Annotated in this window: 44 protein-coding genes and 1 pseudogene; 24 read left to right on the top strand and 21 right to left on the bottom strand. The window is 71.1% G+C overall.

Annotated features, from left to right (window positions below):
* Positions 1 to 182, top strand: a pseudogene (locus AB0I88_RS24665) (ISAs1 family transposase); the annotation flags it as partial.
* 136 nt (positions 183 to 318) lie between these two features.
* Complete coding sequence (gene ppk2 / locus AB0I88_RS24660; RefSeq protein WP_361028895.1) at positions 319 to 1,212, top strand: polyphosphate kinase 2; 894 nt, start codon at positions 319 to 321, stop codon at positions 1,210 to 1,212.
* 60 nt (positions 1,213 to 1,272) lie between these two features.
* Here the strand turns inward: ppk2 and AB0I88_RS24655 are convergent, their stop codons facing one another.
* The 3 genes from AB0I88_RS24655 to AB0I88_RS24645 all read right to left on the bottom strand — a co-directional run bounded on the left by AB0I88_RS24655 (position 1,273) and on the right by AB0I88_RS24645 (position 4,070).
* Positions 1,273 to 2,238 (bottom strand): alcohol dehydrogenase catalytic domain-containing protein, encoded by a 966-nt coding sequence (locus AB0I88_RS24655; protein ID WP_361028889.1) that lies wholly within the window; start codon positions 2,236 to 2,238, stop codon positions 1,273 to 1,275.
* 165 nt (positions 2,239 to 2,403) lie between these two features.
* On the bottom strand, positions 2,404 to 3,282 hold the full coding sequence (locus AB0I88_RS24650; RefSeq protein WP_361028886.1) for an SMP-30/gluconolactonase/LRE family protein: 879 nt from the start codon (positions 3,280 to 3,282) through the stop codon (positions 2,404 to 2,406).
* Positions 3,279 to 4,070, bottom strand: a complete 792-nt coding sequence (locus tag AB0I88_RS24645; RefSeq protein WP_361028883.1) for an IclR family transcriptional regulator — start codon at positions 4,068 to 4,070, stop codon at positions 3,279 to 3,281. Before AB0I88_RS24645 ends, AB0I88_RS24650 begins: the two co-directional genes overlap by 4 nt.
* A gap of 131 nt (positions 4,071 to 4,201) precedes the next feature.
* On the opposite strand from AB0I88_RS24645, the gene AB0I88_RS24640 reads away from it, so the two are divergent.
* Both AB0I88_RS24640 and AB0I88_RS24635 read left to right on the top strand, forming a co-directional pair.
* Positions 4,202 to 5,917 carry a dihydroxy-acid dehydratase gene (locus AB0I88_RS24640; RefSeq protein ID WP_361028880.1) on the top strand — a complete coding sequence of 572 codons (1,716 nt, stop codon included), beginning with the start codon at positions 4,202 to 4,204 and terminating at the stop codon, positions 5,915 to 5,917.
* Between the two features lie 57 nt (positions 5,918 to 5,974).
* Positions 5,975 to 6,769 carry an aldolase/citrate lyase family protein gene (locus AB0I88_RS24635; protein ID WP_361028877.1) on the top strand — a complete coding sequence of 265 codons (795 nt, stop codon included), beginning with the start codon at positions 5,975 to 5,977 and terminating at the stop codon, positions 6,767 to 6,769.
* Between the two features lie 32 nt (positions 6,770 to 6,801).
* Here AB0I88_RS24635 and AB0I88_RS24630 read toward each other — a convergent pair whose 3' ends face one another.
* The 4 genes from AB0I88_RS24630 to AB0I88_RS24615 all read right to left on the bottom strand — a co-directional run bounded on the left by AB0I88_RS24630 (position 6,802) and on the right by AB0I88_RS24615 (position 11,247).
* Complete coding sequence (locus AB0I88_RS24630) at positions 6,802 to 7,872, bottom strand: MerR family transcriptional regulator (protein ID WP_361028874.1); 1,071 nt, start codon at positions 7,870 to 7,872, stop codon at positions 6,802 to 6,804.
* 215 nt (positions 7,873 to 8,087) lie between these two features.
* A complete protein-coding gene (locus AB0I88_RS24625; protein WP_361028871.1) occupies positions 8,088 to 8,807 on the bottom strand; it encodes a VOC family protein in 720 nt (239 codons plus the stop codon).
* Positions 8,808 to 9,094: 287 nt separating this feature from the next.
* Positions 9,095 to 10,873, bottom strand: a complete 1,779-nt coding sequence (locus AB0I88_RS24620; protein WP_361028892.1) for a caspase family protein — start codon at positions 10,871 to 10,873, stop codon at positions 9,095 to 9,097.
* 2 nt (positions 10,874 to 10,875) lie between these two features.
* Positions 10,876 to 11,247 (bottom strand): hypothetical protein, encoded by a 372-nt coding sequence (locus tag AB0I88_RS24615; protein ID WP_361028868.1) that lies wholly within the window; start codon positions 11,245 to 11,247, stop codon positions 10,876 to 10,878.
* A 473-nt stretch (positions 11,248 to 11,720) separates the two neighbouring features.
* On the opposite strand from AB0I88_RS24615, the gene AB0I88_RS24610 reads away from it, so the two are divergent.
* Together AB0I88_RS24610 and AB0I88_RS24605 are read left to right on the top strand one after the other, a co-directional pair.
* Entirely contained in the window at positions 11,721 to 12,296 is a 576-nt protein-coding gene (locus AB0I88_RS24610; protein ID WP_361028865.1) for a TetR/AcrR family transcriptional regulator, read from the top strand.
* A gap of 28 nt (positions 12,297 to 12,324) precedes the next feature.
* On the top strand, positions 12,325 to 12,996 hold the full coding sequence (locus AB0I88_RS24605; RefSeq protein WP_361028862.1) for an enoyl-CoA hydratase-related protein: 672 nt from the start codon (positions 12,325 to 12,327) through the stop codon (positions 12,994 to 12,996).
* A 235-nt stretch (positions 12,997 to 13,231) separates the two neighbouring features.
* Here the strand turns inward: AB0I88_RS24605 and AB0I88_RS24600 are convergent, their stop codons facing one another.
* A complete protein-coding gene (locus AB0I88_RS24600) occupies positions 13,232 to 15,937 on the bottom strand; it encodes an MMPL family transporter (RefSeq protein WP_361028859.1) in 2,706 nt (901 codons plus the stop codon).
* 171 nt (positions 15,938 to 16,108) lie between these two features.
* Here AB0I88_RS24600 and AB0I88_RS24595 point away from each other — a divergent pair, with 171 nt between their 5' ends.
* Positions 16,109 to 19,567, top strand: coding sequence for a PQQ-dependent sugar dehydrogenase (locus tag AB0I88_RS24595; RefSeq protein ID WP_361028856.1), 3,459 nt, complete (start codon positions 16,109 to 16,111; stop codon positions 19,565 to 19,567).
* A 1,288-nt stretch (positions 19,568 to 20,855) separates the two neighbouring features.
* Here AB0I88_RS24595 and AB0I88_RS24590 read toward each other — a convergent pair.
* From AB0I88_RS24590 to AB0I88_RS24580, 3 genes are read right to left on the bottom strand one after another with little or no spacing between them, the layout of a single operon-like run.
* Positions 20,856 to 23,423: an ATP-binding protein gene (locus AB0I88_RS24590; RefSeq protein WP_361028852.1), complete on the bottom strand. Its 2,568-nt coding sequence runs from the start codon at positions 23,421 to 23,423 to the stop codon at positions 20,856 to 20,858.
* Entirely contained in the window at positions 23,420 to 26,860 is a 3,441-nt protein-coding gene (locus tag AB0I88_RS24585) for a phospholipase D-like domain-containing protein (RefSeq protein WP_361028849.1), read from the bottom strand. Before AB0I88_RS24585 ends, AB0I88_RS24590 begins: the two co-directional genes overlap by 4 nt.
* The gene (locus AB0I88_RS24580; protein ID WP_361028846.1) at positions 26,857 to 30,582 is read right to left on the bottom strand and encodes an AAA domain-containing protein; all 3,726 of its coding nucleotides are present in this window, start codon (positions 30,580 to 30,582) and stop codon (positions 26,857 to 26,859) included. Before AB0I88_RS24580 ends, AB0I88_RS24585 begins: the two co-directional genes overlap by 4 nt.
* Positions 30,583 to 30,799: 217 nt before the next feature.
* Between AB0I88_RS24580 and AB0I88_RS24575 the strand changes: the two genes are divergently transcribed.
* Positions 30,800 to 32,068, top strand: a complete 1,269-nt coding sequence (locus AB0I88_RS24575) for a S1 RNA-binding domain-containing protein (protein ID WP_361028843.1) — start codon at positions 30,800 to 30,802, stop codon at positions 32,066 to 32,068.
* Positions 32,069 to 32,342: 274 nt separating this feature from the next.
* Here AB0I88_RS24575 and AB0I88_RS24570 read toward each other — a convergent pair whose 3' ends face one another.
* Positions 32,343 to 37,412 (bottom strand): hypothetical protein, encoded by a 5,070-nt coding sequence (locus AB0I88_RS24570; protein WP_361028840.1) that lies wholly within the window; start codon positions 37,410 to 37,412, stop codon positions 32,343 to 32,345.
* A gap of 199 nt (positions 37,413 to 37,611) precedes the next feature.
* Here AB0I88_RS24570 and AB0I88_RS24565 point away from each other — a divergent pair, with 199 nt between their 5' ends.
* Entirely contained in the window at positions 37,612 to 38,076 is a 465-nt protein-coding gene (locus AB0I88_RS24565; protein WP_361028837.1) for a GNAT family N-acetyltransferase, read from the top strand.
* Positions 38,077 to 38,180: 104 nt separating this feature from the next.
* Here AB0I88_RS24565 and AB0I88_RS24560 read toward each other — a convergent pair whose 3' ends face one another.
* Genes AB0I88_RS24560 through AB0I88_RS24530 form a run of 7 tightly spaced genes read right to left on the bottom strand, consistent with a single transcriptional unit; the run spans position 38,181 to position 47,918 of the window.
* The gene (locus tag AB0I88_RS24560) at positions 38,181 to 39,368 is read right to left on the bottom strand and encodes a pyridoxamine 5'-phosphate oxidase family protein (RefSeq protein WP_361028834.1); all 1,188 of its coding nucleotides are present in this window, start codon (positions 39,366 to 39,368) and stop codon (positions 38,181 to 38,183) included.
* Entirely contained in the window at positions 39,365 to 41,098 is a 1,734-nt protein-coding gene (locus AB0I88_RS24555; protein ID WP_361028831.1) for an acyl-CoA dehydrogenase family protein, read from the bottom strand. The genes AB0I88_RS24560 and AB0I88_RS24555 overlap by 4 nt, the downstream gene beginning before the upstream one ends.
* Entirely contained in the window at positions 41,095 to 42,153 is a 1,059-nt protein-coding gene (locus AB0I88_RS24550; protein ID WP_361028828.1) for a methyltransferase, read from the bottom strand. Before AB0I88_RS24550 ends, AB0I88_RS24555 begins: the two co-directional genes overlap by 4 nt.
* A complete protein-coding gene (locus AB0I88_RS24545) occupies positions 42,150 to 42,935 on the bottom strand; it encodes an N-acetyltransferase (RefSeq protein ID WP_361028825.1) in 786 nt (261 codons plus the stop codon). The genes AB0I88_RS24550 and AB0I88_RS24545 overlap by 4 nt, the downstream gene beginning before the upstream one ends.
* Positions 42,936 to 42,950: 15 nt before the next feature.
* Positions 42,951 to 43,727 (bottom strand): leucyl/phenylalanyl-tRNA--protein transferase, encoded by a 777-nt coding sequence (locus AB0I88_RS24540; RefSeq protein WP_361028822.1) that lies wholly within the window; start codon positions 43,725 to 43,727, stop codon positions 42,951 to 42,953.
* A gap of 13 nt (positions 43,728 to 43,740) precedes the next feature.
* A complete protein-coding gene (locus AB0I88_RS24535) occupies positions 43,741 to 46,668 on the bottom strand; it encodes a thioester reductase domain-containing protein (RefSeq protein ID WP_361028819.1) in 2,928 nt (975 codons plus the stop codon).
* A 14-nt stretch (positions 46,669 to 46,682) separates the two neighbouring features.
* Positions 46,683 to 47,918: a cytochrome P450 gene (locus tag AB0I88_RS24530; RefSeq protein WP_361028816.1), complete on the bottom strand. Its 1,236-nt coding sequence runs from the start codon at positions 47,916 to 47,918 to the stop codon at positions 46,683 to 46,685.
* A gap of 283 nt (positions 47,919 to 48,201) precedes the next feature.
* Between AB0I88_RS24530 and AB0I88_RS24525 the strand changes: the two genes are divergently transcribed.
* The 11 genes from AB0I88_RS24525 (at position 48,202) to AB0I88_RS24475 (ending at position 73,617) form a co-directional block, all read left to right on the top strand.
* Positions 48,202 to 48,888, top strand: a complete 687-nt coding sequence (locus tag AB0I88_RS24525) for a response regulator transcription factor (protein ID WP_361028813.1) — start codon at positions 48,202 to 48,204, stop codon at positions 48,886 to 48,888.
* 12 nt (positions 48,889 to 48,900) lie between these two features.
* On the top strand, positions 48,901 to 50,295 hold the full coding sequence (locus tag AB0I88_RS24520) for a HAMP domain-containing sensor histidine kinase (protein WP_361028810.1): 1,395 nt from the start codon (positions 48,901 to 48,903) through the stop codon (positions 50,293 to 50,295).
* A 102-nt stretch (positions 50,296 to 50,397) separates the two neighbouring features.
* A complete protein-coding gene (locus AB0I88_RS24515; RefSeq protein ID WP_361028807.1) occupies positions 50,398 to 51,324 on the top strand; it encodes a 2OG-Fe(II) oxygenase family protein in 927 nt (308 codons plus the stop codon).
* Positions 51,321 to 52,805, top strand: coding sequence for a lyase family protein (locus tag AB0I88_RS24510; RefSeq protein WP_361028804.1), 1,485 nt, complete (start codon positions 51,321 to 51,323; stop codon positions 52,803 to 52,805). Before AB0I88_RS24515 ends, AB0I88_RS24510 begins: the two co-directional genes overlap by 4 nt.
* A 70-nt stretch (positions 52,806 to 52,875) precedes the next feature.
* Positions 52,876 to 53,769, top strand: a complete 894-nt coding sequence (locus tag AB0I88_RS24505) for a kinase (RefSeq protein ID WP_361028802.1) — start codon at positions 52,876 to 52,878, stop codon at positions 53,767 to 53,769.
* A gap of 2 nt (positions 53,770 to 53,771) precedes the next feature.
* Positions 53,772 to 56,048 (top strand): pyridoxal-phosphate dependent enzyme, encoded by a 2,277-nt coding sequence (locus AB0I88_RS24500; protein ID WP_361028799.1) that lies wholly within the window; start codon positions 53,772 to 53,774, stop codon positions 56,046 to 56,048.
* A complete protein-coding gene (locus tag AB0I88_RS24495; protein WP_361028796.1) occupies positions 56,045 to 59,326 on the top strand; it encodes an AMP-binding protein in 3,282 nt (1,093 codons plus the stop codon). Before AB0I88_RS24500 ends, AB0I88_RS24495 begins: the two co-directional genes overlap by 4 nt.
* Positions 59,326 to 66,039: an amino acid adenylation domain-containing protein gene (locus AB0I88_RS24490; protein WP_361028793.1), complete on the top strand. Its 6,714-nt coding sequence runs from the start codon at positions 59,326 to 59,328 to the stop codon at positions 66,037 to 66,039. Before AB0I88_RS24495 ends, AB0I88_RS24490 begins: the two co-directional genes overlap by 1 nt.
* Before the next feature lie 24 nt (positions 66,040 to 66,063).
* Complete coding sequence (locus AB0I88_RS24485; protein WP_361028790.1) at positions 66,064 to 70,089, top strand: amino acid adenylation domain-containing protein; 4,026 nt, start codon at positions 66,064 to 66,066, stop codon at positions 70,087 to 70,089.
* Positions 70,086 to 71,336: an MFS transporter gene (locus AB0I88_RS24480; RefSeq protein WP_361028787.1), complete on the top strand. Its 1,251-nt coding sequence runs from the start codon at positions 70,086 to 70,088 to the stop codon at positions 71,334 to 71,336. The genes AB0I88_RS24485 and AB0I88_RS24480 overlap by 4 nt, the downstream gene beginning before the upstream one ends.
* Positions 71,323 to 73,617, top strand: a complete 2,295-nt coding sequence (locus AB0I88_RS24475; RefSeq protein WP_361028784.1) for a penicillin acylase family protein — start codon at positions 71,323 to 71,325, stop codon at positions 73,615 to 73,617. The genes AB0I88_RS24480 and AB0I88_RS24475 overlap by 14 nt, the downstream gene beginning before the upstream one ends.
* On the opposite strand, the gene AB0I88_RS24470 is transcribed toward AB0I88_RS24475, so the two are convergent.
* Complete coding sequence (locus tag AB0I88_RS24470; RefSeq protein WP_361028781.1) at positions 73,603 to 74,193, bottom strand: helix-turn-helix domain-containing protein; 591 nt, start codon at positions 74,191 to 74,193, stop codon at positions 73,603 to 73,605. The genes AB0I88_RS24475 and AB0I88_RS24470 overlap by 15 nt on opposite strands.
* Positions 74,194 to 74,285: 92 nt before the next feature.
* Between AB0I88_RS24470 and AB0I88_RS24465 the strand changes: the two genes are divergently transcribed.
* Complete coding sequence (locus AB0I88_RS24465) at positions 74,286 to 75,665, top strand: MFS transporter (RefSeq protein ID WP_361028778.1); 1,380 nt, start codon at positions 74,286 to 74,288, stop codon at positions 75,663 to 75,665.
* 414 nt (positions 75,666 to 76,079) lie between these two features.
* Here the strand turns inward: AB0I88_RS24465 and AB0I88_RS24460 are convergent, their stop codons facing one another.
* Positions 76,080 to 76,493 (bottom strand): hypothetical protein, encoded by a 414-nt coding sequence (locus AB0I88_RS24460; protein WP_361028775.1) that lies wholly within the window; start codon positions 76,491 to 76,493, stop codon positions 76,080 to 76,082.
* A gap of 184 nt (positions 76,494 to 76,677) precedes the next feature.
* On the opposite strand from AB0I88_RS24460, the gene AB0I88_RS24455 reads away from it, so the two are divergent.
* The 3 genes from AB0I88_RS24455 to AB0I88_RS24445 all read left to right on the top strand — a co-directional run.
* Positions 76,678 to 77,262 carry an FcoT family thioesterase gene (locus AB0I88_RS24455; RefSeq protein ID WP_361028772.1) on the top strand — a complete coding sequence of 195 codons (585 nt, stop codon included), beginning with the start codon at positions 76,678 to 76,680 and terminating at the stop codon, positions 77,260 to 77,262.
* Entirely contained in the window at positions 77,259 to 78,827 is a 1,569-nt protein-coding gene (locus AB0I88_RS24450) for a long-chain-fatty-acid--CoA ligase (RefSeq protein WP_361028769.1), read from the top strand. The genes AB0I88_RS24455 and AB0I88_RS24450 overlap by 4 nt, the downstream gene beginning before the upstream one ends.
* 54 nt (positions 78,828 to 78,881) lie before the next feature.
* The coding region (locus AB0I88_RS24445; protein WP_361028766.1) for a type I polyketide synthase at positions 78,882 to 81,168 on the top strand (2,287 nt) is incomplete at its 3' end.

Below are 81,168 nucleotides of genomic sequence, written 5' to 3'. Positions count from 1 at the left end.
ACGTCACCTACGACGAAGACCGCTCGCAGATCCGTACCGGCACCGGGCCACAGGTCATGGCCGCTCTGCGCAACGCCGCTATCGGCGCCTTACGCTCCGCGGGCGTCACCAACATCGCCGCCGCCAACCGCCACCACGCCCGCGACAGCAGCCGCCCGCTCGCCCTGCTCGGAATCACCTGACGACTTTGCCGGGGCCCTGGTCCCATAGCCACCGCGCGCCGCGCTGGCGGCGGCTACTGTTCGTGACGTGGTGGGTAACGCGGCGCAGTGGGTGGCCGCGACAGACGGGGATGCCGGGATCGATACTCGGGGGGTGATGCGCGAGAACTTCCGGGTGTATTTGGAACAACTGTTGCGTGAGGGCTATCGCGTACGGCACGACGAGCACCTCGCCGATCCCGACCTGATCGATCCCGGCGGCAACCCGGTGGAGACCTGGCGGGAGGACTACCCCTATCCCGACCGGCTCGACCGTGACGTCTACGAGCAGGAGAAGTACCAGCTGCAGATCGAGTTGCTGAAGTTCCTGAACTACACGCAGGAGACCGGTACCAAGCACGTGATCCTGTTCGAGGGCCGTGACGCCGCCGGAAAAGGTGGCACGATCAAGCGTTTCATGGAGCATCTCAACCCGCGTGCCGCCCGGGTCGTCGCCCTGACCAAGCCCACCGAGACCGAACTCGGTCAGTGGTACTTCCACCGGTATGTCACCCACCTGCCGACGGCCGGGGAGATAGTGCTGTTCGACCGATCCTGGTACAACCGGGCCGGGGTCGAACGGGTGATGGACTTCGTCACCGACCACGACTACCGCATCTTTCTCCGGCAGGCCCCGTTGTTCGAGGAGATGCTGGTCGAGAGCGGCTTCTCCTTGACGAAACTGTGGTTCTCGGTCACCCAGTCCGAACAGCGGACCCGCTTCGCGATCCGGCAGATCGACCCGGTCCGGCGGTGGAAACTCTCGCCCATGGACATCCAGTCCCTGGACCGCTGGGACGACTACACCACCGCGAAGGAGGCGATGATCGAGCACACGGACACCGACTTCGCACCGTGGACCTCGATCAAGAGCAACGACAAGAAACGCGCCCGCCTCAACGCGATGCGGTTCTTCCTCAACCAGTTCGACTACGAGGACAAGGACGTGTCGGTGGTCTACCCGGCCGACCCTCTGATCGTTCAGCGTGGCCGGGACTCGGTCAAGGACTGACCCCGGCTCCGGGGCCGCGGCCGGCGGCGGCCCCGGCGTGCGGCGACGCGTTGTGCTCCTCTACTTGCGCGGGTCGACGAGGATCTTCGGGCCGGCGCCTGCCCCGGCGGGCCGTTGACCGGCGAGAACGTCGATGATCTCGTCGAGCCCGACGGTCGCGGCGATCACACCCCGAGGATCGACAGAACCATCCGCGTACGCCGTGATGGTGCCGGAGAGGCCGGCGGAGGCACCGAGAATGCCGACCGCGGTGACGTCCTTGAGAGCGATCGAGCGCGTGTCGACGGTGCTGGGCGAACCGGCCAGGCCGACGTAGACGACCCGGCGCCCGGGTTCGACCAGGTCCACGGCCAGCGCCGGCAGGTGCGGGGCGTTGGAGGCGTCGACCACCGCGTCCCAGGCGCCGTCCGGGAGGGTCTCGCGGGTCCAGGCGTTGCCGAAGCCGAGCGAGCGGGCCAGTTCCAGGCTCCGCTCGCGGTGGCCGAGCAGATGCGTCTCGATGCCGCGGGCGCGGGCGAACATCGCGACGAGCAGGCCGATGGTGGCGGTGCCCAGGACCAGCAGCCGTTCCCCGGAGTTGAGCGCGGCGGCCTCCAGGCTGCGCAGCGCGTTCCCGCCCGGTTCCACCAGGGCGCCGACGCCGGCGTCCATCGTGGCGGGCAGCGCCTTGAGGTAGGCGGCCGGGTACGCGAGGCGTTCGGCGAGCGCTCCGGGAATGCCGTCGGAGATGCCGAGTTCGCTCAGCCGGGCGCAGACGTGATGCCGTCCGGCCAGGCAGCGCGGGCAGTTCCCGCAACCGATCATCGTGTCGCCGGTGACGCGCCGCCCGACCCATGCGGGGTCGGTGCCGGGCCCGGCCGCCGTGACCGTTCCGGCCCATTCGTGGCCGGGCCGCAGCGGGTAGGACGACCGGCCGGTGTGCAGGTAGTTCATCTGCCCGGTGAACAGTTCGACGTCGGTGCCGCACACCCCGGCACGGTCCACGTCGATGACGACCTGGCCGGGGCCGGCCTCGGGTTCGGGCACGTCCTGGACCTCGGCCCTGCCGGGTCCGGTGAAGACCAGCGCCCGCATCAGCGTGGCCCGGTGACGTGCCGGTGGCCGCCGAACGTGCGCGGGTCCGAGGCGTCGACCGGCCCGGCGGGTTTCTCGGCGGCGCCGATAAGGATGGTGTACACGGGTGCTCCGTTGTCAGAGTGCGGGATTCCAGTAGGTGGTGGGCAGTCCCACCGCGTCGACGCGGGCGGTGAACAACCGCCCGGAGTGCGGGTGCCGGGCCAGGTCGGCGGGGGAGAGGTCCTGCCGGGCGGTGGTGATGACCAGCGTGTTCAGGCCGGGCCCGGCGAAGGTGACGCTCGAGGTGTGCGGTGCGTCGACGGTCACGACGGCGAGCAGATCCCCGTCAGGGGTACGGCGTTCGACGCGCCCGCCGCCCCAGAGGGCGATCCACAGGTTGCCGTCGGCGTCGGCGCACATGCCGTCGGGGTGGTGCAGGGTGAATGCCCGGCGGCGAGGCCCGGTGGCGCCGGTGGCCGGATCGTAGTCGCGGGTCCAGACGGTGCCGGGCAGCGTGTCGATGCTGTAGAGGCGGCTGCCGTCCGGGCTCCAGGCCAGGCCGTTGGACAGGCGCAGGTCGTCGTCGAGGACCGTGCCGTCCTGCCGGAGCAGGAGTTCCTCGCCGGTGCGGTCGTCCTGTGCGAGGCTGCCGACCAGGAACCGGCCGGCCGGGTCGACGGCGCCGTCGTTGAGGCGGCTGTGCCGGTCCGCTGGCAGCAGCCGGGCCAGCGGTGTCCGCGTGCCGGTGCGGTCGTCGACGTGGACGAGGGTGTGGCGTTCGGCGACGAGCAGACCGCCGTCGGCGGCGACGGCGACGGCTCCGACGGTGCTGTCGAAGGTCCGGGCCCGGGTGTGGGCGATCTCGCCGGTCGCGGTGTCGAGGCGGCCCTCGTGCACGGCGCCGGCGGTGATGTCCACCCAGAGCAGCCGCTGCCGGCCGGGGTCCCACAGCGGCCCCTCGCCGAGGTGGTAGCCGTCGGTGGTCGCGGGACGGGCGGTGAAGTGTGTGGTCATCGGGGCTCCGTGCGGCCGGCGACGATGGCGCGGATCGCGGGCAGGTCGTCGACGAGTTTCTGGACGGGAGTGCGGTAGGCCAGGCCGCTGATGCTTATCGCTCCGCTGGGTGCGGTCGGTGAGGTGAGGTAGGCGGGGACGGCCAGGCAGTTGACGCCCGGCTCGTTCTCGCCGTCCTCGACGCTGTAGCCGCGTTCGCGGACCCGGGCCAGCTCGGCGTGCAGGTCCTCGACGGTGGCGATGGAGCGGTCGGTCGGGGTGGTCAGGGGCTGGTCGCCGACCCAGTCGCGGACCGCCTGCTCGGTGGGCAGCGCCGCGGCCAGCATCAGTTTGCCGACGGCGGTGCAGTGGGCGGGGTTGCGGCCGCCGACCACGGAGGTGAGCCGGACCGCGCCGACCGACGGATCCAGTTTGGCGCGGTAGACCACGTCCCGGCCGTCGAGGACCGCGTAGTGCACGGTCTCGCCGTACCGCTCGCACAACCTGGTGAGGATCGGCTGGACCCGGATGTGGTCGGGCCGGGCCTCGTGGTGGGCGAACGCCAGGCGCAGGAACTCGTCGCCGAGCACGTAGCGGCCGTAGCCGTCCTGTGCGGCGAACCCGGCCCGCCGCAGTGCGGCCAGGGCGCGGTGCACCGTCGGCTTGGCGCTGGCGACCGCCCGTGCCATGTCGTCCAGGCCGATGCCTTGCGGGTGTTTCGCCAGCTCGGCGAGAACGGCCAGGACACGATCGGAACCGACCAGCCTGCCTTCGGGGCCTGCGGCCTCGATCTCCACGTCATCGGTCATGGTTCCGAATGTTAGACCGTCGTTCCATCAAAATGAAACTGCTTCCGGAAATTACCGAGCTGGGCTACCGTCGGAGCCGACCGTTCCGAATAACGAATCAGAAATCCATCTATCAGAATCTGGGGGCCTCGATGTCGGCTCGACGCAGCGCGCAGTGGTACGCCGGAGACGACCGCAACAGCTACATCCACCGGGCGTGGATGCGCCGTGGGCTGCCGGCCGACGCGTTCGACGGCCGCCCGCACATCGCCATCGCCAACACCGCCTCCGATCTCACCCCCTGCAACGCCCACCTGAACGAGGTGGCCCGCAGCGTCGCCGACGGCATCTACCAGGCCGGTGGGATCCCGCTGAACCTGCCCGTGGTGTCACTGGGGGAGACGCAGGTGCGCCCGACCGCGATGCTGTGGCGCAACATGGCCGCGATGGCGATCGAGGAGATGCTGCGCGCCAACCCGATCGACGCGGTCGTGCTGCTCGGCGGCTGCGACAAGACCATCCCCGCGCTGCTGATGGGCGCCGCCTCCGTCGACCTGCCCGCCGTCGTGGTGCCCGGCGGCCCGATGCTCACCGGCACGTTCCGCGGTGTGCCGCTCGGCTGCGGCACCGACGTGTGGAAACTGTCCGAGGAGGTCCGCGCCGGCACCCTGAGCAACACCATGTTCCAGCGTTCCGAGTCGTCGATGATCCGCAGCAAAGGCCACTGCAACACGATGGGCACCGCGTCGACGATGGGGCTGCTCGCCGAGGTCCTCGGGATGACGCTGCCCGGCATCGCGGGCACGCCCGCACCGGACAGCCGGCTGCTCGAAGCATCGCACGCCACCGGGGTGCTGGCCGTCGAGATGGCCGACGCGCACCGGCGCCCCAGCACCGTGCTGAGCCGCGGCTCCTTCCTCAACGCCGTCGTCGCGCTCGCCGCGCTCGGCGGCTCCACCAACGCGGTCGTGCACCTGCTCGCCATCGCCGGCCGGCTGGGCATCGACCTCACCCAGGACGACTTCGACCGTACGGGCGCGGGTGTGCCCCTGCTGGTCGATCTGCTGCCCGCCGGCCGGTTCCTGATGGACGACCTCTACCGCGCCGGCGGCCTGCACGCGGTGCTCGCCGAGGTCCGTGACCTGCTCGACCCGGCCGCGCTGACCGTCACCGGCCGGCCGCTGGTCGACCACCTCGGCGACGCCCGGGCCCACGACCGGGAGGTGATCCGGCCCCGCGAACAGCCGCTGCGGCCGCACGCCGGGATCGCCGTGCTGCGCGGCAACCTCGCCCCCGGCGGCGCCGTCATCAAACCCGCCGCCGCCTCACCCGGACTGCTGTCCCACCGCGGCCCGGCCGTCGTCTTCGACTCCGTCGAAGACCTGCACGCCCGCCTCGACGACCCGGACCTGCCGGTCACCGCCGACTCGGTGCTGATCCTGCGCGGCTGCGGGCCCAAGGGCTACCCCGGCATGCCCGAGGTCTCCAACATGCCGCTGCCCACCAAGCTCCTCGAACAGGGGGTACGCGACATGGTGCGCATCTGCGACGGAAGGATGAGCGGCACCGCGTACGGAACCGTGGTTCTGCATGTGGTTCCCGAGGCCGCCGCCGGCGGACCGCTCGGCAAGGTCCGCACCGGCGACATGATCGTTCTGGACGTCGAGAACCGGCGCCTCGACGTCGACATCCCCGACGCCGAACTCGCCGCCCGCGAACCAGCCCCCGCCATGGTCCAGGCGTTCGCCGCCCCGGCCCGCGGTTGGGAGCGCCTCTACGTCGACACCGTCGGACAGGCCGACACCGGCGCCGACTGCGACTTCCTGCTCGGCTCCAGCGGCGACCAGGTCTCCCGGGAATCCCACTGAGTCCTCCGGAAAACAGCACTCGGCGGACACACTTCGATCGGACAGAGAGGTTCTGCCATGAACGTGGACGGCACCATCGCGGCTCGCAGCTCACATCGGCTGCGTGCCGGCTGGGCGCGGGGCACACCGGCATTCGGGCTGTGGAGCTCGATCCCGGACACCAGCGTCGCCGAACTGGTGGCGGGCAGCCCGTTCGACTACGTCTGCGTCGACCTGCAGCACGGCGTGCCCACCTTCACCGAACTGCCGGTGATGCTGCAGGTGATGCGAGCGGCCGGCCGGGCGCCCATCGTGCGGGTGCCGTGGAAGGATCCGGTGGCGATCATGCGGGCGCTCGACACGGGCGCCTGCGGAGTGCTCGTACCCATGATCGACAGCGCGGCGGACGCGGAACGAGCCGTCGCCGCCTGCCGCTTCCCCCCGGCCGGGCAGCGCAGTTGGGGCCCGATGTGGGGCTACACCCGCACCGAGGGCGTGCCGTCGCCCGCCGCACAGGATGCCGCGGTGCTGTGCATCGTGATGGTCGAGACCCGCGCCGGAGTCGACGCGCTCGAGCAGATCGTACGGGTGCCCGGCGTCGACGCCGTCTACATCGGCCCCAACGACCTGGCCCTCGACTGCGGGTACGGGCGCGCCACCTACCGCGACTCGCCAGACGTGGAGAAACTGCTGGACCACATCATCACCACCTGCCGATCTGCCGGTACGGCGGTCGGTCTGCACTGCTCCGACCTGGAGATGGGTGAGCACTGGGCCCGCCGCGGCGCCGGAATGCTGACGGTCGCCCAGGACACCGGCCTGTTGCAGGCCGCGCTCGACGCCACCTGGACGCGGCTGCACCCCGCCGGCTGACCGGCCGCACCACGCCGGCGAGCGGACACCTCTCAGCGAACGGTGACGATGTCGGCGACGACGCAGGCGATGTTGTCCGGTGCGCCCGCGGCGTAGGCGAGCTCGATCAGGCGTTGCGCCGTCGGTTCGGGCTCGCCGGTCTCCGCCAGCGCGGTGTGCAGGTCGTTGCGGTTGACGACGGCGGACAGACCGTCGGAGCACAGCAGGTAACGGTCCCCGGCCAGGGCGGTGCGCAGCGCCAGGTCGGCTTCGACGGGCTGGCTGCCGCCACCGAGCGCGCGGGTGAGCAGAGCGCGCTGCGGGTGGGCGGCGGCCTCGTCGAGGCTCAGTCTGCCGTACTCGACCTGGCTCCGGACCCAGGTGTGGTCCTGGGTGAGTTGCGAGAGTTCACCGTTGCGCAGCAGGTAGGCGCGGGTGTCGCCGATGTGGACCAGGGCCAGTTGCGAGCCGCGCCGCAGCAGGGCGGTCAAGGTGGTGGCGGGCTGGTCGTCGTCCGTGCCGGTGACGCGCACCTCACGATCGACGTCGTCGACGGTCGCGGCCAGCATGGCGAGCAACTCGGCGGCCGGTTTGTCAGCCAGTTCCAGCGCCTTGAGCGCGTCGACGGCCGCGGCGCTGGCGGCGGCGCCGGCTCCCCGGGTGCCGTCGGCGACGGCGAGCAGCCGGTCGCCGGCATAGGCGACATCCTCGTTGGTGTCGCGTCCGTGGCCGGGGTCGCAGCGCACGGCGTAGCGGATGGTCAGGGCAGGGTTGGTGTCGGACACGGTGACGCCCTTCTGGGACAGATGCTCGACGAGGCGGGCGACGTGGTGCGCGCGGTCCGCGGTGTCGGCGGTGACCTGCCGCCAGTACGCGGTGACCGCTTCGGCCGCCGCACCGGGCTCCAGGTCGCACACGATGCGGATGTCGGCCAGCGGCATGCCGATCCGGCGCAACCGGGCGATCAGACGGGCGTGAGCCAACTGTTCCGGTGCGTAGAACCGGTAGCCGGACTCGGGATCGACCGCCGCCGGCGGCAGCAGCCCCACCTCGTCGTACAGGCGCAACGCCTTGGGTGTCAGCCGCGCCGCTCGGGCGAACGCGCCGATGGTCAGCAGCTCCACGGTGTCATCCTCCTCGTGCCGGCCTGGTGGCCGGCACGGACCACGGTGGGGCCTGCCCAAGGGGCAAGGTCAAGCGCCGGCCCGAACCGCCGGTAGCGGGTCTGTCAGCCGTTGCGGCCGCGAGCAGCGGACACCGCGGTTCACCCGATCACCCGCCGGAGCTCATGAACACGTCTACCGATCTGGCCGAGATGAGCAGTCGCTCGTACGGTGAGTCACCGCAGTGCTGTCGCGAGTTCGGCGGCGTTGTCGAACGCGAGCGCCGCCCTTTCGGACTCGTCTTCCGTGAGCGTGACGGACCGGGCGCGGGCCAGCATCTCGGCCGCTGTCGTCGAGTCGTTCAGCACCATCGCGAGTTCGGCGCGGTAGACGAGGACCTCCACCTGCTCGACCGGGTCGTCGTCGGCTTGCGAGCGGGTCAATGCGCTGTCCAGGATCCGAACGGCCTGTCCGACGTTTCCCCGGGAATCGGCCTGTACGACAGCATTCGCCAGGGCCTTGGCAAGCCGCCCGGCAGGCGCGTCGGCCGGCACGGGCGCGGGGGCGGCGTCCCGAAAAACGCGAATCCAGTTGCCGCCCGGGTCGATGACGCTGAACCCGCCCAACCCGTCGGCGTTCTTCCGCGCCCTGGGCCGGGTCATCCGCGGTGTTCCGGACACCAATACCTTGCCGTACGCGGCGCGCATGCCGGCGGCGAATGCCCGATGTAGTCCCTCGATGTCCGGGGTGAGTACGAGACAGGAGCCATAGGACTGCTCCGGGTCGAATCCGGCGATCGCGAAGAACTGCAGATGCAGGTCTTCCCGCTGCAACCCCACACACGCGTTGGGCTTTCGTTGCCTGTACGTGGTACTGAAACCGAGGACTCGGTAAAAGCTCTCGATGTCGTCAATGGACGCGCACGGCAGCAGGGGAACGGTCCGCTCGTTGGTCATGCCTCTTCCTAAGCGTCGCGGTGCGTCCGACGCACACGGAAACAGCCGATCATCGCCTTCGGTCAGCCGATCGGTTGATGCCCCCGAACGCAACGCGGCAAGGCTTGCTGCTCGGGCGCCTGGTCGCCCGCCGGCTGCGGATGCAACCGGGTACGCCGGGTGGAGACCGAAGCCCTCGGCGCAGGCGAGGTCCGCCGGGTCGTGCCGGGCGTCCCGCGTATCAGTCCAGGAGACGATTACCGAAGGTCGGCCGCTTCGGAAGGCCCGGTCCGGCCACCCGCACGGGCTCAAGATCCCCAAAGACGCAGGCGCCCTTGTGTGTCGACGCTGGCAAGCAGACCACCGTCGGGGCTGAAGGCCACGGATGTTGTCTCCGCCTGCTGCCCGTCCAGATTTCCCACCGCTCGGCTCGTGGACGGCTCCCAAAGACGGATCAGGTCCGGGCTCCCGAGATTACCCCCGCAGGTTGCGAGTAATTCTCCATCAGGCCGGAAACTGACCGCGTTCACGGGTTTCTCCGTAACCATGGGCCTGCCGATCTGCTCGTGAGAGCCTCCGTCCCACAGTTTTGCGAAGCCCTTGCTCGCGGGGCCGCCACCGCCGGCGGCCAAGAAACGGCCATCACCACTGAATTGGATCGAGTAAGCCGTGCCCTCGCAAGGCAGATCGGCCGTCAATTGCCATGTCGACGTGTTGATGAGACACACATATTCATTTCCACCGACGGCCAATGTGCCACCGTCGGGGCTAAAGGCGACGGAGTAGCTGTAGCCGTCATGGAATCGCAATTCGTCGCCATAAGGGGCTCCGGTCCGCGCCTCCCAGAACCGCACGAAGCCATCGTTGGAACAGGTCGCCAGTAGGATGCTTGTCGGATCGAACGCCATTGCGCGCACCACCGCCGGGTGCGGAAGTGTGGCAACAAGGTGTTCGGTAGTCGTATCGAAGACGATCGCGGTGCCATCGGCGTCGCCTGTCGCGAGTAGAGTGCCGTCCGGGCTGAATGCCAACGTCACAACCATATTCCTATGTCCGCTGAACGGCGGGGCGGCCGGGCGGCCGGTGGCCACGCTGATCAGTTGCGCGTAAGCAGGCGCGCCACCGACCGCAACGCTCTCCCCGTTCGAATTGAAGGCAACCGCTCTCAAGTTGAATGTGGGACGGAGTAGGCCCAGCCGTAGGCGATAGTCTCGTACCAGTCGGCGGGGCGGAGGCGCGGTGGAGGAAGCGGGCGCCCGAACCTGCCGTTGAACCTGCCACGACTCCGTAGGTTGTGGAATTTGCCGAGCCGGCGCTGGGGTGGTGTTGCCGGTGCGCGGTGCCCCGGCAACGACGAGACGGCCTTCGCCGTTCCGGAGCCAGCGAGGACGCTGGGGGGAAGGTCCGGCGAGCACTCGCCCGTAGACGAAGTCATAAAGCTCCTCAACGGTGATCTTGCCGTCCTGGTCCATGTCGGCGGCCCCTGTTTCGAGGCCGACGATGAGCGCATCGGTAAAATAGGACGGCCGCGCGTCCGGGGCGTCGGTATCCTCAAAACTGCGCTCGGTTTCACCGGAAGCGGTGAGGACGGCGACGCCGGTGCCGTCGGGCAGGTCCCGAATCAGTGCTCCTACGTTGTACTCGGAATGAGAACGCGCCGCCATTCCTTTGAGGAACGCCCCGCTGAAGCAGCAATCAATCAGGACAAGAGTTGCCCTCGACCTGCTCTCATAGATTCGGTCCCGCACCCAATCCGCAGAAACGGCTGTCGAGCTCAGAAGCCGCATTTCAGTGTCACTGAAGGCGAAGTACAGCTTGCCGTTGGCGTCCTGAACGCCATGACAGGAGAAGTAGAGAAGATTGACCGAGTCGGTGACCTGAGCGCCTGAAAAGAATAGGTCGATGGCACGCTGCGCGTCTCGGCTCGTGCAGTCGACTGCTGTGTCGGTCTGGTATCCGACGCCGTCCAAACCCTCCAGAACCCGGCTGAGCTCCCTCACGTCCCGGCTGGGGGCGCGCAGTGGAGCGAGTGAGCGATCGACAACTCGCCCGCAGCCGAGGAGGAGCGCACGGCGTCGTCCGGCCATCGTCACGGCGCAGAATCAAGCTTCCGCAGGATGTTGCTCACCAGCTCTTCGCGCTGCCGTTTGGTCACACGGCCCTTGAACCGGACTCCGTCCATCTCGATCTCCACGTCGCTGGGCTGGCGGCTCAACCAGGACGAGACCACACTCATCAAGCTGCCCACAGCTACCGGCGCCAGCGTGACCACCAATGTGCCGATGGTGACCGCGCCGGCCGACTTCGCGCCGGGGGTTCCGGATCCCGGCATGGCAAGAGGCCGGACGTCGTCGACGTCGGTGGCCGCGATCTCCGAATACAGGACACGAGTCAGGCGCGCGAGCTCCTCCTCATCGACGGACGGGCAGTCGACGCGAATGCGAAGATCAAAGTGGTCCATACAAGACGCCCGTCTGTGGAGGTTGGTGGACAGGAACCTACATTCTTGAGCCAGGATGCGACTTTGCCAAGCGGCCGACCGCCGAGCTCAGCGTCCCGCCCCGACGCTTCAGCGCTTCCCTCCCATCCCCCGATCTCGCCGGATCCGGACGCCGCCGAGTCTGCGAACGTCATGCCGTGCAGTCGACCATTCCTAGGCGCCGGCGACGGCTCGGCCGGTGGCTCCGCGCCGTCGGCGCGAGAGTGTCCCGGCTGTGGTCACACATGTCAGTGGGTGCTGGTCTCGAAACCCCCGCGGAAACTCCATGGTCTATGCCTTGAGCCATAAGTTACTGGGCGGTAGCCTCGGTGGCGATCTGTTCCCCGAGGCCAGGGGTGAAGCGACATGCCTGAAGGTGAATGCCCTGCCGCGGGGCGTCAGGCGGCTCCGGGCGCGGCCGCATGAGCCCGCGCAAGAGCGACAGCCGTGATCGGATGATCATGAGTGCGGCCGCGTTGATGCGGGAGTACGGTGCCGGAGCCACCAGCATCGATCGGGTCCTCGCGCACAGCGGCGCGCCTCGTGGCTCGGTCTACCACCATTTCCCTGGCGGCCGGGTGCAGCTCATCGAAGAGGCGGTCACGCTGGCCGGGGACTTCATCGCCGGCTTGATCGAGGCCGCCACCCGGGCCGAGGATCCGCTGGACGCGGTCGACGCGTTCTTCGCGCTCTGGCGCGAGCGGCTGATCACCAGTGACTTCCGGTCCGGCTGCCCGATCGTGGCGGTGGCCGTGGAGGCCAACGACGAGGCGCCACAGTTGGCCCGGTCCGCGGCGGCGGTCTTCGCACGTTGGACGGACGCTCTGGCGGAGATGTTCGTCCGGCACGGACTGCCGGCGGAACGGGGAGGCAGGCTGGCCGCCTTCATCATCGCCGCGGTGGAAGGCGCGGTGATCATGTGCCGGGCGCAGCAGTCCATCGCGCCGCTCGAGGGTGCCGCCGCCGAGATCCATGACCTGCTGGTCCGTGCCCTGCGGGACGGGCCGGCCACGGTAACACCACCTGCATGACCATCCATCCATCTGCCAAGGAGTCGCCATGCCCCATCTCGACCGTCAGGACGACGTGTTCATCCTCGATATCGGTGACGGTGAGAACCGCTTCCACCCGGACTGGATCACGTCGGTGAACGCCGCGCTGGACGAGGTGGAGAAGGCCGGCGACTCATGCGCGCTGGTGACCGCCGCGACCGGCAAGTTCTTCTCCAACGGCCTGGACCTGGACTGGCTCGGCGCCAACCCCGATCACTACCTTCCGTACGTGGTGAGCGTGCACGAACTGTTCGCCCGCATGCTGGCACTGCCGGTGATCACCGTGGCCGCGTTGCAGGGTCACACGTTCGCCGCCGGGGCGATGCTCTCGCTCGCGCACGACTTCCGGGTGATGCGCGCCGACCGCGGCTACTGGTGTCTGCCGGAGGCGGACATCGACATTCCCTTCACCCGCGGGATGTCCGCGCTGATCCAGGCCCGCCTCACCCCGCAGGTGGCACACCAGGCGATGACCACGGCACGCCGCTACGGCGGCTCGGACGCGCTCGCCGCGGGCATCGTCGACCACGCGGCCGACGAGGAATCGGTACGCCGTACCGCCGTCGAGATCGCCGCCGCGCAGACCGGCAAGGCCGGCCCCACCCTCGGCACGATCAAGGCACGGATGTACGCGCCCGTTCTGCAGACACTGCGCGACCAGGACAACCCGCTCGGCTGACCAGCAACCCGGCCCGGCCGGCCGTCGTCGGCCGGGCGCCGATCCGAGGTCAGCATCCACGCGATCGGCCCGAACATGGTGTCGCAGAAGGGTGAACGGTGACGCCACCGGTCGAGAGCGCCTGCATGGTCGTTCGGCCTCCGGTCGCGCGACCCAGGCGCATCACCATGGCTCCTCGTCGACGATTCCGGTGCTGACGTTTCTCGAGCAGCGGTCGCGGCTCGGCCTGCGCGATTCACGAGCAGTCGATGTCAAGGTGGGCGAATCCTCGGCTTCTGAACAGCGCCCTGCCCTCCTTCTTGAACGGGTTGCCACAGTTGAGGACCCTGATGCTAGCCAGTTTCGGGTGGTCCAGGAGCGCCTCGACGTTCACGAGCTTCCGGGTGTCTATGACATCGAGCGCGACGAGTTCGGGAAGTGCGGCGAACACGGCACAGTCGACCTCGGCGCGTACGCCCTTGAGGCGCAGCGCCTCCAGCGTCGGTATGGCCGAGACCTTGCGGAAGGGAAAGTCGCGCCCGGTCGAGCTGAGTTCCAGGACCCGCAACGGCGCCCGGATGTGGTCGAAGACATCAACGTTCTTCGGATGGATCAGTTCCAGGTGGCGCAGCGTCGGCAGCGATCGCACCTGCCGCAGCACCGCCGGGTCGCCGCTGACGTTGGTGCGCAGACACTCCAGCGGCGGCAGCGGATCGATGACCTGTGGCAGGCGCGGCACCGTGATGAGACTGACCCACATCAGGGCACGAAGCCCGGGAAGGGCGACGAGGACGCGGGGAAGCTGATCGCGGTCATGCTCTCGAGGTACCTCTCGCCGCCGACGGCGATCGTGCCGGGGCTGTTTCCGTACGCGGAGCGAACCAACGGTCGTGCACCCGGCGCAGCGGGCCCGGCGCCCACCAGTCCAGTCGCCGAGAAGGCTCATGACGGCGGGCAGGAGCAGGCCGCGGACGACCGTGACGTCGAGCAGCAGCGCCACCGTCATGGCGAAACCGATCTCCTTGACCGCGGTCAGATCGCCGAGCAGGAAGCCGAGGAACACCACGCCGATGCAGAGGGCGGCGGCGGTGACCACCGGGCCGGACTTCTCGATACCGGCGCGGACCGCCCGGTCACCCTGATGGCGATCCCGCTCCTCCCTGATCCGGGCGAGCAGGAACACCTCGTAGTCCATCGACAGCCCGAACACGAACACGAAAAGCAGGACCGGTGTGGTGACGTCGATCGCGCCCCACGAGTCGAAGCCGAGCAGGGCGTCGCCGGCACCCCACTGGAACACGACGACCAGCGTGCCGAGCGTGGCGAGCAGGACCAGCGCGTTCATCAGCAGAGCCTTGACCGGGATCACCAGCGAGCCGGTCAACACGAACAGCAGCACCACCGTGGACAGCAGCACGACCAGCAGGGCGATCGGGAAGCGGGCCGCCACCGAGTCGCGGTAGTCGGCGAGTTCGGCGGCGGCGCCCCCGACCAGCACCGGGAACGAGGGGTCCAGGTCCCGGATCGCGCGCACCGCGTCGCGGGCCGACCGGCCCGCGGTCTCGCCCTCCGGCGTGACGTCGACGACGGCCACCGGCCCGGTGATGTCGGGGCGCGGCTGGATCCGCAGCACACCGTCGACCGTGTTGAGCGCATTCAGATAGTCACGGACCGCGGCGCCGGCCGGGTCGGCCTCCACGACCACGACGATGGGTTCGGCCTGACCGCCACCGAAGTGGCGCTGCACCGCCTCCTGCAGTCTGCGGGCCTCCGCCGAGGCGGGCAGAGCACGGGCATCGGAGTTCTCCAGGTTGACCGCGAACAGGAACGGCAACGACAGCGCGAGTAGACCGGCCGTGGCAGCGAGCCCGACCGGACCCGGCCTGAGCTGAGCGAACGCGGCGAGCCGGCCGAGCATGCCCGGCCCGGAGACGGTGCGGCGAGACGACGGCACGGGGATGCGGCGGTGCGCGACGGCGATCAGCGCCGGCACGGCGGTCAGCCCGGTCGCGGTGCCGAGGAGCACGGCGATCGCGCCGCCGAGCGCCATCGCGCCGAGCAGCGGTTCGGCGAACGCGGACAGGCCGGACATCGTCACGGCGACGGCGAGCCCGGAGATCAGCACGGTACGTCCGGCGGTCGCGGTGGTGCGGGCGATCAGCTCCGCCACGGGCGCCTCCGGCTCGGCGTCGCGTTCCTCACGGAACCGGGCGATCACCAGCAGGGCGTAGTCGACGGCGAGCCCGATGCCGAGCAGCGTGACCACGTTGACGGTGAACTCGCTGACCTCGGTGAGCGCGGTCAGCCCGAACAGGCCGAGCAGCGTCACCGTCACCGTGGCCAGCGCGGCGGCGAGCGGAATCAACCCGGCGACGAAACCACCGAGGATCAAGACCAACAAGATCAGCAGTACGATCAGCGCGACCGACTCGCCGAAAGCGGTGTCCGCGAGGGCCTGGTCGGCGAACGCGCGCTCGGCCAGCTTCTCGCCGCTGACCAGCACCTCAGGCGCGTCGATGCGGTGCAGCACGGAGGCGACCGCATCCTCCACCCGTTCCCGCCGGTCGTCCGGCAGACCCTCGTCCAGCTCGACGCGGATCATCGAACGCCGGTTGTCGGCGCCGATCTGTCCGCCCGGAACGCCGTACAGGTCCTCGACCTCCCGGACGCCGTCCATCGCGCGGATCTCGCCGGCGATCGCCGTGACGCCGGCGACCAGCGCCGGGTCCCACACGTCACGCCCGCCCACGACGGCGACGATCATCGGGCCCTCGGGCTGCAACCGGTCGACCCGTAGCTCGGCGAGCCGCGACTCAGCGTCCGGCCGCACGCTGCCGGTCGTGGTGAGCCGGTCGAAGACCGATCCGCCCAGAATCAGCCCGGCGGTGATCAGAACCAGCCAGACGCCGAGCACCACCCACCGGCGGCGAGCGCACTGACGACCGAGTCGAGCCAACATCATCGGGACATGCAAACACGAACGCCGCAACCCGATCGACGTGCATCAGCCGGACGTACGAGCAGTTGTGGCCGGTCGGCGGGCGGTCGAGTCGGACAGCCGACGGCCGGAGCGATCGGCATCCCATTAGGCTGCGTCAATATTTCGGCGTGATTCCACTGTGGGGGGAGAAGCATGCCCGTGCTTCGGCGTGCGCTCAATGGATTCGTCGCTCTGGCGACCGTGGCGGCGGTTTCGTCGTTCGTCGGCGCACCGGCCGCGACCGCGGTCGCGCTGCCGGCCGGCTTCCAGGAACAGATCGTCTTCAGCGGACTGAGTTCCCCCGTCGACCTGGAGTTCGCGCAGGACGGGCGGATCCTCGTCGCCGAGAAGGGCGGCCGGATCAAGGTCTTCGACGACCTCGCCGACACGACCCCCACGGTCTTCGCCGACCTGTCGGCCAACGTGCACGACCAGTGGGACCGCGGCCTGCTCGGCATGGCGCTGGCACCAGGCTTCCCCGCTGACCCGTACGTCTACGTGCTCTACACCTACGACGCGCCGCCCGGCCGGGACGCCCCGGTCTGGAACGACGTCTGCGCCAACGCCAACGACGGTCGCTGTGTGGTCACCGGCCGGCTCTCCCGGCTGCGGGCCGGCGGCAACACGATGACCGGCACCGAGCAGGTGCTGCTGCACGACTGGTGCCAGCAGTTCCCCAGCCACTCGATCGGGGACATCGCGTTCGGCGCCGACGGGATGCTCTACGTCGCCGCCGGTGACGGTGCGAGCTTCAACGCTGTCGATTACGGTCAGTTCCCCTCCGGGGCGCCGACCAACCCGTGCGCCGACCCGGTCAACGAGGGCGGGGCGATGCGCTCGCAGGACATCCGCACGCCGGCCGACGAGACCCAGTTGGACGGTACGCTGCTGCGACTCGACCCGGCGACCGGTGCGGCGGCGCCCGGTAACCCGAACATCGGCTCCGCCGACCCGGACACCCGCCGGATCGTCGCCAACGGCCTGCGCAACCCGTACCGGATCACCATGCGGCCGGGCACCAACGAGACCTGGATCTCCGACACCGGATGGACCACGTGGGAGGAGGTCAACCGGGTCGTCGACCCGACCGCGGGCGTGACCAACTTCGGCTGGCCGTGCTGGGAGGGCAACGCCCGGCAGCCCGGCTACGACAACGCCAACCTGCCCGTCTGCGAGGCCCTCTACACGGCCCCGGCCGGCACGCACACCGCGCCGTTCGTCGCCTGGAACCACGCCGGCAAGCTCGTCGCGAACGAGGCCTGCCCGACCGGCAGTTCGTCGTCGACCGGCGTGGCGTTCTACCCGACGGCCGGCGGCCCGTACCCGGCCGCGTATCACGGCGCCGTCTTCTTCGCCGACTACTCGCGCCGATGCATCTGGGCCTCACTGCCGTCCACGCCCGGTGCCCTGCCCGACCCGGCGAACCTGCAGACCTTCGTGTCCGACGCCGCCAGGCCGGTGGACCTCGAGGTCGGCCCCGGCGGTGAGCTCTACTACGCCGACCTGGGCGGCACCATCCGGCGGGTGCGCTACTTCCCGGGCAACCAGCCGCCGACCGCGGTCATCGACGCGACCCCGACGCAGGGCCCGGCGCCGCTGACCGTGACGTTCAACGGCACCGGCTCCACCGACCCGGACCCGGCCGACGAAGGGCGCCTGCGGTACGCCTGGGACTTCACCGGCGACGGGGTGACCGATTCGACCTCGGCGACGGCGACGTTCACGTACACCACGGCCGGCACGTACACCGCGCGGCTGACGGTGACCGACACCCTGAACGTCACCCACACCAGCACCATCGCCGTCACGCCCGGCAACGAGGCGCCGACCGCGATCATCGACACGCCGACCGTGGGCACGACCTGGAAGGTCGGCGACACGATCGGCTTCACCGGCCACGCCACCGACCCGCAGCAGGGCACCCTGGCCGCGTCCCGCCTCAACTGGAACCTGGTCATGCACCACTGCTCGGCACCGGACAACTGCCACGAGCACGCCATCCGGAGCTGGACCGGTGTGGCGTCCGGATCGTTCGAGGCGCCGGACCACGAGTATCCGTCCTACCTGGAGCTCGATCTCGTGGCCACCGACCAGGAGGGCCTGACGCACGCCGTGACACGCCGGCTCGACCCGAAGACGGTCGATCTGACGTTCAACACCGCGCCGGCCGGACTTCAGCTCACCGTCGGCCCGGCGTCCGGCACCACGCCGTTCACCCGGACCGTGATCCAGGGTTCGGCCAACTCGGTGTCCGCGCCGTCACCGCAAGGCTCCTCGACGTTCGCGTCCTGGTCGGACGGCGGATCACAGAGCCACGTCATCACCGCGCCCACGGCCGCGGCGACGTACACCGCGACCTACACGACAGCCCCGGTGCAGCAGCGGATCGGCCACACGGCGGTCGGCGCGTCGCTGGACAGCGGCGACATGAACCACATGAACGGCTCACGATTCGTCACCGGGGCCGACCCGGCGTCGGTCACGTCCATGTCGGTCTACCTGAAGTCCGTGCAGGCGGCGCCGAACAACCAGTACCAGCTCGCCGTCTACGCCGACTCGAACGGCTCGCCCGGTGCCCGGGTGGCCACCAGCGCGTCGGGCACGCTGACCGCGAACTCGTGGAACAGCCGCCCGGTCGCCGCGGCACTGGCGCCGAACACGGCGTACTGGCTCATGTACAACACCAACGGCGACAACAACCTGAGCTACGACGCCGGTACGGCCAACCAGGGCGCGTGGAGCGCCGCCACGGCGTTCGGCACCTGGCCGGCGACGTTCGGCCCGGCCAGCCGGTGGAACGCGAAGTTCTCCATCTATGCGACCACCGGCGCCGACACCACGGCACCGCGGGTGACCGCCACGATCCCACCCGGCGGCGCCACCGGGGTGGCGGTGAACGCGCCGATCACCGTGCGGTTCAGTGAGGGCCTGGCGGCCGGCACCGTCACGGCGGCGAACCTGGAGCTGCGCGGGCCGGACGGCACGCTGATCAACCGGACCGTCACCTATGACGCGGCCGAGCAGGCGGCGACGATCACGCCGTCCGCGGCCCTGGCCGCCACCACCCGGTACACGGTCACCGTCCGTACCGGGGTGACCGACGGGGCGGGCAACGCGCTCGCGGCCGACCACCAGTTCTCGTTCACCACGGCCGACCCGGGTGCTCCACGGCTCGGGCACGACCAGGTGGGCGCCCTGCTGGATTCCGGCGGCATGAATTACATGAACGGCTCGAGGTTCGTCAACGGCGCGTCCGCGCTGACGATCAGCCAGATGTCGGTCTACCTCAAGAGCGTTCAGGCCGCGCCGGCCAACCAGTACCAGGTGGCGATCTACACCGACGCCGGCGGCTCGCCGGGCACGCTGGTCGCGTCGAGCACGTCCGGCACGCTGACCGCGAACTCGTGGAACAGCCGTCCGGTCGCCGCGACACTGGCGCCGAACACGGCGTATTGGCTCATGTACAACACCAACGGTGACAACAACATGAGCTACGACACCGGCAGCGCCAACCAGGGCGCCTGGAGCGTGCCGCGTCCGTTCGGCACCTGGCCGGCATCGTTCGGCACGTCGTCGCGCTGGACCGCGAAGTTCTCGATCTACGCCTCATGACGCTGATGGGGGCGGGTGTACGCACCCGCCCCCATCAGCCAGAGACCAGCGTCACGACCCGGCTCATGCTCGCCGGCGTGTCGAAGCCCGTGAGCCTCCGCATCCTGATCATCCATTCAGCAACGGCGAGACTGGCGGCTGTGGACGTTCGGTCCGTCGCGTGGTTCGTGGAATCAGCCTAAGCTTTCGAGAACCCTGACCTTGGAGATCAGGCTGATCCCGGGAGCGGCCATGCTGTCGGTTCACCTCCTTGGCGAGCTGGAGACTGTTGTCGACGGCCGGCCTGTCGATCTGCCCGGCATCAGGGCTCAGACCCTGATCTTGATTGCGGTCAGCGGCCCTGGGGGCATCACCAGCACCGACCTGGAACGAGCGATGACCGGTGCCGGCCGCAGCGCGGAGAAGAGCACCCTGCATCGCAGGGTGACCGAGGTACGGAAGGCGCTCGGCGGTCAGGTTTCGCAGCACGCCGACGATCAATGCTATCGACTCAAGTCCGGATCGCGCATCATGGTCGATTCGTGGGATTTCACCGACGGTGTCGCACTCCTCGCGTCGAGACCGGAGCATCCGGACCCGGCCGAGGTGGACCGGCTGATGGGGCTGTGGCGCGCCAACCCGCTTCCGGATCGGAGCAGCCCGGCATGGCCGGCGTGGCGAGCCGTCACCGACGGCCACGACCGGCTGGTGGCTGTGCTTGAGAACTGGCAACGTGACCAACTGGCACAGCTGTCGGGGTTGCAGCGGTACGCCGCCCTCTTCCCCGAGGACTGGAGATTGCAGAAGCTGGCGGGCACGCTGTCCGGCAAGCCTCGGCTGCTGGTCGTCGAGGACCAGGTGATGGACGAGATCGTGCTGTTGCTGAAGGACGATTTCGAGATCGTCCAGGCGGTGAGTTACCGCGATTTCGCCCGGCTCCGCGATTCCGGGGCGCTGCACACCGTCCGGGCTGCCCTGGTCGATAAGCACATCGAGTCGGAGAGTGACAGTTTCGGCACGACGATGGTCGCGACCTACCTGCAGCGGAACACCGAGATCCCGGTGACCCTGATGTCGGTCGACGTCGACTACTCCAGTAACAAGCAGGTCGAGATGTGCCTGAAGTACCGGTTGTCGGATGTGGTTCGCAAACATCACAACGGAGGAATCAACGCCGGAATCATCGATGCGGTTCGCGCGATGGTCGACGACAGCCCGCGCGGGTGGTGCCAGCGCATGCGGCGCTGGGTGGAGTCGGTGGCCTTCTCCGTCCAGGACGAGAGCCTGATGGGACAGGACAACGCGAAGGTCAAGGAGTGCCAGGCGGACCGGAACCGGGTCGTCGCGCTGCTGGAGGGTGGTCCGCTGGAGCAGGCCGAGGCTGCGGTACGTGACTTTCGGCAACGGTGGGATCCGTCAGCCGGGGCAGCCAGACGCTGACCACACCGCCCTGTCCCGGTGTGGCCGAGTTGCTGATTTTCAGGACTCCACCGAACCGCCGCAGCATGCCGGCGGTCAGCGAAATGCCCTGGCCGGGGCCGTTGTGCAGGCCGACCGGGTTCCAATCTCGTTCGGCGGCGTCGACGGCCCCCATCACACGGCCGAGTTCGTCGTCGGTGAAGCCGGGGCCGTTGTCGAGCACCTCGACCACGACCAGTGCCCCAGCCAGCCGCACTTGCCGAGGTGCGGACTCATCGACGGTGCGGACCGATACCTGGATGCCGGGTGGCACCCCTGGACGGCGTGGTGCCCTGCTCAGGGCCTGGGCCGAGTTGATGATCAGATTGCGCAGCGATTCCTGCAGAAGAGCGGGGTTGGCCCGTACCCAGCAAGGCGGGCCGGTCGGCCGCGGCGCTCGTACGCCGTCGGGCAGTTGCCATTCGGTGGTGCCGATGAGACCTTCCAGCAGCTTGGTCATCTCCACCGGTTCGAGGGGAGCGAGGGCACTCCAGTACAGGTCGACGTAGGTGCCTCCGCCGAGGCCCCGAACCCGTTCCCGGACCTCACCGAGCCGTTCCCGGATCGTCTCGTCGCCGATGTCGTCCATGGCCCGGTCGAGTTTGCTGATGACGCTGAGCACGTCGTTGTCGAGCCGGTGACCGATGAGATGGGTGACCCGGGGACCGAGCATCGCTGCTGTGGTGTTGTGCTGTCGCAGGACCTCTTTCTGGATCGCCTCCACCATGGAGCGCATGCGTTCGGTCGCGGTCGGCCCGAACGGGTCCCGCAGGACTGCGACCAGGCCGGGAGGCGGCGGCCGGTAGGCCCGCCCGGTGCTGTCCCCGGCCAGCAGTCCGTTGTCCGCGAGCAGGTCCAGAGCCACAGCGATCGTCGTCCGGTTGACCAGCCAGTCGGTGCCCAGGCCGACAAGTCCCTGTGCCCGGAATTCGGCCAGTAACGTGTCCGCCGTGATGGTGGACCCGTCGGCGGGGCCGTGCAGGACCACCCACAGTACGGCCTGCGCCAGGACGTCCGCCGCCAGCGGCCCGAACACGGCGTCGCGGATCGCGGTCCGTCTGTCGGCGGCGACCCGGCGGAGAACGCCGGCGTCGATGGGGCTGGGTTGCCCGGCGTCACGGCTGGCGGCGATCAACCCGGTCAACATCTGCACGAGTACGGCTGGGTTGGAGGCGAAGTCGTACATGAGCCCGTTGAGCGCGGCGGTATCACAGGTGAGCCCGAACGCGTCGATGATCCAGGCGAGGTCCTCACGGGCCTCATAGACCAACCCGGGTGTGAGCACATCGGCGGGATCAAGCTGCGGCAGCAGTATCCGCAACAGGTTGATCCGGCGGTCTGCGGCCTCGCCCGCCATTCCGTCCACCGGTGCGATCAACCGTAGGAGGGTGGAGACGTCCAAAGCGGCGACGCCGTGCCGGGGAGCCCGGGGAGTGGTCATGACCGGGCGTAACCATACGAGCGGCCGTGCCACCACCTCGGCATCCGGCGGCTCATCGGCCTCACTCACCCATACCGTCATGCGGCCGGTGAAATGCTCGATTCCGATCATCCGGCTGTCGGCGAAGTCGACGAGCACCCCGAAGCCCGGGCTGTTACCGGCGGGAAAGGCGTCACCGGCGGTACCTTCCAGGATCCCGGCCAGGGCCGCACCGAGATCGGTGACGACGTCCGCATCCGTCTGCATCGTGACTGCGGTGAGCGCCTCGACCAGTCGCTGGGCGGCGACGTCCGAGGCGTGTGGGCGGTAGGCGGCAAACTCGGGGGGCGCGGTCCACTTCTGGGTGTACCAGGCCAGTACATCGGCCGCTGTCCGTTCGCGCCACGGCCACTGCCAGCGGACCCGCCGGACGGCGAGCGGATCGGTGGCGCCGTTGAGCAACGAGGTGGCGACACCGAACTCACCCCGCCGGACTGTCTGGGGGGCGTCGCCAGGCAGGCGTTCCGCGCGACGGTCGTCCAGGATCCCGGCGATGATCCGGGCGCGTTCGTCGAGGAGTCGCTGCGCCTGCGCCCGGTCGTGGCCGGCCAGTTCGATCGCCGCGGCGCCGTCCTCGGGTGAGAGGCCGACCTCGGCCGCCCGGGCGTTCAGGTCGGTCCAGGCTCGTTCGACGTCGGCGACGGCCGCGGCCCGGGACAACTCGAGGTCGGATTCGAGGCGTTCGAGGTCGTCGTCACCGAGGATGTCCGCGGAGTCCAGCACTTCGATCAGCAGCATTTCGGCCATCGAGTACCGGCCGTCGGCGATGATCGTGGTGATCCCCTCCGCGAGGTGGACCGGGTGGGCTATACCGTCCAGCAGGAGATCCACAGCGGTGCTGAGCTCCGGCCGATTGCCCCCGGCGAGTGCGGCCGCGAGCTCCGGGTAGCGCCAGCGATCGGCGGAGAGGGCGATCAGGTCGAGGACGTCGGTCGTCATGCGTTCGGCCCGGCTGTCTCGTCCGAGCGCAGCTCGGCCCATTCCTGCAGCACCGTCAATCCCTTCAGGATCTCGTGGACGAGCCGTGACTCCGGGTCGGCAGACCTCTCCGCCTCGGAGAACAGCGCGGGTAGTTCCTGTTTCACGACGACGGCCAGTGTCCGGGCGGCGTCGAGGTGCTTGGCTGTGTCGGTGTCGGCGAGCAGGTCCGCGTCACCGGTCTTGTCGTAGATGGCGACGAGCGCACGTACGTCGTTGGTGATCGTGGTGAGCTGGCGTATCAGTTTTCGCCGGTGGTCGCCGTGAATCGGTTCTTTACGGCTGTCCACCGCACGGCTCGCGTCGTCGATCAGCCGGTCGAGGTCTCTGCCGGTGGGGATCGCCGCACTCAACCGCCCGGCGATCTCGCGGATGTCCCGGCCGCGGACCCGGACGGCCAGCTCTGCGAAGATGCCGGGTTTCGTCTCGTCGAACAGTTCGCGCAGGGTCCGGGTGCTGTGCATGTTGGCCATGGGGGCGTGCGCCGCCCGATCCAGCGCGACATCGAGACCTTGCCAGAGTTCGATCTGCTCGGTCAGTTCCTCGCGACGGTCCAGGCGCAACCGGATCTGGGCGAGCGGAAGGGGCCGGTGGTAGCTGGCGTCGGCGTAGGCGAGGGCGGCTGCCGCGAGCGGCTGCCAATCCGGGCCGAGCCGGGCGCGATGCAGGTCGAGGAGCATCGCGACGTCAGGATCGCCGTACATCAGCACCCGATCCAGCGCCGCGGCGAGTACCGCGGTGACGACAGGGCCGTCGGCGGCCGTCATCGCCGGTATCGTGGCGGCCAGCACCTCGCCGTACGGGGTGAGGCCACGGGCCGCGGCGACCAGGGTCAGCTCCGGGGCCGGCCGGAAGTCACCGTCGGCCGGAGCACGCAGGAGCGCCGCCTCCCGGTACCGGCCTTCCGTCCACAGATCTTCGACCAGCCACTGCTGCCACCTCGTCATGCGCCCGGGTGGCGCGGTCGCGGCATGCCTGCTCAGGCAGAACGCCGCGGTCACCCGCAGCAGCGGCCGCCCGGAACTTTGGGCCAGCCTGTCGAGGACGTCCCAGGGGGAGACCGCGTCGTGGCCGAGTTGCCCGGCGATCGTCACCGCTGGATCGTCTCCCCGCGAGACGGCGGTGAGTATCCGCTGCGCGATGACGAACGTGGGGTCGTCGCCGGCGGCGAGAAGGTGTCTGACCGGGGCGGCCTCGGTCACCGCGACACCTGCCGAACGAGCGACGCCGTCCGCGGCGGCCCGGCCGGAAAGCCGGACACCGACCTCGCTGTGCTGCTGGTGCGCCGGCATGGCCTGGTAGGCGCCGTCGAAGGAGAGGAAGTTGAAGCTGGTGACGACCGCCTCGTCGTCCCAGACCAGGATCTTCGCGTGGTTGGCGTCGCGGATCACCCGCAGGCGCATCGGATGCTGCGCGGCCAGGTCGAGCAGGGCCTGCTCGGTCGCTGTCGGCGTGTTCGAGAGCGCGCCGCCGTCGGGCTGGAGCAGTCTCTCTTTGTCCTCCGGCCGCCCGTAGCGGATGGTGATGGCCACGCCGCGGGCTGCCGCACGTTTGAGGGCGTCCAGCATCCGTTCGTCCACCACCCTGCCGCTCAGCTGGTCCGAGGTGATCACGAGACGTTCCCGGGCCTGCCGCAAGGCGGACCACAACAGGCGACGGTGCTCTCCGTCGATCACCACCGAGGCTGCGGGGTGGGTGCGGCCCTCGATCTGATCCGTCATCTTCCCGGCGAGGTCCCGCCAGCCGCCCGCCCACATCTGGGCTGCCAGGATCGCAGCGTCGTCGTCGCTCTCGTCCGGGGTGTCCGGGACGGATGGGTACCGTGGTAGCCAAACCGACTCCGGATCGGTGCCCCTCGGCGCCAGCGGCGCGAAGTCCTGGCCGGTGACGAACATCAGCTGACTCATCTGGTATCCCGGAATCGCCGTTCGCGCCCATCGCAGAAGTTCCCGGATCACCTGGCTGCCGCCGTTGCCGCCGGCCGCGGCCGGAGCCGTCAGCCGGACTCCTGTCTCGTGCTGCGGAACCGCCCGGCTGAGCATGTTCCAGCTGGTCAGTAGAGCGGCCCGGTCGTCGGCTACAACGATCTTGGCGTGTGTCCGGACGGCGGTGTCCGGGGCGAGGAACCATGGTCCGGTGGGCGCCGGGTCCGGTACGGCCGCCGGGTCCGCTTCGTCGTCGGCGAACTCCATCAGGGTACGGGCACCGGTGCGCAGCACGGTGTCGTAGAGCAGCCCCTTCACATCGGGGTCCAGCTTGCTGTCGGACCTGATGCCCCACAACAGGACGACGCGCACGTTGTTCTTCAGCGCGGTCCGCAGCTCGGGAACCAGCGCCTGCAGCCCCTTGTAGCTGATCCACGGGCAGGCTATGACCAACTGGGTACGCGCCGAGCGGATGACCCCGGCGATCGCCGGCAGGTGCTCCGGGCCGTTCAGCACCTCGCAGGTGACCTCGGACTCGACCCGCGCGTCGATCATCCCGCGCAGCTGCCGGTAGTCGTCCGCCATCAGCCGGTGGGCCCGGCGTCGCTGCCCGGCCGGGGCGTCCACCGCTTTCGCGGCCTGATCGGCCAGCCGCTTGACAGCCCGGGTCAGCGTGGGCGCGGCAAGCAGCCCGGGTGCCAGGAGTCTGCGGAGCGCCTGGACGAACGGGTCGTCAGGACGGCTGGTGACCAGCCGTGTGAGCTGCGCTGTAGCAGCGACCCGGTAGGTTTCCGGCAGCAGGCTGTCGATCACCGAGACGCTGATCTCGTCGTTGTCCGGGTCGACGGCGGCCTGAATCTCCACGGGCAGCCAGCGCCGCCCGCCCGCACCGGTGAGAGTCTCGGCTCGGTACGCGCCGAGCACCCGGCGAGGGCGGGTCGGGACATGCCCTCCGTCGTTCTCCGGCGGTGGTGGCGCTTCCTCCTGGGCGAGGCCCCGCTCGATCGCACGGAGCAGGTCGGCCTGCTCCGCGGTGTCGATCCGGATCGGGCTGTTCTCCACCGGGACGGCCAGACGGGGTTTGCCGTCGTAGCCTGGCCGGGAGGCCGGCATCACGTAACCGGACAGCTTGTCGATCATGACTAGCCGCTCGTCGATGAGGCTCTCCGCACTGCGCAGCTGCGCGAGCTTCTCGTCGGCGATGCTCTGCGCGACGTCAGCGGTGACCTCGAGCCCGGCATAGGCCTTGACCAGCCGCAGGTATCCGGTCCGCCACAGGTCCTGTACCACGTCCAGGGCCATCCGGCGGCTGAGGCCGAGAACCGCGCAAAGCGTCGGCAGGGTACTCGCGCCCGCGTGCACCGCTTTGAGTATGACCTGTTCCACCGGGGTCAGCGTCTCCTGGTAGCCCAGCCGGACCCGGATCTTGGCGGCCTCACACGGCACGTAGACGGTCAGCTTCTCGCCGCTCACGACAGCTCCCCGGTGGAGTCGTCGTCCACCGGCCCGGCCACCAGACCGGGTAGATTGCCGTACAGCTCCTCGGCGGACAGCCGGACCCCGTAGAGCTCGACGGCACGGCAGACGTCGGGCCAGAAACCGGTGTTGCGCGCGTAGTGGTCGAACCGGCCGATCAGTACGAGCTGCCGCCGCGCCCGGGAGAACAGGACGTTCACCAGCTGCCGCTGAGCCAGGTGCCCGAGACCGCCGCCCGGTGCCACGACGCCGGTCCGGCCGCGGCGTGCCCTGTCCCTGACCAGGGACACGATCACCATGTCAGCCTCACGGCCCTGGAACGCGTGCACGGTCGACAGGTACGGCCGGGCCTGGCCCACCCCTTGCAACAGCCGCATCTGTTCCCGGTACGGGGTGAGCACCGCCAGCGGATCAGGCCCGTACCCGCCCTTGTTCGCGACCGGGAACGGATCGAGATCCTCCAGGAACCGCCTCACCAGCGCCGCCTCGCCCGAGTTCGACCAATACGGCTCGTCATGACAGGACGCGATGCCGGCGGTGTCCAGCCACACCAACGACTGCTGATCCAACAGGCGAGGCCGCTTCAGCCGTATCGGGGGAGTCCGCTTGGTGACGTCCTCATCGATGTAGGTCGCCAGGTCACCGATCGGCAGGCCGTCCGCCGGAGCGACCGGTGGCTGCTCCGCGGCGGGGTAGAAGACCCGGCTGACCAGTTCGCCGATCGGCTCACGCATCCGGAACTGCGTCGACATCCGCGTCAACGGCAACTTGGGGTCGGCCGGTCCTTCGAAGAGCGTGCCGAACAGGTCGAACCTCCGCATGTAATCGATCACCTTGTCCGGGGTGATGGCGGCCATCGGGGCGTTCGTGTCGGCGGCGCAGGCGTCCAGGAACCGTTTGAGGTCCTGCCGGCGATGCGCCGGCAGCTGGAAGTGGTCCCCGATGAGAGTCCACCGCTGCCCGCGTAGCAGCGGCATGACCACCTCCGTCGGCCACGCCTTCGCGGCCTCCTCCACCACCACCCAGTTGAACACCGACTGGGTGGTGGGCGACAGCAACTCCGGCGCGGACGCCGCACAGGTGGCGAAGACCAGGTTGGCACCCCGGTGCAGGCGGTCGGCCAGTTCGGGTACGACCCACTCCTCGGTCTTCTCTCCCGAGAGCATCCGGGACCACTCGCCGAGCACCGCGACCAGCGGTCCGGGCATGTCCGATTCCGGTTTCTCCGTGAGCCGGTCGACCCGGGCCCTGACCTCGGCGGTCAGCCGGACCGCAGCGTCGAGCCGCCGCCACGGGCGGACCGCGCGATCGACTCGCTCCTGAGCGGCCAGGCCGCGGGTACTCACCCGCAGCGCGAGCGGGCGCATCCGATCCTCGGTGACGTGCTGGATCGGGCGCCCCGTATCGTCCATCTCGCCCAGTTCCCGCAGCACCCGCATGGCCAGGTTGTCCAGGGCGAAGTTCGACTGAGCCGACACCAGGATCCGGGCGGTCGGGTCCCGCTGCAGGTAGGCGGCGATAGCGGCTGCGGCCACCCGCGTCTTGCCGGTCCCAGGGGGCCCCTGCACCGCGGAGAACGGCTCGCACACGAGAATCTCCTGAACCACCTCCCGCCCGCCGCCTTTCAGCCCGGCGCCGGCCTCCTTCCAATGGTGCGCGAAGGTCCGGATCGTGCGCGGACGGCGCAGGTACTCCTGAAGATGCCTGGCACGGTAGAGCTCCAGGCTCGCGGCACGTTGCCGGTCCAGGCTCTGCTGACTGCCCCGATCGTCGGCGGGCCGGATCCAGCCCCTCTTCGGCAGTGGCTGCTCGCCGGGTCTGCGGCGTAGCCGTACCCGGTCCTGACCCTCCTTGCTCTCGACATGGGCCCGGCTGACCCATCGGCCGGGCCGCCCGTTGCGGTCCTCGAGCACGTCGACCTCGGAGTCGCCGTCCTCGTTCTCCAGAGCACCGAAGAAGACCCCGAACTCCGGGCGCAAAGCCGGAGTCGCCGCGTACTTGACGAAGAGAGCCGAACCGACGATGCGGTGCTGGTCACGTTGCGCGTCGTAATGGACCAGGACGGTGGAGCCGTCGGCGGGTTCGGCGACCTCGAACGGATATGTCCGCGCCTTCAGCTCCACCTCTTGAAAATCCAGGAGCCAGTCGATCGCCTCCCGGAAACCCAGTTCGTCGGGTGAGGCGGTGTCCACCGGCCGGGTCGCCTCGACGAGAACCTTCCAGGACGGCGACCGGGCGATCCGGCGGGCCATGTACGCGCGATCGACGTCGATAGCCCGCAACTCCAGATCCGGCACCAGCCGGGCCGAGGTCCAATCCAGCTCCCGCAGTTTCTTCTCGTTCACCGCCAGATCGAGCCGGGCGACGTACCGGATGATCAACGCCTGCTCGGTGTGTGTCTCCATCGCCCCGTGCTCGTCCCTGGGCCGGTAGTAGTCGCAGAACCATGCCAGGTCCGTGCCCCGGATCACCTGGGTGGCGGTGATGGTGCTCGCCCGGGTACCACGTACGAACGGCTCGGCCCCGAACGGCGAGTACGTCATGTAGGCACCGCGCATCTCGGCGGCGATGTAGGCCGCCAGCTCCTCACGCCCTGAATCGGTCTCCGGGTTCTGCTTGACGAACCCCCACCGGTGGATGGTCTCCGAACTCTCCACCGGCATGAAGACCATGAGGTGTTTCCGGGCGGCGACAGGACCCTCGATGTCCGTCATGATCCGGTCGTAGGCGCTGCTGAGACGGCCGAGCACCTCATCCGCCGACGGCCGGTCGTCGGCGTCGTCAGCCAACATGGAGGCCAGCAACCCAGCCAGATCGGGCGGAACCCGGGTGTCGTTCAGCACCGTCTCGCGCAGGTACCGGGCGAACGTCCGGGAAGCCCGATAGCCCAGCCCGGCAGTCTTTCGATCCACCGTCCCGCCTGGCCAGGCGGGACGGTGTTCCGCCGGAAACGGCCCGAGAAACCACTCCCAGACGACCGCGGCCAGCCCGTACACATCCGACTGCGGGCTCTCCACCAGGTTCGCCTCGGCACCGAGCAGGAACGCGACCCGCTCCGGCGGAGCGTAGGTGAGGTCCCCGCCGAGAACCTCACGCAGTTCACCGGGATCAGCGGTGCTGTCCACCGTCGTCCGGAACAGGTCGAGGATCAACGAGCTCAGCTCGAAACGCGCCAGCCGTAACTGCCCCCCGTCGTGGACGTCGATACTGGCCGGCGACACACTGCGGTGGCTGATGCCGAGGAAATGCAGCTCGGCGAGACCCTCCGCCAGGGACCGGAACTGCCTTACCGCCTCCGCCCGCTGGGCCTGGTACCGGTCGATCTCCGTGGACCCGGCACACCGCTCGCTCCCGCGGGTGGCGACGAACGCCATCCCTCCCGGCACCTGCGCCTGCTGGGTCATCGTGTCGTCCAGGTATCCGCCGTCGAGAACGACGGGAAGCGCGGGATGCGAAGTGCCCGAAGCCCTCAGCAGCGATCGGACGTCCTGTTCCCAGAGCAGGCCGCCCAGCTCCTCGATGCCGAGAAAGAGCTGGATGTCGACTGTCCGCATGGTGCGGTCCAGCAACCGCAGGCGATAGATGCGGCCGGGTGCCAGCTCCTCCGCCTCGACCGGCTCGTCCTCGTCCTCATCACCCGAGCGGTACGGCCCGAACTCCGCGTCCGGGCCACAGAGGAATCGTTCGACGAGCCTGACCGCATCCGCAGTGGAACCCACATCGCCCCCAGCCGCTCAAAGTACGGCGAGCGTACGCGTGCTTCCCGTGACCGGAAACCCACCGGGAGTGCGGATTCTCCGCTGAGTTCGGCATTGCCGCGCAGGCGGAAATCAGCCGCGAATCAGCTCGCCGTCCATGTCGAGGGTCCCCCGAACGAGGGTTGAGTCGAGTCCATGAAGGTCTCGGCTGGCGAGACCGGAAACGGAGTGAACGATCATGAGCGACCTGCACCTCCTCCGGGACGAGCGGCCGATCGAAGGCCGGCTGTTCTTCGCCACCCCCTGGGGGAAGAAGGAACTGCCGGACGGCAGCGTCTTCGACTTCGACGCGTTCTACGAGAACGAGTTGAAGGCGACGGCCGAAGCGGCCGGGTTCACCCCCGTCCGGGCGGACAACATCTACGGCCCGCAGTCGGTGATGACACCGATCTGGCGCGGCATCCAGCAGGCCGAGATCGTCGCCATCGACTTCACCCTGCGCAACCCCAACGTCGCGATGGAGTACATGATGGCGATGCTGATCGGCAAGCGGTGCGTCTACCTCACCCAGGACCCCGACGACATCCCGACCGATGTACGCGGAAGGCTGCGGTACATCCGATACAGCGATCGCTACCAGGACGTTAGCCGGATGCGTGAGGAACTGCGCAACCAACTGGTCGCCATTCGGTCCGAGCCCGCGGTCGAGATGGCCCTGGTACCGATGGCGGCTGGCGGGACCGACCCGGTGCCCGCCACCGTGATCACCGTGACCTCCGAGTTCGCCGTGATCGAGGCGAGCGGCGGCAGACGGGGCGTGCTCGGCAACGCCGATGTCGACTACAACCGGATCGTGCCCGACATGACACGGCTGTACTCGATCGGCGACAGAGTCACCGGTGCCTTTGACGTCGATACCGGCGGCGGCATGAAATACACCCTGCTCGCCGGCATCCCGAACCCGTGGCCGCGACTGCGCACCGAATTCCCCTCCGGCACCACGATCAGCGGCCTGGTCCGCCGGACCCGCGACGGCATCGGAGCGTTCGTCGAGGTCGGGTACGGCATCGACGGCCTGATCCACGTCTCGTCGCTCGCGGGCCGCGTCCTCACCGCCGGGGATCAGGTGGTGGCCAGCGTGATCAGGGTCGACTCCGACCGGCGAAGGATCTCCCTCGCGCTGGACCGGGTCGTTGCCGCCACCGGGCCGGTCACCCCCTCCGAGACGCTGGGCGACGGCCTCGCCGACCTCCGGCCGGGCCAGAGGCTCGAGGCCGAGATCGTCAAGGTGGTGCGCCAGGGAGAAGGCGGATACCTGCTGGTCCAGCTCCCGTCGCGGCGCAAGCCCGCGATGCTGCACTCCTCGGCGATGACCCCGGCCCTCCGCCAGGACCTCGCGAAGGACGACGTCGAGGCGGGCGAGATCCTCGATGTCGAAGTGTTGCGGATCGACGCCACCCGGGACCGCGTCACGGTCCGTGACCTCCCGGAGTCTACGCCCTCGTGAACGGCGCTGCGGCGATCGCGGCCGGCGTGCCGCCCCGCGATCGCCGCGGCCGCCCGGGCAGGGGATACGGATCGCCGGTCCTGGCACGGCCCGGTTGCTGGTCACCCTGAGCGACCGCCAGTTGTTGATCGTCCGTACCAGGGCTGCGACCGCATCCCGTCGCCGCTCGAACCGTAGGCCCATCCGGCAGGCACTCCGCATCCCAGAACGCTGAGCCGGTGTTCCGTCGATGTCCAAGGTTTGCCGCTTCCAGCGGTCCGGGCAGTGGGCCGCATCAGGATGCCGATCGCTGTGGCGTGACCTGAAGTGCGATCACACCGCGCTCGGTGCCGGCGACGACGTGCCCACCCCGTCCGGCGACCGCCAGGATCGGCGTGTCGAGCACGATCCTCCGCTCCGGTTCGGTGCCGACACCACCGATCAGCAGCGCCGACCCCGCCGCCAGCGCCAGCCGCCCGGCGCCGAGGTGGGCCAGCCCGCTGACCGCCGTGCCGACGCGGACCTCGCCCGGGTGTGCCACCGGGCGTTCCCGCCGTAGCGACCAGCGGCGATGCCGTGCCACCGCCAGATTCCAGGCACGGACACCGCCGGCGGCGTCGGCGGTGACCGCCATCGGATGTTCGCCGACCTGGCAGATCGCGACGGCCGTGACGGCGGCGGTGTGCCCGGTCAACGGCTCGCCCAGCGGCCGCCCGGTGGCCAGGCTCCACAACCGGACGGTACGGTCCGCGCCGCCGCTGACCACGATGTCCGTCTCGTCGAGTCGCCCGACCGCGACGCAGGTGATCGCGCCGGTGTGCTCGGTCAGCGGCCCGCCCCGGGGGAGCCCGGTCGCCGGGTCCCACAACCGCACCGCGTGATCGTCACCGCCGGTGACCACCACGGGTTCGCGGTCGACGTGACCGACGGCCACGCACGCCGCCCCGCCGGGATGCCCGGCCAGCGGGTCACCGAGCGCCCGGCCGGCGGCGAGGTCCCACAGCCGGACGGTGCGGTCCGGCCCGGCGGACACGGCGACGCTGCGACGGTCGATCTCGGTCATGGCGAGTGCGGTGACCGGGCCGGTGTGGCCGGTCAGCACCGCCCCCACCGGCTGCCCTGTGCTCAGGCTCCACATCCGGACGCAGCGGTCGGCGCCGCCGGAGACCACCACCGCGACGCCGTTCAGGTCGCCGATGGCCACCGCGCCGACGGCGTCGCGCTCGGCGGTGGCGTACTCCAGTGGCGTGCCGGTGGCGAGGTCCCAGACCCGGATGCTGTTGTCGTGGCCGCCGGCGACGACGACCGGGGCACCCTCGCGCTCCACCACGGCAACCGCCCGGACCCCACCGCTGTGCCCGGTCAGCGGCTTGCCGACGATCTTGCGGGTCGCCACGTCCCATACCCGTACGGTCCGGTCCTCGCTGCCCGACACCAGTACCGGCCGGTCGTCGATCCGGGCCAGGGCCAGAGCGGTGACCGTGTCGTAGTGCCCGGTCAGCGGCTTGCCGAGCGGTTCGCAGGTGACCAGGTCCCACAGGCGCACCGTGCTGTCGGCGGCCCCGGAGAACGCGATCTGCCGCCCGTCGACCTCACCGAGCGCCACCGCCCAGATCGTCCCGGAGTGGCCGCTCATCGGCTGGTCGACCAGGCGGCCGTTCTCCAGGTTCCACAGCCGCAGCCGCTTGTCGCGTCCTCCCGAGACCGCGATCGGTCGATCGTCGAGCCGGCCGACGGCGAGCGCGGTGACGCCGCCGCTGTGACCGACGCCGTGGTGCAGCTGCGTCATGGCGTTCAGATCCCAGACACGTACCGTGTGGTCGTCGGCGCCGGACACCGCGACCGGCTGGCCGTCGATCTCGGTCAGCGCCACCGCCCACACCCAAGCGCCGTGACCTGTCAGCGGCTCGCCGAGCGGCCGGTGCTCGGCGAGATCCCAGAGCCGCAACCGGTGGTCGGCGCCGCCGGAGACGACGACCGGACGGCCGTCGCGGGTGCCGTTCGCGATCGACCAGACCGCGCCGGTGTGGCCGGTGAGCGGCCGGCCGATCGGATGGCCGGTCAGCAGGTCCCACACCCGTACGGTGTGGTCGGCGCTGCCGGAGACCACGACCGGTGTCCCGTCGAGGCTCTGCGCGGCCAGCGACATCACCGCGTCGCTGTGCCCGGCGAACGGCCGGCCACCGTGCCCTGGCAGGGCCGAGTCCCACAACCGTACGGTGTGGTCGTGACCGCCGGAGACCACGACCGGCCAGCCGTTGACGTGTCCGAAGGCGACCGCGGCGACGCCGCGGGTGTGCCCGGCGAGCGGCTCGCCGAGGGTGCGGCCGGTGGCCAGGGCCCACACCCGGACGGTCCGGTCGTCGGAGCTCGACAGTACGACCGGTGTGCCGTCCAGTTCGGCGAGGGCGAGATCGGTGACCGCCTCGGTGTGGCCGGTCAGCGGAAGTCCGATGGGGCTGTGGCTGCTGACGTTCCACCGCCGGACGATGCCGTCCCGGTCCGCGGAGACGGCCGTCGGCACCTCGTCGTGAACGGCGACGACGATCGCGCTCAGCGGCGCGTCGTGTCCGCTGATCGGTTTGCCCAGCGGGGCGCCGTCGGTCAGATCCCAGACCCGGATGGTGGTGTCGTGCCCACCGCTGACCACGATCGGGGATCCGTCGAGCTCACCGAGCGCCACCGCCGTGACCGCACCGGTGTGCCCGGTCAGGGGTGGGCCGACGGGGCGGCCGGTGCACGGATCCCACCGGCGGACGGTGCCGTCCCGGCCGGCCGAGACCAGCCAGGTGCGCCCGCCGACGGTGCCGAGGCCGAGCGCGGTGACGCCACCGGTGTGCCCGGTAAGAGGTTCGCCGGCAGGCGAGCCGGTGTCCAGGTCCCAGACGCGGATCGTCCGGTCGTCGCTGCCGGAGACCGCCACCGTACGGTCACCGGCCCGGCCGGTCACGACGGCGGTGACGCTGGCGGTGTGGCCGCGCAGCGGGCCGTCCATCGGTTCGCCGCTCGCCAGGTCCCACAGCCGCAGAGTGTGGTCGTCGGCGCCGGTGACGGCCACGTCGGCGCCGGCTCGCCGGCCGACCGCGGCGCACAGCACGGCGCCGGTGTGCCCGGCCAGCGGGCGGTGCGGAAGATCCACATGCCAGGACGACCACCGCGCCGACCACGGCCGCGGAACCTCGGCGACGGCGTCGGCGAGGGCGGTCGCCCCACCGCACCGGGCGGCCAGCTCGAGGTAGGCGGCGTGCGTACCCTCCGTGCCCACACCGAGGTGCTCCTCGGCCCGGCGGTACGCGTCGACCGCGGCCCGGGCGGCCTCACTGCGGGCCGCCGGCAGCGCGGCCACCACCTGGGGGTGGGCCGCGGCCAGCAGGAAACCGACATCGGTGAACAGGTCGTCCGCGTCCTGCCCGGCGGCGGCGTGAGTGATCAGATGGGTTCGGGTGTACGCCTGCGCGTCCGCCCAGCCGGGCCCCTGCCCGGCGGTTCGCGGCACCGCGGCGCGCAGTGCGCCGGCGATGGCGTGGTGGTCGGCCGTCTCGTCGCGGCCGGCGCGCAGGCACCCGGCGAGGGCGGCGTGGCTCAGCCGGTACACGGACTGACCGTCGCTCAGATCCTCCACGACGTACCCGGGCACGGTGTCGCAGAGCCAGCGCAGGTCGTCGTGCCCGTACCGCTCGCCCGGGTGCAGGGCCTCGGCCAGCGCGGGCCAGGTGTCCTCCCACGGCAGGCCGTTGCCCTGGGCGTACGCCAGCGGCAGCAGCAGCGCCTTGGCCCGGGCGGCCTCGCTTCCCAGCCGGCCGGACAGTTCGGCGTCAACGGCCGCGTCGAGGTCATGGGGCAGCGCCGCGTGCCACTGCGGGTCGGCGAGGGAGGCGAGGCTCGCATTGGCGGCGACGGACGCGGCGACGATCCGGGCGGTGAGGAACGACGGTTCGGGCCCCGCTGCGATCGCCTCGGCGGCCCGCGCCCGGAGGGTCGCGTCGGCTGTCGCGAACAGCCCGTCCGGAAGCGCCCTCCGCAGTTCCTCGCCCGCCAGTTCGCGGACCGCGTCGCGATCGATGTACTCCTCCGCGTCCAGGTCGACGATCCGCGCCTCGGCGCCGAACAACGGCAGCAGTTCATGGCGTACGGCGAGCAGCGCACGCAACCCACCGTCAGCGGCCGCGAGCAGGGCCGACACGGCGCGGATCAGTTCCGGCGGGTCCACCGCCTCGTCCACCCCGTCGACCACGACGGTCAGTGGCCGGCCGGCGTCGGCGCGGCCGTGGTACGAATGGTGTGGTGCGCCCGCGCCGGTGGGCCCGGCCTTCGGTGCGGCGGTGATCCGGGCCACCACGTCGTCGACGGTGCGGCCCTTGGCGTCCAGCCGGAGACCGGGACCGGCCGCCGCGCCGCCGATGGCGTGATCCGTGCCGGCCGCGGCCCGCAGCAGTGCCGACTTGCCGGAGCCCACCGCCCCCGCGACCACCAGAAGGACCGGCGCGTCCCGGCCGGCCGCCAGCCAGCCGGTGACGGCGGCGAGGGCCGCGCGGCGGCCGATGAACCGCGTCGAGGCCGCCGCGGTGGGCGTGTGGCGGGGATTCGGCAGGGTCACACCCGTCCCGCCGGCCGGCCCGGCGTGGTGGTGCGTGACGGCCAGATCCGCTGCGCGGGTGTCCACGGCCGGGCCGTCCGGGGCGCCGGTGGGCACCGGCGCCCCGGACGCGATCTCGTGCGACAGGCCGGCCCGCAGCGTACGGACGATCCCGGCCAGTGTCAGCACCGGTTGGGTGGGGCCACCGCTGGCCGGCGACATGGCGGCACGGGCGAACCGCACGGCGAACGGCGAGGGCGCCGGAGCAGAGGCTCCCGCGTCGTCGCCGGTGTGTACCGCGACGGCCGGGGTGACGGCGAGGACCACCTCCAGTACGGCGTCGGCCGCGACCCCCGCCGGCCCGGCACGCAACCGGGCCCGCACCGCCCGCGCGGCATCCTCCGGGTCACCGCGCACGTCCAGCAGGAGCGCGAGCCGGCGTACCGGGGTGTCGGCGAGCAGCGATGCCACGATCCTTCCCAGCCGCACACCCGCCCGCTCGCCCGGCGGATCGGGCAGCAGCAGGAGGTCGTCCTCGACGACGGAGGCACGGGCCGCGATCGTCACGACCAGGGTGTCGCTGCCGGTGCACTCGCCGGCCAGGTCACGCAGTTGCTCCCCCAGCGTGTTGCCGAGGGTGAGGATCGGCCCTTGCCGAAAACCGAGGGACGTGGTGAACAGCGCACCCACCGCGTCGCCGTCGCCGCTGTCGTCGCTGGGAGCGACGGCCTCCACGACCGTCACCAACAGCCGCGCAGCGTTGTCCGGCATCGGAGGAACGGGGGTCATCGGCCACCTCCATCGCGCACTGGAACACCCGAAATGCTATGTTTGTTACGCCCCTGAGGGGTGCGAACCCTCTACCGGCACGCTCCGTGGCCGCCCTTATCCGCGAAATCATCACGCCGGGGCCCGGGCCGCGGTTCTGGAGGACCCCTTCGGCGCTGAACCACTGGACTCACCGGATCCGACCGTTCGGGTGCTGGACATGCCGGTCATGCTGCGCCCGGCCGGAGCTGTCCAGGACTGCGGTGCGGCCGTGCATGTCGCTCGAGTCTCGGATCCCGACGAGCTGGCCACCGCGGAACGGACGATCGTCGAGGGCTTCCCGGTCTCCGCTCTGCGGCCCTGGCGCAAGGGGGAGGGGCTGCCGGCACGCGTGCTGAACGTCCCTGGCCACTTCGTCTGGCTCGCCCGGCTGCGGGGCCGGCCGGCCGCCGCCGGATGCACCTTCGACGACGGCGGTGTCGTCGGGGTGTACTGGCTTGCGACCTTGCCCGGGCACCGCTCGGCGGGCCTCGGCCGGGCGATCATGACCAAGGCCCTCGCCGCCCATCCCGGCCGGCCGTTCATGCTGACCGCGACGGAGGCCGGACGGCCGCTGTACGAGTCGATGAGCTTCCGGGCTGTAGCGACGACGACGTGGTACATGCGACCGGCCAGGACTTCCTGAACTGCCGCATGACCGGCAGTCACCCGCCACGCCGGTGCCTGCCATCAGCACCGTCCCACGCCGCCGCATCCTCCTCGCCGGCTCCTGCCCGTCCGAGGGCTCGGTCATGGCCGGACCGGCAGCCGGTCCAGGTCGTCCCGGGGCACCTCCGTCCGCCGGTCGATCCGGTCGGTCTCCCACGTCGAGGTGTCGATCAGCCACCACCGGTCCACGGTGACCAGGTAGAGCCGGTGCGCGGCCGGCGCGGCCAGCCGGGCCGGTTCCAGCTGGTACTCGGCCCGCTGCCGGGGGTCGGGGAACACCGCCCGGTAGAAGCCGGCGTGGTAGCCGGGCAGATCGTCCGGGGAGATCTCCACGCACGTCCCGGTGAACTGGGCGCCGTCGGTCGCGGCGACGTCCAGCCCGGGACCGGCCGGGGCGGTGAACAGAGCGCCGCTCACCGAGGCGTTCGCCGCCACGTCGAGGCTGTGCCGGGAACCGGTCGCCGAGCCGAACACCAGGCGCAGCGGGCCGGCGAACCACGCGTACTCGAGGGTGGCCACCCACGGCTCGCCCTCCGGTGACACGGTCGCCAGGTTGACGTAGCGGGCCCGGTCCAGCAGACGGCGGGTCCGGTCCAGCGGGGCTGAGGGCTGCTCCGTGCCCTCGGCCATGGTCTGCCAGAAGGCGGTCTCCAGGGCGTGCACCGTGGTCGCCGTGCGGACGGCGTCGGCCGGATCGTCGCCCGCCGCCAGGCCGTCGCGCAGCGTCTGCTCGGCCAGGTCCAGCAGCTCCCGCGGAGTGTCGGCGAAGAACCGGAAGTGTCCGACCGCCTTGTCGTCGAAGCCGTACCGGCTGGTCAGCGCGTCGGCCACCCGCGCGTACAGAGCGCCCGAGCCGGGAGCGTTGGCGAGCAGCGCCAGGGCCACGTCGCTGCGGGTGCCGTGCACCGCGGTCCGGGTCAGGTACGCGGGGTACGCCTGGGCGAGCGGCCGGGGCTCGTACGATCGCAGATCCAGCTCGCTCATCCCGGTCGCCACCGCGAAACCGTCCAGCAGCAGCAGCGCCGTCGCCTCGCCCTGGGCCATCGCCAGGAACAGATCACCGCCGGCGCCGGCCGGGAAACGAGAGCCCAGCAGGGCGAAGCTGCGCCGGTCGCTGTCCACCAGGCGGTGCAGCTCACCGGCCAGGGCCCGGAGCCGCTCCCGCGGTATCTCGCCGGTCTCCAGCCGGTCGACGAACGGGTTCGGCCGCTGACTCGCGGCCATCCGGTCCCGTGCCTCGGCGACGAGGCGGCTCACCTCGCTGGTCATCGCGGACTCCTTCGCTGCTGCGGACCCGGCGCCGGTTCGGCGATCCACGGGCCGTCGATCGACGGGTCGACGACACCCTCCTCCAGCCAGGTGAGACCGTCGGCCAGGACGGCGCGGGCCAGCGCGCGGTCCTCGGCGTCGGTGTTGTCGGTGGTCGAGGTCAGCAGGGCGGTGATCCGGGTCCGGGCCTGCCGGCAGAACGTGTCGGCCAGCCGGGCCGGGGTGTCGTCGCCGGGCCGGAGGGCCGCCGCGTAGGCGCAGGCGGTGCTCATCGCGTACAACTCGGCCGCGACGTCGACGAGCCGGCCCACGGTCCGCTGTCCGGTGTCCGGGTCGCCGTCCTGCCCGGCGAGCTCGGCGAACGCCGCCGCGACCCGCCCGGCCGTCTCCGCCGCGAAGCCGAGATGACCGGTGAGCGTGTCGGTGGCGAAGCCGGGATGATCGGTGAGCGGCTCGGCGGCCGGTTCGGGGGGAGCGCCCCGGTGCAGGGCGACCACCGCGTCGGCGATGAAGACGCGCAGCGCCTCCGTCGACCCGTCGAAGATGCGGCCGATGCGGACGTCGCGCAGCAGCCGCTCGGCGGGCACCCCGCGTTCGCCGCGGGCCGCCGCCGACTCGGCCGTCTCGTACCCGCGGCCGCCGCGGATCTGCACCAGGTCGTCGGCGACCCGCCAGGTGTGCTCGGCGGCGAACAGTTTGGCCAGCTCGGCGTCGAGGGCGGTGTCGGCGCCCCGGTCGGCCCGGCCGCCGGTGATCTCGACCATCGCCTCCAGCGCGAACGCGGTGGCCGCGAGGTAGGCGATCTTCCCGGCGATCGCGTCGTGCTCGCCGATCGGACGGCCCCACTGGACGCGGGCGTTCGACCACTGCCGGGCGATCCGCAGGCTCCATTTGGCGGCGCCGGCGCTGACCGACGACAGTGACAGCCGTCCGGTCTCCTGTGCGGCCAGCGCCACGGTCAGGCCCGCGCCCTCCGGCCCGATGCGGCGGTCCGCCGGGACCACCACGTCGTGCAACCGGATCACCCCGTTCTCCAGCCCGCGCAGGCCCAGGAACGAGCTGCGGTGCGCCACCGTCACCCCGGGGGCGGTGGCGTCGACCACGAACACCGTCATCCCGCCGGGCCGGCCGGCGCCCGGCGGCACCATCGCCATCACCACCAGCAGGTCGGCGATGGTGCCGTTGGTGGTCCACGACTTCACGCCGTTGAGCGTGTACGTGTCGCCGGCCGCGTCGGGGACGGCGGTGGTGCGCATCCGGAACGGGTCGTTGCCGATGTCCGGTTCGGTCAGCGCGAAGGCGGAGATCTCGGTGGCGCACCGGGGCAGCAGCGCGCGCTTCTGCTCCTCGGTCCCGGCCAGCAGGACCGGCTGCGGCAACCCGATGGCCTGATGGGCGGCGAGCAGTTCGCCGAGTGACGAGTGGGCGCTGTTGACGATCATCAAGGCGCGCAGGTAGCAGCGTCCGGACAGGCCGAGCCCGCCGTACTCACGGGGGATCCGGATGGCGAGGGCGCCGAGCCGCCGCAGACCGGTGACCACGTCGTCCGGGATGCGGTCCTCGCGTTCGATCAGGTGGCTGTCGACCTGCTTGTCGCAGAACTCGCGGAGGCCGGCCAGGAACCGTTCGTCGGCGTCGGTCAGGCGCCGCGGATCGCCGGCCGGCGGTGTGAGGAGAGCGGTGCGGAGCCGTCCGAGGAACAACTCCGCACCGAAACCGGCCGTGGTCATCGGGTACCGGTCAACGTCGCCCGGATCATCGACAGCGGTCCGGCGGCGCCGATCCGCACCGACTCCACGGTGAACCCGGTCGAGGCGAGCATCTCCCGGAACTCGGACTCGGTCCGCTCCCGGCCGCCGGCCATCACCATCATGTTCACGTCGGTGAAGTAGGCGACCGCCTGATCCGGGTGGGCGGTCTCCGGCAGCACCGTCCCGACGACGAGCAGGGTCGCCGACGCGGGCAGGCGGTCCCGGCAGGACCGCAGCAGGGCCAGGGCGTCCTCGTCGTTCCAGTCCTGGAACACGCTCTTGATGATGTACAGGTCGCCGTCCTGCGGGATGTCCTGGAAGAAGTCGCCGGGCCGTGCCTCGGCCCGGTCGGCGACCCCGGCCTTCTCCAGCACGCCGGCCGCGTCGGCGATCCCGTTCGGGCTGTCGAAGACCGTGCCGCGCAGGTGCGGGTGGGCGGTGAGCAGGGCCGCGATCAAGGTGCCGTCGCCGCCGCCGAGGTCGACCACCCGGGACACGCCGGAGAAGTCGTAGGCGGCCGCGACCCGGGCCGCCGCGACCCGGGACTCCTCGCTCATCGCGTCGTGGAACAGGGCGCTGAACTCGGGGTCGGCCGCCAGGGCGGTGTAGAAGTCGGAACCCTTGGCCCGGTCGAAGGCGAGGTCGCCGGTGGCGACCGCGGAACCGAGACCCTGCCAGGCGGTGAGCCACATCGGGCTGCAGAACACCCGGGTGAAGGCCCGCAGCGAGTCCGGCGAGTCGGACCGGAGCAGGGCGCCCACCGGGGTCAGCCCGAAGCGGCCCGGTTCCGGCTCGGTGGTGATGCCGGTCGCGGCGAGCAGGCGCAGCACACGGCGCAGCGACGGCTCGTGCGTGCCGAGTTCGGCCGCCAGTTCGCCGCTGTCGCGTACCTCGTCCTTGATCAGGTCGGCGAACCCGAGGTCGGCTACCACGGCGAGGGCGTGCGAGGTCATGTATCCGCCGATCCGCTCGATCAGAGCGGTCCTCAGCCGGAGACGGTCGGTGGTGGCGGTGTCCAGTCCACTGATGCTCATGACTTGTGGTCCTTCGTGTCGGTGGGAGTGTCGAGACGGTGGCGAACCCAGACGTTGGGCTCGATGTAGACGGCGTGTCCCCGGGCGACGTCGGCCACCACCGGGGTCAGCGCGCCGGGCACGTCGACGGGTCCGCTGGTGTCGAACGGCAGCCGGGTCCAGTCGCGCCATTGGGTGAGGCTTCCGGAGATGGTCATCGAGGCGGGACAGACCTTGACGATCTCGCCGCCCGAGCGGACGTGCACGCGCAGCCACGGGTCCTGCGGCAGCCCGTCCGGGCGGGTCAGCGCGGCGTACTCGGTCATGCTCAGGTGGGTGGCGGTGTGCGCGAGGCTGGGGCGCACCGGCGCGAGGAGATCGCCGAAACCCTGGTCACGGGCGTGGTCCTGGAGCGCCCGCAGGGTACGGGCGGACAGGTTGCGCAGCTGGTGCCCGGGGACGACGGCGATCTCCAGGGCGCACAGCGCGGTGAACGGGCGGCCGAGGTAGGTGTCGGACATGCACTGGCGCAGCGCCTCGTCCCACCCGGTGCCGGGCAGGCCGGCCGGGTCGCCGTCCCAGGCCAGCGGTGCGCTGGCGGCCCGGGCCACGACGGTCCGGGTGTCGTCCAGGACCACCAGCTGGTGGGCGGCGTGCCGTTCGAAGATCCAGTGGACGAGGACCGGGTCGGGGCGGATGTAGTCGGGCCACGTCGACTCCATCGTCAGCATGGCAGTTTCCAGGTCGGGGCGGTCGGCGAGACTGGCGACGTGCAGTCCCGTGCCGGAGGTGCTCGAAACCATGACGGGATCTCCGGGTCAGTCCACCGCCGGCCGGACCGGCCGGCGGCCGGCGGGCAGCGATGTCGGTGGATGCGGGGCGCGCAGCAGGCGCAGGTATCGCTCGCGGGGGACCGGCCGTGCCCCGAGCAGCCGGACGTGGTCGCTGTCCCGCTGGACATCGACGGCCACCCCGCCGGCCTCGGCGAACCGGCGGGTCAGTTCGATCACGGCGGCCTTCCCGGCGCCGCTGCGCAGCGTGAACTGCGAGTCGGCGCTGAAGACGGTCCCGATCCGGATGCCGAACACCCCGCCGATCAGGTCCGGGCCGTCCCAGACCTCGACGCTGTGCGCGTAGCCGTACGCGTGCAGCCGGGTCAGACTCGCCAGCAGGGTGTCGGTCAGCCAGTGCTCGTCACGTCGCTGCCGGCACTCGGCCACCACCCGGGTGAAGCAGGCGTCGGCGGTGGTCGTCCAGCCGGCGTTGCGCAGCTGGCGGCGGAGACTGCGCTGGACGTGCGCTCCGGGGACGGTGATGACCGGGCGCGGATCGGGGGAACACCAGGCCACGCTGTACGGGTCCCGGCTGCCGGTCTGGAGCGCGATCCGTCCGGAGGCCACCTCGTCGGCGTGGCTGAGCTCGTTGAGCAGCTGGTGTTCCAGTCCGGGCGCGGGGAACGGGTACAGGCCCCGCCGGTAGGCGTCCAGCAGCGTACGGGGACTGAGATCGTCACCGAACGCGACCGGGCCGTCGGCGGGAGCCCTGGTCAGGTCCAGGTGGTGCCACACCGATCGGGGCCGCACCGGGCTCGGCATCAGCACGGCTGCCTCACAGGAAGTCCACCCTGGTCAGATAGCCGATGTACCGGTCCAGCAGATCGGTGCTCACCGGCGGGATGACGATGCCGCTGCCGCGCAGGGCCTCCTCCACGTTGTCGCGGGTGAAGACCGGGAACGTCGTCTCCAGGTACATCTCGGCCACGCTCATCGTCCCGGCGGCGCAGCGGTCGATGAACAGCGGCGCGAACGGGGTCATCGGGTGTCCCGGCTGCTCGATCGCGATCTCGGCGATCCGTTCCACCCATTCGTCCCACGGCACCGCGCGGACCTTGTGACCGTGGGCCCGCAACCGGTCGGCGAGCACCGAGATGTTCACCTTGCCGGGGTTGGTCAGGTGGTACACCTCGCCGCGGGGCAGCCGGGTGGCGGCGATGTGCGCGACCGCGGCGGCGAAGCAGTCCACCGGGGTGTAGTCCAGCGGCAGTTCGGCGATCGGCGCCAGGCCGGTGTCGACGACGAACTTCTTCATCGCACACATCTCGGTCGCCGTGTTCCACGCGCCGGTCCGCTGGTCGCCGGAGATGTCGGCGGCCCGGTAGACGGCCACCGGCAGCCCCTGTGCCGCGGCCTCGGCCAGCAGCGCCTCGGCCACCCACTTGCTCTCCACGTAACCGACCGACAGGTGATCGGCGTACGCGGACGGTGTCGACTCGGTGACGTGCCGGATCCCGGCGGTCCCGAATCCGGCGACCACCGCCATGGTGGAGGTGTAGTGCACCGGGATGTTGCGGTACCGGGCGGCCATCCGGATGATCTCGCGCGTGCCGCCGACGTTGGCCGGTCGCAGGTACGAGTACGGGTAGATGAAGTTGACGACGCCGCCGGGGTGGTGGATGACGTCGACGGTGCGGGCGAGCCGGTCGAACTCGTCATCGCTCAGGCCCAGCCGGGGTTCGGCCAGGTCGCCGGGGACCGCCCGGATCCGGCCGCTGTCCCGGTACCGTCGCAGGTCGTCCTGGAGGTAGTGCTCGGCGTTGGCCCGCAGCCGGGACATCGCCGAGTCCGGATCGGTGGCCCGGACCAGGCAGTGCACGGTGGCGTCGGTGGTGGCCAGCAGTTCCCGGAGCAGGTAGATCCCGAGGAAACCGGTGGCCCCGGTCAGCAGGACGTGTGCCGGGCGCTGCCAGGACGCCGGTTCGGCGGGGGCGCCGGGGACGGCCAGGCCCAGGGTGGACTCGGCGGTGAAGTCCACCGGCCGGGCGTCGTCGCCGAGCATCCCGGCCCGGGCCCGTTCGACGGCGGCGGCGAAACTGCGCAGCGTCGCGTCGTCCAGCAGCAGCCGGATCAGCGGGCGGATCTGGGTGATCAGGATGCCGAGCGACTCCCGCAGGTTGGCCAGCAGCTGGGCGGCTTTGAGGGAGTCGCCGCCGAGGCGGAAGAAGTTGTCGTGCGGCTCGACCCGGTCCACCTGGAGGACCTGCCGCCAGATGCCGGCGACCACCCGCTCGACCAGCCCGGTGCTCGGTGCCGGCGGATTCGCGGCGACGGCCGCGGACGGTGCCGGCAGCGTTTTCAGATCGACCTTGCCGCTGGCGGTCATCGGCAGGGCGGGCAGGTGCGTGAACACCGCCGGGACCAGATAGTGGGGCAACCGGTCGCGCAGGAAGGCCCGCAGGTCGCCGTCGGTCAGCTCGGCGGAGGTGGTGTAGTAGGCGGCCAGCCGGACCTCGCCGTCCGGGGCCCACGGCACCACCACCGCGTCGATCACCCGATCGTGGGCGGTCAGGGCGGCCTCGACCTCGGCCGGTTCGACCCGGAACCCGCGCACCTTGACCTGCCGGTCGGCACGCCCGGTGATCTGGAGATCCCCGGCGGGGGTCCGGTGGCCGACGTCGCCGGTGCGGTACAGGGGGTCCGGTCCCGCGACACCGGCGCCGGATATCCAGATCTCGCCCGTCCGGCCGTCCGGCACCGGCTTGCGGTCGTCGTCGAGCACGTGGACGGTGGTGCCGGGCAGCGGCCGGCCGACCGGGGCGGTGCCCTCGGCGGGCAGCACCTCGGCGGTGATGTCCATCGTGCAGGACGTGATGGTGGTCTCGGTCAGGCCGTACGCGTTGATCAGCCGCGAGCCGGGCATCAGGCGCAGCGCGGTCCGGCAGTCGTCGGCGTACACCGCGCTGCCGCCCACGATCGTCAGGCGCACCGGCAGGTCGACCGGGTCACGGCCGAGCGTGGACAGGAACGCCCGCCAGTACGACGGCGTCAGGTCCATCACCGTGACCCCGTGCTCGGTCAGCCGGGCGGCCAGGTCGCCGGGCGCCCACAGCCCGTCCGGCAGTACCAGCACCGCGCCGTTGAGCAGCGGCACCAGCATCTGCTCGATGGAGGTGTCGAACGAGACGGCCGCGAACTGGAGCACCCGGTCCCCGGGGCCGATCCGGTATCTGGCGTTCACCTCCTCGCACAGCCGGGCCAGTGGGCCGTGCCCGACACGGACGCCCTTCGGGGTGCCGGTGGAGCCGGAGGTGTAGATGACGTACGCGCCGTCGTCCGGCCCGGCCGGGACCGGTGCGGCGACGTCGTGTTCCGGCGTCGTGTCCACGGTGACGACGGTGATCGGCAGGCCGGTGAACAGGCCGCGGTCGTCCGGGCCGGTCAGGACCGCGGCGCAGCCGGCTCGTTCGGCGTACCCGGCCAGCCGGGCACGGGGGAGGCCGGGCTCCACCGGCAGGTACAGGGCTCCGGCCTTCAGCGTGGCCAGGAACGACACGACCAGGTCGATGGACCGTTCCAGGTGGGTCATGACCACGTCGCCGTGTTCCGTCCCCCGTTCGCGCAGGGCGGCGGCCAGCCGGTCGGAGCGCCGGTCGAGGTCGCGGTAACTGATCCGCTGATCGCCCTGGACGACGGCGACCGCGTCCGGGTGGGCCGCCGCGCGGGCTCTGAAGCTTTCGTGAACCGGTATCGATTCGCGCATTCCGTGCCCGCTCCCTACCGTGACTCGTGGTTGAGCAGGACGGGCAGGCAGGCGACGCCGTTGCCGATGAAGGTGTGCTCCGGCTCGATCGCCTCGGGCGCGACCGCCAGTTGCATCCGGGGAAATCGTTCGAACAGCGTCCGCAGCGCGATCCGGCTCTCCAGCATCGCCAGCCGTGATCCGGGGCAGAAGTGCGCGCCGGCGCTGAACGCGATGTGGTCCTTGTTCTCCCGGTTCAGATCGAAGACCTCAGGCCGCTCGTGTACGTCCGGATCACGGCCGTGTGCGCCGTAGGCGATGAGGATGGCGTCGCCGGCCCGGATCACCACGCCCTCGCCGAGGTCGATGTCCTCGGTGGCCCAGCGCATCGGCAGGTGCATGACCGGGCAGTTCAGGCGCAGCGACTCCTCGATCACGTCGTCCCAGCGCCCCGGGTCCTCCTGGACGATCCGCAGCTGGTCCGGATTGGCGAGCAGCTCGCGGATGGAGTGGTCGATGAGGTTGATCGTGGTGCCGCTGCCACCGCCGATCATCAGCAGCAGGGTGGCGATGAGCTCGTCCTCGGTCAGCGCGCTGCCGTCCTCGCGGGCGGCGATGAGGAAGCTGGTCAGGTCGTCGCCGGGGTCCCGGCGCCGGGCGGCGATCAGTTCGTGCATCGCGCCGACCAGTCCGGTGTTGATGTCGGTGGACTGTTCCTCGGTGGCGACGTCGGTCTCGCCGACCGCCCGGAACAGACGCAACAGTTCGTCCCGCTGGTCGTCCGGGACACCGAACAGGTCGCAGATGATCTCGGTGGGGACCCGGTACGAGAAGGCGGAGTGCAGATCCACCGGTTCGCCGGCCGGGAGAGCGGCGATGTCGTCGATCAGGTGGTTGATGACCTTCTCGGCCTGTGGCTGGAGGGCGGCGACCCGGCGCGGGCTGAGCGCGGGCGTGATCAGTTTGCGCAGGCGGAGGTGTTCCTTGCCGTCGGCGGTGGCCATGTGGTCGATGTCCACCCACGGCGACAGCCAGGCGACCGATCCCGGCTGGTAGCCGGGAACCGTGCGCTTGAGGTCCCGTGAGACGCCCGGGTGGGTCAGCAGCATCCGGACGACGTCGCCGCGGGTGACCGACCAGGCGCCGACACCTTCGGGCAGCTCGACGGGGACGGCCGGCCCCATCGCGCGCAGCTGATCCACCTGGGCGTACATGCAGCGGCCGCCGGAACTGTCCAGGGCGACGGTGGGCGTGGTGCTGAAAGCGATCACGTCATTCTCCTGTCCACGGGTTCAGCAGAACCTCGGACCCACGCTAGGTGCGCTCGGTGCAACGAATCGTCAAGCGCTGTTCAGGAGGTCGTTCAGCTTCCTCATTGAATCGACTGGCGACGATCCCGTAATTGATCACTCCAGTCGAATGGAATCGCGAGAGAATTCCCGGCTCTGAGCTGGGATGACGCAATCAATTCATCAGCGTCTATCACAGAATTGATGGTTAAAATTCCTGCCACTGGTCGAAACACCGTCCGGCACCGGGGGAGTGGGGACTACGTTGCGCATTCTGGTAGCTGAGGACGACGAGCACGTTGCCGACGCCCTGGCCGACGCGCTCCGCCAGCACGGCCACACGGTGATGTGGAAGGCCGACGGCGGGGAGGCGGTGCGAGCCGCGGAGGAGACCGATTTCGTCCTGCTCGATCTGGGTCTCCCGGACCTCGACGGTTACGAGGTGTGCCGCCGGATCCGGGCCACCTCCACCATCCCGATCATCGCGCTGACCGCCCGGTCCGAGGAGATCGACCGGGTGATGCTCCTGCAGGCCGGCGCCGACGACTACGTGGTCAAACCCTACGGATTCCGCGAACTGCTGGCCCGGATCGAGGCGGTGATGCGCCGGGCCACCCGGGCCGTCACCGCCGTCGCGGCGCCGCCGCGCAAGGACCCGCCGCTGGAGATCGGCGCCCTCAGCATCGAGGTCCGGGTGCGCCGGGCCTTCATGGCGGGCCGGCAGCTGTCCCTCACCGCCAAGGAGTTCGACCTGCTGGTCCTGCTCGCGGCGGAACGCGGCGCGGTGATCACCAGGGAGAACATCATCGAACGGGTCTGGGACGAGAACTGGTTCGGCTCCACCCGCACCCTGGACGTCCACGTCGGAACCCTGCGCATCAAGCTCGGCGACAAGCGGTGGATCGAGACCGTCCGCGGTGTCGGTTTCCGGCTGGCCGACCCGCGCGGCTGAGGAAGGCGACCCGTGCGCAAGCGGCTGCTGCTGACCTACCTCACCCTCACCGCCGTGATCCTGCTGATGCTGGAGATCCCGCTCGCCGTCGGCTACGCGCGCAACGCCTACCACCGGGCGGCCGGCGCGCAGGAACGCGACACCCTGGAACTGGCCGCCCCGGCCGCAGCGGTGCTGGCCGGCCGGAGTCCGGTGGCGGCCTTCGAGGACCGGCTCCGGCGTACCGGCGCGGTGGCGGTCCTGGTCGGCGCCGACGGCTCGGTGATCACGTCGTCCGCCGCGGGCGCCACCGCGCTGCGACCGGCTCTGGCCGATGCGCTGCGGGGCCGGGCCACCGGCCCGTCCCCGTTGCTCCGGGAGGCCCTCTGGCCAGAGCGGATCGTCATCGCGGTACCCGTCCTGGACGGCGGCGCGGTGATCGGCGCCCTGGGCACGGTCGCCTCCGGCGAGGTGGTGCGGGCCGAGGTGGCCGGGCGTACCGTGGTGCTGATCGGCGTGGCGATCCTGGCGCTGACCGCGGTCGGCCTGGCCGGCGTGCCGCTGTCCCGCTGGCTGCTGCGGCCGATCCGGCAGGTCGACCACACCGTGCGGTCCCTCCTGGACGGTACCTACGACGCGCGGGTGCGCTGTGTGGACGGCCCGCCGGAGATACGCGGGCTGGCCGACGGCGTCAACCGGATGGCCGACCACCTCGTCACCCTGCTCGACACGCAGCGGGACTTCGTCGCCGACGCCTCCCACCAGATGCGCAACCCGCTGACCGCGCTGCGGCTGCGGGTGGAGACCCTGGAAGCGGGGGTCCGACCGGAGTCACGGCGGCAGCTCCAGCAGGCGGTGGCCGAGATCGAACGACTGTCGCTGCTGCTCGACCAGCTGCTGCGGCTGGCCCGGGCCGAGGGCCGGGACCAGTCGGCGGCACCACTGGACGTGGCCTCGGTCGTCACCGCCCGGGTCGACGCCTGGGAGCAGGCCGCGGCCAGCAGACGCGTCACCCTCTTCGCGCCGGATCCGGGCGGGACCGTGGCGGCGTGCGTACCCGGGCATCTGGAACAGATTCTGGATGTCCTGATCGACAACGCCATCCACGCCTCGGACGCCGGCACGTCGATCACCGTGCGGCACCGGGCGATCGGCCGGTACGCCCGGATCCAGGTGATCGACGAGGGCCCCGGCATGTCGGCCGAGGACTGTCAGCGTGCGCTCGGCCGTTTCTGGCGCGGCGGTGACTCCGCCAAGCGGGACGGTTCCGGGCTGGGGCTGGCGATCGCGAACGCGCTGGCCAAAGCGAACAGCGGGTCGTTGCGTCTGTTGCCGAGCACCCCGCGGGGCACCGAGGCCCGGGTCGAGATACCACTTCGCGCCCTGCCCACCGGCTCCACCGGAACCCGGGTGTTCCGGGCCGTCTGAACAGGTTCTTGCCACGCCCTTGACGTTCTGCTGAACATCCGCTGACCCGCGTCTCGATACGTTCGTTGCCGTTCCAGCAAGCGCCCGAGCGATGGAGCTGTGATGACTGACGAATTCGTACCGATCATCGATCTTTCCGGCAGGGACACCGCGGCCGGCCGGGAACGGCTGGCCGCCGGGATCCGGTCGGCGTGTGAGAGGTCCGGGTTCTTCACCATCGTCGGGCACGGCGTGTCCCCGGACCTCGTCGATCGCATGTACACCACGACCAAGGGCTTCTTCACCCTCCCCGAGGAGGAGAAGGAACGCAGCGCCAACCAGGGCGTCGGCGTCTCCGGGCTGCGCCGCCCCGGCGGGCCGTACGAGGCGTTCGCCGCGCACGTGACCGGCGATCTGAGCGAGGCGGAACGGGCGGCGCTCGGCGACTACCCGGCGACCTGGAAGGCGGCCAACATCTGGCCGGACGCCGGATTCAAGGCGACCTGGGACGAGTACATCGCCGCCATGACCACGCTGTCCGCCGACATCATGCGGCTGTTCGCGCTGGCCCTCGACCTCGACGAGGACTTCTTCGACAAGAGGTTCGACCGGCACGTGTCCCTGCTGCTGGCCAACTACTACTACCCGGATCCCGACCCGGAGCAGCTACGCCGCGACGCGCACACCGACTGGGGCAGCCTGACCGTGCTCTACGTCGAGGACGACGCCGCGGGCCTCCAGGTGCAGGCCGGCGAACAGTGGCAGGACGTCCCGTCCATCCCGGGCAGTTTCGTGGTGAACATCGGCGACCTGATGGCGTTCTGGACCGGCGGCCGCTGGACGTCCACGGTGCACCGGGTGGTCATCCCGGAGTCGCACCACACCGGGTCCCGGATCTCCATCCCCTTCTTCTACCTGCCCAACCACGACACCTCGGTGGAGCCGATGCGGCCGCTGGCCGCCGGTGACAGCGCGGCCGACCTGGAGCGGGTCACCGTCGGCGAGTGGTTCGCCTGGAAGATGAAATCCACCTACCAGGCGTCCTCGTGACCGTCGCGCCGATCAGCGGACGGATCAGCGCGGCGCCCAGCGAACTGCTGCACGACGAGATCCTCGCACCCCAGTTCCGGTACGAGGCGGAGCACCTGCTGCCCTGGTACATCGCCATCGAGAAGGTGCTCGCCCTGGAGTACGGGCGGATGGGCACCGTGCCCGCCGAACTGGTCTCCAGGATCGGCCGGGTGCTGTCCGGCGTCACCGCGGAACGGATCAGCGCCAGCCGGACCGGCAACATGTCGGACATCGCCTTCGCCCTGGAACGCTTCCTGGAGGACCACCTCGACGTCACGGTCCCCGGCTGGCACGCCGACCGCAGCCGCAACGATCTCCAGTCCTGCGCCCAGCTGATGTTCGGCCGCGAGCAGCTGCTGGACACCGCGGAGCACCTGCTCGCGCTGGCCCGCACGGTGCACCGGGTGGCCGGCGACCACCTGGACACGCCGATGCCGGGTTACACCCACCTGCAGAGCGCTCAGATCATCACGCCCGGCTTCTACCTGTCGGCCGTCTGTGAGCAGGCCGTCCACTCGATGAACCGGCTGCTGGCCACCTACGACGGCATCGACCGGTGCCCGCTGGGGGCCGGCGCGATGGCCGGGCAGGAGCTGCCCTGGGACCGGAATCGGATGGCCCGGCTGCTGGGCTTCCGCGAGGCCGGGCCGCACGCCCTCACCGCGGTCGCCTCCCGCGACTGGGCGCTGGAGATCACCGCCGAGTTCGCCCTGCTCGGTGCGGCCCTGAGCCGCTTCGTCACGGACCTGATGACCTGGGGCGGCAGCGAGTACGGCTTCATCGAGCTGCCCGACGAACTGTCCGGCATCTCGGCGGCCATGCCACAGAAGAGGAACTATCCGGTGCTGGAGCGGATCCGGGGCCGGACGGCACACCTCAGCGCCTTCCATCTCGATCTCGTCCTCGGCCAGCGCAACACCTCGTACTCCAACTCGGTGGAGGTCTCCAAGGAGGCCGGCACCCACCTGCTGGCCGCCTGCACCACCACCCGCAGCGTGCTGCGGCTGCTCGGCAGCGTGCTGGACGACGTCCGGTTCGACGAGGCACGGATGCTGCGGGTCTGCGAACGCGAGTACCTCGGCGGGTTCACCCTCGCCAACCTGCTGACCCTGGACGAGGGGGTGCCGTGGCGACGGGCCCAGGTGATCGCCGGCCGGTACATCGTCGCCGCCACCGCCCGCGGCCTGGCGCCCCGCGACGTCGCACCCGACCTGCTGCGGGAGACCGCGCTGGAGGCGGGCTTCGCGCTGACCGATCCGGGCGGCGCCCTGACCGCGGCCTTCGACGTGCGGGCGAACCTGCGCCGGAAGACGTCCAGCGGATCAGCGCATCCCGGGGCGGTGCGGGAGCTGCTGGCCGGGCAGGCGGTCCGCCTCGACGAGCTGGCCACCGGATGCGAGCAGCGCCGGGACCGGGTCCGTGACGCGCTCGCCGGCATCGACCAGCGACTCGGCCTCTGACGGTGCCGCGGACCGGCATGGACACGGGGGACTGATGATCACTACCGTCAGTGATCACGCCGGAGTCGGCGTGGCTCACGGAACCTTCGGCGAACTGCTGCAAGGAGTACTACCGGACGGCGACCTCGACTTCCTCGTCACCTTTCCGATCACCCACACCTCGGTCGCCCGGTTCGAGGCCGACCCGACCCGCCCGGACGTCGTGGTCCGGCCACCCCACAAGATCAAGTCACGGTTGCTCGCCGAACGCATCCTGCGGACCCACGGCCGCACCGGCGGCGCGCTGACCATCACCACCACCCTGCCCGAGGGCAAAGGGCTCGCCAGTTCCTCCGCCGACCTGGTGGCCACCGCCCGGGCGGTCGGTGAGGCGATGGGGCTCCGCCTGCTCGAACAGGACATCGAGTCGTACCTGCGCGACATCGAACCGACCGACGGCGTGATGTATCCGGGGATCGTCGCGTTCTACCACCGCGAGGTGCGGCTGCGCGAACACCTCGGCTACCTCCCGCCGCTCACCGTCGTCGGCCACGACAGCGGCGGCATGGTCAACACCGTCGTCTTCAACCGATCGAAGAAGCCGCGCAGCGACGGCGACAAACGCGAGTACCAGCTGCTGCTCGACCGGCTGGCCGCCGCGATCCGGGCCGGTGACCTGGCCACGGTGGGCGCGGTGGCCACCCGAAGCGCCGAGATGAACGCCACCCAGTCGCCGCGCCGGCATTTCGGCGACCTGCTGCGCATCTGCCGGGACGTCGGCGGGCTGGGCCTGGTCCTCGCGCACAGCGGCACCAACCTCGGCATCCTGCTCCCCGGCGACGCCACCGAACACGCCGACGAGATCAACCACATCCGCTCCGCTTGCGCCGCGTTCCCCGGAACCGTGTCCGTCTACCGCTCGCTCGGCCCGCAGGACCGGCGATCCGGCCAACCGCGCGCAACCGCCGACCACCCAGGGACGTGAGCATGCTCTTCAACAGTGTGGTCGACACCATCGGACACACCCCTCTGGTACGCCTCCGGATTGACGAGGCGCCCGAGGTCGAGGTCTACGCGAAGCTGGAACTCCAGAACCTCTTCGGGATGAAGGACCGGGTCGCCCGGAACATGATCCTCGAGGCCCGGCGGACCGGTGCCCTGCGCCCCGGCGCACCCATCATCGAGAGCTCGTCCGGGACGATGGCGCTGGGCATCGGCATCGTCGGCACCGCCCTCGGCCATGACGTGCACATCGTCACCGACCCCCGGATCGACACCGTCACCCTGGCGAAGCTGCGGGCGATGGGCTGCCGGGTGCACGTCGTGGAGGCGATGAGCGGGCAGGGGTGGCAGAGCGCCCGGCTGGAACTGCTGGACCGGCTGATCACCGACCTGCCCGGCGCGTTTTGGCCGCAGCAGTACAGCAACCCCGACAACCCGGGCGCGTACCGGCTGCTGGCCGCCGAGATCCTGGACGATCTCGGGCCGATCGACGTGCTGGTCGGCTCCGTCGGCAGCGGGGGATCGCTGTGCGGCACCGCCCGCGCCCTCCGGGCCGTCCATCCGGAGCTGCGAGTGGTCGGTGTCGACGCCGTCGGCAGTGTCCTGTTCGGGCAGCCCGACCTGCCCGGCCGGTTGCAGAGCGGCCTCGGCAACAGCCTGCTGCCCAAGAACCTGGACCGCCGCCTGATCGACGAGGTGCACTGGCTCAACGATGCCGAGGCCTTCGAATCGACCCGCGATCTGGCCCGGCAGCAGCAGATCTTCGGCGGCAACACCTCGGGATCGGTGTACCGGGTGCTGCGCCACCTGGCCACCCGGGCCCGGCCGGGCACCCGGATCGCCGGCATCTTCCCGGACCGCGGCGACCGGTACACGGACACCATCTACAGCGACGACTACTGGGCCCGGCACGGTCTCGCCGACATCGGGACGGCCGCCGATCCGGAGACGGTGGAGCCGCGCCGGGTGGTGCGCCGCTGGTCCCGCAGCACCCGGGACGGTGACGGCACCTCCGGGCTGACCCAGCATCTGCTGTTCGTGGAGTCCAACACCACCGGGACCGGCATGCTGGCCCTGCACACCGCCCGCCGTCTCGGGTTCGTGCCGGTCCTGCTGACCGACGACCCGGACCGGTACGCCGGACTGGCCGGCGCCGACTGCGAGGTGCTGGTCTGCGACACCGGCACGGTGGCCGGACTGCGCCGGAGCGTTCAGGACCGGTTCCGCCGCGAGGAGATCGCCGGAGTCACCACCACCAGCGACTTCTACGTGCCGATGGCCGCCGAGCTGACCACCTGGCTGGGACTGCCGGGCAACCCGGTGGACGCGGTCACCACCTGCCGGGACAAGGCGGCGTTGCGGCGTGTGCTGGACGCGGCGCACGTACCCCAGCCGCGGTTCGCCACGGTCACCGAGGCCGGCGCGGTGGACGCGGCGGTGGCCGCGGTGGGCCTGCCCTGTGTGGTGAAACCGGCCGGTGAGTCCGGCTCCACCGGCGTGCTGCTGTGCGCCACCCGGCAGCACGCCGAGGACCAGGTGCGCGACATCCTGGCCGTCCGGGTCAACGCCCGGGGACTGCCCGCGATCCGCACCGCGCTGGTCGAGCAGTACCTGAGCGGCGCCGAGTACAGCGTGGAACTGTTCACGTGGAAGGGCGAGACCCGCTGCATCGGCATCACCGAGAAGTCGGTCACCGGCTTCCCGCACTTCGTCGAGCACCGGCACGTCTTCCCGGCCGCGCTGTCCCCGGTGGTCGCCGCCCGGCTGGAGAGCACCGCCCGCGACGCGGTCCGGGCCGCCGGCATCGAGAACGGGCCGACCCACACCGAACTGCGCCTCACCGACGACGGCCCGGCCGTCATCGAGGTCAACCCGCGACTGGCCGGCGGCATGATCCCGGAGCTGATCCGGCTGGCCACCGGCACCGGGATCCTCGAACAGCAGCTGCGGGTGGCCCTCGGACAGGCGCCGGAGCCGGTCGCCGAACCGGTCCGGTACGCCGCCATCCAGTTCCTGCTGGCCACCCGGGAGGGCCGGCTCGACGGGGTGGACGGGACCGCGGAGGCCCGCGCCGTCGACGGCGTCGAGCACGTGGCCGTCACCGCCCGGCCGGGGGCGACGGTACGCCCGCCCCGGGACGCCTACGACCGGCTGGGTTACGTCATCGCCTCCGGTGACTCACCGACCCAGGTCACCAAGACGTGCGCGGAGGCGATCATCCAGCTGACCGCCCGGATCCGCGCGGAGGGGACGACACCGTGAGTTTCGCCTCGGTACCCGACGCGCTGTCGCACTGGGCGCGGACCCGGCCGGACACCGTCGCGTACACCTTCGCCGGCGCGGACCTGGCCGTCCGGCACCGGGTGACGTACCGGCAACTGGAACAGGCGGCGCTGACCGTCGCCGCGGACCTCGGGCGCCGGACCCGCCCCGGTGACCGGGTCCTGCTGCTGCTGCCACCCGGCTTCGACTACCTGGCGGCGTTCCTCGGTTGTCTCCACGCCGGGGTGGTCGCGGTGCCGCTCTACGCGCCGCGGCCCGGGGCCAAGCTGGAGCGGATCGAGGCGGTGGTCCGCAGCTGCCACCCGGCGCTCGCCCTCACCACCGAGGAACTCGCCACCGACGTGAGGGCGGCGATCCCCAGCCACACCGTCACGGCCGCGCTGGCCGGCGCGCCGTCGCCGGCCCGGCCGGCCGCTCCGGACGGCGACGCCACGGCCTTCCTCCAGTACACCTCCGGGTCGACCGGCCGCCCCAAGGGCGTCATGGTCAGCCATCGGAACCTGGTGGCCAACCAGACCGCGATCATCGACGGTTTCGGGGTACGCCCGGACGACGTCATCCTCAGCTGGCTGCCGATGTACCACGACATGGGGCTGATCGGCACCGCACTGCTGCCGCTGTTCCACGGCGTGCCGGCCGTTCTGCTCGACACGTTCGCCTTCGTCCACGACCCGATGATCTGGCCGATCGCGATCGAACGTTTCGGGGCCACCTGCTCCGGCGGGCCCAACTTCGCCTATCAGCTGATCGTCGACCGCTACGACGCGGACCGGCTGGCCGGGGTGGATCTGAGTGGCTGGCGGATCGCGTTCAACGGAGCGGAACCGGTCAACGCCCGGACACTGCGTGAGTTCGCCGCCCGCTACGCCGGCCACGGTTTCACCGGCGACGCGCTCCACCCCTGTTACGGGCTGGCCGAGGCGACGTTGTACGTGGCCGGATCCGAGCCGGGGGCGGGATTCCGGTCCGGCCTGTTCGACCGCGCCGCCCTGGAACGGGGACGGCTGCTGCCGGCGGTGCCCGAGACGGCGCACCCGGTGGAGTTCGTCGCCTCCGGCACCGCGGCCCTCGACACCGCGATCGTCATCCGCGGTGACGACGGCCGGAGCCTGCCGGACGGACAGGTGGGGGAGATCTGCGTACGGGGTCCCGGCGTCGCGCACGGCTACTGGGGTGATCCCGAAGCCACCGAGAGCACCTTCCGAGGCCGGGTCATCGGCCGTCCCGGTGGGTGGCTGCGCACCGGTGACCTGGGCGCCGTGCACGACGGCCGGCTGTATCCGGTGGGCCGGAGCAAGGACCTGATCATCGTCGCCGGGCGCAACTTCCACCCGTACGACGTCGAGAACGCCGGATCCCGTGCCTCCCGGCTGCTGCGGGCGGGTGCCGCGGCCGCGTTCCAGCCGGACCCCGATGACCGTGCCGTCGTCCTGGTCGTGGAGGTCACCCGGGAGGCCGTTGCCGGTCTGCGCACCGACGGGCCGAAGGCGCGCCGGCTGGTCGAGGCGGTGCGGCGGGCCGTCGCCACCGAGTGCGACCTGCACCTCAGTGAGGTCGTCCTGCTCTTCCCGGGCTCGCTGCCGAAGACCTCCAGCGGCAAGATCCGCCGGGCCGAGTGCCGGAAGCGGCACCACGAGGGGGCGCTGCGGCCGATCCGGCGTCCCGCCGTCACCACCGAGGCGGCGCCGGACACCCCGGACACCCTGGACGCCACCCTGCGGCGGCTCGCCGCCACCCACCTGGGCTACGAACTGACCGAACAGGACCGTGGGCGGCCACTGGCGGCGCTCGGGCTGGACTCGCTCAAGCTGGTGGCGGTCAAGAACGGTGTCGAGCGGCATCTGAACCGGCCGGTCGACGCCCGCCTCTTCTACGGTGACCGCTCACTGGCCGAGATCGCCGAGCGGATCGCGGCGCTTCCGCCGCACCTCGCGCCGGAACCGTCCGGGACCGGTGCCGGACCGGGCGCCCATCCCGCCGCCGACGGGCAGGTCCAGTTGGCGTTCTACGACGAGCTGCACCCCGAGGACACCGCCAACATCCTGACCACGGCGGTACGGATCGGGCGCCGCCTGGACGCCACCGAGATCCGGGCCGCCGTCGCCGGGGCGGTCGGCCGTCACCCCGCCCTGCGGACCGTGCTGGGCGCCCTGGGCAGCGGCACCCAGGTCGTACGGGAAAAGCCTGATCTGGAGCTGGAGGTCCTGGATCAGGACCGTGCGGATCATCGGGCGGCCCGCGATCTGCTGTCCGGTGTCGCGTTCCGGCGGTTCGCGCTCACCACCGGACCGCTGGTCCGGTTCGCCGCCGTCCGCGCACCGGACAGCACGACGCTGCTGCTCGCCTGTCATCATGTGATCGCCGACTACTGGTCGCTGCGGATCGTGATGAGCGAGATCCTGGCCGATCTGCTGGGTGGCGAACGGGAGCCCGGCACACCGGCGACCGCGATCGAGTGGGCCACCGCGACCGCCGCCGGGACCCGGCAGCAGCTGGACGACCTGACCCGGCGCTGGTACCCGCTGCGGAACCTGCTGCTGTTCCCGGCGGCACCGGTCCGTCGGCGGCGCAATCCGGCCGGTGTCATCGACTTCGACATCGACAGCAAAACCACCCTTCGCCTGTACGACCACTGCCGGTCGCACGGCTACACCCCGTTCACCGGTCTCGCCGCCGCCTACCTGCGCGCCCTGCACCGGGAGAGCGGGCACGACGAGATCGTGATCGGGACGCCGCACCACGGGCGCACCGACTGGCGGTACGCCGGAACGGTCGGCTACCTGGTCGACATGCTGCCGCTGTACGGCGATCTCCGGGACGGCGACGAGATCGGTGACCTCACCCGGCGCACCTGGCGGGAGCTGCACACCGCGCTGGAGACGGCACACGTCCCGCTGGCCCGGCTGATCAAGGAGCTGTCCCCGGAGCGGCACGGCCAGCATCCGCTGTTCCAGGCGACGCTGACGTTCCAGCAGTCGGCCGATGGCCGGCTCGACGACGGATTCGCCATCCCGTCCAGCGGATGCCGCCAGACGTACCACGGTGTCGAACTGACGGCCGTCGACCTCCCGCCCCGGGACACCGCGTTCGCGGTCAGCCTGTACGGCGCCCGGCACGGCGACCGCCTGGTGTTCCGCCTCCAGTACCAGCGTGACCTGGTCGGCCCGGACGTCGCGGACCGGGTGTGCGAGCAGTTCCGGGCCGGTCTGCGGGAGCTGACCGCGCCCACCCTTGACGGATCCTCCGGAGGTTTGTGATGACACCGCACTCGACCCAGGACACCACGCCGAACACCGTCGAGGACCTGACGCGGGCGTTCGCGGCGACGGTGGCGGCCCATCCGGAGCGCGTCGCGGTCACCGACCCGGAGCGCAGCTGGACCTACCGTGAACTGGACGACGTCGCCGGCCGGCTGGCCACGGCGATCCGGCGGAGATCGCCGGATCCGGCCCGCCCGGTGGGGATCCTGCTGGAACGCTCGGCGTGGCTGGTCGCCGCGGCCCTGGCCGTGCTGCGCACCGGCGCCGGTTACGTGCCGCTGGACCCGCTGACCCCGGACGCGCGGCTGCGGCTGATCACCGACGACGCCCGGCCCGCCGTGATGATCACGTCGCGGGCGCTGGCGGGGCAGGTCCCGGACGGTGTCACCGCCGTGCACGTGGACGAACCGCTGCCGGAGGCCGGCCCGGACCAGCCCGGCGCCGCCGGTGGGGACAGCCTCGCCTACGTCATCTTCACCTCCGGCACCACCGGCCGGCCCAAGGGCGTCCAGGTGTCGCACCGCAACGTGCTGAGCCTGTTCACCGCCGCCGGGCAGCACTACGACTTCGGTCCCGGCGACGTGTGGTCGCTGTTCCACTCGTTCGCCTTCGACGTCTCGGTCTGGGAGATGTGGGGCGCGCTGCTGCACGGCGGCCGGCTCGTGGTGGTGCCCGCGGACACCGCGAAGGACCCGGCGGCGTTCTGGCGGCTGCTGCACGGCGAACGAGTCACCGTGCTGAGCCAGACGCCCACCGCGTTCCAGCAGCTCTGGCAGCAGGACGCCCGGTCCGCGGAACGGCTGCCGCTGCGCTGGGTCGTGTTCGCCGGAGAGCCGCTGTACTTCTCCGACCTGCGGGCCTGGGTGGGCAAGTACGGCGACGAGGCGCCCCGGCTGGTGAACATGTACGGCATCACCGAGACGACCGTGCACTCGTCGTACCGCCGGGTCCGCGCCGAGGATCTGCGGGCGGGCGTGTCACTGATCGGCACGCCGCTGCCCGGCACCGGGTTCCTGCTCCTGGACGACCTGGCCGAGGTCGCCGACGGAGAGATCGGGGAGATCGTGGTGACCGGTCCCGGCGTCAGCCTCGGCTACCTGAACCGCCCCGACCTGAACCGGGAACGCTTCGTGGACCTGCCCGGCGGCCGGGGCGTGGGGTACCGCTCCGGCGACCTGGCCCGGTTCACCGGCACGGAGTTCGAGTACCACGGCCGCAAGGACGACCAGGTCAAGATCCGTGGCTTCCGTGTCGAGCTGGGCGAGATCCGCGCCGCCCTCGCCGAGGTTCCCGGGGTCGGCCGGGCCGCGGTGATCGCCACCACGCAGGCCGCACCGGGCAGCCCGCTGGTGACACCGCGCTCGGTGTCCGCCGAGATCACCGGTATCCGCCGGCTGATCCGGGGCGACGACCGCCGGCGGGCCGCGACCGCGGACACCACTGTGCGCATCGTCGCCTACGTCGTCCCCACCGGCGAGCTCGACCCGGGACGGCTCTTCGCCGAACTGCGGCAACGCCTTCCGCACTACATGATGCCCGCCTTCGTCGTCCCGGTCCCCGACCTGCCGATGACCGCCAACGGCAAGATCGACAAGGCGCGGCTGCCGGCCCCGACCGTCGCCGGAAGCCTCCGCGAGCCCACCACCGCCGACCCTGCCGGAACCGGGCCGGCCGAGACCGTCCGTGCCCTGATCACCCTTTACGAGGACGTCCTCGAGATGACCGGGGTGACCGAGAACGACTCGTTCTTCAGCGTCGGCGGCGACTCCATTCTGGCGCTCACCCTGCGGGCGAACGCCGAACAGCGCGGGATCGCCCTGGAACTCGCCGACATCTACGCGCTGCAGACCCCGGCGGCGCTCGCGGCGGTGGCGGGCCGGGCCGGGACCGTGCACGAACCGGTCGCGCCGCTGAGCCAGCTCACCCCGCCGGACCGGGACCGGATCGCGGCCGACGACACGATCGAGGACGCCTACACGGTCGGTGTCCTGCAAGCCGGCCTGCTGTTCCACAGCTCCTACCTGCCCGGCGTCAACATGTACTGCGACGTGTTCTCGTTCCGGATCCGGGACTCCTACGACCACGCCGCGATGGAACAGGCCATCACCCGGCTGGTCGACCGGCACGACATCCTGCGTACCTCGTTCGACCTCACCGGATACAGCGAGCCGCTGCAACTGGTGCACCGCACCGCCACCGTCCGGACCGGGCTCACCGACCTGAGTCACCTGCCGCCCGCCGACCGGGAGGCCGAACTGGCGGCCTGGCACGAGCGGGAGAGACGCGTCCCGTACGACTGGGCGGTCGCGCCGCTGTCCCGGTTCCACACCCACGTGCTGGGCGACCGGGAGTTCCTGTTCTCGATGAGCTTCCACGACGCCCTGCTGGACGGGTGGAGCGAGGCCTCGCTGATGACCGAGTTGCTCACCGACTACTGGACGGTCAAGAACGGCGGGGCGCGGGAGCCGAGGCCCCGGACGGCACGCCGCTACGCCGACTTCATCAGCCTGGAACGGCGGGCGCTGCACGACCCGGAGGCGGCGGCGTTCTGGACCGCCGAACTCGACGGGGTGGAGCCGGCGCTGCTGCCCCGGCTGGTCGACGACCCCGGCGACGTACACGAGGGCACCGTGGGTTTCCTCAGCGTCGACATCGATCCGGAACTCTCCGGTGACCTGGACCGGGTCGCCCGGTCCTGTGGCGTCACCGCCCGCCACGTGCTGATCGCCGCGCACGCCCGGGTGGTGGCCACCCTCACCGGACGCGACGACGTGGTGCTGTCGGTGATGTCCAACGGGCGGCCCGAGGACTCCGGCGGGTCCGAGGTGTTCGGCCTGCACCTGAACATGGTGCCGTACCGGCTGCGGACCGCGGGTGCCCGATGGAACGACCTGATCCGTGCGGCTCTGGAGAAGGAGACCGAGCTTCTGCCGGTACGCCGTTACCCGCTCGCCGAGATCCAGCGGCGGATCGGGATCCGCGAGCTCACCGACATCAGCTTCAACTACACCCACTTCCACAGCTACCAGCGGCTCGCGGCGAACACCGGCCTGGAGGTGCTGGACGCGCACGCGTACATCCACACCAACTTCACCCTGCGCGCCGAGTTCAACCGCGACCCCTTCACCGGGCTGCTCGCGCTGGACCTGGAAGGCAACCTGAAACGGGTCTCCGAGACGCAGCTGCGCGACATCGCCCGGCTGTACCGCAGCACCCTGGCGAGCATCGCGGCCGGGGTGCACCGGGCTCCCACCCGGCGGGAGCTGCTCGGTGACGAACAGTGGCGCGCCCTGGTGGCGGGGTTCGGGGACCCGGCGCCGGTGCCGCTGAGCGCCCACGGCTGGTTCGAGGTGTTCGAGCGGGCCGCCGTGACGTACGCCGACCGGACCGCCGCCGTCTGCGAGGGGCAGAGCCTCAGCTATCGCGAGCTGGCCGAGCGGGTCGCCGGACTCGCCGGCCACCTGCACGAGCTGGGTGCCGGACCGGGCACGGTGATCGGGCTGGGCGCGGGCCGCGATCTCGACTTCCTCACCGCCGCGATGGCGATCATGCGGCTCGGCGCGGTCTACCTGCCGCTGCCCGACGGCCCGGCACCCCGGGTGGCCGGCATGCTGCGGACCAGTGAGGCCGCCTTGGTGCTCACCGCGGACACCTTCGCCGGGGCGCTCACCGCCGCGGCCGCCGGGATCCCGGTGCTGGACCTGGGCAAGGCCCTGGCCGAATCGGCCGGGCTGCCGCCGTACACCGGCCCGGTCCCGGGCGGCCGGGACAGCGCCTACGTCACCTTCACCTCCGGCTCCACCGGTGAGCCGAAGGGCGCGCTGATCCGGCACGACGGCATGCTCAACCACATCGAGGCCAAGGTCGAGGCGCTCGGCATCACCGCCGGTGACCTGCTGTCACAGGACGCCGCCGCCACGTTCGACATCTCGGTGTGGCAGATGCTGGCGCCGCTCGGGGTCGGCGGGACCACGGTGATCTATCCCGACGCGGTCAGCCAGGACCCGCCCCGGCTGCTGCGGGCGCTCGCCGCCGACGGGGTCACCCTCCTGGAGGTGTCCCCGTCGGTGCTCGCGGTGATCAACGCGGAACTCGGCTATTACGGCGTGGACGCCTTCCCCGGCCTGGCCCTGCGCTGGGTGGTCTGCGCGGGCGAGGCACTGCCGCCGAAGACGGTCAACACGTTCCGGCGGTTGCTGCCGGACGTGCGCTTCCTCAACATGTGGGGCGCCACCGAGATCTCCGACGACGTCACCCACCACGAGGTCGTCGAGGACGTCGACGAGCGGATCGCGTCGGTGCAGCTGGGCCGGCCGATCCGCAACGGCGCCGTCTACGTCCTGGACGGCAACCGGGAACCGGTGCCGGTCGGCACCCCCGGCGAGCTGTACGTCGGCGGCATCGTCGTCGGCGCCGGCTACCTCAACGACCCGGAGCGCACCGCCGAGGCGTTCGTGCCCGACCCGTTCCACGACGATCCGGAGATGCCCGCCTACCGCACCGGCGACCGGGCCCGCCAGCTCCCCGACGGCGGCTACGAGTTCCTCGGCCGCATCGACAGCCAGCTCAAGATCCGCGGGCAGCGGGTCGAGATCGGCGAGATCGAGGCCGCCCTGGCCGGATTCGACGACCTCCAGGAGAGCGCCGTCATCGCGCGCGCCTTCACCGAGTCCCGGGGCAAACAGCTCGCCGCGTTCTACGTGCCGAAAGCCGATGCCGGGGCCGGCCACCCCGGGCCGGACTCGCCGGTGGCGCGCCTGGACGTCACTCCGGCGGAGATCCGCGACCGGCTCGGCGCCGTACTGCCCCGGTACGCCGTCCCGGACTTCCTGATCCGCGTCGACGACCTGCCCCGCAACACCAACGGCAAGGTCGACACCAAGGTCCTGGCCACCTGGGACGTGGGCGCCCTGAGCAGCGCGCCGGAGGCGGACGAGGAGGAACCGGCCACCCCCACCGAGACCGTGGTGATCGACACGTGGGCGTCGGTCCTGCGCCTGGACCGCCGGCCCGGCCCGGCCACCGACTTCTTCGACCTCGGCGGCCACTCCCTGCACGCCACCCAGGTGATGGCCCGGCTCCGCGACCGCTACGGCACCGACCTGTCGGTGCGGGCCCTGTTCGAGAACCCGACACCGCGGGCCCTGGCCGCCCTGCTCGACAGCCGCGCCGGCACCGTCCGGCCCGGCGACCTGGCCGCCGTCACGATCCCCGCGCGGCCGGACGGCACCACGGAGTTCCCGCTCGCCGGCAACCAGGCCAGCCTGTGGTTCCTCAACCAGGTCGACCCCGACGACCGGTCGTACGAGGGGACCACCCTGCTGCTCCTCTCAGGTCATGTCGACGTCGACGCCCTCCGCCACGCCGTCGACACGTTGGTGGACCGGCACGAGATCCTGTCGGTCCGGTTCCTGGTCCGCGACGGCGTCCCCGTCCAGGCACCGTCGCCCGGGGCCCGGATCCGGCTGGAGACCGAGCGGGTCACCGGTGTCGCGGCGGAACCCGGAGCGCGTACGGCGTACGTCCGGCAGCGGGCCGGCGACCGGCGCTTCGACCTGGAACACGGACCGCTGGCGACGATCCGGCTGTACTCCTTCTCCGACACCGAGCACGTCCTGGAATGGAGCACCCACCACGTCATCTCCGACGGCTGGTCGATCGACGTGGCGATCCGGGAGATCACCGAGGTCTACCTCGCGCACCGGCAGGGCCGATCACCCCGGCTGCCCGACCTGACCGTCCAGTACGGCGACTACGCCCTCTGGCAGCGTGGCCACACCGAGTCCACGGCCCGGCGAGACGGCGAGTTCTGGCGTTCCTACCTGGACGGATACCCGGGGGAGCTGGCCCTGGTGACCGACCACGAGCGCACCGAGGACCGGGCCCGCACGCCGGGCCGGGTCACCCGGACCTGGGACGAGGAGACCACCGCCGGTCTGGCCGCCTTCACCCGGGCGCACCGGACCACCCTGTTCATGGTCGTCCAGGCAGCCACCGCGGTGGTGCTGTCCCGGTTCGCCCAGCAGTCCGACGTGGTGCTGGGCACCGGTGTGGCCGGCCGGGCGGTTCCCGGCACCGAGCACCTGCTCGGCTTCTTCACCAACACCCTGCCCTGCCGTTACCGCCTGGAAGCCGGCGACACCGCCACCGAACTGCTGCGGTCGGTCACCGCCAGCGCGCTGACCGTGCTGGAGCACCAGCTCACCCCGTTCCAGGAGATCGTCCGGACCGCCGAGGTCGCCCGCCGGCCCGGCGTGCCGCCGCTGGTTCAGGTGCTGGTCACCGTGGACAACTACCCGATGGACCTGCCGGAGCTGCCGGGGCTGAGCCTGACCCTGGACCAGCTGCCGCCGCGGACCAGCCTGTTCGACCTGCTGCTGCGGTTCCTGGACGGCGACCGGCTGCACCTGGACGCCCAGTTCGACGCCACCCTGTTCACCGAGGCCACCGTGGCCCGGCTGGTCAGCGCGGTGGCCCGGGTGCTCGACGTGTTCCGTACCGAACCGGACCGCAACCTCGCCACGGTCTCGCTCACCACCGAGGAGGAACACCGGCGCCTGACCGCGATCTGGGCCGAACTCACCGGCGCCCGCCTCGACTTCGCCGACCAGCGGCAGACGGCCTCGGCGGCCGAGTCGCCGCACTGGCCGGCGTTCGTCGGCCGGGTGGAGGCCGACGGGCTGTTGCCGGCTCTGCTGTTCGTTGTCTGACCCGACGCGCCGAAGGAGACACCGATGACTCAGAACAGGGCACAGCTGCTGCGCCGGCGGGTCGCCCAGCGCGGTCTCGCTCCGGCACCCCGGCCGGTCGGTTCCACCACCAGCCTGGTGGCGGCGTTCGCCGCGGTGGCCGCCGAGCACCCGGACCGGGTCGCCGTCCAGGACGGCACCCGGACCTGGACCTACCGTCAGCTGGACGAGACGGCCGACCGGCTGGCGGCGGCCCTGACCGCCGTGACGGCCGATCCCGGGCGACCGGTCGGCATTCTGCTGGAACGTTCGGTGTGGATGGTAGCGGCGGCTCTGGCCGTGGTGCGTACCGGCTCGTCGTATCTGCCACTGGATCCGGGCGTCCCGGCAGCGCGCCTGGCGATGATCGTGGCGGAGGCGGACCCGGCGGCCGTGATCACCAGCCGGGCACTGTCCGGAAAGGGTCCCGCCGGCGTGCCCGCCGTGCTCGTCGACGAGCCGCTGCCCGAGACCGCCGGCAGCCCGGCCGGTGTCCCGGTCGACGGGGACACCCGCGCCTACCTGATCTTCACCTCCGGCACCACCGGGCGGCCCAAGGGCGTGCAGGTCTCGCACGGCAACCTGCTGAGTCTCCTGAAAGCCACCGAGCAGGTGTACGACTTCGGCCCCGGCGACGTGTGGACGCTGTTCCACTCGTTCTCCTTCGACTTCTCGGTGTGGGAGATGTGGGGTGCGCTGCTGTACGGCGGCCGCCTGGTCGTCGTCCCGGCGGAGACCGCCAAGGACCCGGCCGTCCTGCGTGAGCTGCTGCGTGACGAGCAGGTGACGGTCCTCTGCCAGACCCCGTCGGTGTTCGCGCCGCTGGCCGCCGAGGACAGCCGGTTCGCCGATCGGCTGCCGTTGCGGTGGGTGATCCTCGGCGGGGAGACGCTGCACTTCGCCGATCTGGCGCCGTGGTTCGCCAAGTACGGCGACGAGTCACCTCGCCTGGTCAACGGCTACGGCATCACCGAGACCACGATCCTGTCCTCGTTCCACCGGGTGACCGAGGACCAGCTCGGCGAGCCGGAGTCCCTGATCGGCCGCCCGGTGGCCGGCACCGGGTTCCTGGTACTCGACGACGATCTGGCCGCCGTACCGGCCGGGGAGATCGGTGAGCTGGTGGTGACCGGCCCGGGGGTCAGCCCGGGCTACCTGAACCGGCCCGGCCTGACCGCGGAGCGCTTCGTCGACCTGCCCGGCGGACGGGGGCGCGGCTACCGCTCCGGTGACCTGGTCCGGTCGACCCCGGCCGGGGTGTACGCCTTCCACGGCCGCCGGGACGACCAGGTCAAGATCCGCGGATACCGGATCGAACTCGGCGAGATCGAGCAGGCGCTGCGTGCCCTGCCCGGTCTGGCCGAGGCAGCGGTCGTCGCCCGGGATCTGCCCGGACGGGGCAACACCCTGGTCGCCTACGTGGTCGCGGCCGGTGACCCGCTCCGGTCCACCGAGGCGCTGCGGGCGAGTCTCGCGGTGACCCTGCCCGGCTACATGATCCCGCGCCTGTTCGTCCGCCTGGACCGGCTGCCGCTGACCGTGAACGGCAAGACCGACCGCAGAGCCCTCCCCGACCCGGACCCGGACACGGTCACCCTGCTGCGCGCCCCCGGTGACGAGCCGAACCCGGCGGACCCGGTGGAGGACGGCGTGCTGCGGATCATCGGCGAACTGCTGCACCTGGACCGGGCCGACCCGGCCGCCGACTTCTTCGACCTGGGCGGCCATTCGCTGCTGGCCGCCCGGGTGCTGGCCGGGGTGCGTACCGCCTTCGGGGTGGAGGTGCCGCTGCGGGAGTTCCTGCGCCGGCCCACCGCCCGCGCGCTGGCCGCCGTCGTCCGGGAGCGGCTGCGGACGCCGTCGCCGGGCGGTCCCTCCACGGTCGTCATGGCCAAGGCCCCGGACACGCCGGGTCAGCCGGCCACCGATGCCCAGCGGCGGCTCTACTTCCTGTCCGAGATGGAGCCGGACAGCGCGGCCTACCACCTGCACACCGCGCTGGTCCTGGACGGTGACCTGGACGTGCCGGCACTGGAAGGAGCGTTCACCGCCCTGGTGGAACGGCACCACCCGTTGCGGACCGTGCTGCGTCTGACCGAGACCGACCTGACCCAGGTGGTCCGGCCCGCGTACCCGGTGCGGCTGCCGGTGGAACAGTTGCCGCGGGAGCCGGGCGAGGACTGGCGCGACAGTGCCGCAAGGCTGGCGCGCGAGGAGTCCCGGCGGCTGTTCGACCTGCACCGGGACCCGATGATCCGGGTCCGGCTGATCCGCGTCACGCCCACCTCGCACCTCCTGCTCGTCACCGTGCACCACATCGCGGCGGACGGCTGGTCGGTGGGTGTGCTCAGCCGGGAACTACGGACGTCGTACGCCCACGCGCGTGGCGGACCGGCGCCCGCCCCGCTGCGGTACACCTTCGCGGACTACGCCTACAGCATGCGGCGGTGGCTGGCCGGACCCCAGGCGGCCGAGAGCCTCGCGTACTGGGAGCGGCGTCTGGCCGGGGCGCCGGTCGTGCACCGGCTGCCGCTCGACCACCCCCGGCCCTCCCCGGCGGGCGCCGTGGACTGCGTCACCACCACGGTGACCGGACCGGTCGCGGAGACCGTCCGGCAGACCTGCCGCGACGAGCAGGTCACCCTCTTCGTACTGCTCCAGGCGGCCTTCTCGGTGCTGCTGGCCCGCCGTTGCGGCAGTGACGACATCGTGCTCGGCACGGCGGTGGCCGGACGCCCGTCCGCCGGGCTCGACGACGTGATCGGCATGTTCGTCAACACCCTGGTGCTGCGGACCCGCGTGGACCTGACCGGCACGTTCCGCGACCTGCTGGCCCGGGTACGCGAGGAGACCGGCGAGGCTTTGGAACATCCACACGTACCGCTGGCCGTGCTGGCCGAACGACTGCGCGTGCCGCACCACCGGGACCACGCGCCGCTGTACCAGCTGATGCTGGTGCTCCAGAACAACGAGGCCGTGGCGCCGGCCCTGGACGGTCTCGACGTCAGCACACTGCCGGTGCCGGAACCCGGCGCGCAGGCCGAACTGCTGCTGGACGCCGTGGAGCGGGACGGCGATCTGGTGCTGCGCTGGCGCTACGACAGCGGCCTGTTCCGGCCGGACACGATCACCGGCCTGGCCGAGGAGTTCAGCCGGCTGCTGGAGGAGCTCAGCGCCACGGCCGGCGCACGGACCGTGCCGCTGGACGGTTCCGGCCGGTCCGCGCCGGCCGGCGCGCTGATCCGCCTCCGGCAGAGCCCGTCCCCGGTGCCGCCGGTGTTCGCCCTGCCCGGGGTGCTCGGGCTCGGTGAGTCCTTCGCCCAGCTCTCCGCCCACTTCCCGGGCCGCTGCTTCTACGCGCTGTCCACCGCCGACCTGGTCGGGGACCACGACGGTCACCTCGACGCCCCGGCACTGGCCGGAGCGTGCGCGCGGATCATCACGGCCACCGCCGGCGGGCCGGTGCACCTGGTCGGACACTCCTACGGTGGTTCCCTGGCCCTGCACATCGCCGGGCACCTCCGGGATTCGGGCACCCCGGCCGCCGGTCTGGTCCTGCTCGACGCCCTCGACCCGGGCGCGCTGGCCGAAGCCCTCGCCGGCGACCGGCTCCCGGCGTTCCTCGGGCTGCTCGGCGGGCTCTTCCCGGATCTCGCCCGGCATCGGGGCGCCGACCTGGCGCGGCTGCTGCGGACCGAGTCCACCGCGTCGATCCTGAACCGGGTGCGCGACGCCATCGGACCGCACGGGGCGGAGTTCTTCCACGAGGGAATCCCGGCCGCTTTCCGGACCTATCAGCGGATGTGCGATCTTCGATGGCCCGCCATCGCTCCGGTCGCGACTCCGGCTCTGCTGGTGCGGGCCGGCGCCGCGGATCCGTCCGGCTGGGCGCCGTATCTGAGTGGTACGTTGCGTGTCGAAGACATCGATGCTGATCATGAGGGAATGCTCCGGAACCCGCATGCCCGGCGGCTCGCCGGCATCCTCGGCCCGTTCCTCCTCGACCACGACGGAGACACCACCCCGCGATGACCTCCCCCACCACACGTCTTCCGGTCCTCGCCAAGGTCCTCATCACCGGCGCCGGGATCATGAGCCTGGCGAACTCGGTCACCATCCCCTTCCTGGCCGTCTTCCTGCATCAGGACCTCGGCCTGGCCCCGGGCATGATCGGGTTCATCATCGGCTCGTCGGTGTTCTTCTCGATCTTCGCCGGCTTCGTCGGCGGATCACTGTCCGACCGCCTCGGCCGGGTACGGCTGCTGATGTTCTCACTCTTCGGAGTGATCGGCTCGTTCATCGGGCTCTACTTCAGCGACGGCGTCGTGGCGGTGTTCGTCTTCAACGCCACACTGGCCCTGAGCAGCAGCACCTTCGCCCCGGTCGGCAAGGCGCTGCTCGGCGATCTGCTGCCCCGCGAGCGGCGCGCGAAGACGTTCTCCTACCAGTACATGGCCACCAACATCGGGTACGCCGTCGGGCCGGTCGCCGGCGCCGCGATCGGGCTGGCCGGTGGCCGGACGGCGTTCCTCATCGGCGCCGCCGGTTACGGCGTCTACCTGATCGGCCTGACCGCGGTGCTGCTGCTGGTCCCGGTCGCCGCCACGTCCGCCGAACGGCAGCACGCCGGCAGTGCGCTGCGCGGACTGGCGGAGAGCGCCCGGATCGTCGTGGTCGACCGGCGGCTGCTGTTCCTGATCCTCGGCGGGCTGCTGCTGGAGGCGGTGCACGGCCGGATCTCCTCGCTGCTCGCGCAGTACCTGTCCGGCGGGTTCGCCGACGGCGTCATGATCCTCGGCTACGTGCTGGCCACCAACGCGGTGACCGTGGTGCTCCTCCAGGTGGTGGTGACCCGGGTGACCGAGAAACGGAACCCGGTCACCGCGATCACCGTCGGCTGCCTGCTGACCGTCGCGGGCATGGCCGGGTTCGCGTTCGCCGGGAACCTGTGGCAGTTCGTGGCCGCCATGGTGGTGTTCTCCCTCGGCGAGATCCTCATCTACCCCGCCGAGTTCGCGATCATCGACCGGATCGCCCCGGAGGAGAACCGCGGCGCCTACTTCGGGGCGCAGACTTTCGCCCAGATCGGTGTCTTCATCGGCCCGTTCACCGGTGGCCTGCTGCTCGGCGCGTACAACGGCACCGTCATGTTCCTCGGTGTCGGCCTGTTCGCCCTGGCCAGCCTGGTCATCTACCTGCTGGTCGGACGGCGTGTCCCCGGCCTGGCCGCCGCCGCGCCGGCGCCCTCCGAACAGAGGGAGCCCGATGACGTGGTGTGAGCGGGCGCTGCGGTTGCTCGCGCTGCCGAGCCTGCACGCCCAGCGGGCCCGGGGCCGGGTCCGGGCGCACGGACTGCACTCGGGCGCCGACATCCGGCGCGACGCTCGCGGCGTACCGTTCGTCACCGCGGCCGACGAGCGCGACCTCTACTTCGCCGCCGGGTATGCGCAGGCCACCGACCGTCTCTGGCAGATGGACGTGCTGCGGCGCCGGGCCCGGGGGCGGCTGGCCGAGATCTTCGGGCCGGCCGTGCTCGCCGACGACATCCGCGCGCGGCAGCTGGGGCTGGATCGGGTGGCTCGCCGGTCCGAGGACCTTCTGGACCCGGCGTCCCGGGACAATCTGACCGCCTTCAGCGCGGGGATCGACGCGGCGGTACGACGGATGCGGCGCCGAGCCGGTCTGCCGCTGGAGTTCCGGCTGCTCCGCTACCGGCCCGAGCCCTGGACGCCGGGGGACTCGATCATCATCGTCAAACACCTCGGTTTCGACCTCGGCCGGAACCTGGCCGAGGAGCTGTTCCGGATCCGGCTGGCGCGGGAGCACCCGGAGTCCGTGACGGCGTTCGGCGCACCCAAGTACCCGGCCGGCGGGGCGGTGACGGTCCGTACCGCCGTCCCGGGCCGGGCCCCGGCCGCCCGGCCCGCGACGCCGGCCCCGGCCGATCTGCCGGCCGCATCCCGGGTCTGGCTCGACACCCTGCTGAGTGGCGAGCACCCGACCGGCTCCAACGCGTGGGCGGTGTCCGGCACGCGTACCGCCTCCGGGCATCCCGTGCTGGCCAACGACCCGCACGTGGTGGCCACCCAGCCCAGTCTCTGGTACCAGATGGGGCTGCGGCTGGAGAGTGACGGCACCACGGCGTACGGGGTGACCGTGCCGGGCCTGCCCGGGCTGATCGCCGGAGCCAACCAGCGCCTGGCCTGGGGTATCACCAACGCCACCGTGGACACCCAGGACGTGTGCGTCCTGGGCGGGACGTCCGGGCCGTCCTGGACGGAGGACGGTGTGATCGCCGTGCGGGGGGCCGATCCGGTCCCGGTCCGGGCCGCCGGCGGGGAACGGCACGTCGAGCTGAGCGTGCCCGGAGCCGAGGAGCCCCACCGGTACGGCCTGTTCTGGAGCGGCCTGCAACCCTCGGTGGAGATCACCGCATGTCAGCGGATGTGGCGCGCCACCGACTACCCGGGATTCCGGGACGAGCTGCGCGCGTTCGGGGTCCCGGTGCTCAATGTGGTGGTGGCCGTCGCGGACGGCACCATCGCCCTGCGGACGGCCGGCAACGTCCCGGCACGGGTGCCCGGCAGCAGCGGCGACGTCGCGCCGGAGTTCATCCGGGCCGCCCGGTCCTGGCAGGGGTTCGTCGGCTTCGACGACCTTCCGGAGACGGTGGACCCGCCGGAGGGCTACATCGTGTCGGCCAACCACCGGCTGCTGCCCACCGGCGCCGCTCTGGACGTCGGCGTGGACTGGCAGCCGCCCTACCGGGCCGAACGGATCGAGGAGCTGATCACCACGGCGTCCGCGATCACCGCGCCGGAGTGCGCCCGCTGGCAGTCCGACCTCCGCAACGGCCGGGCCCGGCGGGTGCTGCCCACCCTGCTCGCCGCCCTGCGGCAGCAGCCTCCGGAGACTGCCGTGGCGGCCGAGTGCCATCGCCTCCTCGCGGACTGGGACGGCCACGACCACGGTCATGCGGCGGCGCCACTGGTGTTCTTCCGGCTCATGCAGGCGCTCGCGCGGCACTGGATCGGCGGCCCGCTCGGCGAGGATCTGGCCGCCGCCATGCCTGACGCGGCACTCCAGGTCGATCATCTGGTGCTCGCCGCGGACGACCGGGAGCCGCTGCCCGTCGTGGCGTGCCGGGCGCTCACCGAGGCGGCCCGGCAGATCGCCGCCGAGTGCGGTGACGACCCGTCGCTCTGGCGGTGGGACACCGTGCACCGGATCCACGACCAGCACCCGCTCGCCCGGGCGATCCCGGCGCTGGCCCGGCTGTTCGGTGCCCCGCCGACCCCGGTCGGCGGCAGCTCGCACACCGTCTGCCTCACCTCGGCCGAACCCGGCGGCCGGGTGGTCGACGTCGCGCCGTGGCGGTTCGTGGCCGAGTTGTCCCCGTCCGGGCCCCGGGTGTGGGACGTGCTCCGGCACGGTGCGTCCGGCAATCCGGTGTCCCCGCACTACGGCGATCAGACTCCGGACCACACCGGGGGCAGGCACCACGAAGTGGATCCGCGCGGGCCCGCCGGCGGCCGTACGGAGCGGTTACGCGCCCGATGACGAGGTGAGCATCGACTGCACCGTGGCGGTCACGACACGGGAGGCGTCCGCCGGGTCCAGACGCCCGCGGCGGATCTCCTCGGCGGCGCCGTGCAGGATGTACTGCACGGCGTTGACCAGCCAGGTGACCGGCAGATCGGACCGGAACGCCCGAACGGCCTGACCGCGCCGGATCAGCTGCTCCACCCGGTCCGCGGCGCCTGTGTGCAGCTCCCGCAGCCGCCCCTCGGGCAGCACCCGCTGGGCCGCGGTCAGCAGCGCCGCCGACTCGGCGACCAGAGCCCAGCTGGAGGCCAGCAGCCGGCTCATCGCCTGCCGGGCGTCACCGGTCAGGTCCACCCCGCCGAGCATCCGCTCGCCGGCCCGCAACGCCTCGACCAGGGCGGCTTCGACCAGCTCGGGCCGGGTCCGGAAATGTCCGTAGACGGTCATCCGCCCGACCCCCGCGGCCTTGGCGATGTCGTCGACGGTCGCGTCCGGATCGCGGCTGAGGCAATCGCGGGCGGCCGCGACGATCCGGGTGATGCTGCGCTCGGCGTCGGCGCGCCGTCGTGGGCGCGGGTCGGCGGAACTCATGCGATCAACCTATCCGATGCGGGAATGCGGGAGTCCTTCGACGGGTTGCTAACTCGTACACTGGCGTACTAGTTATCGTCCCGGAGGTTCCCTTGACCACATACGACACCGTCACCGCTCATCCCCTGCGGTGGCGGATCCTCGCGTTCCTCGGCGTCGCCCAGCTGATGCTCATCCTGGACGTCACCATCGTCGCGATCGCTCTGCCGCACATGGAGATCGACCTCGGGCTCAGCCGGGCCGCCGTGACCTGGACGGTCAGCGCCTACACCCTCGCCTTCGGCGGGCTGATGCTGCTCGGTGGGCGCATCGCCGACATCGTCGGCGCCAAACGGGTGGTGCTCGCCGGCCTGTTCGTCTTCACCACCGCGTCCCTGGTCACCGGGCTCGCCGGATCGGCCGAGACGCTCATCGGCGGCCGGATCGCCCAGGGCGTCGGAGCGGCCCTGCTGTCACCGGCCGCGCTGTCCCTGGTCGTCACCCTGTTCGCCGGCGACGAGCGCAACAAGGCCCTCGGCGTGTGGTCCGCGCTCGGTGGCGGTGGCGCGGCCCTGGGCGTCCTGCTCGGCGGCCTGATCACCAGTGGCCCCGGCTGGCCCTGGGTCTTCTTCATCAACGTGCCGATCGGGCTGGCCGTCATCGCCGCGCTCGTCATCCTGCTGCCCGCCGGCACCCCGGTCGGCCCGCGCCCGCGACTCGACCTGCTCGGCGCCCTGCTGGTCACCGGCGCGACCGCCGCCCTGATCTACGCCTTGATCCGGGCCGGCGACCACGGCTGGCTCACCGCCGCCACCGGCTGGCTCGTGCTGATCGCCGTGATCGGCTACACCACCTTCACCGTCTGGCAGCGGACCGCCCGGTCGCCACTGATGGACGTCCGGATGCTCGCCCGGCGCCCGGTGGCCGGTGGCGCGTTCCTCATCCTGATGGCGACCGCCCTGATGGTGGCGGCGTTCTTCCTCGGCACCTTCTACTTCCAGCACGCCCGTGGGTACGGGGCGCTTCACACCGGGCTGCTGTTCCTGCCGGTCGCCGTGGTCACCATGGTCGGCGCGCACCTCACCGGCACGTTCATCGGCCGGCTCGGCGCCCGGCCGCTCGCCGTCGTGGCACTGCTGATCGCCGCGGCCGGAATGGCCGTGCCCGCCCTGACCATGCAGCCGATCGCGGTCACCGCCGGGATCGCCTTCGCCGCGGCCGGCACCGGGGCGCTGTTCGTGGTGGCGTCGGCCACCGCGCTCGGCAACGTCGCCCCGCAGGAGTCCGGGGTGGCCTCCGGCATCATCAGCACCTTCCACGAGTTCGGGGCCTCGGTGGGGGTCGCGGTCGTCTCCAGCGTCGCCGCGGCCAGCTTCGCCGGCGATCAGGTCAGCGGCTATCAGGACGGGTTCCTCGTCGCCGCGGCCGCCGCGGCTGCCGGTGCCGTGATCGCCGGCCTGCTCACCCCCGGCAAGCCGGCGCACCACGGCTGAGGGGCGAAAGGCTGAGGGCTCGGCCCCCCGGCGCCGGGTGGCGGCCCGTCCTGTCGGTGCCGGGCTCCTCGGCGCTCCCGCGGTCCGCCTGATCACCCTTCCCGGGCGAGCGGGGCCGGACACCGCCGGGCCACCGGTGTCCGTGATCGGCGGCGATCACGTGCGGGCAGAGACCGATGGCGGCGCTGACCCCGCCGGAGGATAGTACCCGGCCGAAGCCGGCGGTCAGGGCGGACGCGTTCCACCTGGGACCGCCGGGGAATGGATCGGCACGTCGGACAATGCGCTTCCATCGGTGTCGCGGACGGTGGCGGAAAAGCGAAGCGGAATTGCCGTCCCGAACAGGGGAACGTCAGGCGAAGCGAGGACCACCACGCTTCTCACGAATTCAGGCCCCCATTCATTCCCGCACGGTCACACCGCGTTGGCCAGCAGCAGCGCGGCGGTCAGGACGTCCACGACCGCGCACTGTTCGGCCCACCAGCGCGGGACGACCGCGTCGGCCCGGTGGTGCCACACGTCCCAGGCCATGTGGGCGATCCAGCCGAACGCCAGCAGGATCTGCGCCGTGCGATCCTCGGCCAGGACCGCCGCCACCGACGCCGCACCGAACAGCAGCACACCCACCACCTCGGCGATCAACCACGAACGGTTCTGGTACGAGCCGCGGAACACCCCCCACACCAGGTAGATCACCGCGGCCCAGACCAGGCCGCCGGCGAACCGGTCGAAGAGGCCGGTGAGCACCAACGCGACCACCACGGCGATGCCCAGTGCCGTGGGCCAGCGCCGGACGAGCCGTCCGGACCGCAGGGTCACTTCGGTCATGCGATTTCCTCCAGTGTTCGCCGGAACCCGGATGTGCCGCCGAGACGCGGCTGATGCCGGTCAATACCATCACATCGGGCAGCGGGACGCCACGACGGACCCGAGTTCTCCCGCTGTTACCGGCCGATGGGTCGGCGGCATTACGTTCGAATTCGCTTCCGTTCCAGAAAGGGGAGGAGCGAAAATGGCGAAATCGTCGCTGAGGAATACCCCGCCGGCGCAACGGATCACGTGGCCGGACGACCCGGAACTCCTGGCCGGGGTTCTGCGCCCGTACGCCCGGCCCCGCACCGAGTACCTGAAGTCCGCCACCGTGCACGTCGCCAACGGGCTGGCGAGCGCGGAGGGAGAGTTCAGCATCCCGTTCCCGTGCTACATCGACGATACCGGTCACCTCAATTCGGTCGAGGTGAACATCTGCTTCAACCAGCTCATGTACTACCTGATCGCCAAGTGCGTGCAGGAGCGGGCGGTGCCGGCCCTCGCGGCGTGGACCATGACCGACTACTGGGCGAAGCAACTGCCGGACATGCTGATCGCCAAGTTCAGCAGCAAGTTCATCCGGCCGATCGACTCGCAGGCGTTCCACGGTGAGGTCTCCTTCGCCGAGTTCAGCGAACGCAACCGCAGCCGGCCGGTCCAGTTCATCGACATGCCGTGGCGGTTCTGGGACGCCGCCGGAGGCATCGCCATGGGCGAGGTCCGGATGGCCCTGATCGAACCGCCCGGCATGACCGGCGAGGCCCGTGGTCCCGAGGAAGATCGGTGACATCGCGGGCGCGCACCCTCGTCGAGACGATCCGCGGGCACGCGACCCGGCAACCGGACGTCGTGGCCGTCATCTGCGAGGACCGGCGTATCGACTACGCCACCCTGCACCGCGTCAGCACCCAGGTCGCGCGTGGACTGCACGCCGAGGGCCTGCGGGCCGGCGACCGCATCGCCTACCTGGGTAAGGAGTCCGAGCACTACTACGAGCTGCTGTTCGGCGCGGCCAAGGCCGGGGTGGTGCTGGTGCCGATCAACTGGCGGCTGGCCGCCGGCGAGGTCGAGCACATCCTGCGCGACTCCGGCGCGGCGGTCCTCTTCACCGACGCGGACTCGGCCACCACGGCCGGCAAACTGGCCCCCGAGCTGCCGGCCCTGCGCCGGGTGCTGCCGCTGGACGAACCGGGCAGCCCGGGAGCCGGGTTCAGCGCCTGGGTGTCCGGTCATCCGGACGCCGGCGTGCTGGTCCGGGTCACTCCGGACACCCCGCTGTTGCAGATGTACACCAGCGGGACCACCGGGCTGCCCAAGGGCGTCGTGCTCGCCCACCGCAGTTTCTTCGCGGTCCGCGACGCGCTCGCCTCGGCCGGGCTGGACTGGATCGACTTCCACCCGGGCGACGTCAGCCTGATCGGGATGGCCGGTTTCCACATCGGTGGCGTCTGGTGGGCGACCCAGGGGTTCGCCGCCGGCGCCACCAACGTGGTTATGCGCGACTTCACCTCCGCCGGCGCGGTCGAACTGATCCGTTCCCTCCGGGTGACCACCGCGTGCCTGGTGCCGGCGATGATGCGGCTGCTGCTCGCCGAACCCGGCGTGTCCCGGGCGGACTTCGTCTCGCTGCGCAAGGTGGTCTACGGCGGCGCGCCCATCTCCGCCGCCCTGCTCGCCCGCTGCGTGGAGGGCTTCGGCTGCGAGTTCGCCCAGATCTACGGCCTCACCGAGACCGGCAACACCGCGATCTGCCTGCCACCGGCCGATCACACCCCGGACAGCGGCCGGATGCAGGCGGCCGGCCGTCCGTACCCCGGCTTTGAGGTGAAGGTCGCCGACAGCGCCGGTGATCCGCTGCCGGCCGGCGAGATCGGCGAGGTCTGGCTGCGGACACCGGCCGCGATGGTCGAGTACTGGAATCTGCCGGAGGCCACCGCCCGGACACTCGTCGACGGCTGGGTGGTCACCGGGGACGCCGGAGTGCTGGACGACGACGGCTACCTGTTCATCCGCGACCGGATCAAGGACATGGTCATCGTGTCCGGGGAGAACGTCTACCCGGCCGAGGTCGAGCACGTCATCGGCCGGCACCCGCTGGTGGCGGAGTCGGCAGTGGTCGGTGTCCCGGACGAACGCTGGGGCGAGGCGGTGTACGCGTTCGTGGCGCCGGTCGAGAACGCGCGGCTGACCGAACGGGATCTCGCCCTCTTCCTCAGCGACAAGCTGGCCACCTTCAAACAGCCGCTGCGTTACGAGTTCATCGACCGGGTGCCGCGCAATCCCAGCGGCAAGATCCTGCGCCGGGAACTGCGCGAGCGGTTCTGGAGAGACCACGAACGCCGGGTCGGCTGACCCCGTACCGCAACGCATCGCTTTCCCTGCTCGATCGTGCTTGGAGTGACGTCGATGTCCGACAACGAGGAAAAGCTGCTCGATTACCTCAAGCGCGCCACGACCGAGCTCAGGGACACCCGGCGACGGTTGAACCTGGCCGAGGAGGCGTCACGCGAGCCGATCGCGATCATCGGCATGGCCTGCCGCTACCCCGGCGGGGTCCGTACGCCGGACGACCTGTGGACGCTGGTGGCCGAGGGCCGGGACGGGGTGACCGCGTTCCCGGAGGACCGGGGCTGGAACGTCGCGGAACTCTACGACCCGGTCCCGGGCACACCCGGCCGGTCGTACACCCGGCACGGCGGGTTCCTGCACGACGCGGCGGATTTCGACGCCGAGTTCTTCGGGATCAGCCCGCGGGAGGCGCTGGCGATGGATCCGCAGCAGCGCCTGCTGCTGGAGAGTTCGTGGGAGGCGCTGGAGGACGCGGGGATCCGGCCGGGCACGCTGCGCGGGAGTGACACCGCCGTCTTCGCGGGGATGATGTACCACGACTACGCGGGCAGCGCGAGTTCAGGATCGGTCGCCTCCGGCCGGGTGGCGTACGCCTTCGGGTTGGAGGGGCCTGCGGTGACGGTGGACACGGCGTGTTCGTCGTCGTTGGTGGCGTTGCATCTGGCGGTTCAGGCGTTGCGGAACGGTGAGTGTTCGCTGGCGCTGGCCGGTGGGGTGACGGTGATGTCGGGGCCGGAGACGTTCGTCGAGTTCTCCCGGCAGCGGGGGTTGTCCGCGGACGGCCGGTGCAAGGCGTTCTCCGACGACGCCGACGGCACCGGCTGGGCCGAGGGTGTCGGTGTCCTGGTCGTGAAACGGCTGTCCGACGCGATACGCGACAACGATCACATCCTCGCCACGGTCCGGGGCACCGCGGTCAACCAGGACGGGGCCAGCAACGGCCTGACCGCCCCCAACGGACCCGCCCAGCAACGAGTCATCCGGACCGCACTCGCCAACGCCGGCCTCACCCCCGCCGACATCGACGCCGTCGAAGCCCACGGCACCGGCACCACCCTCGGCGACCCGATCGAAGCCCAAGCCATCCTCGCCACCTACGGCCAGAACCGCGACCGGCCACTACTACTGGGCTCCCTCAAATCCAACATCGGCCACACCCAAGCCGCAGCCGGAGTCGGCGGCATCATCAAAATGGTCCAGGCCATGCGCCACGAACTACTCCCACGCACCCTGCACCTGTCACGCCCCAGCACCAAAATCGACTGGTCGACCGGCCAGGTCACCCTCCTGACCGAAGCCGTCACCTGGCCCACCACACCCGGCAGACCCCGCCGCGCCGGCGTGTCATCCTTCGGCGTCAGCGGCACCAACGCCCACATCATCCTGCAAGACCACCCCACCCCACCCCACCCCGAACCCGACCCCGTACCGATGCCGTGGCTACTGTCCGCCCGCACCGAACCCGCCCTACGAGAACAAGCCCACCGACTGCACCAACACCTCAGCACCAGACCAGAACTAACCACCACCGCCATCGCCCGCACCCTCGCCACCCGCACCACCTTCCCCCACCGCGCCGCGATCACCGGCACCGACCGCCACCACCTCCTACACGCACTCACCACCATCACCGGAACCCACACCACCACCGGCAACCTCGCCATGCTGTTCACCGGCCAAGGCGCCCAACACCCCGGCATGGGCACCGAACTCGCCGCCACCTACCCCGTCTTCGCCGACACCTACGACGAAGTCTGCACCGCATTCAGCCCCGACCTACGCCACACCATCAACACCGACCAAATCCACCAGACCGGCACCACCCAACCCGCCCTGTTCGCCTTCGAAGTCGCCCTCTACCGACTACTCACCTCCTTCGGAATACACCCCCACTTCCTCACCGGCCACTCCATCGGCGAACTCGCCGCCGCCCACGTCGCCGGCATCTGGACCCTGCCCGACGCCGTCACCCTCGTCACCGCCCGCGCCCGGCTCATGCAGAACCTGCCCCCCCACGGCGCCATGATCGCCATCCACGCCACCGAACAACAAATCACCCCCCACCTCAACCCCCACGTCACCATCGCCGCCATCAACACCCCCCACGACCTCGTCATCTCCGGCGACGAAACCGCCACCCTGCACCTCGCCGAAAAACTCGCCACCCACGGCCACCGCACCAAACGCCTCACCGTCTCCCACGCCTTCCACTCCCACCACATGGACCCCATCCTCGACGAATACCACGCCACCGCAGCCTCGATCACCCACCACCCACCCACCATCCCCCTCATCTCCACCCTCGACGGCCGCCCCCTCACCTCCACCCCCGACTACTGGACCC

Origin of the sequence: Actinoplanes sp. NPDC049802, assembly GCF_040656595.1 — a bacterium.
Classification (GTDB): domain Bacteria; phylum Actinomycetota; class Actinomycetes; order Mycobacteriales; family Micromonosporaceae; genus Actinoplanes.
Note: the sequence above shows the minus strand (reverse complement) of the source record. Positions and strands in the feature narration are given on the sequence as shown.

Coding starts and splice junctions, on each gene's coding strand:
- ppk2 (WP_361028895.1), top strand. CDS start 319: ATGCGCGAGAACTTCCGGGTGTATTTGGAACAACTGTTGCGTGAGGGC.
- AB0I88_RS24650 (WP_361028886.1), bottom strand. CDS start 3,282: ATGACCACACACTTCACCGCCCGTCCCGCGACCACCGACGGCTACCAC.
- AB0I88_RS24645 (WP_361028883.1), bottom strand. CDS start 4,070: ATGACCGATGACGTGGAGATCGAGGCCGCAGGCCCCGAAGGCAGGCTG.
- AB0I88_RS24640 (WP_361028880.1), top strand. CDS start 4,202: ATGTCGGCTCGACGCAGCGCGCAGTGGTACGCCGGAGACGACCGCAAC.
- AB0I88_RS24635 (WP_361028877.1), top strand. CDS start 5,975: ATGAACGTGGACGGCACCATCGCGGCTCGCAGCTCACATCGGCTGCGT.
- AB0I88_RS24625 (WP_361028871.1), bottom strand. CDS start 8,807: ATGACCAACGAGCGGACCGTTCCCCTGCTGCCGTGCGCGTCCATTGAC.
- AB0I88_RS24620 (WP_361028892.1), bottom strand. CDS start 10,873: ATGGCCGGACGACGCCGTGCGCTCCTCCTCGGCTGCGGGCGAGTTGTC.
- AB0I88_RS24615 (WP_361028868.1), bottom strand. CDS start 11,247: ATGGACCACTTTGATCTTCGCATTCGCGTCGACTGCCCGTCCGTCGAT.
- AB0I88_RS24610 (WP_361028865.1), top strand. CDS start 11,721: ATGATCATGAGTGCGGCCGCGTTGATGCGGGAGTACGGTGCCGGAGCC.
- AB0I88_RS24605 (WP_361028862.1), top strand. CDS start 12,325: ATGCCCCATCTCGACCGTCAGGACGACGTGTTCATCCTCGATATCGGT.
- AB0I88_RS24600 (WP_361028859.1), bottom strand. CDS start 15,937: ATGATGTTGGCTCGACTCGGTCGTCAGTGCGCTCGCCGCCGGTGGGTG.
- AB0I88_RS24595 (WP_361028856.1), top strand. CDS start 16,109: ATGCCCGTGCTTCGGCGTGCGCTCAATGGATTCGTCGCTCTGGCGACC.
- AB0I88_RS24590 (WP_361028852.1), bottom strand. CDS start 23,423: ATGACGACCGACGTCCTCGACCTGATCGCCCTCTCCGCCGATCGCTGG.
- AB0I88_RS24575 (WP_361028843.1), top strand. CDS start 30,800: ATGAGCGACCTGCACCTCCTCCGGGACGAGCGGCCGATCGAAGGCCGG.
- AB0I88_RS24570 (WP_361028840.1), bottom strand. CDS start 37,412: ATGACCCCCGTTCCTCCGATGCCGGACAACGCTGCGCGGCTGTTGGTG.
- AB0I88_RS24565 (WP_361028837.1), top strand. CDS start 37,612: ATGCCGGTCATGCTGCGCCCGGCCGGAGCTGTCCAGGACTGCGGTGCG.
- AB0I88_RS24560 (WP_361028834.1), bottom strand. CDS start 39,368: ATGACCAGCGAGGTGAGCCGCCTCGTCGCCGAGGCACGGGACCGGATG.
- AB0I88_RS24555 (WP_361028831.1), bottom strand. CDS start 41,098: ATGACCACGGCCGGTTTCGGTGCGGAGTTGTTCCTCGGACGGCTCCGC.
- AB0I88_RS24550 (WP_361028828.1), bottom strand. CDS start 42,153: ATGAGCATCAGTGGACTGGACACCGCCACCACCGACCGTCTCCGGCTG.
- AB0I88_RS24545 (WP_361028825.1), bottom strand. CDS start 42,935: ATGGTTTCGAGCACCTCCGGCACGGGACTGCACGTCGCCAGTCTCGCC.
- AB0I88_RS24540 (WP_361028822.1), bottom strand. CDS start 43,727: ATGCCGAGCCCGGTGCGGCCCCGATCGGTGTGGCACCACCTGGACCTG.
- AB0I88_RS24535 (WP_361028819.1), bottom strand. CDS start 46,668: ATGCGCGAATCGATACCGGTTCACGAAAGCTTCAGAGCCCGCGCGGCG.
- AB0I88_RS24515 (WP_361028807.1), top strand. CDS start 50,398: ATGACTGACGAATTCGTACCGATCATCGATCTTTCCGGCAGGGACACC.
- AB0I88_RS24500 (WP_361028799.1), top strand. CDS start 53,772: ATGCTCTTCAACAGTGTGGTCGACACCATCGGACACACCCCTCTGGTA.
- AB0I88_RS24490 (WP_361028793.1), top strand. CDS start 59,326: ATGACACCGCACTCGACCCAGGACACCACGCCGAACACCGTCGAGGAC.
- AB0I88_RS24485 (WP_361028790.1), top strand. CDS start 66,064: ATGACTCAGAACAGGGCACAGCTGCTGCGCCGGCGGGTCGCCCAGCGC.
- AB0I88_RS24480 (WP_361028787.1), top strand. CDS start 70,086: ATGACCTCCCCCACCACACGTCTTCCGGTCCTCGCCAAGGTCCTCATC.
- AB0I88_RS24475 (WP_361028784.1), top strand. CDS start 71,323: ATGACGTGGTGTGAGCGGGCGCTGCGGTTGCTCGCGCTGCCGAGCCTG.
- AB0I88_RS24470 (WP_361028781.1), bottom strand. CDS start 74,193: ATGAGTTCCGCCGACCCGCGCCCACGACGGCGCGCCGACGCCGAGCGC.
- AB0I88_RS24460 (WP_361028775.1), bottom strand. CDS start 76,493: ATGACCGAAGTGACCCTGCGGTCCGGACGGCTCGTCCGGCGCTGGCCC.
- AB0I88_RS24455 (WP_361028772.1), top strand. CDS start 76,678: ATGGCGAAATCGTCGCTGAGGAATACCCCGCCGGCGCAACGGATCACG.